Source organism: Actinomadura sp. ATCC 39365, assembly GCF_054392275.1.
Genome location: NZ_CP184335.1, coordinates 1,631,032 through 1,743,820, shown reverse-complemented (window position 1 = coordinate 1,743,820; position 112,789 = coordinate 1,631,032). Strand labels below are relative to the sequence as shown.

General features: G+C 70.3%; 106 protein-coding genes, 4 pseudogenes and 1 other annotated feature (1 of these 111 cut by a window edge). Of the genes and pseudogenes, 62 read left to right on the top strand and 48 right to left on the bottom strand.

Annotation, left to right across the window (positions count from 1 at the left end; genetic code table 11):
* Together ACNF49_RS08920 and ACNF49_RS08915 are read left to right on the top strand one after the other, a co-directional pair.
* A protein-coding gene (locus tag ACNF49_RS08920) for an esterase/lipase family protein (RefSeq protein ID WP_397192439.1) crosses the window boundary here: on the top strand, positions 1–1,315 show its 3' portion. Its footprint begins 14 nt before the window's first position; 1,315 of the gene's 1,329 nt are visible here — the last part of the coding sequence; the start codon falls outside the window, past its left edge; its stop codon occupies positions 1,313–1,315.
* 285 nt (positions 1,316–1,600) lie between these two features.
* Positions 1,601–2,428 (top strand): hypothetical protein, encoded by an 828-nt coding sequence (locus tag ACNF49_RS08915; RefSeq protein WP_397192440.1) that lies wholly within the window; start codon positions 1,601–1,603, stop codon positions 2,426–2,428.
* Here the strand turns inward: ACNF49_RS08915 and ACNF49_RS08910 are convergent.
* From ACNF49_RS08910 to ACNF49_RS08860, 11 genes and pseudogenes are all read right to left on the bottom strand, one after another.
* The gene (locus ACNF49_RS08910) at positions 2,403–2,828 is read right to left on the bottom strand and encodes an NUDIX domain-containing protein (RefSeq protein ID WP_498702269.1); all 426 of its coding nucleotides are present in this window, start codon (positions 2,826–2,828) and stop codon (positions 2,403–2,405) included. The genes ACNF49_RS08915 and ACNF49_RS08910 overlap by 26 nt on opposite strands.
* A gap of 37 nt (positions 2,829–2,865) precedes the next feature.
* Positions 2,866–3,285, bottom strand: a pseudogene (locus tag ACNF49_RS08905) (transposase family protein); the annotation flags it as partial.
* A 277-nt stretch (positions 3,286–3,562) separates the two neighbouring features.
* Positions 3,563–6,589, bottom strand: a complete 3,027-nt coding sequence (locus ACNF49_RS08900) for a tetratricopeptide repeat protein (RefSeq protein WP_498702268.1) — start codon at positions 6,587–6,589, stop codon at positions 3,563–3,565.
* Positions 6,576–7,115: a hypothetical protein gene (locus tag ACNF49_RS08895; protein WP_482943377.1), complete on the bottom strand. Its 540-nt coding sequence runs from the start codon at positions 7,113–7,115 to the stop codon at positions 6,576–6,578. Before ACNF49_RS08895 ends, ACNF49_RS08900 begins: the two co-directional genes overlap by 14 nt.
* 1,014 nt (positions 7,116–8,129) lie before the next feature.
* Entirely contained in the window at positions 8,130–8,405 is a 276-nt protein-coding gene (locus ACNF49_RS08890) for a NaeI family type II restriction endonuclease (RefSeq protein WP_482945497.1), read from the bottom strand.
* A 126-nt stretch (positions 8,406–8,531) separates the two neighbouring features.
* Positions 8,532–9,491: an alpha/beta hydrolase gene (locus ACNF49_RS08885; RefSeq protein WP_482943376.1), complete on the bottom strand. Its 960-nt coding sequence runs from the start codon at positions 9,489–9,491 to the stop codon at positions 8,532–8,534.
* Positions 9,488–10,534, bottom strand: coding sequence for a ferritin-like domain-containing protein (locus ACNF49_RS08880; RefSeq protein WP_498702267.1), 1,047 nt, complete (start codon positions 10,532–10,534; stop codon positions 9,488–9,490). Before ACNF49_RS08880 ends, ACNF49_RS08885 begins: the two co-directional genes overlap by 4 nt.
* Positions 10,518–10,748: a hypothetical protein gene (locus tag ACNF49_RS08875; RefSeq protein WP_482943374.1), complete on the bottom strand. Its 231-nt coding sequence runs from the start codon at positions 10,746–10,748 to the stop codon at positions 10,518–10,520. Before ACNF49_RS08875 ends, ACNF49_RS08880 begins: the two co-directional genes overlap by 17 nt.
* A gap of 168 nt (positions 10,749–10,916) precedes the next feature.
* The gene (locus tag ACNF49_RS08870; protein ID WP_482943373.1) at positions 10,917–12,647 is read right to left on the bottom strand and encodes an L-aspartate oxidase; all 1,731 of its coding nucleotides are present in this window, start codon (positions 12,645–12,647) and stop codon (positions 10,917–10,919) included.
* Between the two features lie 9 nt (positions 12,648–12,656).
* Positions 12,657–13,841, bottom strand: coding sequence for a low temperature requirement protein A (locus tag ACNF49_RS08865; RefSeq protein ID WP_482943372.1), 1,185 nt, complete (start codon positions 13,839–13,841; stop codon positions 12,657–12,659).
* A 93-nt stretch (positions 13,842–13,934) separates the two neighbouring features.
* Positions 13,935–14,594 (bottom strand): sigma-70 family RNA polymerase sigma factor, encoded by a 660-nt coding sequence (locus ACNF49_RS08860; protein WP_482943371.1) that lies wholly within the window; start codon positions 14,592–14,594, stop codon positions 13,935–13,937.
* A gap of 304 nt (positions 14,595–14,898) precedes the next feature.
* Here ACNF49_RS08860 and ACNF49_RS08855 point away from each other — a divergent pair, with 304 nt between their 5' ends.
* The 3 genes from ACNF49_RS08855 (at position 14,899) to ACNF49_RS08845 (ending at position 22,857) form a co-directional block, all read left to right on the top strand.
* Positions 14,899–17,691: an ATP-binding protein gene (locus ACNF49_RS08855; protein ID WP_498702266.1), complete on the top strand. Its 2,793-nt coding sequence runs from the start codon at positions 14,899–14,901 to the stop codon at positions 17,689–17,691.
* A 160-nt stretch (positions 17,692–17,851) separates the two neighbouring features.
* A complete protein-coding gene (locus ACNF49_RS08850; protein ID WP_482943369.1) occupies positions 17,852–18,949 on the top strand; it encodes a hypothetical protein in 1,098 nt (365 codons plus the stop codon).
* Positions 18,950–19,356: 407 nt separating this feature from the next.
* Positions 19,357–22,857 carry an RICIN domain-containing protein gene (locus tag ACNF49_RS08845; protein WP_482943368.1) on the top strand — a complete coding sequence of 1,167 codons (3,501 nt, stop codon included), beginning with the start codon at positions 19,357–19,359 and terminating at the stop codon, positions 22,855–22,857.
* A 172-nt stretch (positions 22,858–23,029) separates the two neighbouring features.
* On the opposite strand, the gene ACNF49_RS08840 is transcribed toward ACNF49_RS08845, so the two are convergent.
* The gene (locus ACNF49_RS08840; protein WP_482943367.1) at positions 23,030–23,503 is read right to left on the bottom strand and encodes a MarR family winged helix-turn-helix transcriptional regulator; all 474 of its coding nucleotides are present in this window, start codon (positions 23,501–23,503) and stop codon (positions 23,030–23,032) included.
* A gap of 94 nt (positions 23,504–23,597) precedes the next feature.
* Here ACNF49_RS08840 and ACNF49_RS08835 point away from each other — a divergent pair, with 94 nt between their 5' ends.
* The 4 genes from ACNF49_RS08835 to ACNF49_RS08820 all read left to right on the top strand — a co-directional run bounded on the left by ACNF49_RS08835 (position 23,598) and on the right by ACNF49_RS08820 (position 27,030).
* Positions 23,598–24,566, top strand: coding sequence for an NmrA/HSCARG family protein (locus tag ACNF49_RS08835; RefSeq protein WP_482943366.1), 969 nt, complete (start codon positions 23,598–23,600; stop codon positions 24,564–24,566).
* A 576-nt stretch (positions 24,567–25,142) separates the two neighbouring features.
* Positions 25,143–25,979, top strand: coding sequence for an NsdA family TPR-like regulatory protein (locus tag ACNF49_RS08830; protein ID WP_482943365.1), 837 nt, complete (start codon positions 25,143–25,145; stop codon positions 25,977–25,979).
* Positions 25,976–26,197, top strand: coding sequence for a hypothetical protein (locus ACNF49_RS08825; protein ID WP_482943364.1), 222 nt, complete (start codon positions 25,976–25,978; stop codon positions 26,195–26,197). The genes ACNF49_RS08830 and ACNF49_RS08825 overlap by 4 nt, the downstream gene beginning before the upstream one ends.
* 371 nt (positions 26,198–26,568) lie before the next feature.
* Positions 26,569–27,030, top strand: a complete 462-nt coding sequence (locus ACNF49_RS08820; protein ID WP_482943363.1) for a DinB family protein — start codon at positions 26,569–26,571, stop codon at positions 27,028–27,030.
* Between the two features lie 163 nt (positions 27,031–27,193).
* On the opposite strand, the pseudogene ACNF49_RS08815 reads toward ACNF49_RS08820, so the two are convergent.
* Positions 27,194–27,316: pseudogene (locus ACNF49_RS08815) on the bottom strand (transposase); the annotation flags it as partial.
* A gap of 429 nt (positions 27,317–27,745) precedes the next feature.
* On the opposite strand from ACNF49_RS08815, the pseudogene ACNF49_RS08810 reads away from it, so the two are divergent.
* The 3 genes and pseudogenes from ACNF49_RS08810 to ACNF49_RS08800 all read left to right on the top strand — a co-directional run.
* Positions 27,746–27,970: pseudogene (locus tag ACNF49_RS08810) on the top strand (sigma factor); the annotation flags it as partial.
* Between the two features lie 14 nt (positions 27,971–27,984).
* A complete protein-coding gene (locus tag ACNF49_RS08805; RefSeq protein WP_482943361.1) occupies positions 27,985–28,236 on the top strand; it encodes a sigma factor-like helix-turn-helix DNA-binding protein in 252 nt (83 codons plus the stop codon).
* Complete coding sequence (locus ACNF49_RS08800) at positions 28,233–28,514, top strand: hypothetical protein (protein ID WP_482943360.1); 282 nt, start codon at positions 28,233–28,235, stop codon at positions 28,512–28,514. Before ACNF49_RS08805 ends, ACNF49_RS08800 begins: the two co-directional genes overlap by 4 nt.
* On the opposite strand, the gene ACNF49_RS08795 is transcribed toward ACNF49_RS08800, so the two are convergent.
* From ACNF49_RS08795 to ACNF49_RS08785, 3 genes are all read right to left on the bottom strand, one after another.
* On the bottom strand, positions 28,502–28,756 hold the full coding sequence (locus ACNF49_RS08795) for a MerR family transcriptional regulator (RefSeq protein ID WP_358005295.1): 255 nt from the start codon (positions 28,754–28,756) through the stop codon (positions 28,502–28,504). The two genes, ACNF49_RS08800 and ACNF49_RS08795, sit on opposite strands and share 13 nt — an antisense overlap.
* Before the next feature lie 739 nt (positions 28,757–29,495).
* A complete protein-coding gene (locus tag ACNF49_RS08790) occupies positions 29,496–30,884 on the bottom strand; it encodes an OmpA family protein (RefSeq protein ID WP_482943359.1) in 1,389 nt (462 codons plus the stop codon).
* A 430-nt stretch (positions 30,885–31,314) separates the two neighbouring features.
* On the bottom strand, positions 31,315–32,610 hold the full coding sequence (locus ACNF49_RS08785; RefSeq protein ID WP_482943358.1) for an aminotransferase class V-fold PLP-dependent enzyme: 1,296 nt from the start codon (positions 32,608–32,610) through the stop codon (positions 31,315–31,317).
* A gap of 116 nt (positions 32,611–32,726) precedes the next feature.
* Here ACNF49_RS08785 and ACNF49_RS08780 point away from each other — a divergent pair.
* Positions 32,727–32,918 (top strand): annotated as a pseudogene (locus ACNF49_RS08780) (hypothetical protein); the annotation flags it as partial.
* Positions 32,919–33,010: 92 nt separating this feature from the next.
* Here ACNF49_RS08780 and ACNF49_RS08775 read toward each other — a convergent pair.
* A complete protein-coding gene (locus ACNF49_RS08775; RefSeq protein WP_482943357.1) occupies positions 33,011–33,340 on the bottom strand; it encodes an antibiotic biosynthesis monooxygenase family protein in 330 nt (109 codons plus the stop codon).
* Between the two features lie 55 nt (positions 33,341–33,395).
* On the opposite strand from ACNF49_RS08775, the gene ACNF49_RS08770 reads away from it, so the two are divergent.
* Positions 33,396–33,866 carry a MarR family winged helix-turn-helix transcriptional regulator gene (locus tag ACNF49_RS08770; protein ID WP_482943356.1) on the top strand — a complete coding sequence of 157 codons (471 nt, stop codon included), beginning with the start codon at positions 33,396–33,398 and terminating at the stop codon, positions 33,864–33,866.
* Here the strand turns inward: ACNF49_RS08770 and ACNF49_RS08765 are convergent.
* Complete coding sequence (locus ACNF49_RS08765) at positions 33,850–34,431, bottom strand: OmpA family protein (RefSeq protein WP_482943355.1); 582 nt, start codon at positions 34,429–34,431, stop codon at positions 33,850–33,852. The genes ACNF49_RS08770 and ACNF49_RS08765 overlap by 17 nt on opposite strands.
* A 168-nt stretch (positions 34,432–34,599) precedes the next feature.
* Here ACNF49_RS08765 and ACNF49_RS08760 point away from each other — a divergent pair, with 168 nt between their 5' ends.
* From ACNF49_RS08760 to ACNF49_RS08745, 4 genes are all read left to right on the top strand, one after another.
* Positions 34,600–35,163 (top strand): SigE family RNA polymerase sigma factor, encoded by a 564-nt coding sequence (locus ACNF49_RS08760; protein WP_498703803.1) that lies wholly within the window; start codon positions 34,600–34,602, stop codon positions 35,161–35,163.
* Positions 35,160–36,239: an ABC transporter substrate-binding protein gene (locus tag ACNF49_RS08755; RefSeq protein WP_482943353.1), complete on the top strand. Its 1,080-nt coding sequence runs from the start codon at positions 35,160–35,162 to the stop codon at positions 36,237–36,239. Before ACNF49_RS08760 ends, ACNF49_RS08755 begins: the two co-directional genes overlap by 4 nt.
* A gap of 930 nt (positions 36,240–37,169) precedes the next feature.
* Positions 37,170–38,753 carry an OmpA family protein gene (locus ACNF49_RS08750; protein WP_482943352.1) on the top strand — a complete coding sequence of 528 codons (1,584 nt, stop codon included), beginning with the start codon at positions 37,170–37,172 and terminating at the stop codon, positions 38,751–38,753.
* A 474-nt stretch (positions 38,754–39,227) separates the two neighbouring features.
* A complete protein-coding gene (locus tag ACNF49_RS08745) occupies positions 39,228–39,479 on the top strand; it encodes a hypothetical protein (RefSeq protein ID WP_482943351.1) in 252 nt (83 codons plus the stop codon).
* A 123-nt stretch (positions 39,480–39,602) separates the two neighbouring features.
* On the opposite strand, the gene ACNF49_RS08740 is transcribed toward ACNF49_RS08745, so the two are convergent.
* Complete coding sequence (locus ACNF49_RS08740) at positions 39,603–40,220, bottom strand: NADP-dependent oxidoreductase (protein ID WP_482943350.1); 618 nt, start codon at positions 40,218–40,220, stop codon at positions 39,603–39,605.
* Positions 40,221–40,398: 178 nt separating this feature from the next.
* Entirely contained in the window at positions 40,399–41,979 is a 1,581-nt protein-coding gene (locus tag ACNF49_RS08735; RefSeq protein ID WP_482943349.1) for a CLIPPER-2 domain-containing protein, read from the bottom strand.
* Positions 41,980–42,421: 442 nt separating this feature from the next.
* Here ACNF49_RS08735 and ACNF49_RS08730 point away from each other — a divergent pair, with 442 nt between their 5' ends.
* Together ACNF49_RS08730 and ACNF49_RS08725 are read left to right on the top strand one after the other, a co-directional pair.
* Positions 42,422–42,802, top strand: a complete 381-nt coding sequence (locus ACNF49_RS08730) for an ArsR/SmtB family transcription factor (protein WP_482943348.1) — start codon at positions 42,422–42,424, stop codon at positions 42,800–42,802.
* Complete coding sequence (locus ACNF49_RS08725; RefSeq protein WP_482943347.1) at positions 42,802–43,701, top strand: cation diffusion facilitator family transporter; 900 nt, start codon at positions 42,802–42,804, stop codon at positions 43,699–43,701. The genes ACNF49_RS08730 and ACNF49_RS08725 overlap by 1 nt, the downstream gene beginning before the upstream one ends.
* A 10-nt stretch (positions 43,702–43,711) precedes the next feature.
* Here the strand turns inward: ACNF49_RS08725 and ACNF49_RS08720 are convergent, their stop codons facing one another.
* On the bottom strand, positions 43,712–43,969 hold the full coding sequence (locus ACNF49_RS08720; RefSeq protein ID WP_482943346.1) for a hypothetical protein: 258 nt from the start codon (positions 43,967–43,969) through the stop codon (positions 43,712–43,714).
* Between the two features lie 230 nt (positions 43,970–44,199).
* On the opposite strand from ACNF49_RS08720, the gene ACNF49_RS08715 reads away from it, so the two are divergent.
* From ACNF49_RS08715 to ACNF49_RS08690, 6 genes are all read left to right on the top strand, one after another.
* Positions 44,200–44,349, top strand: coding sequence for a hypothetical protein (locus ACNF49_RS08715; protein WP_482943345.1), 150 nt, complete (start codon positions 44,200–44,202; stop codon positions 44,347–44,349).
* Positions 44,350–44,590: 241 nt separating this feature from the next.
* The gene (locus ACNF49_RS08710; RefSeq protein ID WP_482943344.1) at positions 44,591–45,844 is read left to right on the top strand and encodes a S1C family serine protease; all 1,254 of its coding nucleotides are present in this window, start codon (positions 44,591–44,593) and stop codon (positions 45,842–45,844) included.
* A 373-nt stretch (positions 45,845–46,217) separates the two neighbouring features.
* A complete protein-coding gene (locus ACNF49_RS08705; protein WP_482943343.1) occupies positions 46,218–46,436 on the top strand; it encodes a hypothetical protein in 219 nt (72 codons plus the stop codon).
* Between the two features lie 230 nt (positions 46,437–46,666).
* Positions 46,667–48,664 (top strand): hypothetical protein, encoded by a 1,998-nt coding sequence (locus ACNF49_RS08700; protein WP_482943342.1) that lies wholly within the window; start codon positions 46,667–46,669, stop codon positions 48,662–48,664.
* A 16-nt stretch (positions 48,665–48,680) separates the two neighbouring features.
* Positions 48,681–49,133, top strand: a complete 453-nt coding sequence (locus ACNF49_RS08695) for an RNA-binding S4 domain-containing protein (RefSeq protein ID WP_482945496.1) — start codon at positions 48,681–48,683, stop codon at positions 49,131–49,133.
* Positions 49,134–49,255: 122 nt separating this feature from the next.
* The gene (locus tag ACNF49_RS08690) at positions 49,256–49,447 is read left to right on the top strand and encodes a hypothetical protein (protein WP_482943341.1); all 192 of its coding nucleotides are present in this window, start codon (positions 49,256–49,258) and stop codon (positions 49,445–49,447) included.
* On the opposite strand, the gene ACNF49_RS08685 is transcribed toward ACNF49_RS08690, so the two are convergent.
* Positions 49,431–50,653, bottom strand: a protein-coding gene (locus tag ACNF49_RS08685) for an IS3 family transposase (protein WP_482939532.1) whose coding sequence is annotated in 2 segments (ribosomal slippage) — positions 49,431–50,374 and positions 50,374–50,653 — 1,224 coding nt in all. Because the reading frame shifts where the segments join, the coding sequence is not laid out codon by codon here. The two genes, ACNF49_RS08690 and ACNF49_RS08685, sit on opposite strands and share 17 nt — an antisense overlap.
* Positions 50,262–50,375, bottom strand: a sequence feature (AL1L pseudoknot). Its footprint overlaps the gene before it by 114 nt.
* A 62-nt stretch (positions 50,654–50,715) precedes the next feature.
* Between ACNF49_RS08685 and ACNF49_RS08680 the strand changes: the two genes are divergently transcribed.
* Positions 50,716–51,774 carry a serpin family protein gene (locus ACNF49_RS08680; protein WP_482943340.1) on the top strand — a complete coding sequence of 353 codons (1,059 nt, stop codon included), beginning with the start codon at positions 50,716–50,718 and terminating at the stop codon, positions 51,772–51,774.
* A 171-nt stretch (positions 51,775–51,945) separates the two neighbouring features.
* Entirely contained in the window at positions 51,946–53,115 is a 1,170-nt protein-coding gene (locus ACNF49_RS08675; protein ID WP_482943339.1) for an RNA ligase RtcB family protein, read from the top strand.
* A gap of 82 nt (positions 53,116–53,197) precedes the next feature.
* Here the strand turns inward: ACNF49_RS08675 and ACNF49_RS08670 are convergent, their stop codons facing one another.
* Positions 53,198–53,740 carry a hypothetical protein gene (locus ACNF49_RS08670; RefSeq protein WP_482943338.1) on the bottom strand — a complete coding sequence of 181 codons (543 nt, stop codon included), beginning with the start codon at positions 53,738–53,740 and terminating at the stop codon, positions 53,198–53,200.
* Between the two features lie 109 nt (positions 53,741–53,849).
* Between ACNF49_RS08670 and ACNF49_RS08665 the strand changes: the two genes are divergently transcribed.
* Positions 53,850–54,542, top strand: a complete 693-nt coding sequence (locus ACNF49_RS08665) for a DUF305 domain-containing protein (protein WP_482943337.1) — start codon at positions 53,850–53,852, stop codon at positions 54,540–54,542.
* Positions 54,543–54,617: 75 nt separating this feature from the next.
* The gene (locus ACNF49_RS08660) at positions 54,618–54,902 is read left to right on the top strand and encodes a response regulator transcription factor (RefSeq protein WP_498703801.1); all 285 of its coding nucleotides are present in this window, start codon (positions 54,618–54,620) and stop codon (positions 54,900–54,902) included.
* 80 nt (positions 54,903–54,982) lie between these two features.
* On the opposite strand, the gene ACNF49_RS08655 is transcribed toward ACNF49_RS08660, so the two are convergent.
* The 3 genes from ACNF49_RS08655 to ACNF49_RS08645 form a co-directional block, all read right to left on the bottom strand.
* A complete protein-coding gene (locus tag ACNF49_RS08655) occupies positions 54,983–55,495 on the bottom strand; it encodes an RICIN domain-containing protein (RefSeq protein WP_357976477.1) in 513 nt (170 codons plus the stop codon).
* A 179-nt stretch (positions 55,496–55,674) separates the two neighbouring features.
* Positions 55,675–56,151, bottom strand: coding sequence for a VOC family protein (locus tag ACNF49_RS08650; RefSeq protein WP_482943335.1), 477 nt, complete (start codon positions 56,149–56,151; stop codon positions 55,675–55,677).
* A gap of 69 nt (positions 56,152–56,220) precedes the next feature.
* Positions 56,221–57,105 (bottom strand): LysR family transcriptional regulator, encoded by an 885-nt coding sequence (locus tag ACNF49_RS08645; protein WP_482943334.1) that lies wholly within the window; start codon positions 57,103–57,105, stop codon positions 56,221–56,223.
* A 261-nt stretch (positions 57,106–57,366) separates the two neighbouring features.
* Here ACNF49_RS08645 and ACNF49_RS08640 point away from each other — a divergent pair, with 261 nt between their 5' ends.
* Complete coding sequence (locus ACNF49_RS08640; RefSeq protein ID WP_482943333.1) at positions 57,367–59,160, top strand: discoidin domain-containing protein; 1,794 nt, start codon at positions 57,367–57,369, stop codon at positions 59,158–59,160.
* 37 nt (positions 59,161–59,197) lie between these two features.
* On the opposite strand, the gene ACNF49_RS08635 is transcribed toward ACNF49_RS08640, so the two are convergent.
* Entirely contained in the window at positions 59,198–60,370 is a 1,173-nt protein-coding gene (locus ACNF49_RS08635) for an ROK family transcriptional regulator (RefSeq protein WP_482943332.1), read from the bottom strand.
* 141 nt (positions 60,371–60,511) lie between these two features.
* On the opposite strand from ACNF49_RS08635, the gene ACNF49_RS08630 reads away from it, so the two are divergent.
* The 5 genes from ACNF49_RS08630 to ACNF49_RS08610 are packed head-to-tail and all read left to right on the top strand — an operon-like array spanning position 60,512 to position 66,338.
* A complete protein-coding gene (locus ACNF49_RS08630; RefSeq protein WP_482943331.1) occupies positions 60,512–61,756 on the top strand; it encodes a Gfo/Idh/MocA family protein in 1,245 nt (414 codons plus the stop codon).
* Positions 61,753–63,360 (top strand): beta-N-acetylhexosaminidase, encoded by a 1,608-nt coding sequence (locus ACNF49_RS08625; RefSeq protein WP_482943330.1) that lies wholly within the window; start codon positions 61,753–61,755, stop codon positions 63,358–63,360. The genes ACNF49_RS08630 and ACNF49_RS08625 overlap by 4 nt, the downstream gene beginning before the upstream one ends.
* 43 nt (positions 63,361–63,403) lie before the next feature.
* Entirely contained in the window at positions 63,404–64,648 is a 1,245-nt protein-coding gene (locus tag ACNF49_RS08620) for an ABC transporter substrate-binding protein (protein ID WP_482943329.1), read from the top strand.
* A gap of 3 nt (positions 64,649–64,651) precedes the next feature.
* Entirely contained in the window at positions 64,652–65,530 is an 879-nt protein-coding gene (locus tag ACNF49_RS08615; RefSeq protein WP_482943328.1) for a carbohydrate ABC transporter permease, read from the top strand.
* A complete protein-coding gene (locus ACNF49_RS08610) occupies positions 65,523–66,338 on the top strand; it encodes a carbohydrate ABC transporter permease (protein ID WP_357976448.1) in 816 nt (271 codons plus the stop codon). The genes ACNF49_RS08615 and ACNF49_RS08610 overlap by 8 nt, the downstream gene beginning before the upstream one ends.
* 33 nt (positions 66,339–66,371) lie before the next feature.
* On the opposite strand, the gene ACNF49_RS08605 is transcribed toward ACNF49_RS08610, so the two are convergent.
* The gene (locus ACNF49_RS08605) at positions 66,372–66,854 is read right to left on the bottom strand and encodes a hypothetical protein (RefSeq protein WP_357976444.1); all 483 of its coding nucleotides are present in this window, start codon (positions 66,852–66,854) and stop codon (positions 66,372–66,374) included.
* Between the two features lie 42 nt (positions 66,855–66,896).
* The gene (locus tag ACNF49_RS08600) at positions 66,897–67,706 is read right to left on the bottom strand and encodes an ArsR/SmtB family transcription factor (RefSeq protein ID WP_482943327.1); all 810 of its coding nucleotides are present in this window, start codon (positions 67,704–67,706) and stop codon (positions 66,897–66,899) included.
* Between the two features lie 136 nt (positions 67,707–67,842).
* Between ACNF49_RS08600 and ACNF49_RS08595 the strand changes: the two genes are divergently transcribed.
* The 4 genes from ACNF49_RS08595 (at position 67,843) to ACNF49_RS08580 (ending at position 71,970) form a co-directional block, all read left to right on the top strand.
* Complete coding sequence (locus ACNF49_RS08595) at positions 67,843–68,058, top strand: FAD-dependent oxidoreductase (protein ID WP_482943326.1); 216 nt, start codon at positions 67,843–67,845, stop codon at positions 68,056–68,058.
* 156 nt (positions 68,059–68,214) lie between these two features.
* Entirely contained in the window at positions 68,215–69,153 is a 939-nt protein-coding gene (locus ACNF49_RS08590; RefSeq protein ID WP_482943325.1) for an NAD(P)-binding domain-containing protein, read from the top strand.
* A 32-nt stretch (positions 69,154–69,185) separates the two neighbouring features.
* Entirely contained in the window at positions 69,186–69,410 is a 225-nt protein-coding gene (locus tag ACNF49_RS08585) for a hypothetical protein (protein WP_482943324.1), read from the top strand.
* Between the two features lie 196 nt (positions 69,411–69,606).
* Entirely contained in the window at positions 69,607–71,970 is a 2,364-nt protein-coding gene (locus ACNF49_RS08580) for a CLIPPER-2 domain-containing protein (protein ID WP_482943323.1), read from the top strand.
* A gap of 80 nt (positions 71,971–72,050) precedes the next feature.
* Here the strand turns inward: ACNF49_RS08580 and ACNF49_RS08575 are convergent, their stop codons facing one another.
* Positions 72,051–73,217: an erythromycin esterase family protein gene (locus ACNF49_RS08575; RefSeq protein ID WP_482943322.1), complete on the bottom strand. Its 1,167-nt coding sequence runs from the start codon at positions 73,215–73,217 to the stop codon at positions 72,051–72,053.
* 153 nt (positions 73,218–73,370) lie between these two features.
* On the opposite strand from ACNF49_RS08575, the gene ACNF49_RS08570 reads away from it, so the two are divergent.
* Entirely contained in the window at positions 73,371–73,796 is a 426-nt protein-coding gene (locus tag ACNF49_RS08570; protein WP_357976427.1) for a DNA-binding protein, read from the top strand.
* Here ACNF49_RS08570 and ACNF49_RS08565 read toward each other — a convergent pair.
* The 5 genes from ACNF49_RS08565 to ACNF49_RS08545 are packed head-to-tail and all read right to left on the bottom strand — an operon-like array spanning position 73,793 to position 78,562.
* Positions 73,793–74,842, bottom strand: a complete 1,050-nt coding sequence (locus ACNF49_RS08565) for a vWA domain-containing protein (protein ID WP_482943321.1) — start codon at positions 74,840–74,842, stop codon at positions 73,793–73,795. The two genes, ACNF49_RS08570 and ACNF49_RS08565, sit on opposite strands and share 4 nt — an antisense overlap.
* Positions 74,843–75,853 (bottom strand): VWA domain-containing protein, encoded by a 1,011-nt coding sequence (locus ACNF49_RS08560; protein ID WP_357976421.1) that lies wholly within the window; start codon positions 75,851–75,853, stop codon positions 74,843–74,845. It abuts the gene before it with no gap.
* Positions 75,850–76,734: a DUF58 domain-containing protein gene (locus tag ACNF49_RS08555; protein WP_357999393.1), complete on the bottom strand. Its 885-nt coding sequence runs from the start codon at positions 76,732–76,734 to the stop codon at positions 75,850–75,852. Before ACNF49_RS08555 ends, ACNF49_RS08560 begins: the two co-directional genes overlap by 4 nt.
* Before the next feature lie 6 nt (positions 76,735–76,740).
* Positions 76,741–77,718, bottom strand: a complete 978-nt coding sequence (locus ACNF49_RS08550; protein ID WP_482943320.1) for an AAA family ATPase — start codon at positions 77,716–77,718, stop codon at positions 76,741–76,743.
* 34 nt (positions 77,719–77,752) lie between these two features.
* Positions 77,753–78,562 (bottom strand): S1C family serine protease, encoded by an 810-nt coding sequence (locus ACNF49_RS08545; RefSeq protein ID WP_357976412.1) that lies wholly within the window; start codon positions 78,560–78,562, stop codon positions 77,753–77,755.
* 249 nt (positions 78,563–78,811) lie between these two features.
* On the opposite strand from ACNF49_RS08545, the gene ACNF49_RS08540 reads away from it, so the two are divergent.
* Positions 78,812–79,093, top strand: coding sequence for a hypothetical protein (locus ACNF49_RS08540; protein ID WP_482943319.1), 282 nt, complete (start codon positions 78,812–78,814; stop codon positions 79,091–79,093).
* On the opposite strand, the gene ACNF49_RS08535 is transcribed toward ACNF49_RS08540, so the two are convergent.
* Both ACNF49_RS08535 and ACNF49_RS08530 read right to left on the bottom strand, forming a co-directional pair.
* Entirely contained in the window at positions 79,074–79,397 is a 324-nt protein-coding gene (locus ACNF49_RS08535; RefSeq protein WP_482943318.1) for a putative quinol monooxygenase, read from the bottom strand. The genes ACNF49_RS08540 and ACNF49_RS08535 overlap by 20 nt on opposite strands.
* 14 nt (positions 79,398–79,411) lie before the next feature.
* On the bottom strand, positions 79,412–80,473 hold the full coding sequence (locus tag ACNF49_RS08530; RefSeq protein WP_482943317.1) for an aldo/keto reductase: 1,062 nt from the start codon (positions 80,471–80,473) through the stop codon (positions 79,412–79,414).
* 152 nt (positions 80,474–80,625) lie between these two features.
* On the opposite strand from ACNF49_RS08530, the gene ACNF49_RS08525 reads away from it, so the two are divergent.
* On the top strand, positions 80,626–81,489 hold the full coding sequence (locus tag ACNF49_RS08525) for a helix-turn-helix transcriptional regulator (protein WP_482943316.1): 864 nt from the start codon (positions 80,626–80,628) through the stop codon (positions 81,487–81,489).
* Positions 81,490–81,511: 22 nt separating this feature from the next.
* Here ACNF49_RS08525 and ACNF49_RS08520 read toward each other — a convergent pair whose 3' ends face one another.
* Both ACNF49_RS08520 and ACNF49_RS08515 read right to left on the bottom strand, forming a co-directional pair.
* The gene (locus tag ACNF49_RS08520) at positions 81,512–81,826 is read right to left on the bottom strand and encodes a hypothetical protein (protein WP_357976399.1); all 315 of its coding nucleotides are present in this window, start codon (positions 81,824–81,826) and stop codon (positions 81,512–81,514) included.
* A gap of 195 nt (positions 81,827–82,021) precedes the next feature.
* Complete coding sequence (locus ACNF49_RS08515; protein ID WP_357976396.1) at positions 82,022–82,300, bottom strand: hypothetical protein; 279 nt, start codon at positions 82,298–82,300, stop codon at positions 82,022–82,024.
* A 472-nt stretch (positions 82,301–82,772) separates the two neighbouring features.
* Here ACNF49_RS08515 and ACNF49_RS08510 point away from each other — a divergent pair, with 472 nt between their 5' ends.
* From ACNF49_RS08510 to ACNF49_RS08495, 4 genes are all read left to right on the top strand, one after another.
* A complete protein-coding gene (locus ACNF49_RS08510) occupies positions 82,773–83,897 on the top strand; it encodes a hypothetical protein (protein WP_357976393.1) in 1,125 nt (374 codons plus the stop codon).
* Between the two features lie 53 nt (positions 83,898–83,950).
* A complete protein-coding gene (locus tag ACNF49_RS08505) occupies positions 83,951–84,559 on the top strand; it encodes a hypothetical protein (RefSeq protein WP_482943315.1) in 609 nt (202 codons plus the stop codon).
* Positions 84,556–84,765 (top strand): hypothetical protein, encoded by a 210-nt coding sequence (locus ACNF49_RS08500; RefSeq protein ID WP_482943314.1) that lies wholly within the window; start codon positions 84,556–84,558, stop codon positions 84,763–84,765. Before ACNF49_RS08505 ends, ACNF49_RS08500 begins: the two co-directional genes overlap by 4 nt.
* Before the next feature lie 102 nt (positions 84,766–84,867).
* Positions 84,868–86,079: a PP2C family protein-serine/threonine phosphatase gene (locus tag ACNF49_RS08495; RefSeq protein ID WP_482943313.1), complete on the top strand. Its 1,212-nt coding sequence runs from the start codon at positions 84,868–84,870 to the stop codon at positions 86,077–86,079.
* Between the two features lie 7 nt (positions 86,080–86,086).
* Here the strand turns inward: ACNF49_RS08495 and ACNF49_RS08490 are convergent, their stop codons facing one another.
* Together ACNF49_RS08490 and ACNF49_RS08485 are read right to left on the bottom strand one after the other, a co-directional pair.
* On the bottom strand, positions 86,087–87,910 hold the full coding sequence (locus ACNF49_RS08490; RefSeq protein WP_357976382.1) for an ABC transporter ATP-binding protein: 1,824 nt from the start codon (positions 87,908–87,910) through the stop codon (positions 86,087–86,089).
* Positions 87,910–89,724 (bottom strand): ABC transporter ATP-binding protein, encoded by a 1,815-nt coding sequence (locus tag ACNF49_RS08485; protein WP_482943312.1) that lies wholly within the window; start codon positions 89,722–89,724, stop codon positions 87,910–87,912. The genes ACNF49_RS08490 and ACNF49_RS08485 overlap by 1 nt, the downstream gene beginning before the upstream one ends.
* Before the next feature lie 142 nt (positions 89,725–89,866).
* On the opposite strand from ACNF49_RS08485, the gene ACNF49_RS08480 reads away from it, so the two are divergent.
* Positions 89,867–91,066 (top strand): hypothetical protein, encoded by a 1,200-nt coding sequence (locus ACNF49_RS08480; protein ID WP_482943311.1) that lies wholly within the window; start codon positions 89,867–89,869, stop codon positions 91,064–91,066.
* Between the two features lie 73 nt (positions 91,067–91,139).
* Here ACNF49_RS08480 and ACNF49_RS08475 read toward each other — a convergent pair whose 3' ends face one another.
* Together ACNF49_RS08475 and ACNF49_RS08470 are read right to left on the bottom strand one after the other, a co-directional pair.
* Entirely contained in the window at positions 91,140–91,946 is an 807-nt protein-coding gene (locus tag ACNF49_RS08475) for a glycoside hydrolase family 18 protein (protein ID WP_482943310.1), read from the bottom strand.
* Positions 91,947–92,048: 102 nt separating this feature from the next.
* Positions 92,049–94,151 (bottom strand): sensor histidine kinase, encoded by a 2,103-nt coding sequence (locus tag ACNF49_RS08470; RefSeq protein ID WP_482943309.1) that lies wholly within the window; start codon positions 94,149–94,151, stop codon positions 92,049–92,051.
* 163 nt (positions 94,152–94,314) lie between these two features.
* Here ACNF49_RS08470 and ACNF49_RS08465 point away from each other — a divergent pair, with 163 nt between their 5' ends.
* Positions 94,315–94,590, top strand: coding sequence for a sulfurtransferase TusA family protein (locus ACNF49_RS08465; protein WP_352323132.1), 276 nt, complete (start codon positions 94,315–94,317; stop codon positions 94,588–94,590).
* Positions 94,591–94,606: 16 nt separating this feature from the next.
* Here ACNF49_RS08465 and ACNF49_RS08460 read toward each other — a convergent pair whose 3' ends face one another.
* Positions 94,607–95,578 (bottom strand): GlxA family transcriptional regulator, encoded by a 972-nt coding sequence (locus ACNF49_RS08460; protein ID WP_482943308.1) that lies wholly within the window; start codon positions 95,576–95,578, stop codon positions 94,607–94,609.
* A gap of 72 nt (positions 95,579–95,650) precedes the next feature.
* On the opposite strand from ACNF49_RS08460, the gene ACNF49_RS08455 reads away from it, so the two are divergent.
* The gene (locus tag ACNF49_RS08455) at positions 95,651–96,847 is read left to right on the top strand and encodes an MFS transporter (protein ID WP_482943307.1); all 1,197 of its coding nucleotides are present in this window, start codon (positions 95,651–95,653) and stop codon (positions 96,845–96,847) included.
* A 303-nt stretch (positions 96,848–97,150) separates the two neighbouring features.
* Positions 97,151–97,939 carry an alpha/beta fold hydrolase gene (locus ACNF49_RS08450; protein ID WP_482943306.1) on the top strand — a complete coding sequence of 263 codons (789 nt, stop codon included), beginning with the start codon at positions 97,151–97,153 and terminating at the stop codon, positions 97,937–97,939.
* Positions 97,940–97,973: 34 nt separating this feature from the next.
* Here ACNF49_RS08450 and ACNF49_RS08445 read toward each other — a convergent pair whose 3' ends face one another.
* On the bottom strand, positions 97,974–98,720 hold the full coding sequence (locus ACNF49_RS08445) for an SRPBCC family protein (RefSeq protein ID WP_482943305.1): 747 nt from the start codon (positions 98,718–98,720) through the stop codon (positions 97,974–97,976).
* 218 nt (positions 98,721–98,938) lie between these two features.
* Here ACNF49_RS08445 and ACNF49_RS08440 point away from each other — a divergent pair, with 218 nt between their 5' ends.
* The 7 genes from ACNF49_RS08440 to ACNF49_RS08410 all read left to right on the top strand — a co-directional run bounded on the left by ACNF49_RS08440 (position 98,939) and on the right by ACNF49_RS08410 (position 106,039).
* Positions 98,939–99,388 carry a hypothetical protein gene (locus tag ACNF49_RS08440; RefSeq protein ID WP_482943304.1) on the top strand — a complete coding sequence of 150 codons (450 nt, stop codon included), beginning with the start codon at positions 98,939–98,941 and terminating at the stop codon, positions 99,386–99,388.
* A gap of 16 nt (positions 99,389–99,404) precedes the next feature.
* A complete protein-coding gene (locus ACNF49_RS08435; protein ID WP_482943303.1) occupies positions 99,405–100,574 on the top strand; it encodes a sensor histidine kinase in 1,170 nt (389 codons plus the stop codon).
* Positions 100,571–101,227: a response regulator gene (locus ACNF49_RS08430; RefSeq protein ID WP_482943302.1), complete on the top strand. Its 657-nt coding sequence runs from the start codon at positions 100,571–100,573 to the stop codon at positions 101,225–101,227. Before ACNF49_RS08435 ends, ACNF49_RS08430 begins: the two co-directional genes overlap by 4 nt.
* 29 nt (positions 101,228–101,256) lie before the next feature.
* A complete protein-coding gene (locus ACNF49_RS08425) occupies positions 101,257–101,574 on the top strand; it encodes a DUF3140 domain-containing protein (RefSeq protein ID WP_357976345.1) in 318 nt (105 codons plus the stop codon).
* Positions 101,575–101,656: 82 nt separating this feature from the next.
* A complete protein-coding gene (locus ACNF49_RS08420) occupies positions 101,657–101,869 on the top strand; it encodes a hypothetical protein (RefSeq protein WP_352323140.1) in 213 nt (70 codons plus the stop codon).
* An 86-nt stretch (positions 101,870–101,955) separates the two neighbouring features.
* The gene (locus ACNF49_RS08415) at positions 101,956–104,850 is read left to right on the top strand and encodes an AfsR/SARP family transcriptional regulator (protein ID WP_482943301.1); all 2,895 of its coding nucleotides are present in this window, start codon (positions 101,956–101,958) and stop codon (positions 104,848–104,850) included.
* A gap of 277 nt (positions 104,851–105,127) precedes the next feature.
* On the top strand, positions 105,128–106,039 hold the full coding sequence (locus ACNF49_RS08410; protein ID WP_482943300.1) for a fatty acid desaturase family protein: 912 nt from the start codon (positions 105,128–105,130) through the stop codon (positions 106,037–106,039).
* A gap of 3 nt (positions 106,040–106,042) precedes the next feature.
* Here ACNF49_RS08410 and ACNF49_RS08405 read toward each other — a convergent pair whose 3' ends face one another.
* The gene (locus tag ACNF49_RS08405) at positions 106,043–106,258 is read right to left on the bottom strand and encodes a hypothetical protein (protein ID WP_357976336.1); all 216 of its coding nucleotides are present in this window, start codon (positions 106,256–106,258) and stop codon (positions 106,043–106,045) included.
* A 47-nt stretch (positions 106,259–106,305) separates the two neighbouring features.
* Between ACNF49_RS08405 and ACNF49_RS08400 the strand changes: the two genes are divergently transcribed.
* The 4 genes from ACNF49_RS08400 (at position 106,306) to ACNF49_RS08385 (ending at position 110,192) form a co-directional block, all read left to right on the top strand.
* On the top strand, positions 106,306–107,427 hold the full coding sequence (locus ACNF49_RS08400) for a sensor histidine kinase (protein WP_482943299.1): 1,122 nt from the start codon (positions 106,306–106,308) through the stop codon (positions 107,425–107,427).
* On the top strand, positions 107,424–108,092 hold the full coding sequence (locus ACNF49_RS08395; RefSeq protein ID WP_357976331.1) for a response regulator: 669 nt from the start codon (positions 107,424–107,426) through the stop codon (positions 108,090–108,092). The genes ACNF49_RS08400 and ACNF49_RS08395 overlap by 4 nt, the downstream gene beginning before the upstream one ends.
* 97 nt (positions 108,093–108,189) lie before the next feature.
* On the top strand, positions 108,190–109,440 hold the full coding sequence (locus ACNF49_RS08390; RefSeq protein WP_482943298.1) for a cytochrome ubiquinol oxidase subunit I: 1,251 nt from the start codon (positions 108,190–108,192) through the stop codon (positions 109,438–109,440).
* An 11-nt stretch (positions 109,441–109,451) separates the two neighbouring features.
* On the top strand, positions 109,452–110,192 hold the full coding sequence (locus ACNF49_RS08385; protein WP_482943297.1) for a cytochrome d ubiquinol oxidase subunit II: 741 nt from the start codon (positions 109,452–109,454) through the stop codon (positions 110,190–110,192).
* 41 nt (positions 110,193–110,233) lie between these two features.
* Here the strand turns inward: ACNF49_RS08385 and ACNF49_RS08380 are convergent, their stop codons facing one another.
* Both ACNF49_RS08380 and ACNF49_RS08375 read right to left on the bottom strand, forming a co-directional pair.
* Positions 110,234–111,985 carry a bifunctional metallophosphatase/5'-nucleotidase gene (locus ACNF49_RS08380; RefSeq protein WP_482943296.1) on the bottom strand — a complete coding sequence of 584 codons (1,752 nt, stop codon included), beginning with the start codon at positions 111,983–111,985 and terminating at the stop codon, positions 110,234–110,236.
* A 60-nt stretch (positions 111,986–112,045) separates the two neighbouring features.
* Entirely contained in the window at positions 112,046–112,783 is a 738-nt protein-coding gene (locus ACNF49_RS08375) for an alpha/beta fold hydrolase (RefSeq protein WP_482943295.1), read from the bottom strand.
* Between the last annotated feature and the right edge of the window lie 6 nt (positions 112,784–112,789).

Genomic DNA, 112,789 nt, shown 5'->3' with positions numbered 1-112,789 from the left:
CCCAGGTATCCTCGGCAGCGTCTTGGAGCGCGGCGGGAAACGGATCTGGGACCACTCCCTTGCGGCGATGCGCCATGTGTTGCCGCCTCGTAGGTTGGTCTCTGCGCTTAGCCTCGATGATGGCGATGACGTGCGACCGGTCGGCTTGATCAACGGGCTGCACATCGTGCCCGGCCTCTGGGGTATCGATGGTTATGGCCCGCTCTTGGGCTACCTTCGCCGGCAGTTCGACGTCAGTCGTGGCAACCTGATCTCCTTCCCCTACGACTGGCGTCTGTCGTGTGCGGTTAATGCGCGCAGACTTGGCGTCACCGTGGAACGGGAACTGACCCGTCTTCGGGAACATGTGCCTACCGCCAAGGTGACGTACATATGTCACTCAATGGGAGGCCTGATAGCCCGCTACTACCTGGAGGTCCTAGGTGGCCGAGCCTCCGCACGCCGACTGATCACCATTGGAACGCCCCACCAGGGTGCCGCCAAGGCCGCCGCGGCCCTATGTCTGGGCCTCGCTCCCGGGGCGCGGGCCAGGGTCGGACGTTTCGGCCGGGTCCTAGACGACTTGGACGAGGTCGTTCGGACCTTTCCCTCGGTGTACGAGCTGTTGCCCACCTACCGTTGCGTCGACGACGGTACCGGTGAGCTCCGCCACCTCCTTGGATCCGGCGTCCCCATCGACACCTCGCGTATTCGTGAGGGAGCGACGTTCCACCGCGATATCGCCTTGGCGGCCCAGAAAAACGGCCCCAGCCTGCACGAGACTTATCTGTTTGGCGGTCACAGGCACAAAACCGTGCTTAGCCTTCAGCTCACCTCCGCACAAGTAGTTCCGCTACATACCTGGAACGGTGAAGCCGTCAGAGGCGACGGCACCGTGCCCCGATTCGCTACGGCGCTCCCTGAGGCGACCTCCGACACAGACGTCCGCTACTCCGGCGACCGTCATTCCGTCCTCGCCGGCGCCAAGCACCTGCTCGACGCTCTTCATGCGATTCTCACGTCGCAGCCGATCCGCAAGTACCAGGGCCGGGAACTGGGCCTCGGCCTCGATCTACCCGAACTTGTCCCCATGGGCGAGGCCGTGCCAATCGAGGTCGAGGCGGCGGACAACCGCCTTGCTCTCATCGCCAGCGCTGCCCACTATGAGACGGGAGAAATTGTGCGTGGATTGCTGCTGCGGAATCTGGGGGATGGCCGCTATGCCACGGACCTGATCTTGCCGAAGCCCGGCGCGTGGCGCGTCACTGTAAGCGCCCCTGGTCGGATACCGGTCGAGCCTGTGAGCGACATCGTCATGGCGGTGGACCCGATGTAGATCTGTCGTACGGCACCCGGCGCCGTCACCAGGCTGTAGGACGAATGACCCGGATGTGTGATTCGCGGAGGAGTGAAGACCTTCATCTCTGGCGGCCAGTTTCGTGGTGACCGGCCACACACTCTTGGTCCGCGCTGCGTGTCATTGGCCGCTTGACGCGACGCGAATTCTGCGATGCCAGAGTCCAGTCGCTCCTCGTCGAGGCCTGCGCCCGCCGACTACAGAGGTCCCATCTGCGCTTTCTGGTGCGGCTAGCCCTTCGATCCTGCCCGGATAGGAACCAGCATGACGACCAACGTCGTTCGTGGCGATGACCTGCTCGACCATGTCCTCCGGACCAACTTCCCCGGCCATGATCTACTCTCGGCGCCAGTGCAGCCATTGTTAGAGAAGGTTAGCCTCTGGCTACCCCTAGAGGTGTACCGGGAATGGCCCATCATGCTGCCATGGGCGCTCCGAGACCTGGGCTGTCGAGGGAATAAGCGGGACAGGCCGGACATCTGGTCGAGCCCGGCCCCGACGGGCCACTTCCTTGACGACAACACGATGGTTAAGGGTCTCGTGCGGACCGTAAGCGTGCGTAGCCCGGACAGGTGTATCAACGGGAAGCGTCTCCGGGGTGGCTTCGTCGCTGCCCACATTTGGCGCGTGGTTCGGCACCATCAGTTAGCCAGCCGTATCCCTGCGCTGTATACCTTCGTTCCCAACCTCGTCTGGCTGCCTGGTGATGTAGCGAAGCTCACAGACCGCGAAGGCAGCGTCTATCAGCGGACTCTGCAGGCGATGTCATCGCTGATATACCAGGACGCTCCCGTGCGGCCTTCCCTGAAGGGGATCGTCAAGGCGTCCTGGGACATGCTGCCGGTCTCGGACCTGCCGGTCACCGCACCTCTGCCCGAAGAGCTGAGCTGGTTCAACCCGGGTCCGGCTTTTTTCAAACTCCGCCGTACCCGGCTGGACGAGGTTCTGGCGGCCCTCCGCACGCTCGAGGGAGGCAAACCGCTGGTGAGGAAGGTTATCGCTACCCGTTTCACCAAGGGTCTGCCCCAGGTGCCGCCTGGCGTGCGGGCCGAGTTTCTCGCCGATCTCAGCAGGTTCGAGATCGTGCCCTGATGGGTGTCAGGTGAGATGGCACGGCGAGCTCATGCGTCGTGCAGCGACGAACGCTGTCCCTGCTCCCGGTACCCGTCGCTCGCCAGTGCCTCACGCACCCGTGCCCAGACATATGGCCTGAGTAGTTTCCCGGCTTCGTCCGCAGCGAAAAAGCGCACCTCATCCAGCTCATCGTCCAGGGGGTGACGGGGCCGCTCAGTGTCCCTCCGTCGAAGATGAACATCAACGAGTTGTCCCAGGGCCCGTGCGGTGAGACCCAGTCCACCGCAAGCAACCGGCCAACCCTGATATCGAGCCCCAGCTCCTCCTTGATCTCCCGTCGTGCTGCGGCAGCAGGAGACTCATTGGCCTCGGGCATGCCGCCGGGAGGGACCCAGTCCAGCTTGTAAGACAGGTTCACCAGCAAATTCTGAGGGCCACGGAGATTCCGGTCAGCCGCGCAGCTTGGTCAGTGCCTTCCAGCTCTTCAGGGTCGCAACGGCACGCTCGCCGATGGCTCGGATGCGAGCGTGGGCGCGGTTGACGTCTCGCTAGCCGCGTGACAGCCAGGGCCGATAGCGATGCCGCTTGAACGGTGTGCGAATCGTGCCGCCCGCTCCTTGATAGCACTTGTCCGCGAAGGTCTTCACGCCAGCACTCGTCAAGGTGTCGATCAGACCGACCGTCCGAGCTGGGGAGATGTCGTGAATGGCGCCCGGCAGCGCTGTTGAAGCCCACACCAGCCGGCCCACCGGGTCGGCCAGGCGGTCAATCGGGATGAGGGTGCCGTCCAAGATGGCATAGGCCAGCCGGGCCGCGCGCTGGACCGCAGCCCGCACGTCGCCGGCTAGGGCGGTCACAAGGTCGACGGCTTCGCGGAATAGCACTAGGCGGTGGTGCGGAATCGAGGCACGGTAAGACAGCAACCAGGCTCCCGGTTAGGGCATCGGATCTTGGTCGACTGCTGTCTTACCGGGAGCTTCCTCTCAACGCCACCGTTCTGTGCACGCCCATCGTGACCAGCGCCGTCAGGTTGGAAAGAGTTCAGCGCCCTCTCTTTCGAAGCGCACATTCAGCAGATCGGACCTCATAGAGGAGGCCCTTACTGGTGCTCGATAGAATTTCGACCTCATCTGTTCATTACCGCTGCAATGACTACTGCGATCCAGAACGGATACGCTCAAGTTTAGAGCGCACACTGCGAATAAGATTGTGGCTGGGCTCAAAAAGCCGTTCGCATTTAGCTAGCGTCGATTCATACAGCTGGATCGCCTCATCCAAGCGTCCCGCTGCTTCATAGGCGGCCGCGAGATTGTGACCGCTGGCCAAAGCATCGGGGTGTTCGGCACCCAGGGTCTGTTCCCGCCTCCTCAGCGTCGCCTCATGTAGTCGGATCGCCTCGCCCGTGCGTCCCGCCGCCTGGTAAGCGACCGCGAGGCTGTTGCGGGTGCTAAGGATATGGGGATGGTCGGGATCCAAGAGGCGCTCACGGCTGGTCAACGTCGCCTCATACAGCTCGATCGCCTCGTCCAAGCGCCCTGATGCCCGGTAGGCAGCCGCGAGATCATGACGACTGTCCACCGTCTGGAGATGCTCAGCGCCGAGGAGCCGTTCATGTTGGCTCAGGATTGCCTCATATAGTCGGATCGCTTCGTCCATGCGTCCCGCCGCCTGGTAAGCGACCACAAGGTTTTGGCGGTTGATGAGGATATGGGGGTGATCGGGATCCAAGAGGCGCTCACGGCTGGTCAACGTCGCCTCATACAGCTCGATCGCCTCATCCAAGCGCCCTGATGCCTGGTAGACGTATGCAAGGTTATGGCGGCCGTCCACAGTCTGGGGATGCTCAGCGCCGAGGAGCCGTTCCCGTGTCCTCAACGTAGCTTCGAGTAACTGGATCGCCTCGGCGAATCGTCCCGCTGCCTGGTAAGCGCCAGCCAAGTTGTTGCGGTTGGCAAGGATATGAGGATGGTCGGGATCCAAGAGGCGCTCACGGCTGGTCAACGTCGCCTCATACAGCTCGATCGCCTCGTCCAAGCGCCCTGATGCGTGGTAGGCGTGTGCGAGGTTGTGTCTGCCGTCCACAGTCTGGGGATGCTCAGGGCCGAGGAGCCTTTCACTCTCGATCAGCACTGCCTCAAGTAGTCGGATCGCCTCGTCCTTGCGTCCTACCGCCTGGTAGGCTCCCGCGAGATTCTGACGGCTGGCCAAAGTGTAAGGGTGATCGCCTCCTAGGACCTCATCAAAGCCGCCCAAGGCGGTCTCGTACAGCTGGATCGCTTCGCTGAGTTGGCCACCTGACTCGTAAGCACGTGCGAGGTTATAACGACTTGCCAGGGTATGGGGATGGTCGAGGCCCAGCAGCCGCTCCCGCGTCCTCAACGTGACCTCGTGTAGTTTAGTTGCCTCAGTCAATCGTCCCGCTGCCTGGTAGGCACGTGCAAGATTGCTACGACTGGTCAAGGTAGCAGGGTGATCAGGGCCCATTACTTGCCCATAATCCGCCAACGTCGCCTCATGTAGCCGAATCGCCTCATCTAAGCGCCCTGCCACCTCGTAACTGTATGCGAGGTTATTACGGCTAGCGAGAGTATCAGGATGCACGGGCCCTAAGACTTGCTCCATGTCGTTCAGTGTCGCCTTGTGCAGTTGGATTGCCTCGGCCAATCGCCCTGCCACCTGATAGGCATTTGCGAGGCGGCTGCGGCAAGTGAGGGTACAGGTGTGCGTGGGACCTAAAACGCGCTCGCAGTCGGCAAGCGTTTCCTGCAACAGGGGAATAGCCCGATCAAAATCGACTAGCTCCGCTAGATATCCGCCACACCAAGAGCGCAACGTAAGCAAGTTTAGTAAGATGATGTCGACGGCCACGGCAACAGCATGCACTGCGACAGTCTGCTCGAATACGATCTCAACAAACGGGCGTTCAACTTCTTCTGGCAGATCTTCAATGAACCGGCGAAGCACGATGGTGGCACTGTTCAGCACGCCTTGGAGTTGCCCTTGGCGATCGGCGCGTTCACGGAGGACTCGTTGAATCAGGCGATGCATCAGCACAGCCCTGCCGTCCTCACTGAAGCTCACTAGTGAGGTGTCCGCCAGATCCGCCAACAGGCTGTCCCAAAGCTCGCGCTCGGCTGGGTCAGGCGCAATGGAGCCATACAGGATCGAACGGGGAACTCCGGAGGGTGCTAATACTCCGAGCACCGACAGGAGCAAGGAACCGTCCTGGCGGGAAGCTTCGAATTGCATGACTGACAACAGGATGGTTTCTGCAGTGCCGGCTGGATACGGATCATAATCTGACCGAGTCAGGTACCGCTCCAGCGGAAAACTACGCAGCAACTCTAGGTAGATGGCATAGTCGAGACGACGGCGGGCAATCAGCGCAGCGGCTTGCGCCAAGGCCAATGGTAGGAAGCCCAGTTCGTCAGCCAGTTCTGCGGCGCCTTCGGCGTCATCCAAGCCTGTGCGTTCGTCCAGGAACATCACGGCTTGTGCAGGGGTGAAGACCTCGACCTCAACCGGAGGGTATACGTGGCTAAAAGCGCGGTTACGTGAGGTGATGACTACGCGAGTAGCACCCGTAGTCGGGATCCAGTCGCGGACATCAGTCACACTGGTTGCGTTGTCGAACACCAGTAGGCCCGGTTGTGTCGATGCGGCCAGATGCGTGCGTACTCGGCGTGCAGCGGTCGCGGCATCATCATCGGGGCGACGCAAGCCGAGCCGATCGGCAAGTCCTGCCAGTCCCATGATGATCTGGTCGGTTGTCTCAGCAACGATCCAGGCAATCAGCGGCCACTGAGCCTGCTGGCAGGTCCAAGCATACGCGGCTGCCAGCAGGGTCTTCCCAATACCCGGGGTGCCGGTAACTGCTGATATCACCGCAGCACCGGAGTCGGATATTTGATCATGCAAGCGGTTCAGGAATTCCTCACGCGCTTGGAACGCGCGCGGTTTTTCTGGAATGTCTCCCTCAATGATCTGCTGCGGGCGCGTTTCTGTCGTAGCGGCCCACTGTATGAAAATCTGATGTAGGTCGCCTTCGACCTTCCCAGCGACTGGGCCGTGGAATACGCCATGAGAATAATCGACATGATCGCCTTCATAGCGAGGATGCCCTGTCCCCGAGCCAATACCGGGACTATGGCCAGGTTCAGTTGGGTCATGCCTGGTCATCATGGGTATCCCGGCGGGGTGCTGGATTTACGACCTTGCCAGTGACGGGACCGTAGAAGGTGCTGCCGCCGAAGTCGATATGGTCACCATGGTAGGTAGGTTCGGAAGGGGGTGGGTCGTTGGCTGGCGTGTCGGAGGAGACTGGCGCACCGGTCAGCCGATATGTCGTCACAGTGAGGGCCACACTGAAAACGAGCGCGATGCCAACCCACCACCAGTTCCAGATCTCCTCATTGAGTATCTGGTTGCTGGCGACTGCGACCGCCACTGGCAAGATCGCCGACCCTGCTAGTAGAGTCACCCGCTTCGGCGAGGAGGGAAAGGCCATGGCACCATCATCAACGAAAGCCGAGCTGTTGTCCCGTCCATCGGACGACGACTGCGGCGTGCTCACGACGTAGTCGCTGCCCTGCTGCGCCCGGCCGACGACGAGGGCGAGGCAGACGGTGACCTGCCGCCTCTGGTGCTCGCCGTCGTGGAACTGGAGCGCGGAGTCCGGCTGACCGGCGACATGCCAACCGGGCACAGTCGATTTCGCCTCTCGGACGCTGGCCGAACGATTGGTACCTACGGACAGTGACCGCGATGGTGAGCCTGTGGGTCACTGGTTTCTCATGCGATCGGGCTGGGGGACATACGCGGGATGATCTTGCATGAGCCATGCGCCACGTCGGCCATCTGCCCAGTTCAACCCGCCTAAGCAATCGGAACGGCCTCCACTCTCCTAAAGCGGGTGCCGCAGGTTCGAATCCTGCCGGGGGCACTCACCTAGATCGGCATTTCGTGCCTCTGACCTGCGGTTCCACAACCACAGGTCTTTGGTTTTGCGTCCTTGGTAGGCAGCAGACGGTGCCCGCATGCAACCATAAGACCATGATCAGGGGACATGCGCGGGATGATCTTGATGACGTTTCCCCAGGTCGGGCCGCATTCTAGGCCGTCACGTTGCCCGGTACCCGCTTCCGGCCGCGCGGCATGGGGCGGAACACAGCCACCCTGATCGTGCCAAATACGTGCGTAACTCCGATTGAAGCCCACACTTACCGACCCAGTATGCGGGCCGCTCCGGCGACAACGGTGGTCTCCGGCACCCAGTCAACCGCGATCAGCCCGTAAGAGAGGCATAGGATGTCGGCGTCGCAGCATTCGAGCCAGGGGCGAGTTCGTCGAAGCTCGCGCCTCCCCAGGGCGTTGAGAGAGATGATCTGCACGGGGACGAACCCTAGATCACGCCGGTTCCGGCGAACCCTGGGGTGACACGCTCGAGGGCGACGTCGAGCACGCCGTACGACCTCTAGACGTACGTTGTTCTGCCCCTTCCCCGCCGCCAGCCCTCAGGCACCGCACAACCCGACACCTTCCACGCCATCACGGGTCGACCGCCACAACAGCGACACCCGGAGCACCGGCACCACCCGCAGGTGCCCGGGGTTCTGCTATGCAGCGAAGAGCTGGCGACCACGGACGCATGCACGGTCAGCGTCTTCACCTGACGCCCGGCGGGCCGATGTCAGGCAAGAGCAGGGCCGGCTCAACCGGGTCACTCGGCCAGGGCCACGACCCTCTGCTTGCCATCCAGCTCTATCGATGGCTCGTATTCGTGACGTGGCTTGCGATGTGCGAGCCGTACGGGGAGCACTTCACCGGGTCCAGGCACAGGAAGCCCAAGCTTCGTGGCGATGTCGGCATGATTTTGATACGGACCTAGGATGACGATGCCTTCGGAGCGAAGGGTGCTACGCGCGCCACCGTTGCCTCGCACGCGCTTCATGTAGTCCTCCTGCATGGCCACCGTGGCGACAGAATTCCTGCTTATTAGACGGCCTTGCGCCCTTCGGAACAGTTCATTGACCCGTTTCTGGCAGCGCGGCCACCCCGACCAGCAGGACCGCCGCGAGATCGACCACGTTCAGCACGTGGTCGACACCACCGGCGCCGATTCTCACCGAGACTCTCCGGCTTTCAAGGCGGTCTTGAGGACGTCGATGGCCTGGGCCGTGGCGGCGCTGGTGGCCTCGGTGGCGCGGACGGGGTTGAGCATCATGAAGTCGTGCAGCGTGCCGTTGTAGCGGACGCTGGAGGTGGGCACCCCGGCCGCGATCAGCTTGCGGGCGTAGGCTTCGCCCTCGTCACGCAACACGTCATTCTCGTCGACGATGACGAACGCGGGCGGCAGGCCCTCGAGGTCGTTCAGTGAGGCGCGCAGCGGCGACGCGGTGATCTCGGCGCGCTGAGCGGGATCTGTGGTGTAGGCGTCCCAGAACCAGGCCATCGCCTTGGCCGTCAGGTACGGCCCGTCGGCGAATTCTCGGTAGCTGTCGGTGTCCTGGCCGGCGTCGGTGACCGGGTAGTACAGGGACTGGTGCACGAAATGCAAGTCACCGCGCTGCTTGGCCAGGATGGTCAGAGCCGCTGTCATGTTGCCTCCGACCGAGTCGCCCGCGACGGCCATCCAGGAGGGGTCCAACCCCTCCTCGGCACCGAACTTCACGATCCATTGGGCGGTGGCATAAGCCTGCTCGATGGCTACCGGGTAGCGGGCCTCGGGCGAGCGGTCGTACTCGACGAAGACGACGGCCGCGCCCGCGCCGACTGCGAGCTCGCGCACGAGCCGGTCATGGGTGCCCGCGTTGCCGATGACCCAGCCGCCGCCGTGCACGTACAGGACGACGGGGAGCGTGCCCGTCGAGCCGACGGGCTTGACGATCCGCACCCGCACGTGGCCGACCTCGGCGGGGACGGCGATCCACTTCTCGTCCACGTCCGGCTTGGCGATCGGGGCGGCTTGGAGGTCGTCGAGGACCTTGCGGACGCCCTCGGGGCCGAGCTCGTGCAGGAACGGCGGGTTCGAGGTGGCCTGCGCCAGTTCCCAGGCGGCGGGCTCGAAGATGTGCCTGTTCATGCCGCGCCGTCTTTCGCTGTCGAGCAGCTACGTGCTTCGCGCGACACGTAGGCGAAGGTGGGACCGGCGCCGCCAGGCAGCGCCATCAGGGCCTGCGCCTGGGCCCTGAGCGTGAACATGGTGCGGGTGGCGTCCGTGAGCCGCTCCGGGTTGCCGTTGAATGCCTGCTCCAGCAGGTTCAGCAGGGTGCTGTAGGTGGTGTCGAACAGATCCTGCGCCGCCCGTACGGCACTGCCCGGCTCGGCGGGCCGCGGATTGGGTGTCATCGGTAGCACGCCGTCCGGGTCGACGCCGACCTTCTCCCCGGTCGGGCCGGTTCTCGGGGTGTCGCCCCGCTGGTAACGGCGGCCGAGCTTGAGCTCATGAAAGCGGTAGTAGTGGGCGACCTCTTTCCGCTCGGGGTGGAGGACGTCCTGGTCGCCGTCCCAGACCTCGCCGCGGGCGTTGCCCTCCCCCTGCTCGACGATCTCCTTCAGCGCGCCGAGCGCGGACTCCAGATCCTCGACGGCGAACAGCGATCCGGCAGTGTGACGGAAGTGGGCGCCGCTCACCTGCCGGGCCGGGTCGCCGCAGAACACCTCCTTCTCACCGAGCGTTTCGCACAGGTGGCGCAACCCCTGCTCGATCGCGGCGTAGAACTGCCCGATCGTCTCGTAGTCGTCGTCCTCCGGCGGTGCGCCGGGCGGTGCGGGCCGTTCCAGGCGCAGGAACATCTCCAGCGCCTCCGCACCGAACGGCACCAGCGACACCTCCAGACCGCCATGAGGCAGCTTGCGCGGATGCGGCGGCAGCATCCCCGGCATGTCCAGACGCGGCGTGCCACCGACGGCGTTGAGCAGGTTCGCCGCCAGCGCCAGATGCAGCATCTCCTCCACGAAGACGCCGCTCACCACCTCCACAGCCGCCGGGTTACGCTCCGGATCCAACGAGTACAGCGCCGTCAAGTACGGCGGCAGCGTCGCATGCTCCAGCTCGATCGCCCACTGCAGGTGCTCACGCAGGCTGCCGAGCGTGCCGATCCGCGGCTCAGGCAACGTCGTCACCCGGCCGCGAGCCGTCCTCCAGCACCTCGACCGCGTCGCGCAGCCCCCGCAGAGCGATCTTCTCGCGCTCGACGTCCGTCGGGTCGTACAGCCACTCGGTGACCGGCTGCCCCACCTCCTCCTCCGGGTGGCTGGCCTCGGCGATGATCAGCTCCTCCTCGATCTCGACGTGGAGCTCGTACAGGAGCTCGTTCTCACCGTTCGGGGTGCTCATGTCTCCTCCAAGGGATCTACACGGCGATCTGGCCGGCGGCCGGCGTCGACTCGATCAGGATCGGCCGGACCCCGAACCGCTCAGCCCGCCGGCCCGCCGACTCCCGCGCCCATGTGGTCCGATCGCCAGCTAAGACAGGGCAGCCTCGGCATTTGTGACAAGGTCCGGCTATTCGACGAGCTTTCCCACGGTGGAGACCTCGCGCATGAGGGCCGCGATCTCGGCGGCGATCGGCGGGATGCTCTCCCGCTCCACCGATCCGGGGCCGGACCACACGAGGTTGACCTGCAGTGCGGGGTCGAGTTCCGGGTAGTCGGAGCGGTTGTGGCAGCCGCGGGTCTCGCGGCGCTCGATCGCGGTTTCGATGGTCGCGCGCGCGGCGAGCGCCGAGGACTTCAGGTCGAAGGCGTGGGCCAGGTCCTGGAAGCCGGCGATGTCCGGGTGCACGCCCATCCCGCTGATGCGCGCCTCTACCGCGGCCAGCTCGGCGAGGCCTTTTCGCAAGCCGCCCTCGTCGCGTACCACTCCGGCGTGCTCCGTCATGATGTCGCGGAGCGCTCGCTGCAGCGACCGCACGTTCTCCGGGCCGTCGGCGGACAGGAGCTCGTCCACTTCCTCCCGCGCTGCGGCGAGCGCCTCGGCGGAGCGGCGCTGCGCGCCGAGACCCGCGGAATACTCCGCCGCCGCCCGCCCGACGATGCGGCCGAAGACGAGGAGCTCGATGAGGGAGTTGCCGCCCAGGCGGTTGGCGCCGTGCAGGCCGCTGGCCGCCTCCCCGATCGCGTACAGGCCGTCGACGTCCGTGCCGTGGTCCTCCGGGCGTACCCAGACACCACCCATCGAGTAGTGTGCGGTCGGCGCGACCTCGATCGGCTCCTTGGTGATGTCGAGCATCTGCAGTTCCAGGAGCGTCTGGTAGACGCGAGGCAGCCGCGTCATGATCGTCTCGCGCGGCAGATGCGACACGTCCAGCCACACGCCGCCGTCCGGGGTGCCGCGACCTTCCTTGATCTCTGTGTACGCGGCCAGCGCGACCCGATCGCGCGTGGACAACTCCATCCGCTCCGGGTCATACCGGGACATGAATCGCTCGCCGAGCCGGTTGCGCAGGACCCCGCCCTCCCCCCGTGCCGCCTCGGAGACGAGCGTGCCTGCCGCGTTCTCCGGTGCGATGAGACCAGAGGGGTGGAACTGCACCAGCTCGGGGTCGCGGATGCGGCAGCCGGCCAGGACGGCCAGGCGGAAGGAGTCGCCGGTGTTCTCGTCGCGCCGGGAGGAGGTGCGCCGCCAGATCCTGGTGTGGCCGCCCGCGGCCAGGATCACCGCATCGGCATGGATGACGTAGCGGCTGCCGTCGGTCAGGTCGAACCCGTACGCGCCGAACACCGCGTTGTCGCGCACGAGAATCCGCGTGATGTACACCGTGTCGAGGACGCGGACGTCGAGCTGGGCCGCCCGGTTGATCAGCGTGCGCTGGATCTCGAGTCCGGTGTAGTCCCCCGCGTACGAGGTGCGCCGGAAGGTGTGGGCGCCGAAGAAGCGCTGGGAGATCCGCCCGTCCCGCTCGCGTGCGAACGGCATGCCGTACCGCACGAGGTCCTCGATGCCACGCGCGGCCCCCTCGGTGACGATGCGCACCGTCTCGGGGTTGGCCAGCAGGTAGCTCTCCTTGAGAGTGTCGGCCGCGTGCTGCTGCCAGGTGTCCTCGGGGTCCATCGTGGCGAGGGCCGCGTTGATGCCGCCTGCCGCGAGCGAGGTGTGTGCGTCCGCCTTCGGCCGTTTGCCGACCGCGAGGACATCCACCCCGCGCTCGGCGAGTTCGACGGCCGCCCGCAGCCCGGCCCCTCCCGTCCCGATGACCAGGACGGACGTGGCGATTCTGTTCTCTGACGCGTACATGATGCTCCTTCAGCTACGTGCCGCCCAGATGGCGACGGCGACCAGCGCGACGCAGGCGGCCGCGATCAGCGCGACCACGGCGGCCACCCCGATCCACGGCGCCGCGAGCGGCGACAACACGACGGCGCCGACGCACCCTGCCACGGCAGTGCGGGGGATGACGGAGTCCGCGTCGACCAGCGCATGCACCGCCCGGAGCAGGATGAGATACACCCCGACCGGGACGGCGACCGCGTAGCCGATCGCCATCGGCGATGCCGCCACCTGGCGCCCGCTCTGCTCCACCGCGACCTCGAGCCCGGCGCCGAGGGCCGCCAGCGCGGCGAAGATGCCGAAGTGGCCGTACCCCCACCAGTACGACCGATGCCGCCGCTCACTGAGCCCCTCCCCTGCCTCGACCAGGAAGTACAGCCACCACAGGGCGAACAGCAGGACGAGACCGGATCCGGCGATGACGACGAGGGGAGCCGCTTCGAGCGCCCCTTCAACCCCTCTGCTCGCGGCCAGGACACTCTCGCCCAGCAAAATGATCGTGAACAGGCCGTAGCGCTCGGCGATGTGCTGCGGGTGCCAGGTGGTTGCCCTGACCCGCTCCGCCCACCACGGCACCGCCAGCTCCAGGACGACCAGGCAGGCGAAGAACGGCAGCTGGAGCGACGCCGGCAGGAGGCCGGCGGTCAGGAGAGCGAGCCGGAGCAACCAGCCCAGCTCGACCAGACCTATGCCCGCGGCGTAGCGGAGCCCCGTACGGCGGCTCGCCGGGTCTTCGAACGCGGCCCTCAGCCATTGGGCGACGAGCCCGATCCTCATGACGAGGTAGCCCAGGGTGATGATCCCGTAGTCGGAGTGGCCGGCCGCGGCGGGCACGCCGACGGCGAGGACCAGCACCCCCGCCATCTGCACCATGGTCAGCAGCCGGTAGGGAACGTCGTCGGTGTCGTACGACGAGGCGAACCAGGTGAAGTTCATCCACGCCCACCAGATGGCGAAGAACACCTGGAGGAACGGGACCAGCCCGGTCAGGCCATGACCTTCGGCGATGACGTGCGCGAACTGCGCCGTGACGGCCGCGACCGCGACCACGAAGGTGAGATCGAAGAGGAGCTCGAGCTGGCTCGACGCGCGATGCGGCTCGTCGACGGGCCGTGAGCTCATCCTGACCCGGATCCGGATGGTGGTCATGGTCGAGGGCACGCTCCCGCTCCTGTCGCTCTTTCGGCGTCCGATTCACCCGAAAGACCGGACGGCGTCGTGATCTGTGACAGATCGCCGCAACAGCGATCGAACTCAGCGGACGATGTCGGCGGTGAGCACTTCTTCCAGTGCGGCGAGGTCGCCGGACTGGGCGGCGGCGACGAACGTCCGTACGAGGCGCCGGTGCGCGGTGGTGCTCACCTGGTGGCGTCGCTCGGTGGCGAGGTGGTTGCGCGCGCGTCGCAGGAGTTGCCGCGCATGGTCTTCGCCGAGGTGGAGGAGCTCGGAGATCTGGCGGTAGGGGTAGTCGAAGGCCGTGCGCAGGAGATAGACGGCTCGTTCGGCGGGTGTCAGCCTCTCCAGCAGCAGCCGGATCGCAGTGTCGACCGCCTCTCGTCGTTCGGCTGCCGTCTCGGGCCCGGCGGCGAGGTCCACTGTCTCGGGGAGCCAGGAGCCGGCGGAGGTCTCTCGGCGCCTGCGGGCGGACTGGGCGACATTGAGGGCGAGCCTCGTGGTGGTCAGCGCGAGGAACGCCGGCGGGCTGATGACGACCGACCGATCGGCACGGGCCCAACGCAGCCACGTCTCCTGCACCACGTCCTCGGCTTCGCCCACGTCCTGCAGGACGCGCAGACCGATCATGAGAAGCCGGGGCGCGGCGCTGACGAACGCCGAATCGTCTCCGTCCCCATGTGTGATCGACCGGTCATGGGTCCGCTCTGCGTGATCTTCGTACGACTCCAACAGGCTCATGGTCACGATGGCGGCTCCGTTCGACAGCTGGCATCCGGTGATGCCACTGCGATCACGGTCGCTGCCCGTGCTGCTCCATCGCGCCCTGGGAACACCGTGGTCGGTACCCTGGCCCGCACCGTGGCGGGCGTCGGGGCAGCGGAGACGCTTCGGACAGTGGGATGCTCCGCGACCACCCGGCTCATCCTGCGGCCGGTGTCACCAGCAGATTGCTGGGCTTGATGACAGAACGGTAGGTTACGTCTCCATCTAGGATGTAGCGCCGGTTTCTCCCCATGTTCAGCGGTCATGGGGCAACGAACAGATGATCGTCGGGGGCAGTGCCATGGCAAGCAGAGGTCCCGGGTCGCAACTTCGCGGGCGGCAGCTCGAGTGCGAGACGCTGGATCAGCTCGTGGCGACGGTGCAGGACGGCCACAGCTCGGTCCTGGTTCTGCGCGGCGAGGCCGGCATCGGCAAGACGGCGCTGCTGGAGTACGCGCGGGACAGCGCGTCCGGCTGCCGGATCATCAGAGCGACCGGCGTGGAATCCGAGATGGAGCTGGCCTTCGGCGGGCTGCATCAGCTGTGCTCCCCGTTCCTGGAGCATCTGGGTCGCCTGCCGGGCCCCCAACGCGACGCGCTCGGGACGGCGTTCGGCCTGAGCGCGGGAACTCCTCCGGACCGCTTCCTGGTCGGGCTCGCGGTGCTCAGCCTGCTCGCCGACGTGGCCGAGAAAGGGCCGCTGGTCTGCCTCGTCGATGACGCGCAATGGCTCGACCAGGTCTCCGCGCAGACCCTCGCCTTCGTCGCGCGGCGCCTGCTCGCGGAGCCGATCGGGCTGGTGTTCGCGGTGCGCGAGCACCACCTCGGACAGGAGCTGAAAGGGCTGCCCCAGCTCGACGTGGGACGGTTGAGCGACAGCGACGCCCGCGCCCTGCTGGACTCCGTGACTCCTGGACGGCTCGACGAGCAGGTCCGGGACCGGATCGTCGTCGAGACGCAGGGAAACCCGCTGGCCCTGCTCGAACTGCCCCGGGGGCTGACGCCGGCGGAGTTGGCGGGTGGATTCGGGCGGCCCGACGCGCGACCGCTGGCCAGTCAGATCGAGCAGGGCTTCCTGCGGCGGGTCCGGGCGTTGCCGGCCGAGACACAGCGGCTGCTGCTCATCGCGGCGGCCGAGCCGGTCGGGGATGTGACCCTGCTGACTCGCGCGGCCGAGTTGCTGGGCATCGAAGTGTCCGCCGCGTCGCCGGCCGAGGCGGCGGGGCTGATCGCCATCGGTACGCGGGTGCGTTTCCGCCATCCCCTCATGCGCTCGGCGGCCTACCGCGTCGCGTCCCCGCAGGATCGGCAGGACGTCCACCGGGCGCTGGCCGACGCGACCGATCCCCGAGCGGACCCCGATCGCCGGGCGTGGCACCTCGCCAACGCGACGGCCGGCCCCGACGAGACGGTGGCCGCCGAGTTGGAGCGCTCGGCCGATCGGGCGCAGGCGCGCGGCGGAGTCGCCGCGGCGGCGGCGTTCCACGAACGGGCAGCCGAGCTGACCCCCGATCCCGCGCGCCGCGGCGCCAGGGCCTTGGCGGCGGCACGGGCCAAATACCAGGCCGGCGGGTACGACGCCGCGCTCGAACTGCTGGACGCAGCCGAACTCAGCACTCTGGACGAACGCGAACTCGCCCAGGCCGACCTGCTGCGCGGTCAGATCGCGTTCGCCTCCAGGAGCGCCGGTTCCGCTTTCCCGCTGCTGCTCAGAGCCGGTGAGCGCCTGGCGCCGCTGGACGCCGGGCTGGCTCGCGAGACCTACCGCGACACGTTGAACGCGGCCATGAACGCGGGCCGGCTGCCGAGCGGCGCCCAGGTGGTGGACATCGCCGAGGCGCTGCTGGCCGCACCGCCGGGGCCGCCGCCGGAGCGCAACGACCTGCTCCTGAACGGCGTGGGCATGGCGCTCACAGAGGGTTCCGCGGCGGGCGTGCCGATGGTGCTGCGGGCCCTGGAGTCCTTCCGCGCCGAAGGGGTCTCCAGGGAACAGGGCCTTGGCTGGCTGCCGTTCGCGTCCCGGATGGCCCATAACGTCTGGGACTTCGACAGTTGGTCGGTGCTCTCCGCGAGACTGGTCGATCTGGCACGCGAGGCGGGCGCACTGTCGGTGCTGCCCTCAGCCCTCCATATGCTCGTGTCGAACAGGGTCCTCGCCGGTGAGTTCGCCCTGGCCGACGCGCTGGTCGCCGAGGCGGTGACGATCGGCGAGGTGACGGGCAGCCGCTACCTGGCCCAGTACGCGGCCCTGATACTCGAGCCGTGGAGAGGACGAGAGGCCGCGACCCGTCAGGTGAGCGCAGCGATCACGCGGGACCCGGCCATTCAGGGGGAAGGCAAGGTGGTGACCGCCACCCAATGGGCGAGCGCGGTGCTCTGCAACGGCCTCGGCCGGTACGAGGAGGCGTACGTCGCCGCCGAGCGAGCCTTCGAGCACCCGCAGGAGCTCGGCGGGACGGCCATCAGGTCCACGGTCGAACTCGTCGAGGCCGCCGTCCGGAGCGGGAGGCCCGCCCGGGCGGCCGAGGTCGCCTGGCGACTCGACGAGATGGCCCGAGTCAGCGGCACCGACTGGGCCCTCGGGACCTCGGCGTGCGTACGGGCCCAGGTGAGCGACGGAGCGGACGCCGACGTTCTCTACCGCGAGGCGATCGAGCGGCTCGGCCGCACCGAGGTCCGGACCACGCTCGCCCGCACCCGGCTGCTCTACGGCGAGTGGCTGCGCCGGGAGAACCGCCGCCTCGACGCACGCGAGCAGCTGGGCATCGCATACGAGCTGCTCGGCGACATGGGGGCCGAGGCGTTCGCGGAACGCGCCCGGCGCGAGCTCCAGGCCACCGGTGAGACGGTACGCAAGCGCACCGTCGAGGCACGCGCCACTCTCACCGCCCAGGAGGCGCAGATAGCGCGCCTGGCCGGCGACGGGCTGACGAACCCCGAGATCGGCGCTCAGCTCTTCATCAGCCCGCACACCGTCGAATGGCACCTGCGCAAGGTCTTCACGAAGCTCGGCATCTCGTCACGCAAGCAGATCCGCACCACGCTGCTCGAAGGCGCGGCGCTCACGGCCTGAGGATCCGCGGCCCGCCGTCGTCCGCGAGCGGGATGGTGATGTGACGAGCGTCATGTCACGAGCGGCCTCCCCCACTTTGTCTCTGTAGCGACGGTCCATGAGTCACCGCCGGGCCAACGGCGCGATGGTCGTCGATTCGAGAGACGATGCGGGAGAAGAGATGTTCATCAAGAAGAGGTTGTTCATCGCGGCCGTGTCGCTGATCGCCTCTGCCGGTGGAATGACGGCGCCGGCCTCGGCCGACGACGGCGGCGCCTCGATCAGCTCCTGGGGCTTCCCCGGTGAGGGGTCCGACTGGCAGCCGGTGACCTACGCCGGCGGGCAGATCACCAGCAGGTCCACTCCGGGAGAGGCGCGCGACGACCGCGGCAACATCCTGCACGCCTGGCGCGGCGCGGACAACGACTCCATCTGGATCTCGTTGAACAACGGGCCCGCGTACTCGCTGCCCAACGCGCAGACATGGACGCCTCCGCGGGTGATCTGGACGGACGACGGGGGCCGCGGCAACTTCCGGATCTTCCACACCGGCACCGAGGGCCACGTCTACCAGCATCGCGTCCAGCTCAGCCCGAGCTACCAGCTACCCGCCACCCTGCCCAGCTGGACCAGGATCCCCAACGACACGCGCACCACCGACACCGAGCCCGTGGCGGCCGCCGCGCTCCCCGGCAACTCCTTCATGCTCGCCTGGAACAGCCAGTCCACCGACGACATCTGGACGATGTACTACAACGGCGACACCGGCACCTACAGCTCACCCAGCGTCGTGCCGGGCGCGCGGAGCAAGGACGCGCCGGGACTGGCCGCGCAGGTGGGCACCAACGCCGACCCCGCTCCCTGGAACCAGATCGTGCTCGCCTTCACGGGCACCGACAACTACGTGTACATGTCGCGGCAGCGGTACGGGACCGGCAACTGGACGAACCCGTTCCGGGTCTATGCGACAGGCACCCCGGGCTACACGAGGAACGGCCCGTCCGTCGCGCTCTCCCGAAGCGGCTACGGCGTCATCACCATCACCGAGGACCGTGACAACACCATCGGCAGTTACATGATCTCGCGCGACGGCGGGTGGAGCGGCTACTACGAGGAGAACAGCTTCGCGCTCTCACCCGGCAGAACCCCGCTGGCCGTGGTGGCCGGTACCGATCTCTACTACGTCATCAACGGTTCGGCCGGCGGCAAGAGCGGCGTGCTGTGGAAGAAGGTCTACGACTTCGCGGCGATGCCCACGCCGTCGGCCCCGCAGTGGTGAAGCCGGCGAACACGCAGCCGGACGACGCCATCGTCACCGACGCCGGCTTTCGGCGTCCGCGTCCTTCTCGGAGAGATCACGTGAGAATGGTCCGACCAGCGGCGGCCTTGGTGTCCGTCCTGCTGCTCTCGTTGTCGTCGCCGGGCATCACCCCTGCGGCGTGGGGGGCGTCCGCCTCCCCGACGTCCGTGACCGCACCTGCCACGGCGGAGGACCCGCCGTGGGCCGGGCCTGGAGCGTCCGGCCCTGACCTGAGTCACAGCAACCGCACGGCCCCGCCGGCCGGACTGCCGGACTGGTCCCGCGCCGGGTACCGAGGCGGCCAGGAGCTGCCTGAGGGCGATACGGATCTGACCGGCGACGCCTCCTGCCGCATCTCGCCGGAAGAGCTCGCCTCCTCCTACAGGGTGACGGCGGACGACGGGACCGACGACACCGCCGGACTGCAGAAGGCGATCGACCGCATCAAGAGCGACTGCTCGCCGAACGCCAACTTCAACCGGCTCTCGCTCATCGAGCTCCCGGCAGGCCGGATCGACATCACCCGGCAGATCTACGTAGATGCCGGATTTCTGATCGTACGGGGCAAGGGCTCCGGCGACGGCGGTACCCGGCTGGTGTTCAGGCCCGGCCTCCAGACCCGCTACGACCAGGTGATCAACGGCCGGTGGGATCAGGAGAGCATGATTGCCGGCACCGCTCCCGACATCGGCAACGGTGGCTGGATCTGGCCTGGGCGTGGCATGTTCCGCGTCCAGACCCGGGAGGTGGCGACCCGGTACAAGGACGACTGGGAGCTGGCCTCCAGCCTGCCCATGCGCAAGGACCTCTACGAGGGCAGCGTCAACCAGCACTGGGCCTCCGGCTTCAAGGTGGCCGGCGCGGCCGATGACCCGGGCTTCTCGGCACGAGCGGGAGGCACGGTCGTGCGGCTGGACGCGAAGGCCGACATGACCAAGTTCAGGCCCGGCGGCTATGTCTGGGTGGGCGCGGCCAACAGCAGGAAGTTCTACGCGCAGCAGGGCATCACCGATCAGAGCATGATCGAGGCGCTCCACATGCGGCAGGAGATGTTCCGGCTCCGCCGCATGGACGCCACGGCCAAGACGATCACGCTGGACCGGCCGCTGAGGTGGGACCTGCCGGTGAATTCCGAATCGGACGGCTCCGAACCGCTGAACGGCGGCGGCCCGTACGCCAGCAAGGTCACGCCGCTGAAGGTGGTCGAGGGTGTCGGGTTCGAGGACTTCTCCTTCACTCAGGACATGAACGGCCTGCCGAAGATCGGCGGCCAGGAGACGTACTCGCTCACTCCCGAGCAGGCCGTGCACAACTACGGCAACCTGGCGCCCGAGTACGCCATGCACGGCATCGTGTTCAAGTGGGCGGCGAACAGCTGGGCGCGCGGGCTCAAGGCCACGATGACCGGTTCACACCCGATCGTCACCGAGGTGGCGCGCAACCTGCAGATCGAGCGCAACAGCTTCGACGGCGCCTGGAACAAGGGCAAGGGCGGCAACGGTTACGTGCGTGGCAGCCGCGTGTGGGACTCGTTGTGGGCGCACAACCTCAGCCGCAACCTGCGCCACTTCACCTTCCAGTGGTCGGCGGGCGGCAACGTCGCCTTCCGCAACGACCTCGACTCCGACCTGAACCTGCACGGCGGCTGGGAGCACGACAACCTGTTCGAGCAGAACACGGTGCGAGTCCCCTACGAGCATCGCTCGGCCAGTTGCTCCGCCAACTGCGGTGGCGAGGGCGGCGAGATCGACGCGGGCACCTGGTATCCGATCTGGTGGGCGGCCGGGCCCAAGGCGGGCAAGTGGGCCGGCTCCTCCGGGCCGCAGAACGTCTTCTATGACAACACGCTGAGCAAGCAGACCACCGCCGGCGGCCCTTTCGAGCCGTACAGGCCGTACGGCGCCCAGGCCGGCACCGCCTTCCAGTTCGCTTCGGACGACTCCGACCCACGCGCGTTCCTGCCCCTGAGCCAGAACGGGCAGGCGATCACGGACTGGACCGGACGGGAGACCCTGAACTACCAGGGCAACGGAGTGGCCGCCCTCGACGTGGGACACCGGCAGTCGCTGTTCCTCCGCGACATCGGCGGCGAGCTTCCCCCACGTGACCCGAAGCTCGTCGAGATCAAGGCGGCCACCTGGAACATGGCCGGCGCGTCCTCGCAACAACAGGGCGACAGGTACGCGACCGCGCTGCCCGCCTTGCACACCCGGGAGAGTCCTCCCAGGGAGAACGACATCCTGGCCCTGCAGGAGACCGGCTATCCCACCGACCGGCACTATTGGGGCAAAGACACGATCGCGCAGACCGACTACGTCAAGAGGATGCGCGACGGCAGCACGAACGCGCCTCCCGTCGAGGAGATCTGGCTCAGCCGAACCAGTGGAGGCCGCGGCGGAGGTTACCTCTACTGGCTGAACACGAACGTCGACACCGGTTCCGGCAGCCCGGAGAAGATCAATCTGGCCGTCTGGACGCGGAGAAGTGTCCAGAGGGACGAGATATTCGTCGTCCCCGGAGCGACCCGGAACGGCGTTCACGAGGGCAAGTCCCGTCCCGCGCTCGGCGTCAACTATTGCGGGGTCGTCTACTTCACCTGGCACGGGGCCGCAGCAGGCGGCACGGACAACGTCACGATGCTGCGGAACATCAGGAGTCATATGCAGACCGCCGGCCCGAACGGGCAACCGCTGCCCTGGGTGGTCCTCGGTGACTTCAATATGGAGGCTTATGGGCAGACAGGATTGTTGACCGCCCTCGGCGACGACTCCCGTCAGTTCGACGTACTACCCTCCAGCGGACCCACCCGGCCCGTCACGGGACGCACCATCGACTACGCCGTCACCCAGAACGGCGTCACCCCGGCGCTCTACAGGGGGTACGGGTTCGGGACGCCGATGACCGACTTCGAAATGTCGGACCACCTTCCCGTCGAATACGACTTCTCCTATCTCACCGAGGACCAGCGGTGCACGACGTCCCAACCGGCGCGGCAGGCGAAGGCCGTTCCGCGAACGACGCAGAATCTCAGGAGCGCCTCCAGCACCCGCTCTCCCTACCCTTCGGGTGCGGGAACGCGGCCCGGCAGCAGCCGCCTCAAGACCAAGACGTTCGCCCGGTCCGAGCAGAGCGCGCACAATTTCCGGTTCCTGGCCGCCGGTGACGACCCGGGACACTATCGCGTCCTGCACAGCTTCACGCGTACCTATCTGGGCCAGGAATCCGGACTCGCCGACGCGCCGGTGGTTCTCCAGGGCTCCGACGACGGCGACTCCCAGCTCTGGCGATTGCTCGACATGGGAGACGGCACCTGGATATTGCTGAACAAGGCCACCGGCCAGGCGTTGACCGCCCTGGATCGCGCTGACGGCGAAGAACTGGTGGGTCGTGACCTCGCCGACGAATTCGATCCCGACCAGCGCTGGTTCCTCCAGGACGCCGAGAACGAGGCGCTGGACGTCGATGAGATCGTCACCGGCGCGGGATCGGCCATGACCGTACAGGACTCCGATCCGGAACCCGGCACGCCGGTGGCGCTCGAACCCGACAGCGACGATTCCGAAGAAGAATTCATGCCCATATACGCCGACAAGACCGAGGATTATTACTGTTACTACCTGGTCCACAAGGGACTGTATGTCAATTCAACGGCCACCAACCCCGCGGTCGGCGACGGCAACCTGCTCACGCTGAACGAATTCCGTCCCAATGACGGCGGCTACATGTTCTGCACCCCGCCGGCCGACAGGCATGCCTCACAACTGACGGCGGTGGGCCAGTACGACGCGCAGGGCCGCTTCCTCAACCTCGGCGCTGTCGGCCCGGGTCTGCTGGCGCTGAGCACGTCCTACGGGCTCACCTGGAACTGGAAGGCCATCGCAAGCTGACCGCCGGCGGCGTTCTACCGGCGGCAGCGCGCCCGCCGTTCACCACACCAGATCACGACCCATGACGGACGCCCTCGCCGGGCCGCGGAAACGGCCACGCCAGTGCCGTACGCGCGCCCCGGCGAAGGCCCGGCATCTTCGTTTCTCGCCAGGCCCTGGCGCGGGGGCCTGATCACAACGAGCAGTCCCGCTCCCGGTGCTCGTCGAGCGTGCGGAGCACGTCGGCGCATGCCTGCGCGAAACCGGCCAGCCGCTCGGGGCCCAGCACGTCGATGAACAGAGCGTGCACCAGCTCGGTGTGCTCGGGGACGGCCTTGTCGATCGCCGCGTAGCCCTTGTCGGTGAGCCGCACGTCGGGATAGCGGCGGTCGTCGGTGTCCACCCGCTCGACCAGCCCGCGCTGCGCCATCCGGGTGAGCTGGTGGGACAGGCGGCTCTTCTCCCACTGGGTCGCGACGGCCACCTCCGCGACGGGCATCTCCCGCCGCTCGGACTCCGTGAGCCGGACCAGGACCTCGAAGTCGGCCGCGGACAGGTCGCACTCACGCTGCAGGTGCTGCTGCAGGTGTGAGCCGAGGTGCTTGGCCATTTCGATGTACGTGCGCCACATCCGGTCGGCCTCGCCGATGTCCTGCTCCCATCCCATGGCGCCCACTCTACCGGTTGCTTGACGTATCAACCTGGCGCTGTATGGTGGCCTGGTTGACACATCAACCTATTCATATGAGGGGACCGTTTCTGTGAGCGAGCAGCAGATCATCGCCGTGGTGGGCGCGACCGGAGCGCAAGGAGGCGGGCTGGTCCGCGCGATCCTCGACGACCGCGGCGGGCGGTTCGCCGCGCGAGCCCTGACCCGGGACCCGGGCTCGGCGCGGGCCAGGGAGCTGGCCGCTCTGGGGGCCGAGGTCGTGGGGGCCGATCTCGACGACGCGGGCAGCCTGCGCAGGGCCTTCGACGGCGCCCACGGCGCCTTCGTGGTGACCAACTTCTGGGAGCCGCGCACGCCCGAGGAGGAGCGGGCACGGCCCGCGACCACCAAGGAGCGGGAGCAGGCCGGCAACGCCGCGCGGGCTGGCCGGGAGGCCGGCGTCCGGCATTTCGTCTGGTCCACGTTGTCGGACACCCGCGGCTACTTCCGTCCGGACGACGGGACGCCGAGCTTCGAGGGCACGTACAAGGTGCCGCACGCCGACGGCAAGGCCGAGGCCGACCGGTTCTTCCTGGAGTCGGGCGTGCCCACCACCTTCCTGCAGGCGAACGTCTACTACGAGGCGTTCCGGGACATGTTCGCACCCCGGCGTGACGAGACGGGCGCGCTGGTGCTGCCGCTCGGCTTCGGCGAGGCGCGGGTGGCCGCGCAGGCCGCGGAGGACGTCGGCAGGACCGCGCTGGGGATCTTCCGCCAGGGGAACGGGATGGCCGGCAGGCGGGTGAGCGTCGCCGGGGCCGTGCTCACCGGCGCGCAGTACGCCGCCGCGCTGAGCCAGGCGCTCGGCGAGCCCGTGACATACCAGGCGGTCAGCCCCGACATGATCCGGGCCGCTGGGTTCCCGGGCGCGGGCGAGGTCGGCAACATGCTCCAGTACCTGATCGCAGCCGCCTCGGACATCGCCGAGCTCATCGACATCGAACTACTGCGCGAACTCAACCCGCGACTGCAGCCGTTCGACGCGTGGCTGGCCACTCACCGGGACACCATCCCGCACTGACCGGCACCCGTCCCTTCCCCGCACGTGGTCACGCCAGAAGCCATCCACCCCTAATCAACTCGGCCCCCTACAGGGGCGGATGCCTGGGAACAAGTGGGCACGCACAGAGGGGGCAAGGAGAGATCATTCCCCATGCCTTCCCAACAGGGACCGTCTACGCCAGACACCGCTAGATAGCCGCAGGTGGAATCCATAGTTCCGCTGCTTCGCTCTCCCGACTCCTAAAGCGGGTGCCGCAGGTTCGAACCCTGCCAGAGGCGCCAGGCTCTACCAGCAGCAAAGCGCCTTTGACCAGCGAAAACGCCAGTCAAGGGCCTTGTCTTACGTCCGGCGCTGTACGACTGTGATCGAGCGGCTGCGGCCAGCTCTTCCCAATCCCTTCCCACGCCGCCCGATGTGGGATCACAAGTGGATCAGCAGAAGTTACTACTGCGAGCGTGACCGCGATTCTGCGCGGGTTGGCAGAACCTGCATGATTTGCTGATGTTCTGCCCGTAGGGCTACGGCCGCCGATGGAGCGCCGAGGCGCCCCCCTTCGTCGTCCCCTCCCAGGAGGCCGGCGGCTTCGCTGACGATGTGACAGTCCTGATCTCAGGAGATCTGTCCTCGAATCCCCGTGTGGTGGAGAGCGAGGTGTGCCCCAACACCTGGAACGACTCCATGGTCACGTGGCTGGTGACGCCTGAAGGCTCGGTACGGTCGTGCGCCGAAGGCCGCCTGATCACCGCGGGCTGCGTCGAAGCCGTCCGAGAGACGACCGCCCTGTTCGCCAAGCTCGACTATCGGTTCGGCGGCGGACACGCCCGCTCCACGGTCGTCCAGTACATCGCCATGGAGATCGAGCCACTGCTCAAGCACGTACGCCCGGACACGACGCTCGGCCGGCAGTTCCTCTCGGAGACGGCGGCCATGCTGCGACTGGCCGCCTGGATGGCCTACGACACAGGGCTGCACGGCCTGGCCCAGCAGTACATGACCAAGGCGCTCATGCTGGCCCGCGAGGCGGGCGATCGGATGCTCGGCGGCCGCATCCTGGCCGGCATGAGCCACCAGGCCAACTACCTGGGCCACTACGGCATGGCCGCGAACCTCGCCAGGTCCGCCCGCATGGGCGCCGAAGGCGCGTCCACTTCGACGGCCATGGCCCTGTTCAACGCGATGGAGGCCCGCGCGCTCGCCTCCCAGGGCGACCAGGTCGGCGGCAGCCGCGCACTGGGCGAGGCTGAGCGATGGTTCGAACGCCGGAATCCCGAGGACGACCCGGTCTGGCTCAAGTACCTCGACGAGGCCGAGCTGACGGCCGAATTCACTCACTGCTTTCGCGATCTGGGACGGCATCATCGAGCAAGAGACCAAGTACTGGAAAGCGTGAAGCTTCAGAGAGCCTCTACGTGCGAAGCCTGTCGTTCGTGAGGACCATCCTCGCCACGAGTCATGTAGCAGGGGGCGATCTGGAGCAGGGCATCGCCGTGGCTCGCGAGGTCGTGGCCACGGTGGCCGATCTTCGGTCGGCACGCACTCGTCGTTATGTCCGGGAGTTCATGAGTCAGCTCGCGCCCTACGGGAACGACCCGCTCGTGCAGGACTTCACGATCTATGCCGAAGCCAGGCTGGCACGACGGGCGGCGTAGACGGTACGGCGGATCATGCCTTTTTGCTTCAGTCGCAGCCGCCAGTCGCGTTCTGCTGCGAGAAGACCGACCGATGTTCACCGAGGCCGCACATGTCTGATGAGACCGCCAGGGGCCTGACGCTGAACGATCAGAGGCGACCAGCACCCAGTCTTGACTTAGAAGCCTGCTGACAAAGGATTTGGGCGCTGAGGCCGGGACAGGGATGCCCTGGTCGAGCCCCATCTTCGAGCGATGCGCCCAGCGGCGGGCAGAATACGTGCGTACCCGGCGAAAGCGGTTGCGCAGGTCGTCATGATGGTGACATGACGTGGACAGCACCCGACGTAGAGCGGGGACCTCGGACGGACATGGCCTGTGGCGAACGCGAGATGCTGGATGACTGGTTGAAGCTCCGCCGGCTGTTCCTGCTGCGCAAATGCGCCGGCCTCACCTCCGAGCAGCTGAAGACCGCCGCCGCGGAGCCGTCCAACCTGACGCTGCTCGGTCTCCTGCGGCACATGACGGAAGTCGAGCGCTGGTGGTTCCGGGAGAAGTTCCTGCACGAGAACCTGCCCGAGCTGTACATCACGGAGGAGTACGAAGACGGCGACTTCGACCTGGTGGCCGACGCCGACGCCGAGGCCGACTACGCCGCCTTCCTCGCGGAGACGGCTGCCTGCGATGCCGCGGTTGCGGACATCGACCTGGAGGAGCTGGCCGACGCCCCCCGGGCGCCGACCGGCAAGGTCAGCCTCCGCTGGATCTACATCCACCTCCTGGAGGAGTACGCGCAGCACACCGGGCACGCCGACCTGATCCGAGAGCGCATCGATGGGGCCACGGGAGCGTAGCGGCTCTCCCGGCATCACCCGTATCCAGGTCCTGCCACCTCACCGACGTACCCGCTGATCAGCTGAGCGGTGGTCAGCCGTAGCTCCAGGACGCCGAGCCGGCTGACGAAGGCTAAGCGCTCGTGGGCATGGGGCCGTAGAGGGCGTGGTGCTCGGGCCTGTGCTCGTAGATCCGCACCAGTTGGCGGTAGCGGGTCAGCCAGGCGAAGGTTCGTTCTGCCACCCACCTGCGCGGCAGCACGACGAAGCCGCGGACGTCGTCGGAGCGCTTGACGATCGTGACGGTCAGGTGGAGCACGTCGCGCGCCCAGGTGAGCAGGCGCCCGGCGTGGAGGCGGGGTGAGGAACGAGGGCGGGCCCTCCGTGGGCGGTCGACGGGGATGGGTGCCGGCCCTTCTTGCCCTTGGTGAGGACGAGGCGGGGCCGCGGCATCGCGGGACGAGCCGCCGATGGCCCCGCTCGGCCAGCCGGGCGCCGGCCCCACCTGGCGCCGGGCGGCCCGCTGCTCCTGAACGGCTGCCAGGTCCCGCCGTTGCCCGCCCCCGAGATTGGCGAGCACACCGACGACGTGCTGGTCGACCTGCTGTCCCTGTCGCCGCCGGAGCCGGCGTCCCTGCGCGCGGACGGCGTCGTCGCCTGACCTCGACTCTTCGGGAAGGCACTCGACCTCCGGGCGGGCTCGCGCGTCGGGGAGGGCGAAAGGGGACCTTCACTGATGACAGATGCCGACGAGGCTGCCTTCGACGACTTCCTCGCCACGAGAAGCACCTCGTTGCTGCGTACCGCGATCCTGGCGTGCGGGGCGACGCGGCACGACGCCGAGGACCTGGTCCAGCACGCGCTGGAGAAGGTCTACCGGAACTGGCCGCGGATCAGGCACGACAACCCCGAGGCGTACGCGAGGAAGGTCGTCGTGAACGCGGCGATCAGCAGGGCGAGGCCGTCCAGGAGAGCATGTTCGCCCGGCCGCCCGAGACCGCCGCCGACTCTCCCGACCTCGACCTGCGCGACACGCTCATCGGTGAGCTGCGCAGGCTGCCGCCCAGGATGCGCGCCGTGCTCGTCCTGCGCTACTGGGAGGACCAGTCCGAGCAGGCCACCGCGGCCCTGCTCGGCTGCTCGGCCGGGACGGTCAAGAGCCAGGCCGCGCGCGGGCTCGCCAGGATCCGCCAGAACATGGATGTCGCAAGGGAAGTGACGAGATGACGATCGAGGACGACCTCGCCGAGGCCATGGCGGCGCACGTCGCCGAGGTTCAGGCCGGGCCCGGACTGGGCAGTGCCGTACGCCGGGGGCATCGCGCCCGCGTGAGCAGGCTCCGCGTGGCGGGGGCGGTGATCGTCACGGCGGCCGTGGCCGTGACCGTGCCGGTGATGCTGAATCCCGGATACGGATCCTCGCTCGGCCGCCACAGACCACCCCGCGTACGCCGCGCGGTGCTCCGGCACGACCGGGAGCCGCGATGCGGCGGTCAGTCGCGCTGACGGAGTTCTTCGTTGATCCGCAGGGCCTCGGCGAGCTGGTCTTCCAGGATGATGATGCGACACGCCGCCTCCAGCTGGGTGCCCGCGTCGACGAGTTCGCGGGCGCGAGCGGCCAGGCGTAGCTGGTAGCGGGAGAAGCGGCGGTGGCCGCCTTCGGAACGCAGCGGCTCGATCAGTTTCGCGGTGCCGAGGCTGCGCAGGAACGCCGGGGTGACTCCGAGGATCTCCGCGGCCCGCCCCATGCTGTAGGCGGGGTAGTCGTCGTCGTCGAGCCGTTGCTCAGGGCTCTGGCCGGATGCGGCGGGTGCGGCGGTGGGGGGTGGTGTGACGTGATGCGGCTGTTGTCGGCTGACGGTACCGGCGGCCTGAGCCTGGTCTGTTTGATCCATGCAACCTTCCTGAATGCGGACAGGGGCCCCGGCGCCATGATGCGCCGGGGCCCGAATGAGGTTTAACACCATCGATCGGCCTGCTGGCCGATTCACTTGTTCCGCAAATGTCTGCCCATTGGGGCGAGATGCGGGGATCGCATAAGCGTGACCGTAGACCACCGTCCTGTTCGTGGAACTGCGGTACCCGTGCGGCGATACGCCGGCGACGGGCGATCCTGATGGCGTTCAACACTCCTTTCCGGTTTATCCGTACGTCGGCACCTCGATCTCTGTGCCGACTTCGTGCAATGACAGCGCGTCCACCGCCCCGGCCCCGTGTTCGATCATTCTGGCCGCGGCAGTCCGACCTTCTGCCTCTTCCTTCTTCTGTACTGCTGTACTGCTGTGTTCTGTACTGCTGTCCACGTCGTCCGGGCGGCCCCGTCGTGTTGCTCGTCCTGCGCCGCCCTCGTGGATCCGGTCCTTGCGATGTCAGAAACTCTAGCTGCCCTCAACCGGAATGTCTACTGTGATGACTACAGATTTTCTCCTGCGTCCGCAGGAGTGCGGAATCGACCCGAGGGATCGAGGGCGAGGCGCGGCGAGACTGTCACCGGATGGCGAGACCGTCGATGGGTTCGAAGCCGGGGATCTGAACGGTGACGGTGGACACGTCCGCAGGAGGCTTGAACATCGCCCACAGCGTGTACTCCTCACCCTTGGTCACCAGGTACTCCGGGCGCGGCACGGACAGCAGGTAAGGGCCCACGGTGATGTGGTGTTCGGCGTCACGCAGCGGACGGTAACGGCGGGATCCGTCCACGAGCGCCGCGGCGCCGGTGCTGGCCTCTGCGTACACACCGCCCCAGTCGTGGGAGGAGGACCAGGCGTTGAGCGGTGTGTCACCGTCGTTGCGCAGGGTCCACACCAGGTTCACGTAGCCGCCTGCGTCTCTGGTCAGCTCGTTGACACGTACCTCGGCCTGGTCCGGCCAGGCGGCGCCCTCGACGCCGGGCGCCTTCCCGGCCCGGGCGCTTCCCAGCACGGGCAGCGTCGTGCCCGTCGCCGCCGTGGACGGCACGGCGGCCGGTGAGCGACTGAAGGTCGCCCGTGCCTGATCGGCGGGCGCCGCGGATGGCCGGTCGAAGGTGATGCCGACCCGCCGGTTGGTCCTGCGGCCCTCGGCGCGATCGTTGTCGGCGATCGGATCACGGGAGCCGTGGCCGCGCGCGTAGAAGCGGACGCCCGAGCGGGTGACCAGCTTCTTCAGGGCTGCTCGCACGCTGTCGGCGCGTCGTCGCGACAGCGGGTCGTTGACGGCGTCGGTGCCGGTGTCGTCGGTGTGGCCGTCGATGCCGACCTCGTCACCGGGGGACCGGTCGATCTGCGCGGCCACCTCCCGTAGGACGGCGTGGGCCGCGCGCGAGAGATCGGCCTTGTTCACCGCGAACAGCACGTCGGTCGACAGCCTGACCGACACCACCCGGCCGTCGTCGTCCTGGGCCGCGCCCGCCTGCTCGACCTGGTTCACGACCGACAGCGTCACCGGGTCACCGACGCGGGCGGAGTCGGGATCCACCGGGTCCTCACCCTCCTGCACGCGTAAGGGGGTCGGCGGCGCCTGCCCCAGAGGAACGTCCAGAAACGGCGGCGCCTGCGGGAACAGGACGTCGAGACGGGTGACGCCGGGCGGAGGCGCGGGGAAGACGGCAACCATCTCCTGCTCCTGGCCCGCCTTGACGGTCGGCCAGCCCCGGGTGCACTGGCAGTCGCCGTTGCGGTAGCCGCGCGGGAAGTACCAGCGGTCGTTGCCGCTGTCGAGCAGGGACACTCCGCCGATGGCGTTCTGGCCGAGGTTCGCGCTGTTCCACGGCACGGCCAGACTGGCGCTGAAGTAGTAGTCCTCCTCCAGGCCGTTGCGGACCCGCCAGCGGGCCACCACGGCCTGGGCCGAGACCCGGTCCAGGGCCAGCAGCTGAACGGTGATCTTGCTGCTCACCCCCAGGGACCGGCTGCCCAACGGCCGGCCCTCGACCCTCGGCGAGGGCTGCGACGACGTCGCGACCACACCGGGGACGGAGGTGCGACCGGCCTGTTCAGGAGAGCGCGACGAGGATGGGATTCCGGTGCCGCACGCACTCGCCGCCATGATCACCATTGCCAGACCGGCCGCCGGCATCGCGCGCCTCATCCTGCATCGCCCCCGTCACAGAAACCACTCAACCGCCCACAAGGGCGTTCAACGAGACGCGACCATATCTGCCGGTTCACCAGCGGCACATCAAACCATTGGTGTAAACCTGCGGTGTAGGCAGCCGAGTCGCCCACGCCGGCTTCCCCGGCGGTTCGCCGCGGTGAAGGGGCCACCTGCCCGTCCGGGGCGCCATTTCGGCGCCCCTCCTCATCTCCCACCGGTGGAGACGACGCCCTCAGACCAGCATGGCCACGGCCTTGACGGCCTCGTCCACCTGCTCGGGGGTGTTGACGATGGTGGTGCCGAAACGCAGCAACGTCCCGTTGTAGGGGGTGGTGCCGGCCACCACCTTGCTCCGGCGGAGCGCGTCGACCGCCTGCAGGGGTTCCATGCCGTCGATCGAGCAGCACACCAGCCCGGCCGACAGCGCCGGGTCGATCGGGGTGGCCAGCGTGACGTGCTTGATCCCGGCGAGCCCCGCCTTCAGCCTGCCGGCCAGTTCCTGGACACGCTGCTGCACCCGGTCGGGCCCGATCGCCTGCTGGAACGCGAACGCTGAGGGCATCGCCCATCGGTGCTCGAAGGCCTTGAACCCGCCGGGGGTGACGAGCTCGGCCGTGGTGGGGCCGGGCGGCGTGCCGAGCTGCCAGATCTCGAACGACTTCGGCCCGAAGCCGGCGATGACCGGCGACAGGGCGTCCCAGGCGCGGCCCCACAACACGCCGGTGCCGCGCGGGCCGAACAACCACTTGTGCGTCCCGCTGGCCAGGAAGTCACATCCCAGGTCCGCCACCTTGTCGGCCACGGCGGCGAAGCCGTGCACGCCGTCGACGCACAGCAGGACGCGGTCGTGCTCGTCGCGCCGGGCGTTGACGTCGGCCAGCATGGCGGCGATCTGCTTGACCGGCAGGCGCACGCCGGTGCCGGAGTGCACCCAGGTGATCGCCACCACCCGGGTACGCGGGCCGAGCGCCGCCTTGATCGCGCTGACCATGCGGTCGGCGGTGGCCTTGGCCGGGTCGTCGTAGAGGCGGACCTTGCGCACCCGCGCGCCGGTACGGGCCGCGAGCAGCCGCAGGCCCTCGTGGGTGGCCAGGAAGTCGTGCTCGGTGGTCAGGACGTCCTGGCCGGGGCGCAATCGCAGGCCGGAGTAGATCAGCCCGAGGCCCATGGTGGTGCTGTCGGTGAGGGCGACGTCCTCGGGCCGGCCGCCGAGGAAGCTGGCCGCGGCTTCGCGTACGGGCTGGTCCGGATCCTGGTCGCGGACCGGCGCGTAGTCGGGGTCGGCGTCGAGGCCGTCGCGGTGCTTGGCTATCTCGGCGCGTACCGGGGCGGGCGCGGGCGCCAGGGTGAAGGCGGCGAAGTGCGCGACGTCCCGGCGGAGGGCGAACTGGGCCCGGACGGAGGCCCAGTCGCGCGGGTCGAAGGAGGGCGCGTGCGGCGGCGGGGGCGTGGAGGAGGAGCAGGCTGCCGCCGCTCCGGCCAGGACGCCCACACCGAACAGGGCCCGTCTGTTCAGTTGCTGACTCACGTCTTCCGTCCTATCCCGCGCGAGGTGGCGTTGCACAGAGGATCGGCCGATCCGCGACGACCGCGCTCGTCGTCACCGAGCGCGGTTCGAACGGTCGCCCAGCAGGGGCGACGGCCATGGTCAGGACGAACAGGGCGACGCCGAGACAGGCCGCGGTGCTGGCCAGCCGGACGGCCAGCGGGGAAACGGCGACGGAGACGGGGGTGGCGCGCTGGGAGGAGATCTCCATCGCGTTCATGTCTTCGACGCCCTCCGACCTGGCCCAGGAGCTGGGCGTGCACCAGTCGTCGGTGACCCGGCAGATCCAGGCGCTGATCAGGCAGGGGCTGGTGCGGGCGACCACCGACCAGAACGACCGGCGGGCCAGCCCGCCTCCGCGCCCGGACGTGGCGGCCGGGGGTCACCGGTGGTGGATCGACTCCACGGTGTGCAGGTGGGGGTCGAAGTGGTCGGCGAGGGCGGCGGCCTGCCGCATGTGCACCTGCGCCTGCGGGATGTCGAGCATGGCGTGGAAATCGTCCGCCGACCGCCACTGGGCGTAGTTGACCACCCGGATGCCGTCGGTGCTCGCGTGGATGTTGGCGGAGACGAACCCCGGCAGGTGCCGCATGACGTCTTCGGTGGCCCGCGTGAGCAGGTCGACGAGTTCGCGCTGACGGTCTGCCTGAACGGTGAAGACGTTGATCAGGGTGGCGACGGGAGCGTCGGTGGTGATCGTGGTGGACGGCATGACCCCTCCTTATGTCAGGTTCCTTACATGAAGCAGTATGTGTAAGGTTCCTGTCATGAGTCAAGAGGATGTCCGGGAGCGTATCGGCTACTTGGTCAAGCAGGTCGATCAGGCGTTCCGTCGCTCCTGCGAGGAGCGGCTACGACCTCTGGGGCTGTCCATCTCCCAGTACGCGCTGATGCGGGCCCTGGCCGACGCCCCCGGAGCGCCGGCCGCCGAGCTCGCTCGCCGTACCTTCGTGACCCGCCAGTCCCTGCGCGACGTGCTCGGCGGCCTCACCGCGGTCGGTCTGGTCTCCGTCGCCGAACGGCCGGATGTCGGTCGCGCGTTGCCGATCACGCTCACCGGCCCCGGCCGAGCTCTGCTGGACCAGGCCGACGCGATCGTGCTCGACGTGGAGCGCCGCATGACCACCGGCTTCCCGCCCGAGGAGGTGCGGCACCTGGCCGCGCTGCTCTCGGCCTGCGCCCGGAACCTGACCGGGCAGCCCCCAACCGCCGAGCGCGAGGTCAGCGAGGGAAGCTGATCTCCACGCGGCGGTTCTTGGCCCGGCCGGCGGGGCTGTCGGCGCCTTCGGGAGTGGTGTTGGGCGCCACCGGATCAGCCGCGCCATGGCCCTGCACGGTCAAAGTGGTCCCGGAGCCGGCCAGGAGCTTGGTCAAGGCCCGCTGTACGGCCTGGGCGCGGGCCCGGGAGAGCGTCTGGTTGTAGGCGTCGGAGCCCTTGGCGTCGGTGTAGCCGTCCACGCGCACCTGCTTGCCGTGCGCCTTGGTCGTGAGCAGCCTGGCCGTCTCCGCCAGCCGGCTCCTGGCCTTGCTGGTGAGGGCGGCCTTGTCGAAGGCGAACAGCACGACGGCCGCCACAGTGATCTTGTCGCGGGTGCCGCGGGTCTCCTGGATCAGCGGCTCGTCCAGGTTGGATATGCGCTCCCCGATGTCCAGGACGTCGGCGGTGATGCCCCGCACCTCGCCGTTCAGGTCCAGGACCGGCGCGGTGGCGGGAGGGGCGGTGTTGACGGGCACCTGGACGGGCGGGCGGGGCGTCGGCGCGAGCAGCGCCGCCGCCGGCAGGAGGTCAGGAAACGGGGACATCGGCCAGCGTCCCGGCATGGGGGATGTGGACGTCCAGGGACGAAGCGGCTCGATTTGATCCCTCTCAGCGCGAATGGACCCGGATGGCAGAACTCGATCACAAGCATGGGGCCTCCTTCGTGCCCTTTGTCTTCTCAGCAGTGCCAACCTTTTGCGGCCTCCGCAGCGTTGGGAGGGTACCCGGATAAGGGAGAGACGTTGGATCGTGATACCGGTTTCCTGGCGTTCGTGAATGCGCATCAACGCCCGTTGATGCGCCTGGCCTACCTGCTGACCGGAGAGGTCCACCTCGCCGAGGACCTTCTGCAAGGCGTGCTGCTCCGCATGATCGGACGGTGGCCGAAGTTACGCCACATCGACAACCTCGACGCATACGCGCGAAAGATCATGGTCAACCAGCACATCTCGTGGCGGCGCCGCCGTGGCGCCGGCGAGGTGCTGAGCGCCGTCCCGCCCGATCGCGCGTACGCCTCCGAGGACGGCGCCGTGCTGCGGATCGTGCTGCACCAAGCGCTCATGCGGCTGACGCCCAAGCAGCGCGCGGTGATCGTCCTGCGCTTCTACGAGGACCGTACCGAACGCGAGGTCGCCGACCTGCTGGGCTGCTCGCTCGGCACGGTCAAGAGCCAGACGCACCACGCGCTGGCCCGCCTGCGGACGCTGGCGCCGGAACTCGCGCCTCGACTGCCCGAACTGGACCGCCCGACGCGTCATGAGGGGACACGCCGATGACCTGGCTCAGACAACAGCTCGGCCGCATCGCCGACGACGTGCCGGAACGTGACCTGGGCGCCAAGACGATCGCGATCCACCAGCGCAGACGGCGCAACTTCATCACGCTTGCCGCCGCCGCGGTGGTCGTCTTCACAGTACTCGCCGCCACCGTCGGCGTACGGGCGCTGTCCTCCGACCCACGAGCTGCCACTCGGCCGACCGGCTTGCCCGAACGGTCCACCATCAAGGTCGGGGTGGTGCCGACCGTGGAGTCAGCACCCGTGTTCGTGGCCCTGGCCAAGGGCTATTTCAAGGAAGAGGGGCTGACGGCCGAGCCGGTGATCGTCACCGGGGCCGCCGACGCGGTGCACCGGGTCGACAGCGGCGCGCTGGACCTGGCGCAGACCGATTACGCCATGGCCTTCGCCGCCAATGAGGTGGGCAAGCAAGTCAAGATCGTCGCCAGCATGTACCGGTCCGCGCAGGGGAGCTTCGCGATCGTCGTGAACGCCAAATCGAAGATCAGGACCGCGGCCGGGCTCAAGCGCAAGACGATAGCGGTGCCGAACATCGCAGGGCTCGGATCGTTGGCGCTGACAGCGGTGCTGGAGAGGGCCGGGCTGAGGTTGCGCGACGTCGTCCTGGTCGAGTGGCCCTACCCCCAAATGCTCAACCTGATGGACAAGGGGCAGGTGGACGCGGCCTTACTGGCCGAGCCGTACATCACCATGAGTCGCGCGAACAGCGGCACGCGGATCTTGGAGGACGCGATGAGCCGGGATTTCGCTGACCTGCACACCGCGGGCATGACAGCCACAGGCCAATGGGCCCGGCAAAATCCCCGCACGCTGGCGGCCTTCCAGCGCGCACTGGCAAAAGCGCAACGCCTGCTCGCCAGCGATCCCCAGCAGGCGCGCGACGTGCTGCCCAGCTACACGAGGATCGCCCGCACGCAACTCGCGGGCGTCGCGGTCGGCTCCTACCCGGCCAAGCTGGACCTGTCCGAACTCCAGCGGGTCGCCGACCTGGCCCGCACCTACAAACTCCTCAAACGTCCAGCGGACGTCCGGAGCACCGTCATGACGGGCGGATGAGCCACGCGCCTCCAAGAGTCACCGATGAGTCGCGCGAGGCTCCCCGCTTCCGGTCGCTTCCCACACGGCTGACCTGGGCGTGGCGACCTTTCTATGACCGCCCAGAAGGGACAATCAGCTCCCTCGACATCCCAGAGACCCCCCTGCCTGGCGGGAGTCTGACCGCCGGGCCGCCGCTGGTGAGCAGAGTTCCAGGTGTTCCAGCCCGCTGGTCATGGCCAGAGACCTGAACCAAGGGTAGGTGCGGCCCATGGGGCGCAACCGTGCTCCCAGCGCCGCCCGGTACCTGGGCCGACTCAATGAGGACTGTCCGGCGGCGGTATGAGTGCCGCGCGGCGCGCACGTCGCTGTGCCCGCGTTCAAGGCCAGGAGCACCTCAGGGGGAACCCTCGACGCTGCCCAACACCTCTTGGTGGTGGCGTCGCGCAGCTTTCCGAACGCCGCGGCGGCGAACACCACTCCGATGGCCACTCTGGCGAAGAGACAGATCTCTGGCAGTCCCACGGATGCGGAACGTACGCCACATGCTGCTTCGTGGTCGTCCCACGTGGGGCGGAACCTCGCCGTAGGCGCCTGCACCCGCGCAGCTGATTTGTACAACGGCTGCAGTAGATCGGGTGGAGATGGGCAGCACTCACCAATCACGACGGCTGGCTCTGCACATGGATGCACTGGGTCCTGATGACCGCGATGGCGATTCCCGTCTCCTGGGCGCCAGAAATACCGGGAGTATTCCGCTGGACAGAGTCGCCGTACAAACCGAAATCGCGCTGGTCGACTGAAGATTTCGACAACCCGGTCCTGACCCAGACCGCCAAGCCGCGACGGAAGCAGCGGCCGTTCACTCGCGAGTTTCGGCGGTCATGACCAGGGTCATGCTGGGCCGCCGAAGACGAACGTCGGAAATGGTTGCTGCTTTAATGGCGGATCATGAACTTTGGCAGGCTTTCAGCGAGCGGCCGGATTCTGATCGCGGCGCTGCTCTTACTCGGTGGTTGCTCCGTCCCGTCAGCCCCGGCGGTCACCACGCGGCAGCCGTCCGTCGTGCCGTCCACCACCTCCGCAGCCACCGCCGACGGGGGCACACCGGCCGCCGACGCTCCGCCCCTGGCCACGCTGTACGGCGACGGCCACACCGACGGCCTGGCCTCGGCACGCATCGACGTGATCGGGCTGGAACGCAGCGCCCCCAACGCCGTCACCGCGCGTTTCAGGATCAGCGCCGACCAGGGCGAGGTCCGGCTTGAGGGCTTCCACGCCGGACAGCTGGCCGGCGACACCCCCTATGACTACATTCAGGCCGCCTCCGGTTTCTACCTCCTGGACGACCCGCGCTTCTCCGTCTACTACCCGATGAAGAAGGACAACGCCGAGGTCCGGGCCCGCTGCCTGTGCAGCTACTCCGGGCCGCTCGCCAAGGCCACCCCCGGCAGCCCCGCGCTGATGTGGGCCACCTACCAGGTGCCACCTGAGACCACCAGCCTGGCCGTCGGCTTCGACAGCGCCGGATTGACCGCACCCCTGCCGATCAGCCCCACCGGCACCGGGCGGCCGCTGGACGGCGAACCGGACGCCGCCGCCATCGCCGCCGCCTTCCCGCTCACCGTCCCACTCGCCACCCGCTCCAACGCCACCACGACCTCGGTGACCGAGTCGGACCAGCAGGTGGAGCTCGCGCTCAACACCGACGTCCTGTTCGCCTTCGACAAGGCCACCCTCACCGCCCGCGCCAAGCAGACGCTCCAGCGGGTCGCGGAGCGCGTCCGAACCGAGGCCCAGGGGCCCGTGCGGGTCGTCGGGCACACCGACGACGTCGGCGACGACACCTACAACATGGACCTGTCCCTGAGGCGGGCCAAGGCCGTGCAGAAGGCACTGACCGGCCTCGTCGCCCCGGTCCCCTTGCAGGTGGAGGGCAAGGGCGAGACGGAGCCCGCCGTGAGAGCCACCTCCGACGCCGCCCGCGCCCGCAACCGGCGGGTCGAGGTGACCTTCCAGCGGCTGCCCAAGCCGGCCGGCGCGCCGCGCACACCCGTACCGACGCCGTCCGTCACGGCGACCACCACGGCGACCACGACGGGTCCGACGGCCACCGGCCTGCGGGAGCTGACCGGCCTCAAGGCCGACCTGCAGGAACTGAGGCGCATCAGCGACAGGACCCTCATCGCCACCGTCACCTTCCGGCACGCCGGCGGCGGCGACAAGGTCTCCTTGGAGAGGGGAGCCTGGGACCCCGACGTCGACCAGCAGGCCGGCATCTACGGGTACAAGCTCGACTTCTTCTGGCTGGCGCTGACCGACGCGGCTCATACCCGCTACTTCCCGCTGACCACGCCCGGCCGCCTCGACGTGCCCCGGCACTGCGTCTGCTCCACCACGGTGCTGAAGTCGCTGGGAGCGGGCGAGCAGATCCGGATGTTCGTGCTCATGACCGCCCCACCCGCCGACGTGACCAGCGTGGACGTGAACCTGTTCGGGTTCACCCCGATGCACGACGTGCCCGTCACCGAATGACCTCTCCCGCCCCGGCCACCGGGCGGGTCAACGCCTGCTCACCTCCACTGGCGTACGTCCCGCCCGGCCCGGATGCACCGAGGCCTCCCCGCGGCATCAGCGCAGCGTGGCCGGTGTGGCAGCTGTTCGATGAGCAGGAGTCGAGAGGTCAACGGATGCTCGTCCCTCGTGGCTACAGGCGCGCCGACCAGCCCCGCATCTGGAAACGCCCATCCCGAATGCCGGTTCTTGTGCTCACGGCATCGCTCGTCTATGCCTGCGGGCCCCAGGATCAGCCGGTGCGTGTCCGGCCGTCGAGCGACACGCCAAGCTGACCGTGTCACGCATGGAGATCATCACCACTGCCTCGGCCGAGCTCGACCCGCATCGGCAGGGCTGGACGCTTCCCCCGCCTCCGCCAGACCGGCGGGGCCGGCGGCTGCGCTCGAACTTCATCAACGGAAAAGGCGTTGCCCGTCCGCCGAGGGTGACCTTGTGCACGTCATCGACATCTCGCCCGACCAGCGCCTGCTCGACCTGCAGCGCGCCGCCTACGCCGTCGAGGCCGCGCTCATCGGCGACGACCGTGTCCCGCCGCTGCACGAGCCACTCTCCGACCTGCTCGCCGCGCCCCTCACCTGGGTCGGCGCCTTCGAGGGGGACGCCCTGCTGGGGGCCATCGCCGACAACCATCCCCGACTACCTGGGCGACGAACTCGGCGTCTGACGCTCAGCCGTGACCCCTGATGAGGGGGGCGGAGGCGATGAGCAGGCGGCGGGCCGCCCGCCAGGCGAGCCCAGCCCCGGCATCCCCGAGGAGGCGAAGGGCGGGAACCAGGCCGCGCCGGCCCTGGCCATGCGCACCGGCGATCATGCCTTGAGCGACAGCACGATCTTTCCCGTGGTACGGCCGGCATCGCTGAGCTCGTGAGCCTCGACCGCCCCCTCCAGCGGGAACACCCGGTCGATCTCGGGACGCAGTAGCCCCGCCTCCACCAGCTCGGCGACCTGCCGCAACCCCGCCTGGTCGGCCTCCACGATCATGAAGACGGCACGCCGGCCCACGGCGGCGGCCTCCTCGGCCAGGTACGCCTCGGCCGGTGAGGCGAGCGAGACCAGGATGCCGCCCGGACGCAGGATCTTCAGCGACCGCGGCCCGTAGGCGCCGCCGATCGTGTCGATCACGACGTCCACCGGCTCCACGACCGCCTCGAAGTCGGTCTCGGTGTAGTCGATCAGCTCGTCCGCGCCGAGCCCACGCAGGAACTCGTGCTTGGCCGTACGGGCGGTTCCGATCACATGGGCGCCGCGCGCCTTGGCGATCTGGACGGCCAGGTGCCCGACCCCACCGGCCGCCGCGTGCACCCGCACCAGCACCTCGGCCGGGCCGGGCTCCGGCCGCTCCGCCTCGATCACCTTCAACACCTCAGGGCCGCCGAAGTCGTCCTGGCCGATCGCGCGCATCGTCATCTCCTGCTGTCCGTCCACAGCCTGTGCGTACTCCTCTCGCGTCAGCCACTGGAACCCTGTCGCCTTGAGCGGTGTCCGAGCGGCTCTCTTCGCGGCCCAAGGGGTCGAACAGCGGCAGGACCAGGTCCACAGGCTTGGGTAGCGCGTGCAGTTCCCGCAGCATCACCGTGTCCGTCAGGACGAGGCACATTGACGGTCAGCAGCCGCCACAGCCTCCCCCGCAACCGCACCCGCCGCCTTGGGGCGGGCAGGGGGCCGGTGGGCGGGCGCAGACGACGACTTCGTCGGTGACGGGGCCGTCGGTCTCGTTGGCGGTGGCGGTGGCGGTATTGGTCAGCGGGCCGGGCTTGGTGACCTTGGCCAGCAGGGTGAGGGTCTGGGTGGTGCCGAGCTCCATCGCGCCGACGTCCCACAGGCCGGTGGCGGGGTCGTAGCCGCCGGCGGTGGCAGTGGCGGAGATGAAGGTCAAGCCCTCGGGAAGCTGGTCGACGACCGTGACGCCGGTGGCGTCGTTGGGCCCGTTGTTGGTGACGGCCACGTGGTAGGTGACCGCCTCGCCGACGGCGGCATCGGTACGGTCGGCGGCCTTGACGACGGCGAGCTCGACGACCCGCTTCACCGGCGTGGTGGTGGCGTTGGAGGTCGAGGTGAGGTGGTCGGGCGCGTCGCCGAGGGTGTTGTCGTAGGTGGCACGGGCCTGGTTCTCGATCTCGCGGCCGGCGCCGGCGCGCTCGACGCGGACACGGAACTCCACCGTGGTTCCGTTGGGCGCGTCCGCGGTCGAGGCCAGGCTGCCGCCCTGCTGGGCGGTGGCGCCCTGGCCCAGGTGGAAGACGACGCGGCCGGCTCCTGCGTCGACGTACGCCTGGTCGTCGCCGGCCGTGTCGCTCTTGCCGCCCCTGTTGGGGCCGTCGATGACGCGCAGGGAGCCGGGGACGTAGCTGGTGCCGGGCGGGATGTCGTCGGTCAGGACGAGGTTGTCGGCCGGGGCGCCGCCTTCGTTCCTGGCGTTCACCCGGTAGGTGATGACGTCGCCGACCTCGACCTCGCCCTCGGGGATGGCGGCCTTGGTGAGGACGACGCAGGGGGCGGTGCCGAAGACGATGCCGTCCAGGAAGTTGCCGATCGCCGGGTTGCCGCCGGCGGCTGAGATGGACTTGAAGGCGAACCGGGTGGTGGTCTGGCCGGGTGGGACGACGTATTCGCCGGTGTAGTGGCCCCAGGCGGTGTTGCCGTCGGTCATCCGCGCCTGTTCCACCGGGGCGTTCGGGGGGCCGATCTGCAGTGCCATGGTGTCGGCGCCCTGGCGGCCGCGGTGTGAGAGTTTCCAGTACAGCTTGGTGCCGGGTGTGGTGGGCAGGTCCTGGTACAGGGTGGAGACCATGTTGGCGTTGAGCTCGGCGAACTGCCGGCCGTCGTCGGAGGGCACGTTCTGGAAGCCGGTGTGCCAGAGTTCGATCTGGCCGTCGGAGGCGGTGGTGCGCCAGCCGGGCACCGCGCGGGGGTCGTTGTGGGAGGCGTCGGGCCTTATCTCGTAGTTGCTGACGACGGGTGCTTCGAAGCTGCCGTTGATCAGGGAGATGCGTGGTCCGCATCCGCCGGGGGCGGGGTTCTGGGGGACGGCCATGAGGTTTCCTTCCGTCGAGGTGGCGGCGAACTGGTCGGCGTCGATGGCCTTCGTGTGCGCCGTCTGGGGCCTGCGCAGCGGGCTGCTGCGGGCGCGAGAGCGCAGGGCGGACCACAGACGGGCGGCTTGGGACGGCTTGTCGGCGTGCACGAGCGAATGGCCTCGCGTGGTGGGCGGGCGGGGTCGAGATCGGGAGAAGCGCGGCAAGGGGCGCGGCTTTCCTGCTCGGCGACGGTCGGGGACGAGCAGGGGCCGGCTGTCATGTCCGGTCGGCGGGCTGCTTGATGGGCGGCTGCCCTACGAGCCTGCGGCCTTGGCGGCTGTGCTGATCACGACGGTGAGGGAGGTGGGGGCGTGTGTTCAGCGCCTTTCAGCCATGAACGCTTTCCGTGGTCGATTGCACACCTAATGTAATTGAGGCTGGTGACGGCGATGAACTAGCCGCAGAGTTAGAGCCGCATGGCCGCAAGGGGGGCGGCGCGCCCACAAGTGCTGTTCGGCGCTGTTGCGAGCGAGCTGCCGTTGTTGACATTCGTCGCACGGGCGACAAAATACACATATGAACAGTTCTTCAGCTGAGAATGTGTTGGTGGTGGACGGCTGCACCGTCAAGGTCGTCGACGCCGACCGGGTGTCCGCGGTGTGCGAGCGGATGCCCGCCGCCGAGGACCTCACCGACACGGCGGACATCTTCGGCCTGCTGTCCGACCCCAACCGGCTGAAGCTGCTGGTCGCCCTGCTGGACGGCGAGCTGTGCGTGTGCGACCTGGCCGCGGTGACCGGGCAGAGCGAGTCCGCGGTCTCCCATGCGCTGCGCCTGCTGCGCGCCCACCGCATCGTGGCCGCCCGCCGGTCGGGCCGGATGGCTTATTACCGGCTGGCGGATCCGCACGTACGGATGCTGCTGGACCTGGCGCTGGCCCACACCGAGCACACCGAGGCCATCCACCCGGAGCGGGAGGGCGAGCGCTGATGGGCGTGGGTCACGGGCACGGGCACGCCGGTGCCCGGCACCGCTGGCGGCTGGCGGTCTCGTTCGTCCTGATCGGCGGATTCTTCCTGGTCGAGCTGGTCTACGGACTGATCTCCGGGTCGCTGGCCCTGATGTCGGACGCCGGGCACATGGCCGCCGACGTGGTCACGCTCGGCGCGGCGCTGGTCGCGACCAGGATCGCCGCTCGCCCCGACACCACCGGCCGGCGCAGTTACGGGTCCTACCGGGCCGAGGTGTTCGCCTCGCTGCTGGCCGTGATCCTCATGCTGGGCGTCGCCGTCTACGTGGTCGCCGAGGCGATCGGCAGGATCGGCGGCCCGGCCGAGGTCTCCTCCGGGCCGATGCTCGTGGTGGGCGCGCTCGGTCTGGTGGTCAACCTGATCGCCCTGTTCCTGCTGCGGTCCGGCGCCAGCGAGAGCCTCAACGTCAAGGGCGCGTACCTGGAGGTGGTCGCCGACACCGCGGGCTCGGTCGGCGTCATCGCGGCGGGGTGGCTGATCACGGCGACCGGCCAGGTGTTCTGGGACACGGTCATCGCGCTGGCCATCGGCGTGTTCGTCGCCGTACGTGCGATCTCGCTCGGCCGGCAGGTGTTCGCGGTCCTCGGTCAGCACGTGCCCGAGGGCATGGACGCCGCCGTCGTGGCGGCCGACCTGGCGGCCATCGAGGGCGTGCGCGACGTGCACGACCTGCACCTGTGGACGCTGACCTCCGGCATGAACGTCGCCACCGCGCACCTCGTCACGGGCGACCAGAGCGACAACCACTCCGTCCTCGACCAGGCCCGCGACCTGCTCCGCACCCGTCATGGCGTCGCACACGCGACCCTGCAGGTGGAGCCGGACGGCCACATCGGCTGCGACGAGGTCGGCTGGTAGCCGCGGGCTACTACGAGGGCCGCCGGCAGAGCCAGGTCAGGCGGGGTTCGAGCATCCACTTGAACAGGCCGCGGGTCTGCGGCAGGCACAGCACGATGGTCAGGGCGAAGCAGCTCGACAGGATGGCGAGGGCACCGAGCGGCCCGAACAACCAGGGGAAGGACAACCATCCCTGGTCCTTGGCGACGAGCACGACCACGCCGTGCGGCAGGTAGCAGTAGAGCGTGCGGGTGCCGAGCTCGGTGAACCACGTTTCGCGCCTGGGCACCAGTGCCAGCCCGGTAACTGGCCTTGTAGTGGAACGGGCTCAGCTTGGCCCGCGGGGCGACGTAGAGCGCCACGGGCACCGGGTACTTCATCCGCTTCCACACCGGTGTGGACAGCCGCCAGAACAGCAGCGCCAGCAGGTACCAGTTGAGCCAGGCCGGATCGATGATCGTCAGACTCCACGATGTACATGGCCCGCGACGAGTCGGCCGCCAGCGTCGGCACGAGCGCGTGGCCCGTCGGCACACCCCCGGCCAGATCACGCAGACGCTGCGCCAGGCCAAGATCGACCCCGGCACCAGTGTCGGGGAGCTCACCCTGCTGCAGCGCCACCTCCTGCTCACCTCCCTCAGCGACGCACTCCCCACCCCGCCTCCCTGAGACGGCACCTCGGCCGACCCGCTCGCCTCCACGAAAGGGGTTGCGCTCGCCACAGCCGGATACGCAGGTTCGGCCGATGAAGTTCGACAACTTGTAGAAATGAATGTCGGCGACTCACACCCGTCCCACCTGGACCGATAAGGCCGTCATGAGGAGCGGCCCCGTCCCGGGATCAAGGGCTTAGCCGGGTCTTACGCCGGAGTTGGCACCGTGAGGCAGCGGAACTTGAGGGAGATGACAGATGAACGCGCACGAGCCTCACGAGCAGGACCCTGGAGCGCAGGGAAACGGCGGGTGGAGCCAGTTCGGCACCACGCCACCGACGGCGGGAGGCTTTCCCCGGCGCGATCCGATCGTCACGGAGCAGCCGCCGCTCCCGCCTCCGCCGGCGCCGGCCTGGAGGGCGCGTTTCACCGCCGGCCAGAAGGCGGTGGCCGGGCTCGCACTGGCGGCGATGGCGATCGCGGGTGGGGTGGTCGGCGCCGTCGCGGCGACCTCCTTCCGGCCCGCGCCTGTCGCCACCACCGTCCACGCACCCAGTCCCGTCCTGAAGCCGGCCTCCGGACCGCTCACCGTGGCGGACGTCGCAGCGAAGGTTCAGCCGACCGTCGTGATGATCCAGGGGCAGAGCGGCGAGGGCTCGGGCGTCGTGCTGTCGCCGGACGGCCTCATCCTCACCAACAACCACGTGGTCGAGGGCGCGAGCCAGGGCGGCGGGCAGATGAGCGTGAAGTTCAGCGACGGCAAGACGGCCAAGGCGAGCATCGTCGGCACCGATCCAGCCACCGACCTGGCCGTCATCAGGGCCGCGGGCGTGTCCGGGCTGACCAAGGCGACGCTCGGCGACAGCGACGCGCTCAAGGTCGGCGAGGCCGTACTGGCCATCGGCAGCCCCCTCGGCCTGGACGGATCCGTGACGGCGGGCATCGTCAGCGCGCTTGACCGTACCCTCACCACTGGCCCTGACCAGCGGCAACAACTCCCTCCCGGCTTGGGACAGGAGCAGAACCAGCAGAGCGCCGGCACGACGATCGGCGGCGCCATCCAGACCGACGCCTCGATCAACCCGGGCAACTCCGGCGGCGCGCTGGTCAACGCCGCGGGCGAGCTGGTCGGCATCAACACCGCCATCGCCTCGAACGCCGCCGGCGGCGGCGTGGGCTTCGCCATCCCGGTCAACACCGCCAAGCAGGTCTCCGACCAGCTCATCGCCACCGGCAAGGTCCGGCACGCGGTGCTCGGGGTGAGCGTCACCGACGCGACCGGCGATGTGCCCGGCGCCCTGATCAGCCAGGTCATTGCGGGAAGCCCGGCGGAGAAGGCCGGACTGAAGCAAGGCGACCTGATCACGAAGATCGGCGACACACCGGTCGACGCGGGCGAGACCGTCGTCGGACAGGTCAGAGGCTTCAAGCCGGGCCAGCAGGTCAAGATCACCTATCTGAGGGACGGCCGGGCGAGCGAGGCCAACGTCACCCTCCAGGAGAAGACCTGACCCGACAGCCGCGCCGGCGAGCATGGTGACCGGTCGACCAAGCCTGTCTCGCCGGCGCCAGGCGCGGCGATGGTGCACGCGCCGGGGCCTCCCCCAAGGCAGGAAGGCGATTCCTCATGCAGTCCTCGCCCCCGGCTCGGCATCGGCCTGGTGACCGTCCCGGCGTACAAGGTGCAGGACAGCCAGGTGCCGGTGCCTCAGTTGATCGAGCCGGAGCGGGCGACCATGCGCTCGCATGTGCGGCCGCCCAGCCCCTGGCGAAGACCTCCGCCGCCTCTGTGAGTGGGCGCATCAATTGGAAAGCGCCCGATTGGCCACGCTGGGCAAGGGACGTTGGGTGCTGAATCTCCGCCTGCCGGGTCAGGAACGCGGCATGCTCACCATCTGGAATGACCGAGGAGCCTTCCTCAGCCCGCAGCGTTCGGTCCGGGCAGCCGAAGCACCTCTGACATTGGCCCGTCTGGACGAACGTTCCCCGAACGAGATCCGCCAGAACAACTACCTGACCAACCCGGTGGACCAGGAGATCCTCGAACTGTTCAAGGATGCGTACGCCGAGGCTGCCCACCGCAGGAACCGCCCTAGCCCGTGATGCAGACATTCCTGGGTTCGTCGGCCGTGCCGGGTCGGATCGGCGGCCGTCGAAACGCAGTCGCTCCGACGTGTGGTGGGCCGGGGATCTGCCTCTTCGCAGCTCATCGGGGCGGCACGCGTTAGTGTGCAAGGTGCGCAAAGCGTGGCTTGTGGGTCAGGGCAGGTCATAACCTTGGCGGCTTCGTTCACTGACGGTGTTGCGGTTGCGGTGTTCAGAGAGGTAGCACGGTGTTCGAGGCTGTGGACGAGGTGCCGTGGGCGCGGCTTGGGTCCTGGCCCAACGGCCCGGACGCGGTACCCGACCTGCTGAGGGAGATCGCGGCGGCACCGTCGGGTACGCGGGTGGAGTCGCCAGTAGAACGGCTGCGATATGGCCTGTTCGATGACATCGCGTGTCACGAGGTGTACGCCGCGGCTCCCTACCTGGTGCCGTACCTGATGGAGTTGGTCAGGGTTGCGCGACAGCCTCACCGTGGGTTGATCGTGGACCTGATGACCGCCATGGCGAAAGCTCAGCCCCATCGCAATGTGTTCCGGGATCCCGCAGCCGGCCCCGAGCCTGACCACGTGGCTCTGGCTCGGGCGGCCATGGTCGACCACGTCGACACGCTTGTGCGGTTGCTGGACGACGTCTCTCCGAAAGTCGTGGCGAAGGTGGCACGTCTGCTGGCCTGCCTGCCGGAGGCCGCGCCGCAGAGCGTTCCTGCGTTGCGCGTACGGGCCGAGAAGGGGATGAGGCGGCCGGGTGAAGCCGGGGCGGTGGCCTGCGTACTGGCTGTGGCGTGGCTGGCGGCGGCCGATCACGCGACGTGGTTCAACAGCCTGCTCAGCGACCCCTCTGCGCATCGCGACCTGCGAGCCACCGCTGCGGCGGGGCTCGCGCTGTCGGATCCCACGGCGGAGCCGGACGACGACGCGTTGATCAAATTGATGGCCGACGTACACGCTGACGCTGGTTCGGTGCTGGAGCGCTTCGTATGGCACGGCCTAGGAATCACGCCCCTCAACGCGGCGCTGATGGGGGCGGAACATTGGCAGCGGGAAGTGACCCGCGATCTGCTGCTCCGTCCCGGACACCAAGCGATCGACCGAGGTCTGCACAGTGCCCGGGAGGCGATCTGGCACTGGCGCGCCGCGCCGGCCGAGTTGCTTACGCTGCTCGCCGACCTGGCGCGCGATCTGGCGTCCGTTTCACGGCCCACGAACAGGCGGCAGGACGCCCTGGTACGCGTCGTTCGGCTGATCGCCAGTTCAGGTCAAGCCGCCGCGGCGTACGCGGACGTGCTGGCCGCGATGCTCACGGGAGATCCCACCGAACCGTGGCCGGAGACAGTTGCGCCCGCCGTGGAAGGGCTGGCCATGCTCGGCGACGGCCGCTGCATCCCCTGGCTTGCCGCCGCCTTCCAGGACAGGCACGGCCACGTCAAACACCTCAACGTCCGGGACATGGTTCCAGCTCTGGTGGTGCACGCGGAGGCGCTGATGCCGACGCTGAAAGGCTATCTCGGCCCTTCGGACCAGCAGGCCGGCCTGAAATACGGCGACTGCCTCGACGCGCTGATCTCCTGGGGATCGGCGGCAGCGCCCTTGGCACCGGCGATCGCCGCCCGTCTGGCACCGATGTACCTTTCCGTCGCGCTGCCGCTGCTCGGCGCCGTCCGCCCGGCCGCCGCCGACGTCGAACCGCAGGTACGTGCCCTGCTCGACGACGAGCACTACCAGTACGAGGCGGCCTGGGTGCTGTGGAGGATGACCGGTGACCCTGGGCAGGCTCCAGCGCTGCTGACCGAGCGCCTCGAACGCTGCGGCGGCCGTGCCGCGGGCGACGTCGCCCCCATGCTCGAACAGCTCGGTCCCGCCGCCGCCATCGCCGCGCCAGTGCTGCGCCGGCACTTCTACGATGTCGAGCACGGCCACCTGTACGACCGGGTGGCGATCGCCCGAGCCCTCCTCGTGATCACCGGTGACAGCGAAGGGCTCGTCACGCCGCTGCTGGAGGCCATCACCGCCAGGCCACTGTCGGATCTGGGACATCGATGGGCTCCTCCCTCCGAGCTCCTCGCCGTCGAGGCGCTGGGCAGGATCGGCTCGGCGGCGGACGCGGCCGTACCGGCACTGGAAGCCATCGCATCCGGCCGGGCCCGCGTGACGGACTGCGACGTATGGGCCGACGACCGCTACCAGCAGGCAGCCCGGCGTGCGCTGGCTGCCATCCACCAGCCCTGAGCCGGGCAGAACGTGGATGCCGGCGGTGTGGCGTTCTCAGTACAGTGGCGGGGTGGCAGGTGAGCAGCTGAGTGTGCGGGTGGACAGCTGGATCTGGGCGGTTCGGCTCACCAAGACCCGTTCGATCGCGTCCGACGCCTGCCGGGGCGGTCACGTCCGGGTCAACGGGGTGCGGGTCAAGCCTGCGCACGCCGTACGGGTCGGCGACGAGATCCGGCTGCGGCACGATGGGCGCGAACGCATCGTGGTGGTCTCACGCGCCATCACCAAGCGGGTCGGCGCCGCCGTGGCCGCCGAGTGCTACGTCGACAAGAGCCCTCCGCCGCCTCCGCGCGAGGAGACCGTGGCGGTGGCCGTCCGGGCTCGTGGCGCGGGGCGTCCCACCAAACGCGAACGCCGCAGCATCGACAGGCTGCTCGCGCGCCCGATGGTGGAGGAACGGCGGGACGGCCGGGCACGCCCGGACTGATCGAGCAGATCCCGCCGTCCTCGATGGCATCACCGTACGACGGGCTGACCGCATCCCCTCCCGGGGCTCTCTGGCGCTCGCACGGTACTCGTCCAGGACTTCGCTCTTGTACGGTCGCCCGCATGAACCGGCAGCAGCAGCACGAAGCGGTGTCCGCGGCCAATGCACTGACCGCCCGGTGGGTGAAGACCTGTTCGGGGGGATCTGTCGTGATGGCCGGCGCGGGCGCCTGGCCGTTGCTGGCTCATCTCGCGTCAGCCGCCGGTGTGAACCGCGCCGGGTTTGTTGGAGACCGGGTTATGTGGCTGGGGTGAGAGTAGCTGAGTTGATCTCTGCGCGGTAGAGGGCTTCGTATTCGGCGGGTGGAAGGTCCTGGCAGGCGCTGTGGAGTCGGCGGTTGTTGTACCAGTCGACCCATTCCATGGTGGCGAGTTCGACGTCGTCCAGGCCCTTCCACGGGCCGCGGCGGTGGATCAGTTCGGTCTTGTACAGTCCGATGGTGCTCTCGGCCAGGGCGTTGTCGTAGCTGTCCCCGCGCGAGCCGACCGAGCTGACCGCGCCGGCGTCGGCGAGCCGGTCGGTGTAGCGGATGGATAGATATTGGCAGCCGCGGTCGGAGTGGTGCACCAGCCCGTTCAGCGTGTCGGTCTGGCCGCCGCGGCGCCACAGGGCCATCTCCAGCGCGTCCAGTGGCAGGTCGGTACGCAGGTGGTCGGTCAGCCGCCAGCCGACGATCATCCGCGAGTAGACGTCGATGACGAACGCGGCGTAGACGAACCCGGCCCAGGTGTGGATGTAGGTCAGGTCGGCCACCCACAGCCGGTTCGGCGCCGGCGCGGCGAAGTCCCGCTCGACCAGGTCGGCCGGCCGCGGACACAGCGGCTCAGCGATGGTGGTGCGGCGCTTGTGATCGCCCCGGACCGCGCCGGACAGCCCTAACCTGCGCATCAACCGGGCGACCGTGCAGCGGGCCACGGCCACGCCCTGGCGGTTGAGCGCCTTCCACATCTTGCGCACCCCGTACACCTCGAAGTTGTCGTTCCACAGCCGGATGATCTCGGCCGACAGCTGCTCGTCGCGTCGCTGCCGGGCCGAGGGCGGCCGGTTGCGGGCCGCGTAGTACGTCGCCGGCGCGAGATCGAGCACCTGGCAGATCGGTTCGACACCGAATTCGTCGCGGTGGGCGTCGATGAAGGCGACTATCTGGGCGGTCGGGGGTCGAGTTCCCGGGCGAAAAAAGCGGCCGCCGACTTCAGGATCTCATTGGCCCGGCGCAGTTCACGGATCTCCCGTTCGAGCTCGGCGATCCTCTGCGCATCGGCTGTCGAGGTGCCCGGCCGCTGTCCTCCGTCGACCTCGGCCTGCCGGACCCAGCTGCGCAACGCTTCGCGGTGGACGCCGAGCTGCTGGGCGACCCGGGCGATGGCGCCTGGCGCGTTGCCGGTCTGCTCGCGGACCTCGAACACCATCCGCACCGCGCGCTCACGTACTTCCTGCGGGTACTTCCTGGGGGCTGGCATCGCGTGTGATTCTCCCTTCCGCCAGCACGATCATGCTGGCTTCAGGGCCTCCAAGAAAGTCGGTGCGGTTCAGTGGACGGGGGCGCGCGGAACTGCAGGAGGCCGTGGGGGTGGACGCCGCCACCGCCTCCCAGGCGGCCAGGGCCGTACTGTCGATCATGGACGGGTCCACGGCGGTCCGGTCGGCGCTGGGCCTGTGGTCCCGGCCGAACCTGCCGCTGCGCCCGGACTGGCTCGGCACGCTTCCCGCAGGCATGTACGGCGAACTGACCGCGGACCCGGCGGCGGACCGCCTCCGGCTCGACACCTGGGCCAAGGAGCAGACCGGCGGGCTGATCGACGCCATGCCCCTCCAGCTGAGCGACCGCGTGCTGCTCGTCCTGGCCATGGCGCTGACCGTGCGCACCGCGTGGCTGCGGCCGTTCACCGACGGCGTCGACCTGTTCGAGGGCGGCCCATGGGCCGGGCGGAAGATCCATGTCCTACGCCGCAGCACCCGCGTACTCAACCGGGCCCGGGTCGCCGACACCCCGGCCGGCCGGCTGACCTTGCTTCGCGTGATGGGTACCGGTGGGATCGACGTCCATCTCATGCTGGGTGACGACTCGATGGGCCCCGGGCACGTTCTCGGTGCTGGGGTCGATGTGCTGGCCGGGCGTCACCGCGCCACGCCGGCCGGCGTTCTGGCCGCGGGCTGTCCGGGTCCCGGGATGACTGTCCGCCACGTTCGCGACCACGTCCCTGAGGACGTGCTGAACGTCAGAGTCCCGCGTTTCACCGTCACCGCCACGCATGACCTCCTGGAGTTGCCCGAGGTCTTCGGCCTGGCAACGGTGACCGACCCGAACCGCGGGCACTTCCCCGGCATCAGCACCCAGCCGCTCGCCGTCACGCAGGCCCGGCAGAACGTCGTCGCCGCCTTCCAGGCCGCCGGCTTCGAAGCGGCCGCGATCACCGCCTTCGGCGCCGTCGGAGGCGGAATGCCACCGCCGTCCCGGTACCGCGTCAGGCACGTCGACCTCGACTTCAGCCGTCCCTTCGGGTTCCTCGCGGTTGACCGCCGGAGCCGGCTCATCATGGCCGCGGGCTGGGTCGCCGAACCCGAACCATGGTCTGACTGAGCTCCGCGGCGCCCTCGCCGGGCCGAAAAATCGGTTGCCTGGGACGGCGTGGCTTCGAGAACGTGGTGCCCATGAGGCTCTGACGATCACCCCCGCCCTTCGAGATGCCACGACGCCGGCTCGCGTCGTGATGCCGACTGTCCATACCCTTCTGCAGGGAAGAGAGCGTCTTTGTCTCAGCAACACCCGGCCCCGTCCGCTCCGGTCACGGGTGCCACCGTCACCGTGTTCGCCTCCCCCACCAGCTGGATCGAGTCCGACGCCGTCGCGCAGTGCCGTCAGGTGGCCGCCCTCGACGGCATGACGCACGTCGCCGCCATGCCGGACCTGCACCCCGGCAAGGGCGCGCCCGTCGGGGCCGCCATGACGTCGGCCGTCCTGTACCCGTTCCTGGTGGGCTCCGACATCGGGTGCGGCATCGCCGTGTTCCCCGTCAGGCTCAAGCGCGCCGTACCCGAGAAGCTCGCCGCCCGCTTCCCCGACCTCGATCGTGCGCTGGACCCCGAACGTGATGCCGACGATCCCGCCTGGGCCGTCATGAAGGACGACGTCCCCGCCGGTCACGTCGAGGGCCTCGGGACGGTCGGCCGCGGGAACCACTTCGTCGAGCTGGCCCGGATCGGGACCGTCTTCGAGCCGGGCCACGCCGGTCGGCTCGGCCTCGACGCCGGTGACCTGGTCCTCGTCGTCCACAGCGGTTCACGGGGGCTGGGCGAACGCATCCTGCGCGAGCACACCGAGGTCCACGGCGCGGGCCCCGCCCCTGATCCCGGCGCCTACCTGGCCAGGCACGACCAGGCCGTACGGTGGGGGTCGCTCAACCGGCGGCTGCTGGCCGCCCGGGTCGCCCACGCGCTGGGGTTCGAGCCGGCCGAGCCGATCCTCGACCAGTGCCACAACCTGGTCGAACTGCGCGACGGCCGCTACCTGCACCGCAAGGGGGCGGCGCCGGGCGACGGCCGCGACGTGCTCATCGCCGGCACCCGCGGCACCCCGTCCTACCTCGTGGCCGCCCACGCCGGGCCGGACGCCGGCCACTCCGTGGCGCACGGCGCGGGCCGCAAGATGTCGCGCGCGGACGCCCTGCGCCGCGGCCGGGCCAAGCACACCGTCGAAGAGCTGCGCCGCACGCCGGTCGGGTCGGTGGTGGTGTGCGGCGACCGCCAGCTCCTCTTCGAGGAGGCGCCCACGGCCTACAAACGCATCGAGCAGGTGATCAACGACCTCGTCGACCACGGCCTGGCCACGCCCGTGGCCACCACGATCCCCCTGGTCACCTACAAGACCCCCGACCTCGGACCGGCCGCCCGAAGGGACCGCCGCAAGCGGGGCCGGGCGTGAACGCCGTTCCCCAGTCCGGGCCGGCCAGTTGCCGCACCGCCTGGAAGGCGGCGTCCCTGTGCCGGCGGGGCTCCCCGCAGGGTCAGCGGCCGATCAGGGTCGCGTCGGGGAGTGACTGCTTGACCGCCTCCGGCGTGCCCACCACGACCGTCAGTTTTTCCTGGGTCTTCTTTGCCGCCGCGTTTCCGTCAAGCTGCACTTTTCCGAGGTTCTTCGCCTCGACGGTGACGAACATCCGGGTGGGGGTGCACCACAGTGTCACGGTGCTCTCCGAACTGGTTCCGGTCATGGGTTCCTTGGGCCCGGCGAAGCCCTCTTCCGCGGTGACGACGTTGCCCTCGGTCTTCGTCAGGTCCTGGCTCATGTTGAAGTTGACCTCGGAGGGCCCCTGGTCGGCGAGCCCGCACACGCCCTTGCTGTTGATCCAGGGGACCATGTCGTACTGCGCGACCTGGATCCGCGCCAGCACCTTGTCCGCCCCTTCCGGCATGCCCGACTTGGCGGCCGAAGCCGGCAACGACGCCAGCGGCCAGCGGCTCGGATCCTTGAGCAGCCAGTCCTTCGGCTCGTCCGTCGAACAGCCCGTCAGCAACAAGACCGCGAGTAACACGATTTTTCCCCGCATAGGGGGATCATCATAAGGTCGACACTTCCGGACGTACGGGCGTACGCGGTGACATTCCAGGGGCGGGTTACCGTTGGGAGTAGGTGTCGAATCGGCGTTGGGGGGACGCATGAAGCGACGCTCCGCGAAGACCGCGATGGCCGCCGGGGCATTCCTGGCCGCCGTCACCACCGGGTCGGGGGCCGGTGCGGCGGCCATGGCATCTCCGCCGGTGCCGTCCCCGAGCCCTTCAGGCACACAGCCCACGTGCCCCGGCATGGGGCAGATGCATCCCGTGACCAGCGAGTACGACTACCTGTCGCAGATGGTCCCGCACCACGAGGACGCCATCGCCGCGGCCCGGCAGCTGCAGCGGTCCGGCAGGCCCGAGATGCGGCGGCTCGGGCAGTCGATCGTCACGACGCAGACCGCCGAGGTCGTCAGGATGAAGGGCTGGCTGCAGCAGTGGTACCGGCAGAGTCCGGCGCCGAGCCCGAGCGGGAGCACGATGCCCGACCTGTCGGGGCTTTCGGGGGATCAGCTCGACAAGGCGTTCCTGCAGCACATGATCCCGCACCACATGATGGCGATCATGATGTCGCAGCAGCTCCTCGTGCACGGTGAGGCGCTTCATCCCGAGGTCGCCGCCTTCGCCCGCAAGGTGCGCGACGACCAGCGGGCGGAGGTCCGCACGATGCGGCGGTACCTGGTCCAGTGGTTCGGGGAGCAGAGCATGCCCTGCATCCCACAAATGCCCGACATGCCCGGCATGACGCCGGAGCCGCACATGTCCGGCATGACACCCACCACCGGCACATCCTGACGCCATCCCGGCCCCTCGGTCCGTCAGGGGAAGGGACGGCGCGGGCCGGCGGGCCGCCTCAGGGAGGCCGCGCGGCTGGCCGAAGAGCTGGGTGCGGCGCCGCTCGCCCGGGAGATCGCCCTGCTCGGACGGCCCCGGCCGGCCCAGGACGGGCTCACGGAGCGCGAACGCGACGTGCTCGTCCTGATCGCCGAGGGGTTGAGCAACCGGCAGATCGCCGCCTGGCTGCACATCTCGCCCAGCACGGCGGGCGTGCACGTCTCCCACATCCTGGCGAAACTGGGCGCGGCCACCCGTACCGAGGCGGCGGCCATCGCCTTCCGCGAGGGACTGACGGGGTCCGCCACGGCCCGGCCGTGACGGCGACGGCGGACCGGCCGCCGGGCCCACGAACGGCGTGGGTGACGCCGTCGCGGAACGGGGGCCGGTCAGCCTGGGGGTCAGGTGAGGGTGTCCTCGACCTTGATCTGGCCGCCTTGGACGACCCACTTCTGGTTGGGGTGGTTCAGGCACGTCCACAGGCGCACCACGGTGTTGTTGGCCCGGCTGTTGGTGGCGTCCAGGCAGACCTCGCGCCCGGTGCCGATGGTGTCCTCGACCTTGATGTGACCGTTCTGGATGACCCACTTCTGGTTGGGATGGTTCAGGCACGTCCACAGGCGCACGTTGGTGTTGTTGGCCCGGCTGTTGGTGGCGTCCAGGCAGACCTCGCGCCCGGTGCCGATGGTGTCCTCGACCTTGATGTGACCGTTCTGGATGACCCACTTCTGGTTGGGATGGTTCAGGCACGTCCACAGGCGCACCTCGGTGTTGTTGGCGCGGCTGTTGGTGGCGTCCAGGCACACCGGCGGGCCGGCCTGGGCGGCGTGGGCCGTCGAGGCGGGGACGACGGCCGCGGCCACCAGGGCGACGGCGGATGCGGCCATCAGGCGGGTGAGGGGGCTGACGGGCATGGGATACCTCCACTGATGCGGCGGGCGGGCCGGCACCGGCCTTGTTCAGCGGGCGATCCCGCAGGAGACGATCGGCCGGCCCGGAGACAATGCATACAGAAAGTAATCGTCAGCTTGCAGAAAGTGACCTTCCGTAAAGGTGACGCATCCCTAGCCCGTCCGCAAAGCCCCCCGGGAGGTCAGAGGCGCACCGCCGAGGCGGTCGCCTTCAGCTCCTCCGCGTCCATGTCGGCGACCCGGCTGGTGAAGAACCAGGAGTGGCCGAAGGGGTCCTCCAGTTCGACCTGCAGGTCGCCGTGGAACTGCAGCTCCACCGGGCGGATGACGCGCGCTCCCGCCGCGATGGCCCGCTCGGCGAACGTCTCGACGTCCGGTACGAAGACCATGAGGTTGACCGGCGTGCCGCCGATCGTCCTCGGGCTGCGGAAGTGGTATTCGGGGTGCTCGTCGCGCAACATGAAGACGGCGGCGCCGATCCGGAACTCGGCGTGCGCGATCTTGCCGCCCTGGCGCGGGATCTCGATGCGCACGTCGGCGCCGAAGGCCGTCCGGTAGAAGTCGAGGGCCGCCTTGGCGTCGTGCACGTTGAGGTAGGGGACGCCGCCTTTGTACTCGTCGGGGATGGGGTTCGTCCTGGTGTTCCGCGTCGTTTCCATGTGTTCCATCCTTCGCGGCCCGCCTGCCTGCGACAACGACGAGTTCCGAAACGATCGCTAACACCTGGGTTAGCGATCGAGCTCCGCGCGCAGGAGCGTGACGAACGACCGCACCCTGCCGGCCTGGCCACCGGCCGGCCAGACCGGACCGTACTCGATCGGCGGCAGGCCGGTGATCGGCACGTAGGCGATGTCCGGCCGGGCGTGGAACCGCGTGGCCTGGCTACCCACTACGGCCATCCCCGCGCCGCCGCTGACCAGGGTCAGAAGTTCCTGCCGCGAGGTCAGCACCCGCTCGCGCCGGACGGCACGTCCGCTCGGCGTCCGCGCCGGGATGATCGCGTCGAGCAGGTATTCGGGCGCGTCGGCCGGTACGAGCACGGTGTCCCTGGCCAGATCCTCCACGGTGACGCCGTCACGCCGGGCGAAGGGATGCCGGGAGGAGACGGCCAGCACGCGGGGGTCCCGCAGCAGGGCAGGCCCGCTCGACAGGTCGGCCTCCCGTACGGGCAGCTCGGTGATCTGCAGGTCGAGTTCGCCGGCGCGCAGCGCGCCGAACGCGTCCGACAGGTGCACCTCGCGGATGCGCACCTCGCAGTCGGGATGGCGGGCGCGGAACACCTCGGCGGCGGCCATGATGGCCTCTCCGGCCGGCGGGCTGGAGAAGCCCACCCGCAGGGTCCCGGTATGGCCGCGTCCGGCGGCGACGGCCTTGGCGATGCCCTCCTGAATGCGCTGGTATCCGGCCTGCACGTCCTCGCGCAGCGCGCTGCCGACCGGGGTGAGCGCCACCTGCCGGCTGGTCCGCCGGAACAGCGCGACGCCGAACCGGCGCTCCAACTGCTTGATCGTCTGACTGACCCGGGCGCCGCTGACGCCCAGCCGCTCGGCGGTACGGCCGAAGTGCAGCTCCTCGGCCAGGGTCAGGAAGATCTCGATGTCACGCCGTTCCATGACCTGCAGGTTAGCGATGCCTCCGACGACCTCTGCGGCTGCTGTCGACTCCTTATCGTGGACTCCATAAAAATTGCTGTCAAGATCTTGCGGCTTCGCATTCGTGCGGAGATGATCCCGAAAGGAGCGGTTCTGCGACGCAGAACTTCCCCCGGAGCCTGCGATTAGTGTCAACGACCATGTGGCGGCCACCGCCTCGGCCGCCGGGCCCTCCTCCCGCGCCTCTGAGAACCCCGCCCCCTACCGCAAAGGGATTGCTTCATGCGCTTCTCAACCTCGTCCCTGGCCGTCGCCGTGGCCCTGACCGGGCTGCTCGCCGCCACGAACACGACCGCGGCGGCAGCCGACCGCGGGAACAAGCCGGGCTACCGTCTCGACTGCGACGGCAAGGGGCCCGGCAGCACCTGCACCGTGGTGGCCACCGGCAAGGCGCGGCCCAACCGGGTCGAGGAGTTCGTCACCACCGTCAGAAGCGGTGACCAGGTGTGGGCGCGGGACACCATGTACAGCCGCGACGGGTCGGCGCGCAGCCGTCCCTTCACGCTGCCCGGCAAGGAGGTCACGGTCGACGTCTCCGTCACCTCCATGCCGGCCGGGCACGTGGGCGTGCCGCTGCGGCTGATGGCGTGGAACCTGTTCGTGGGCGGCACGTTCAACCGCCAGGAGAACACCGGCGAGAACCTCGCCCAGATGATCGACTACATGAACGAGGTCGATCCCGACATCCTCTTCGTGGTCGAGGGCTACGGGTCCGGGCAGAAGATCCTCGACGGGCTGAACGCCGGACGGTCCGAGGGCGACCGGTTCACCGGCACGCAGCTCACCACGCCGGAGGACTACAGCGTCAACGGCGACAACCTGTGGCTCTACACCAAGCTCGAGGTCGAGAAGGTGTACCCGCGCTACGCCGACGCCGACATCGACTCCTTCAACCTCGGCGGCGCCCGCCTCGGCCTGCCCAACGGCAAGCACGTCAACGCCTTCAGCCTGTGGACCTGGCACGACGGCTGGGCGTACGGCGACACCCACGACGCGGCCGTGCAGAACACCCACGGCCTGCCCCGCACGAAGACCGACGAGCAGATCCTGGAGGGCGACAACCTGCGCAGGGTCGCCATGGGCAGGGCCATCCTGGACAAGGCGATCCCGTCCTTCATCGGCGACGACGACGCCCCCGTGCTCATGGGCGGCGACCTCAACGCGCAGTCGCACCTGGACTGGAGCGAGCAGTTCGCCGACGCCCCCGGCCACGGCGGCGTGGTCCTCCCCTGGCCCTACACCAAGCTGTACACCGACGCCGGCTTCATGGACACCTTCCGGTACGCCAACCCCGACGCCGGGCGTTACCCGGGCCGGACGTGGAGCCCGTATCACGGCATGGGCGCCATTCCCGGCCGTATCGACTACGTCTTCGCGCGCGGCAAGGACGTGCGCGTCCTGGGGTCACGCGCCGACACCCGGCGCCTTCCCCGGCACCGGCAGACGCCGCTCGACCGGCCGTACCCCTTCTACTCCGACCACGGGTCCGTCATCACCGACGTCCTGATCCGCGGCAAGGGCGCCGGGCCTGTCCGGGAGCCCGTCAGCGAGGAGCCGGGCAAGGGACGCGACATCTGGCCCACGGAGCCCGCCGGCCGCCGCATCCCGCCCGCCGAGCTCAAGGCCGCCGCCAGCACCTTCAAGCCCGGCGTCGGCGACCCGCGCAACGCCGTCGACGGCAAGCTGACCACCGACTTCCACTCCAACTACCCCGAGGTGCCCGCGCAGCCGCACACCATCACCGTCGACCTGGGCCGGGTCAGGCAGTTGTCGGCCGTGCGGTTCCAGCCCAAGCTGCGCACCAACATGAACGGCACCATCCTCGAAGGCATGGTGCAGGTCAGTGACGACGGCGTCGCCTTCCGGGACGTCACGGCCGTGAACTGGCCCCGCATGACCGCGCCCAACGACGTCAGCCTCCAGGGGGTCTCGGCACGCTACATCAGGCTCCGCTCCGACTACGGCATCGGCGGCGCCTCCGCCCTCGCCGAGATCATCCCCTACGAGAAGTCCTGACGCCGTACGCCGGAGACGGGAGAGGTGAGGCCGGGTGTCAGGAGAGTCGCTGCGGAGCGGCGGGGCTGGAGATGGAACCCTCCGGGGAGAAGAAACGATCGTCCACGTGGTCCAGCGCCAGACAGGCCCCGCCCAGGGCGACGCATTCCTCGCCCAGCGTCGAGGGCCGGATGTCGGGAACGCGTACACAGTGAGGTTCGAGCGCCCGGCGCAGCGCGGGCAGCAGGACGTCGGCCGAGCGGGAGAACCCGCCGCCGAGCACGACCAGCTCGGGGTCCAGCGTCAGCACCATCGCGGCGGTGCCGAGCGCGAGATGGCGGGCGTACGCGTCGACCGCGGCCCGGGCCTCCTGGTCGCCGGCCCGAGCCGCGCCGAAGACCAGCCGGGCGGCCTCCTCGGCCGAGGCCCCCTTGGCCGCCGGGCCGCTCTCCAGCCGCCCGGCCATGGTGCCCCAGCCGGTGATCTCCATGAGCCCGACCTCGCCGGTGGCCCCGCTGAACCCGTGGTACAGGCGCCCGTCGATGATCAGCGCGGCGCCGGGCCGGCGGCCGACGTGCAGGTAGACGAGGTGCTGGACGCCCGCGGCCACCCCGAGCCGCTGCTCGGCGAGGGCGGCGAGCTTGCTGTCGTTCTCGATGGAGATCGGGCAGGCGAGCCGCTGCCCGAGGTGACCGACGAGGTCGACGCCGGGCCAGTCGGGCAGGTCGTTGACCAGGGTGACGAGCCCTTCGCGGTTGACGACGCCGGTGCTGCCCGCCGTGACGCCCCACATGTCGGACGCGGTCAGCCCGGCGGCGACGAGCGCCGCGTCGACGGCCCGCCAGACGGCCTCCAGCCGCTCCCGCTGGGCGGTGTGCCGGTCGACGGCGACCCGCCCGCTGGCCACGATCCGCCCGGCGAGGTCGGTGATCACGGCCAGCACCTTGTGCACGCCCACGTCGATGCCGAGCACGTGACCGGCGTCGGTACGGAACCGGTAGCGCTTGGCGGGCCGCCCCATGGCGCCCGGCGCGGGCGGCACCTCGGCGATCCAGCCGCGCTGTTCCAGATCCGTGACGACGTCTCCGACGGAGGCCCGCGACAACCCGGTGCGGGCGGACAGCTCGGTGAGCGTCAGTGGCTCGCGTGCCTCACGCAGGGCTCGGATGCTGCTCAGAGAGTTCAGCTGGCGTAGCCGCTGAAGGTCGCCACCACTGACCTGCACGGTCACACTCCTCACTATCACTGGTCTCTGAACTATATCCCTTTGGGCCATCCCCGCTTCCAGCTGCGCATGCCCGATGAGAAGAGGCTTGACGGCAAGGTCATTCTCGTGACTATCTATGGAGACCTTCATAAAGGAGCTTGCGAAATGACAGTGACCATCGCCATCGTCGGCGCCGGATCGCGCGGCCAGATCTACGCCAGGGCCGCCGCCGCGGACGGCCGGGCACGAATCGTGGCAGTGGCCGACCCGGACCCGGCCCGCCGGGCCAAGGTGGCCGCCGACCACGGTCTGCCGGACAGCGCCTGCTTCACCGGATGGGACGAGCTGGCCGCCGTGCCGAAGCTCGCGGACGCCGTGGTCATCGCGACCCAGGACCAGTTGCACGTCGAGCCGGCCGTGGCCTTCGCCGACCTCGGTTACGCCATCCTGCTGGAGAAGCCGATGGCGCCGACGGAGCCGGAGGCCCGCCGCATCGTCGAGGCGGTCGAGCGCAACGGCGTGGTGTTCGCGGTCTGTCACGTGCTCCGCTACACGGCCTACACCAGGGCGTTCAAGCAGCTTCTGGACAGCGGCCGGCTGGGCACGATCTCCAGCGTGCAGCACCTGGAGCCGGTGGGCTGGTGGCACATGGCCCACTCCTTCGTGCGGGGCGCGTGGCGGAACGCGGCCGAGTCGGGGCCGATGCTGCTGACCAAGTCCTGTCATGACATCGACTGGTTGCTCCACATCCTCGGCGAGCAGCCGGTCGCGGTGTCGTCCTTCGGCTCGCTGACCCACTTCCGGCCGGAGAACCGGCCCGAGGGCGCGAGCACGCGTTGCGTGAGCTGCGCCGTCGAGCCGGACTGCGCCTACTCCGCCAAGCGTCTCTACCTGAGCTGCCTCGGCGATCCGCGCCGCGAGTTCTGGCCGCTCGGCGCCGTCACGTCCGACGCCACCGTGGCGGGTGTCACGCACGCACTGGAGACCGGCCCGTACGGCCGCTGCGTCTACGACTGCGACAACGACGTGGTCGACCAGCAGGTCGTCACGCTGGAGTTCGCGAAGGGCGCGACCGTGTCGTTCACCATGACGGCGTTCACGCCGCTGGAGCACCGCAAGACCCGGATCTTCGGCACCCGCGGGTACGCCGAGGGCGACGGGCGCGGCATCAGGGTCGTCGACTTCGTGACCGGCGCCGAGGAGCGGATCGACACCGAGACGTCGGCGGGCGCGTCACTCGCCGACGGCCACGGCGGTGGCGACGGGGGCCTCACCAAGGCGTTCATCGACGCCGTCGCCGCCGGGGACCAGGCGCCGCTGGGCGCCGACCCGGCCGAGGCCCTGGCCGGGCACCTGGTCGTCTGGGCCGCCGAGCGCGCCCGCGAGACCCGCACCGTGCAGGCCCTGTGAACGCGACGATCCCGGCGCCCGCCCGCCGCACGCCCGGCGAAGGCCGGTTCACCTTCACCGCCTCGACCCCGCTGTCCGCCGACCCGGCGCTGGCCAGGGCCGCGGAATGGCTCCGCGGGGCCCTCACCCCGGCCACCGGCCTGCCGCTCCCGGAGGGGCCCGGCGGGGTGGAGATCCGGCTCGTCGCGGGCCTCGGGCCCGAGGAGTACCGCCTCACCGCCACGACCGAGTCGGTGCTGATCGAGGCGACGGGCCCGGCCGGCGCCTTCTACGGGGCGCAGACGCTGCGCCAGCTGCTCGACCCCGCCGCCTTCCGGGCCGGACGCGCCGGGGACAGGGCGTGGAGCATCCCCGCGACGGAGATCGCCGACGCTCCTGAGTACGGCTGGCGCGGCTGCCTCATCGACGTGGCCAGGCACTTCCTGCCGAAGAACGACCTGCTGCGGTACATCGACCTGCTGGCCGCGCACAAGCTCAACGTCCTCCACCTGCACCTGACCGACGACCAGGGCTGGCGGCTGGAGATCAGGAAGTACCCCAGGCTCACGGAGGTCGGCGCCTGGCGGCGCGAGTCTCCGGTGGGCGCCGCGCGGCACCAGCGCTTCGACGGGCGCCCGCACGGCGGCTTCTACAGCCAGGACGACATCCGCGAGATCGTCTCCTACGCCGCCGACCGGTTCATCACGGTCGTGCCGGAGATCGACCTGCCCGGCCACACGCAGGCCGCCATCGCCGCCTACCCCGAGCTCGGCAACCTCGACGACCGCCTGCCGGTCCGCACCGAGTGGGGGGTCGGCGAGAACGTGCTCAACGTCGCCGACGGCACGATCGCCTTCTTCACCGACGTCCTGGACGAGGTCCTGGAGCTCTTCCCGGGCCCGTACGTCTGCGTCGGCGGCGACGAGGTGCCGAAGACCCAGTGGAACGAGAGCGTCCCGGCCAAGGAGCGCATCCGGGAGCTCGGCCTGCACGACGCCGACGAGCTGCAGACCTGGCTCATGCGCCACTTCACCGACTACCTGCTGGCCCGCGGGCGCAAACCGCTCGGCTGGGACGAGCTGCTGGAAGGCGGGCTGCCGCCCGGCGTCACCGTCGCGGCCTGGCGCGGCGACAAGTGCGCGGTGCTGGCCGTGCGGGCCGGTCACGACGTGGTCGTCTCGCCGTTCAGCGAGACGTACCTGGACTTCCGCCAGGCCGACGGCGACCAGGAGCCGGTGCCGATCGGCAGCGTGACCTCCCTGCGCGCCGTCCATGCCTTCGACCCCGTCCCGGGCGGCCTCGGCGAGGATGAGCGCGCCAGGATCCTCGGCGCGCAGGCCGCGCTGTGGACCGAGCACATCGACTCCCCCCGGCTGCTCGACTACATGGCCTTCCCGCGCCTGGCCGCCTTCGCCGAGGCGATGTGGAGCGGCCGGCGCGACTTCGAGGACTTCCTGGCGCGGCTCGCCGTGCACGAGAGACGCCTCGACGCGCTGGGCGTGGAGTACCGGCCGGCGGGCGGGCCGCATCCCTGGCAGCAACGTCCCGACGCCCCCGGCAACCCCCGGAGCAGGGCGGAGATCGACGCCGAACTCGCCCGCTGGACCTCGACCCTGCGTCTCTGAACCCCGCCTCCCCGCACCCCCCACACCCCCCAGGGAGACAACCGTGCGATCTCGAATGCCTCTCGCCTGCCTGGCCGGCCTCGCCGTGCTGACCGCCGGCTGCGGCTCGTCCGGCGAACCGGCCGCCGACGGCAAGGCCACCATCAGCTACGCCATCTGGGACAAGAACGACCAGCCCGCCGCAATGGAGATCATCGACGCGTTCCAGCGGGCCAACCCGAAGGTCACGGTCAAGCTGGAGATCACCCCCTGGGACCAGTACTGGACCAAGCTCCAGACGGCCGCCTCCGGCGGCACCGCCCCCGACGTGTTCTGGATGAACAGTCTCAACGTCCGCATGTACGCCAAGGGCGGTGTCATCGCCCCGCTGGACGACACCAAGGCCGACGGCCTGCCCGCGGCGGTCGTGGACGGCTACCGCTACGACGGCAAGCTGTACGCCCTGCCGCACAACGTGAGCATCCCGGCCCTCTGGTACGACAAGAAGATCTTCGACGCGGCCGGGCTGGCCCACCCCACCGCCGACTGGACCTGGGACGACGTCAAGGCCGCCGCCAGGAAGCTGACCGACCCGGCCAAGAAGCAGTTCGGCATCCTCGCCCCGATGTGGGACCAGGGCGGTTTCTACAACACCATGATCCAGGCCGGCGGGCACGTCCTGTCGCCCGACGGCAGGAAGAGCGGCTTCGACGACCCCGCTTCCGTGCAGGGCCTGGAGTTCTGGACCGGGCTGATCAAGGACCAGGTCGCGCCGCCCGCGGAGACCTACACCGACACCGACCCCCTCCAGCTGTTCCAGACCGGCAAGTACGGCATGTACTACGGCGGCGTCTGGTTCGCCTCCACCTTCTGGGCGAACTCCGAGATGCGCGACCGGATCGACGTGGCGCCGCTGCCCAAGGGCCCGGCCAAGGAGGCCGTCATCCTGCTCGGCCTGGCCAACGCCGTCTCGGCCAAGAGCGAGCATCCGAAGGAGTCGGCGGCGTTCGCCGAGTTCGTCTCCTCCGAACAGGCTCAGAAGATCCTCAGTGACAGCGGCGGCGGCGCGCTGTCGCTGCGTCCCGGCACCCAGGACGGCTGGTTCAAGGCCTTCCCCTCCTTCCATCTGAAGGAGACCTATGACGCCTCGATGCCGCACGGCGTGCCGTACCCGGCGACGCTGAACACGGCGCAGTGGCAGGACGTGCAGAACACGCTGCTCGCCGACGCCTGGGCGGGCGAACGCCCGGTGGCCGAGGCCGCGCGGGAGGTCGCCGCGAAGATGAACGAGATCCTGGCCAAGGAGTAGCGGATGCTCTCCAGGCGCGAGTGGGCATGGGGTTACCTCCTCGTCGCCCCCATGGCGCTGGGCCTGGCCGTCTTCCACCTGTGGCCCATCGCCCAGACCGGATACCTCAGCTTCACCGAGTCGGGCGCCTTCGGCGGCTACACCTGGGTGGGGACGGCCAACTTCACCGACCTGCTCGGCGACGAGGAGATGCTCGGCGCGCTCGGCAACACGCTGCTCTACGCCGTGCTGGTGCTGGCGGGCGTGCCGCTGTCCATCGCCATCGCCACCCTGCTGAACGTGCCGGGCCTGCGCGGGCTGGGCGTCTACCGCACGCTGTACTTCCTCCCGGTCGTCACCATGCCCGCCGCGGTGGGCCTGACCTGGCGCTACCTGTTCAACGGCGACTTCGGCGCGATCAACCACCTGCTGGGCGCGGCGGGGATCGACGGGCCGCACTGGGTGAGCGATCCGGACTTCGCCATCTACGCGATCGCGGTCGTCGGGATCTGGAGTACGATCGGCTACAACGCCGTGTTGTTCCTGGCCGGGCTGCAGGGCATTCCCCGCCACTTCTACGAGGCGGCCTCGATCGACGGCGCCGGGCGGTTGCGGCAGTTCTTCCGCATCACGCTGCCGCTGCTCGCGCCGACCACGTTCTTCGTCATGGTGATCACGATGATCAGCGCGTTGCAGGTCTTCGACCTGGTCTACCTCATGGTCGACCCGAAGAGCCCGGCGCTGGACGGCAGCCGGACGATCGTCCACCTCTTCTTCGAGACGGGCTTCGTGCAGAACCGGCGCGGGATGGCCGCGGCGATCGCGGTGCTGCTGCTCGGGCTCATCCTCATGCTGACCGCGATCCAGTTCCGCCTGCAGAAGAGGTGGGTGCACTATGAGTAGGCCCAGAACCTGGCCGGCCCACGTGGTGCTGGCCGCGGGCGCGCTGGTGATGCTCGCGCCGTTCGCCTGGCAGGTCGTCGTCTCGCTGCAGACCCTGCCGGACTCGCTGCGGGTGCCGCCGAAGTTCACGCCCTCCTGGCAGTGGTCGAACTTCGCCGACGCCTTCCGTTCGGTGCCCCTGGCCAGGCAGTTCCTCAACACGGTCGTGGTCACCGCGGCCGTCACGGCCGGCCAGCTGCTGCTGTGCTCGCTGGCCGCCTTCGCCTTCGCCCGGCTGCGCTTCCCCGGCAGGGGCGCCCTGTTCATGCTCTTCCTGGCCGTGCTCATGGTCCCCGGCGAGCTGTTCATCATCCCGCGCTACGAGATCATGCAAGGGCTCGGCTGGCTCGACACGTTGCAGGCGCTGATCGCGCCCGGCGTCTTCGGAGCCTTCGGCACGTTCCTGCTCCGGCAGTTCTTCCTCTCCCTCCCCAGGGAACTGGACGAGGCCGCGCGCCTCGACGGCGCCAATCCGCTGCAGGTCTACTGGCACATCATGTTGCCGCTGGTCAAGCCAGGTCTGCTGGCGCTGGGCCTGCTGACCGCCATGTCGTCGTGGAGCAGCCTGCTGTGGCCCCTGGTGGTCAACACCGACCCGGAGATGATGACCCTCTCGGCGGGCCTGGCCTCGTTGCGCGGCCAGTTCCTGACGAACTTCCCGATCCTGTTCGCCGGATCGATCGTGGCCTCGCTGCCGATGATCGTGCTGTTCGTGGTCATGCAACGCCAGCTCGTCGCCGGCATCGCCTTCACCGGCTCCAAGGGCTGACCCCGCGGAGCCGGACGGGGCGCGTGGGACGTCTCAGAGCAGGGCCAGGAGTTGCGCGGTGTGGGCGGGCAGCTCCACGTCCGCGAGGCCGGTGATGAGGTCCCTCAGGGGCACGAGCTGATCGACCAGGACCGTGCCGTTGGACAGGAGCAGGGTGGGCACCGGCGTGTCGAGTTCGGCCTCGCTCAGCGCCGGCCCGCCCAGCGCGCAGAGCGCGTCCCCCTGGCGGCGGACGCGTTCCCGGAGGCCCGCGTTGCCGCCGGCGCGGGCGATGACGCGCTCGATGGTCCAGGTGTCCTGGGCCGTGCGGTTGTCGTAGGTGGTGTTCGCCGCCGAGGCGACCGAGGAGGCGGCGGCGATGGTGGTCGCGGTGACGATGGCGACGTGCGCCAGGATCTGGTCGGCGGTCCACTCGCCGGCCGGCGGGACGGTGCCGCCGTCGCCGGAGTCGGCCACCGTGGCGGCGGCGTCCAGCAGGGCGCGGTAGGCGTCCCGCAGCGGGATGGTGTCCAGCACGTCTTTCCTCTTTCTGTGGTCGTGTCGCCCAGGGCCGGGTGGTCAGGCGTGCGCCCGGTACATCTCCCACGGCGCCTGCGGGAGGACCTCGCCGGTCTCCAGCAGCGACTTGAGGTTCGCCAGCACGGCCGGCCATCCTTGCGCGATCCCGTCGAGCATCGCCTGGTTGGGCAGGTCCTCGTGGGACACGGTGAGACGGACGATGTCCTGGTGCGGCTCGATGAGGAAGGTGACCACCGACGACTTCCTCGATGACGCGGCGCCGGGGGCGTCGTCGAAGGTGACGACGAGGCGGGCCGGGGGCTCGGCCTCGATCACCTCGCCGGTGACGTCGACGGCATCTGATCCGTCGGCGCGCCGGTGCTCCCAGGGCGATCCCGGCCGCCAGTCCGAGATGTTGCGGTGTCCCCAGTAGCGCGCGGTCAGGTCCGCGTCGGTCAGGGCCCGCCAGACCTGCTCGGCGCTCGCGCGGATGTAGGTGACGTAGACGTAGGTCGGCACGGACGTGGGTTCGTCGCTCATGGCGTACTCCTCTGCCTGGTGCTTGATGGCGTTGATCGCTCGCAGCCGGGGCCGGTCGAACTCCGAGATCCAGCGCTCCTGGATCTCGTGGATGGGCGCCGGGTTGAGGTAGTGGAGCCGTTCCCGTCCGCGCCGGACGACGGTGACGAGGGCGGCCTGCTCGAGGACGTTCAGATGCTGGGTCGCCGACTGGCGGGCCATGTCAAGACGTTCGCACAGCTCGCGCAGCGTCTGACCGTTGTGCTCGCGCAGTCGGTCGAGCAGGAGGCGCCGGGTGGGGTCGGCCAGCGCCTTGAAGACGAGATCCACGGCTGTCGCTTCGAGGCTCACGCCGTCCATTATGCAGGTATTTACCTGCCTATTGTCAAAGGTCTGATTTGACAATCGTCTAATCAGGCGCGCATGATGTCGCTGGTTAGATGAACTTCTATTCAAGGGCAATCGCCCGAAGTCTGGAGAAACGGTCATGAGCGACGGTTGTCGCGGTCCTGCCGCGATCGAGCAGTTCACCTCAGAGCGGCGGGACGACCTGCCCGTGGTCGTGATCGGCGCCGGGCCTGTCGGGTTGGCCGCCGCCGCCCACCTGGCCGAACGTGGCCTCGACTTCCTGGTCCTGGAGGCCGGTGAGCGGATCGCCGCGTCGATCGCACAGTGGGGGCACGTGCGGGTGTTCAGCCCCTGAACGTACGACATCGACGCCGCCGCCCGCCGCCTGCTGGAGGCCGGCGGCTGGACCGCGCCCGACCCCGAATGGCTGCCGACCGGCGCCGAGATCGTCGCCGACTACCTCGCCCCGCTGGCCGAGCTGTTCGGCGACCGGGTACGCACCGACGCACGGGTGACCGCGATCAGCCGCCTGGGCCATGACCGCGTGCGCACGGCAGGCCGCGAGCAGGCGCCCTTCCTGATCCGCCTGGCCGACGGCGGCGAGCTGCAGGCGAGCGCGATCATCGACGCCTCCGGCACCTGGACCAGCCCGAACGTGCTGGGCGCGAGCGGCCTGCCCGCACACGGCGAGGACGAGGTGTCCATCGACCACGCCCTGCCCGACGTCCTCGGCGCCGACCGCCACCGCTACGAAGGCCGGCACGTCCTGGTCGTCGGCGCCGGCCACTCGGCCGCCACCACGCTGCTCGCCCTGGCCCAGCTGGACGACACCCCCGTCACCTGGGCCATCCGCGCGGGCAACGCCGGCCGCGCCTACGGCGGCGGCGACGCCGACGCCCTCCCCGCCCGCGGCGCGCTCGGCACCCGCCTGCACGCCCTCGTCACCTCCGGCCGCGTCCAGCTCCTGACCGGCTTCTTCACCCATCGGGTACGCGCCACCGGCGACGGCGTCGAAGTGACCAGCCGCACCCCCTCCGGCGCCGAGCAGTCGATCACCGTGGACCGGATCGTCAGCGCGACCGGCTACCGCCCCGACCACTCCATCGCCGCCGAACTCCGCCTGGACCTGGACCCCGTCCTCGGCTCCACCCGCCGCCTCGCCCCGCTGATCGACCCTAACCAGCACTCCTGCGGCACCGTCCCGTCACACGGCGTGGACGAGCTGGCCCATCCCGAGCCCGGCTACTACGCCATCGGCGTCAAGAGCTACGGCCGCGCCCCGACCTTCCTGCTCGCCACCGGGTACGAGCAGGCCCGCTCGGTCGTCGCCGCGCTGGCCGGGGACTGGCAGGCGGCCCGCGACGTGCGGCTCGACCTGCCGGCGACCGGGGTGTGTTCCTCCGGCCTGGCCGAGGCCCAGGAGCGGCGGGCCGGCGGCGGGCGCCTATGATTTTGATCGGGATCGAAGTAAGGAGTCTCGTCATGGCCGCCCCCGCCGGCACCTCATGCTGCGCGCCGATCGCCCGCGAGCCGCTCGGCGAGGCCGACGCCGTCGAGCTGGCCACGTTGCTCAAGGCCGTCGCCGATCCGGTGCGGCTGCGGCTGCTGTCGATGATCGGCTCGAAAAGGCTGGGCGCGCTGTTCGCCTCCGCGGAGCCTGCCGACCGCCCCTGCGCCGAAGGGGCGGGGCCGGACCGGGCGTGCTGACACCGAAACCCGGAATGCCCGTAAAGAGGGACGGTGTCATTCGTGGTTGATCATTTGCTATGTCGATCGAGCTGTTCACAAGTGCGCATGGTTACCTTCAGTATTCGTGAAGATACGATCTGGCCCTGCGGGGCCGGGAAACAGTTCATCTGGCCCTAAACGTGCGGCCATTTCCACCATGCTCCTTCTGAGCGCGGTGTCTGTCGCGCTCCAACCCGCCCGTCCGGCAGCCGCGCAACCGGTTCCGCTGGTCGAGGAGGACTTCACCGGGGCCACCGCGATCCCGCAGTTCATCGGCGTGGGATCGGCCTGCCTGACCGGTGCGCCGGCGGCTCCGCCCGCCGGGCCTGGCGACCATCCGCTCGGGGGCTGCCCCGCCAACGCGGCGGGTCCCGTCCCGCCGACCGGAGCAGCGCCTTACGGCTATCTCCAGCTCACCAGCGCCGATCTGGACCAGACGGCGGCCGCCCTCTACAACGAGCCGATCCCGGCCGAAGAGGGCCTGGACGTGACGTTCGAGCAGTGGCAGTACGGCAACACCACGGCGGTGCCCGCGGACGGCATCTCCTTCTTCCTGATCGACGGTGAGGCCTCGCTGGACCGTCCGGGCGCGTTCGGCGGCAGCCTCGGCTACGCCCAGAAGCTGCCCGACGACGACCCGGCGAACCCGTTCGAGCCCGGGGTCAACCAGGGTTACGTCGGCATCGGCCTGGACGTCCTCGGCAACTACTTCGGGGACTGGGAGCAGCGGGGCCGCACCTGCGCCGAGCGCTCGCCGGCCGGCACGGGCTTCCGCGTCCCGGCTCCCGGGCCGAACATGGTGACGGTGCGCGGGCCCGGCAACGGCACCGCGGGCTACTGCTTCCTGACCGCCACCACCAGCAACTTCACCACGACCGGGCCGTGGCCCTCGACTCTGCCGGGCGACCTGCAGGGGCCCACGCGGACCGTGCCCAGCGACCCGCGGGCGGCGCAGGCCGTGCTTGAGGAGTCGAAGCGCACGGTCAACGTCCGGATCACGCCGGCGCCGAACCCCGAGATCACGATCTCGATCGACTTCAACGACGGCAACGGGATGCAGGAGGTGCTGTCCCTGCCCGCGCCGCAGCCGGTGCCGGAGAGCTACAAGTTCGGTTTCGGTGCTTCCACGGGTCTGTTCAGCGATGTGCACCTGATCCGGAACGTGGTCGTCCGTCCGGTGGCCGAGCGGCCTGAGCTGTCGCTCAGGAAGCGCGTCGCCCGGGACGCCGACCTGCCCGACCCGGTGCCGGTGGGCACGGAGGTGCCCTACGAGTACGTGGTCACCAACACCGGCAACATGAACATCACCGACCTGATGGTGGACGACGACGTCGTCGAAGAGGTCACCTGCCCGCAGACCACCTTGAACGTGGGCGAGCGGGTCATCTGCCGCGGCTCGTACACGGTCACGGAGGAGGACGCCGAGCGCGGCTCGGTCACCAACACCGCCACCGCGATGGGCAGGGCGGACGGGACCGAGGTCAGCTCGCCGCCGTCCGAGGTCACCGTCGGCGTCACGGACGAGCGCGGCATGCTGGAGCTCGACAAGCGCGTCGACGACTCCCGCGCATACCGCCCCGGCGACCGGGTCACCTACCGCTACGTCGTGCGGAACACGTTCGACGAGACCGTGACCGACCTGCGGATCGACGACAACCGGGTGTCGGACATCGTCTGCGAGGCCACCACCCTGGAGCCCGGCGAGTACACGGTCTGCACGGGCACCTACACGGTCACCGAAGAGGACGCCGCCCACGGCTCGGTCACCAACACCGCCACCGCGGTGGGCATGATCGACGACACGGAGGTGAGCTCGCCGCCGTCGGAGGCCACCATCGACGTCATGGGCGAGCGCGGGACGCTGCTGCTGGAAAAGAGCGTGGACGACACCCGCACGTACCGGCCCGGTGAGAGGGTCACCTACCGCTACGAGGTCAGGAACAACTCCGGCGAGACGCTGGAGAACCTCCGGATCGAGGACAACCGGGTGACGAACATCGCCTGCCGGACCACCACCCTGGAGCCGGGCGAGTCCACCACGTGCACGGGCGTCTTCGTCGTGCCGAGCCGTCCCGGCGGCAAGAAGGACTGCCGCAAGGGCTGCAGCTTCACCGTCACCAACACCGCCGTGGCCAGGGCGGACGGTCTGACCTCCGCGCCGGCGACGGCGACGATCCGGGTCGCGCAGAAGTCGCAGCACCCGCGCCCGCCGTGCCGGCCGGGCAAGAAGAAGGACCACTGCCGGCCCGGCAAGAAGCCGCACCACCACGGCCGTCACCACGGTCACGACCACGGGTACGACCACAGGTACGACCACGGCTACGACCACCAGTGCCCGCCGGGCAGGAGGCCGTACGACGGCAGGACCGCCGCATCGGGATGTGTCTCCGAGGTGGCGAACAGGAACGAGCGGGAGATGGGCCGCCCCATGGACGAGTCCTACGAGCCTCAGCCTGAGGACATGATGGACGACCCGTACATGGAACGTTCCTACCAGGAAATGGGCGACATGCCGATGCCCTGGGAGACCTCCGAGTAGGTCGCCCCTCTTCCCATCCGCGTCAACCTGATGGTCCCTCCCCGCGGGGAGGGACCATCGTGCCGTCCGCCCCCGGACGGTCACCCCCAGGCGCCGACCTCCTTGAGGAAGACGACGCCGTCGATCGCGCCGAGGTGGGACGGGTCCAGCGGGAAGTAGGCGAAATCCTGGGAGACGCGCCGCGCCGGATCGGCGACCGCCTCGGCCAGGCGGCGGGCGTCGACCACCGAGTGGTCCCACGGGAGCGTGGACAACACGCCCTCGACGGTGTCCGGCGACGGGGTGTCGTCGCCGGTCGTGCCGAAGGCGGAGGCCAGGTAGGCGTACCGGTCGCCCAGGTGGGCGGCGGCGATCGCCCCCGCGCTCCACCACTCCAGCCGCTGGTCGCCGAACGACATGAACGTCTTGTCGCGCTGGAGGTGCAGGTTGGCGGAGAAGACCAGGGCCGGGCCGTGCTCGGCGACGGCACGCAGGTTGGCCGCCATCATCGCGTCCCGCAGGGCCGACAGCCGGGTCCAGCGCGCCGGGGAGGCGTCGGCCATCCAGTGGTGGTAGCGCAGCAGGGCGGTGGCGGTACGCGCGTACAGTTCCGCCCGTTCCCTGTCCCGCGCGCCGAGTTGCGGCGACTGCGTGTCGAGCAGCGCCGCCAGGTCGTCGGCGATCACCCGGAGCCGCTGGGCGTCGGCGGACTGGCCGATCGACTTCGACGGGTCCATGGCCGTGGCCTCGTCGGACCATCGGTCGTCCTGGCCCAGCAGCGCGTCGAGGGTCTCCCTGGTCACCACCGCGGCGGGGAGCGGGCCGTCGAGCAGGTCGTACAGGCCGGTGAGCGCCTCGCGCGGGCTCGCCGCCCAGTACTCCAGAGGGCCGTCGACCCCGAAGAACCGCAGCTTCTCGTCGTGCTCCTCGTTGTGGGCGCGCATCCAGCGGACGAGCTCGCGGTTGGCCGACAGGGCGCCGAAACCGTGGCTGAAGCCGCGTTCCATGACGTCGTCGAGGGTGCCGGCACCGGTCGTGACGTAGTCGTCCACCAGGAGGCCCTTGAGACAGTCGCTCTCGATGGCGAACGACCGGTAGCCCTCGTTCTCGACGAGGTGCCGGAAGATCTCGTTGCGCAGCTCGCCCAGTTCCCCCACGAAGTGCCGGGCCTCACCGAGGCCGAGCAGCAGCGGCCTGGCGGGCAGCGTCCCCAGGAACGCCGAGACACCCGCGCCATCGACCGGCCAGGCGATGTCCTTGATATCCATGCCTTCAACGCTATCGTTGAACTTTCGGTGTAACCCTTCCAGCTGAAACACCCATATACAGCCCTGAAACCTTCAACCCGCACTCCACGTGTTGAACAGTTCGTTCAAAACAGGCTGTTGACATCAGTGAGTTTCAGCGCCATCGTTGCCTCCATGTCGATCGAGCACCCCTTCTCCCCGCCGGACCCCGAGCAGGCGCGCGCCCAGCGGGTGCACGCGTCCCTGTTCCGGATCGCCGAGCGGCACGCGGCCACCGACGAGCAGCGGCTCAGGCAGGCGCACCCGTCGGTCATCGGGCCGCACGAGGCCGTCAGGCTGGTGACGTTCCTGCTCAGCGGGGCCGCGAAGCCGGACGACGGCGAGCCGGAGGTGGACCAGGCCGACATCACCGCGGCGTTGAGCCTCGTCCCGCTGGTTCGCGGAGAGCTGGACGCGCTGGAGGCCGGGCTGCTGGCGATGGCCCGTGGGCGCGGCATGACCTGGCAGGAGATCGCCTTCGGGCTCGGTCTCGGCACCGCGCAGGCCGCCCGGCAGCGCCACGAACGCCTCGCCGAGCGGTCGGGGACGGCCCTCGACTAGGCCGCCCGCCGCGGGCGGTTCCACCAGAGGGAGAGCGACAGCGCCGCGACCACGAGCAGGGCGCCGGCCCCGGCGAAGGCGGCGGCCGTGTCCACCCGTTCGCGCACGACCGTGAAGGTGCCGGGAAGGGCGTCCAGGGCGGTGGCGAGCTGGGCGGCGTTCTCGGCGCGGTGGTAGGAGCCGCCGGTCGTCCTGGCGATCTGCCGGAGTGCCGGCTCGTCGATGATCCGGGGGTTGCGGCCCCGGTCGAAGCCCCCGCCGAACCCGCCGCCCCAGCTGCCGAACCCGCGGCCGTCGAACTGCGAGTTGTCGCACACCATCGGAACCGGGTTCGTGGTGCCGAAGCCGATGGTGAACACGCGTACACGGCGCAGCGCCGCCTCCTGGGCGGCCCGCTGCGGGTCGACGCCCTGGGTGTTGGCGCCGTCGGTGAGCACGACGATCGCCGCGCCGGCGTACCCGGAGGCCGCGGCGGGCGGCGTCGCGGCGGTGGCGGCGACCGACGGGTCCACCTCGGCGATCGCGTCGATCGAGGTGAGCATGGCCTGGCCGATCGCGGTGCCGCGGGCGACGGTGAGCCCGTCCAGGGCCTCGATCAGGGCGTCGGTGTCGTCGGTGGGCGGGACGAGCAGGCCCGCCGTGCCGGCGAAGGTGACCAGGCCGATGCGCGGCCCGCCGCGCTGCGACTCGATGAAATCGGCGGCGGCCTTCCTCGCGGCGGTGAGGCGGTTGGGGTCGACGTCGGTGGAGCACATGGAGCCGGAGGTGTCGAGCGCCAGCAGGATCGTCGCCGACCGCATCGGCACCGGCACCGACGCCTGCGGTCGCGCCGCCCCGGCCGCGAGCAGCGCCAGCCCGGCGACGAAGAGCGCCACGGGGATGCGCCGCGTCCAGCGCGTACGCCCGGGAAGGGCAGCCCGTACGAGCGCGATCGAGGTGACGCGCACGGCGGCCCGCCGCCGCCGGCGACCCGCCCACCAGCGGATCACGAAGATCAACGGGATGACCAGCGCGGACAGCAGCGCCCACGGCCAGGACAACGACATTCAGATCACCCGCCCGGACCGGAACACGGTGACCGCCGCGCCCGCGGCGAGCAGCACGAGCGCGAGCCCGATCAGCCCGCCGGCGAGCGGCAGCGGCTTGTCTGAGACGGTGAGCCGCAGGTCGATCGTGTCGGCGATGCCGTCGAGCCGCGCGGCGTCGGCGGCCGGGTGGTAGGCGCCGCCGGTGGTCCGCGCGATCGTGGTGAGGGTGTCCGCGTCGAGCGAGGTCTGCAGGTGGTAGCCGTCGACCCGCACCGCCGCCCCGGCCGCGGTGCCGACCCCCACGGTGTGGACGCGCACGCCCGCCTTCTGGGCCACGGCGGCGGCCCGCTCGACGTCGCCGCCCTGGTTCTGGCCGTCGGAGAACATCACGATCGTGGCCGACGGCCAGTAGCCGAGGTCGGGCGGCGTCCCGTCGCGGCCGATCACCACCTGCCGGCCGGTGATGGCCGTGAGCGAGGCCGTGATGGCTGCCCCGAGCGAGGTGCCGCCGGTGATCCTCAGACGGTCGATGGCCCTGAGCGCGACGGAATGGTCCGCGTCGGGCCGCGCGGTGGTGAGCGCGCCGCGTTCGAACGCGACGACCCCGATGTCCACGCTGTCCGGCTGCGCCGCCACGAACGCGCGGGCCGCCCGCTGCGCGGCGGCCAGCCTGGTCGGCGCGACGTCACCGGCGCCCATGCTGTTGGAGACGTCGACGGCGAGGATGACGGTGCCCGCGGTCCGCGGCACCGGCACCATCGCCGCCGGTCCCGCGGTGGCGACCGCGAGCACGCCGACCGCCGCGATCGTCAGGCCGGTCCCGAGGTACGCGCCGCGCCCGCCCGGCCCGGCGACCCCGGCCGCGGCCAGCGCCGACCTCCGGCGGCGGGCCGAGACGACGGCCGCCCAGGCCAGCGCCGCCGTGACGAGCAGCCCGGCGGCCAGCAACAGCGGGGACGACAGCGTCAGCCGGTCCCCGGCGAATCCGCTCATGGCGACCACTTCCCGCCCCGGGCCGATCCCGCTCATGGCCGCCGCTCCCCCGTGCGGGCGGCGATCTCGACGAGCGTGTCGGTCAGGTCGCGGTCGGTGCCGACGCGGTGGACCGGCACCCCCGCCCGGCGCATGCCCGCCGCGAGCCGGGCGTCGCGGGCGTCCACGGCCTCGCGGAAGCGGACCCGCAGCAGCGGGTCGGCGGAGTCGACGACGAGCTGCTCGCCCGTCTCGGCGTCCTCGACCACGATCAGCCCGGCCTCGGGCAGCACGTCGTCGGCCGCGTCCACGATGCGCAGGGCGACGACCTCGTGCCGCCGGGCCAGGCGCTGGAGCGAGCGTTCCCAGTCGCCGTCGCCGATGAAGTCCGACAGGACGACGATGAGGGCGCGGCGGCGCGCCAGCCGTCCGGCCGCGTCGAGCATCAGCGCCAGGTCGGTGGTGGCGCCGGCGCGCGCACCGGCGGTGCGTTCCAGCTCGGCGCCGATCCGCAGCGCGTGCCGCCGGGACGTGCCCGGCGGCACGACCCGCGTTGTCCCGGTGTCGAACAGCAGCGCGCCGACCCGGTCGCCGCCGCGCCCGAACAGCCGGGCGAGGACGAGCGCCAGCTCGGCCAGGACGTCGTGCTTGCCGCGCCCCGGCCGTCCGGCCGTCATCGAGGCCGACCGGTCGAGCACCAGCCACACCGTCAGCTCGCGGTCCTCGGTGAACACGCGCAGATGGGGTTCGTCCAGGCGGGCGGTGACGTTCCAGTCGATGTGCCGGGCGTCGTCGCCGTCGGCGTAGCGGCGCAGGCCGGTGAAGTCGATGCCGGAGCCGCGGTGCGCGGTGCGGTGGGCGCCCTGGAGGCGGCCGTCCAGCCTGCGGACGACCTTCCACTCCAGGCGGAGCAGGAGTTTCTCGGGGGCGGTGGCCATGACGGCTCAGCGGTTCCGCAGGACGACGTCGGGCGTCCGGACGGCCCCGAGCACCCTGCTGATGATCGTGTCGGCGTCGACGTCGTCCGCCAGGGCCTCGTAGGACAGCACGAGGCGGTGGCGCAGCACGTCGAGCGCGAGTTCGGACAGGTCGTCCGGCAGGACGTAGTCGCGGCCGCGCAGGAACGCCAGCGCGCGGGCGCCCGTAACGAGCGCGATGGACGCGCGCGGGCTGGCCCCGTACGTGACGTACCGCTCCAGCTCCCCCAGCCCGGCGGTGCCCGGCGAACGCGTCACGGCGACCACGCGTACGGCGTAGTCGACGATCGACGGATCGACGTACACCTGCCGGGCGCGGGCCCGCATCTCCATCAGCTCGGCGGTCGTGACCGTCGGCTGCAGCGGGTCCGGTGGGCGCAGCGCCCGTTCGACGATCGCCTGCTCCTCGTTCTGGGCGGGATAGCCGACGACCACCTTCATCATGAACCGGTCCACCTGCGCCTCGGGCAGCGGGTACGTGCCCTCCGACTCGATCGGGTTCTCCGTCGCCATCACCAGGAACGGCTCCGGCACCTGGAACGTCTCGCGGCCGATCGTCACCTGGTGCTCCTGCATCACCTCCAGCAGGGCGCTCTGCACCTTGGCGGGGGCGCGGTTGATCTCGTCGGCGAGCAGCAGGTTCGTGAACACCGGGCCGAGCTCCGTCCTGAACTCGCCGGAGTGCTGGTGGTAGACCCGCGTGCCGACGAGGTCGGCGGGGACCAGGTCGGGGGTGAACTGCACGCGCTGGAAGCCGCCGGTGATCGCCGCGGCCAGCGACCGGACGGCCAGGGTCTTGGCCAGGCCCGGCACGCCTTCCACCAGCAGGTGACCGTCGGCGATCAGCGCGACGGCCATGCGTTCGAGCAGGACGTCCTGACCGACGATGGTGCGTTTGACCTCGAAGAGGACCTGTTCGAGCGGATGAGCCTGGGCCGGGGGCATGATGTCCCTTCTGTAGGCGCTATGGGCAGTACCGTCAGATCTGGGGTCCGTCACCTGGTGGGCCGTCGCCTTCGTCGCCGCCCAGGGCCGCGCCGATCGGCACCGCGAACGCGATGCCGGCGAACGCGTCGTCGCCCCCGGGGTCGGCGATCGAGACGACGATCCCGACGACCAGCCCGCGAGCGTCCAGCAGGGGGCCGCCGGAGCTGCCCGGGTTGACGGAGGCGTCGAACTGGATCAGCCCTTTCAGGCCGCCGTCCTTGCCGGTCCGGCCGGTGGTCCGGTCGAGCCCCGACACCACCCCGGTGGAGACGCTGTAGGTCAGGCCCAGCGGGTTGCCGATCGCCACGACCGGCGCCCCCACGGCCACGGCGCCGCCGAGCGTCGCGGGCACGACGATCTCCGGCAGCTTCACCGGCTTGAGCACGGCGACGTCCCGCTTGGGATTCGCGGCGGCGACGACGGCCTTCGCCCTGGTCCCGTCCGCGAACGTGAGGTTGATGTCCTTCGCGGCCTTGACCACGTGATGCGCCGTCAGGACCGTCCCGTCCTCGGCAGCGATCACCCCCGTGCCGAGCGACTCGCCCGCCTGGATGACCACGACCGACGGCCCGACCCGCCGGAAGACGTCCGGCACCGTGAGCGTCGCGGTGGGCGTCGGCGTGGCGCCCGGCCCTCCCGCGGCCCTCCCGCCGTCGCCACCGCCGCCGCCCAGCCAGTACGCCAGCACCGCCACGACGACCAGCACCCCACCCCCGGCGGCGACCCGCCGAGCCCTCCCGGCCCTGGCTCGCCCGGCTTCCCGAGCCCCGGCCGCACCGTCCTCCTGCGGCACGCGCTCCATGCCCCTCATACTCAGCAATCGCACCGAAAACTGCCATAAAGAAGGACGCGCAACTCGCCGACAGATCCGGAGGCGACAGGGCCGGGCCGCAACCTATTCAGCAGGACCGATTCCGCACCGCCGTCCACTGACGGATCCCCGGCCGCCGCCCCCGCATTGGCCTCTTGCGGACACCCCCGGTCAGATCGGGCCCGGCTGAGCTCGGGTACAGGTGCAGGCGTCCGCACCTCCCCACGGAAGAGGCACGTCGTGAGATCCCTGCTCAAGCGCGTGGTCACCGTCGTCGCGTCCGCCGCCCTGGTGACGTCGGCGACCGTCGCGCCGGCCGCGGCCATGGACGCCTACTACGTCTGCGCCTCCGGCTCGCGCATCCTCATCTCCGACCTGGTCGGGTACGTCATCTTCGCCAGCGGCTGCACCGGATCGGGCAGCGGCACCTACGGCACGATCACCATCCCGTCCGGCAGCTACTTCTGCCAGACGGTGACGCACAGCCCGGCGATCGACTACGTCAACGGGCAGCGTTGCTGACCTCTCCGCCCTCGCCGGAGGCGGTCACGAGCGTGCGCACGACCATCGGCTCGGCCAGGACGAGGGCCAGCACCTGTGCCGCATGGCGGTGATGCGGCGTGGTCAGGTGTCGCGCCCGCGCCCCGGCGCCGGCCCACTCCTCGATCACGACCATGCTCGCCGGGTGGTTCGGGTCGCCGTAGGGGTGGTAGGCCAGGCAGCCGGGCTCGTCCAGGGACGGTTCGATCATCGCTTCGAGCGCCGTCCGCAGCCGGTCCTCCTGCCCGGCCGCGGCCACGTACTGGGCCAGCACGATGAGGGACATCTCCGGCGTCGTCCTCACGCGAGGGGCCGGGCGGGGCCGGTCCCGGCGCCGGAGGCGGTGATCGCGTCGGCGATCTCCGCCAGGTCGGCCGGCGTCAGGTCCACCGCGCCGGCGCCGATCCAGCCGTCCACCTGCTCCGGCCTGCGGGCGCCGACGATGGCCCCGGTGACGCCCGGCCAGGCCAGGACCCACGCGATGGCCACTTCGGCGACGCCGACGCCGTGCCGGGCGGCGACCGGGCGCAGCGCCTCCGCCAGCCGCAGGTTGGCCGGCAGTCCCGTGGTGAAGTCGTGGTGGGCGGTGCGCCAGTCGCCGTCGGGCAGGCTCGCGACGCGTTCGGCGGAGAACGTCCCGGTGAGCAGGCCCGACTGCAGCGGCGAGTACGCGATCACGCCGGTGCCGTGGGCGTGCGCCCATGCGATCTCGGCCGCCGACGACCGGTTGATCGCCGAGAACGGCGGCTGGATGACGTCCACGTGGGCGATGCGCTCCGCGGCCGCCAGCTCCTGCGGCGAGTGGTTGGACAGGCCGATCGCGCGGACCTTGCCCTCGGCCTTCAGGTCGGCCATGACCTGCCAGTACTCCTCCAGCGGCGTGGCGTTGGGCGACACGGCGCCGAAGCCGCCGCCGGCGTACTCCAGCGACTCGCCGGTGTCGGGGTAGTGCACCTGGTACAGGTCGATGTGCTCGACGTTCAAACGGCGCAGCGAGTCCTCCAGCTCGCGCCGGACGCTGGCCGGCTTCATGATCCGGCGCGGGGCCGCCTGCGGGTCCTCGGGGTCCCAGACCAGGCCCACTTTGGTGAAGACGTACGGGCGGTCGCCGTCGCGCAGGTCGGCGATGGCCTTGCCGACCAGCTCCTCGGAGTGGCCGAGCCCGTACACGGCCGCGGTGTCGATCCAGTTGACGCCGCCGGCGACGGCGTGGCGGATCGCGGCGATCGACTCGGCGTCGTCGGTCGCGCCCCAGCCGAACTTCCAGCCGGCCCCCGACACCGCCCAGGAGCCGAAGCCGAGGCGGGTGATGTCCATGCCGGTGGTGCCGAGAGGCCGGGTGGGCAGGTGGGTGGTGCTCATGTCGCGTTGCTCCCTGTGGGTGACCGGGCATCCCTTGTGGACATCCGGTGCAGCTCACTCTGGCGCGCCGCCCGCGGCCCACCCAGTGCCCGCCGCTGCCTAGGCACGGCATGACCAGGCTCGCGACGACGCCGGACGGCGATACTGGTCCCATGGCACTGGACAGACGCGCAGAACTGGGCGAATTCCTCCGATCACGCCGCGCCCGGCTGCGCCCCGAGGAGCTCGGCCTGCCCGAGTACGGCAGCCGCAGACGCGTCCCCGGCCTGCGCAGGGAGGAGCTGGCCCAGCTCGCCGGGGTGAGCGTGGACCATTACGTCCGGCTGGAGCAGGGCCGTACCCTGCACTTCTCCGAAGCGGTCCTGGACGCCGTCGCCCGCGCCCTGCGCCTGGACGACGTCGAGCGCGCACACCTCCACCGCCTGGCCCGCCCCTGGAACGAGAGCGACCGCGCGCCAGCCGCGCCGCCGCTGCAACGCGTCCGGCCCGGCCTCCAGCGCCTGCTGGACGCGTCGGCCGACGTGCCGGCCTACGTCGTCGGCCGCAACACCGACGTACTGGCCTGGAACCACCTCGCGGCGGCGCTGATCACCGACTTCGGCGCGCTGCCGCCCCGGCAGCGCAACCTGGCCCGCCTGGTGTTCCTGGACGAGGGCATGCGCGACCTGTACGCCGACTGGCCGGGCAAGGCCGCCGACGTGGCCGCCTACCTGCGCCTCGACGCCAGCCGCCACCCGGAGGACACCCGGACGTCGGAACTGGTCGAGGAGCTGTCGGCCGCCAGCCCGGAGTTCCGCGAGCTCTGGGCCGAACACCGGCTCAAGGACAAGACCCACGGACGCTACGTCTACCTGCACCCGGTGGTCGGCAGGCTCGACCTCGGCTTCGAGACCCTTCGCCTGCCCGACGACCCCGACCAGGCGTTGATCGCCCACACCACCGAGGAGGGCTCCCCCTCCCAGACCGCCCTCCGCCTCCTGTCCACCTGGACCCGCCAGGCCCACGCCGCCCCGTGACCGCCTCGGCGCGGCGGGGCCGCTAGGAGTCGTCCTTCTCCAGCAGGCGGTCGAGTCTGATAGCCAGGTCGAGGGTCTCGCAGCGCAGCAGGTCGAGCCGGCGGCGGATCTTCGACCGGATCGCCTGGAAGTGTTCGTCGGCCTGCCCGCGCAGGCCGAGCAGCTCGTCGGTCAGGGCCGTGACGTCCTGGCCCGCCTCGCTCCGGGTGTCGGCGAGGTCGGCCCGCATCTCGGCGATGCCGAGCACCGCCTCGGAGCAGTCGGCCTCGGCGCACAACGTCGCCTCCAGCGCCTGGACCCGAAGCTTGATGTCCAGGATCTCCGCCTCTACATCCACTTACTCCTACCTTTGCCGGTAGTCGGTAGGGAACCGGCCCAGTGGTGGAGGGCGGCCGGGTCCCACTTGCTGTAAGCACATGGTGGCAACCCGTGTATACCCGACACGACCGCCGGCAAGCAACGGGTGCGGGTCCGCGGAGTGGCTCAGCCCGGCACCGGGGTGGCGGCCTCAGGCTGAGCCTGGCGTGGAAGGTCAGTTGTTGATCGGGTCCGGGTCGTACGCCGGCGTCCCCTGCGGGCAGCCGGGCGCCGGGTCCTTGCAGCAGCGCGGGCGGCTGGAGGTGAAGTGGTCGTTCATGTGGCGGCGCAGGGCCGCCAGCTCGTCGCCGAGCGCGGCGAAGTCCTGCCGCATCTCCGCCCGGATGTCGGCGATGTCGGCCTGCATCCGGGTGATGCCGGTCGTGGCCGCCGTGATGTCGCCGGTGGGCCTGCCTGCCTTGAGCTTCCGCAGGCGCAACAGCAACTTGAGCATCTGTGTCTCTAGGTCCACACATTCCTGCCTTTGCGCAGCTGGACAGGGGCCCGCGCCGGACGAGCGGGCGGGCGCCCCGGGGATTGAGAAAACGGTGACACATCGGCCGCCCGCGTGGGGATGATCATGATTTCGCCGGGTGGGGTTCCATTACACCGGCGCCCACGTTTCTTTTCTGCCGGCGGATATTGGCCGCCGAAAGTGACGGACCGAAACAGGGCCGGACCGGAGGAACGAGGGCGGAGACGGCGGCCCGCCGCGACGGGCGCGTACCAGCCTCTGCCGGGGCGCGTACGTGCCCGCGTCAGGGGCGCGGACACCGGCCCGTCCGCCGGAAAAATCTTCTGGCGCATATCAGGCAAATCCGCAGATCAGGGACCGACAACAATGCGAATTTCCCTCCACGACCACGCCGGATCAAGCATCCTGAGCTTGTCATCACGCTCCCCCACCCCCGTTTTAAGGAGCCTCCGTGACCCGGTTCGCCGTCGACCACTCCCGCCACGCGCTCATCGCCACCTGGGGTACGGGGATCGGCGACATCGCCACCACCGTGGCGGAACAAGTGCCTTCGAGCCCCGACGTGCTCCGCCTGGCCACCAGCCTCACGGAGCTGTCCTACGCCTGCTGGCGCTGCTACACCCACCCCTCCAGCGCCGCCGACCAGCACGGCCCCAACAGCGTCGGCTGGCAGCGGCAGGCCGAGCGCGACGCGTTCGCCTCGGTCATCCCGGCCCTGCTGGCGCCCGTCCGGCCGGCCAACGGCGCGCTCACCCTCTACTCCACGCGGGTGGAGGAGGTCGCCCACCGCGTCGGCCGTACGCTGCACACGATCAACCACGCCCCGCTGGCCGGCAGCGTGGCCACCGACGTCACCGCCGAGCTGGCCGCCATCGAGAACGCCGAGCTCGGCGACCTGTCCGCGCGCGCCCAGCAGGCCGTCATGCTCAGCCGCGAGGACGCCTCGCCCCTCCAGGTCGCCCAGGCCGACAGCCTGCTGCACCAGCACCCGTTCGGCACGGAGGCGCTGTTCACCAAGATCGACCCCACCGCGGCCGCGATCGCGGCGGCCCACTGGCTCTACGCCGCCGCCACCATCAGCGCCCGGCACACCGGCCTGCATCCGATGCAGACCATCTCCGAGGTCGACAACATCAAGGCCCCCGCCCAGGAGAGCCTCACCGAGGTGATCTCCGCGATGAGCGGCGGCGGCTCGCCCAGGGCTGCGGTCATGCCGATGATCCGCAACGCGCTGCACGTCGCCGAGGGCCACCTCTACGGCGTCACCGAGGCCAAGCATCGCATCGGCGTGGCCGAGGAGCTGATCGCCCAGGCCCGCACCGACCATCCCGAGCTCGGCCTCGGCCCCAGCACGGTCTACCTGCCCATCACCCCGCTCAACCCGGCCCGCCCGGCCCTCGACCTGCTGGAGAACCTCCTCTACGGCATCCGCAGCTGCTGGCTGACGTTCTCCCAGCACGCCGACACCCCGGCCGGCCGCGAGCCCAGCCGGCCGCGCCGCCACCACCGCCACACGGAGGTCTTCCTGTCCGAGGTGCGAAAGAGGGCGGCGATGGACCGTTCCCGGCTGCTGTAGCCGCTCCCTCCCGCGGGCTGGGGCGACGTCACATGATCGCGGTACTCTCGGGCATGTCTGAAAACGTCGCCGAGCAGCCTCCCTTACCGGCGCTCACCCGGGCCCTGGTCGGCCCGCCCGGCAGGATGCTGCTTCCGCTGGTCGCCGTGGTGGGGCTGCTCATGCTCGACCACACGAGCATGCCGGGCGGAGGTTCGTTCACCCTGCTGCTGGCGGGTCTCGCGCTCGCCGTCGGCACCGTGGTCGTCTGGGTCGCCCGGTTCGCGGTGGGCCTCCTGCGCTCCGACGGACGTCCCGGCCTGCGCCGCCACTGGGCCCGCTGGGCGGCCGCGCCGCTGATGGGCGTGACCGTGACCGCGCTGGTGTTCACCGGGGCGCCGTTCGAGGCCCGGTTCGCGCTGTCGGAGTCGGGGCTGGAGCAGTTCGCCCGGACGGTCGCCGCGGACACCAAGACCGTCAGGCGCGAAGACCAATGGGTGGGCCTCTTTCCGCTGACGTCGATCGAACGGGTGCCGGACGGAGCCCGGTTCCTGGTGAGCGACACCGGCCTGTTCGACCGGTACGGCTTCGCCTGGAGCCCCGGAGGCGAGCCGCCGGAGGAGTCCCACACGGGATACACGCACCTCGAAGGCCCCTGGTACGTATGGGAGAGCCGGTTTTGAGAGTTCCTGGATCGGTGGGCGGATGGGTGTTCGCGGTCGCCGCGCTGCTGGTGCTCGCCCCCTTCGTAGGCGGGGGCATGCTCTTGTCGGCGCTGGTCGGCGCGCAGGCGGCCATGATCGTCGCGGTGACGAAGGCGTACCAGGACGCGGCCCGGTGGCGGGCGCTGGAGGCGGAACGCGCGGAAGGACCGCCTGCCGCTGAGTGAGGGCGGCCCGGTCCGTACGGAGGTGTCGGCAGCGGTCGACGGGGCAGGAACCGGCCACTCGAATGGGTAGGTCTCCGGGCAGACCTCGGGAAGGGTGTGCCGATGCGGCGGAGTGGCGGCGAGCTGATGCTGGGCGGCATGCTGTCCGCCAACCATCTGACCGCGATGGAGGACCTGCCGCACGTGGTCTCCGGGCACGCCGCGCTGGTGGGCTTCTCCGAGACCGCGATCTACGTCACCGACCTGCAGCAACAGGAGCTCATCCCGATCCCGGAGCAGCGGGACGCGTCTGGCGAGCCGCTGGCGGTCCTGCGGATCGACGGCACGCTCGCCGGAATCGCCTTCCGCAACGTGGAGGTCGTCCACGTGCCGGGCGGACCCGACGGCACTGCCCAGCGGTTGTGGCTGCCGCTCCTGGACGGCACCGAGCGGGTCGGCGTGCTCGGGGTGACGGTGCCTCAGGACGACGAGGTCGCCGAGTGGCGGGCCAGGCAGCTCGCGTCGCTGGTCGCGCTGCTGGTGATCAGCAAGCGGCCGCACAGCGACTCCTACTCGCGGCTGATCCGCGCCCGGCCGATGACGCTGTCGGCCGAGGTGCTGGTGCCGCTGCTGCCGCCGGGTACGTTCGCCAACGACGACGTGGTGGTCAGCGCCGTGCTCGAACCGGCGTACGAGGTGGGCGGGGACGCCTTCGACTACGCCATCGACGGCGACGCGCTGCACGTGTCGATCTTCGACTCGATGGGCCACGACACCTCCGCCGGGCTGACGGCGACCATCGCCGTCGGGGCGAGCCGGAACAACCGGCGGCAGGGCGCCGATCTCGTCAGGACGGGCGAGGCGATCGACGGGGCCATCGCCGAGCAGTTCACCGGCCGCTTCACCACCGGCATCCTGGCCTGCCTCGACCTGCACACCGGCTGGCTGACCTGGGTGAACCGGGGACACCATCCGCCGCTGGTGATCCGCGAGGGCCAGCAGGTGGCCACGCTGTCCAGCGAGCCCGACCCGCCGATGGGCTTCCTGCTGCGGCCGTACACCGGGGAGCTGCGCTACCAGCTCCAGCCCGGCGACCGGCTGCTGTTCTACACCGACGGGATCATCGAGGCGCAGAGCCCGGACGGCGAGCTGTTCGGGCTGGAGCGCTTCATCGACTTCATCCTCCGGCAGGAGGCCGACGGCCTGTCGGCGCCCGAGACGCTGCGCCGGCTGGTGCAGGCCATCCTGGAGCACCAGCACGGACGGCTCCAGGACGACGCGACCGTGCTGATGGTGGAGTGGCGCAGCAGCAGGCAGCAGCGGCTCGTCATGTGAGCCCCCGTCAGGTCTCGCCGACGGCGACGAACCCGCTGTCGGGCCGGTAGTCGGGCGACTGGTGGCGGAAGTAGGTGTTGTAGACCTGGCAGTAGCGGCCGCCGCGGGCCAGCAGCGAGGCGTGGTCGCCCTCCTCCACGATCCGGCCGTGGTCGAGCACGATGATGCGGTCGACGTGCTCGATCGTGGACAGCCGGTGGGCGATGACGATCGAGGTGCGGCCGGCCAGCACCACGTCGAGCCCCTCCTGGATCTGGGCCTCGGTCAGCGGGTCGACGCTGGCGGTGGCCTCGTCGAGGACGACGATCGCCGGGTCCTGGATGAGCAGGCGGGCCAGCGCGACGAGCTGCCGCTGGCCCATGGACAGGGCCCGTCCGTGCTCGCCCACGTCGGTGGCCAGGCCGTGGGGCAGGGCCTCGATCCAGTCGCCGCCGCCGACCGCGGCCGCCGCGGCCAGCACCTCGTCGTCGCCCGCGTCGGGACGCGGATAGCGGATGTTGTCGGCGACCGTGCCACTGAACAGGAACGGCGCCTGCGGCACCGCGCCGATCTGCCGCCGGTACGCGCCGAGGTCGAGCGAGCGGATGTCGTGGCCGTCGATCAGCAGGCGGCCTTCCTGGAACTCGTAGAAACGGGTGATCAGCTTGCCCAGCGTCGACTTGCCGGCGCCGGTGTGGCCGACCAGCGCGACGGTCTCGCCCGCCTCGACGACCAGGTCGAAACGCCGGAGCACGGGGTGGGCCGCGTCATAGCCGAAGGTGACGTCGTCGAACTCGATGCGCCCGGCCAGCCTGCCCGGGTCGGCCGAGCCGGTCTGCACGACCCGGGGCGGGGCGTCGATCAGGGCGAAGACCCGCTCGGAGGCCGACAGGCCCTGCTGGAACTGCGACCAGAAGGCGGCGATGGAGGTCAGCGGCATCCAGAACAGCGACACGCCCTGCAGGAACAGGTACCAGTCGCCCGCCGACAGGCCGTGGCCGAGCACCGACGTGCCGCCGAGCTGGACCAGCGCGACCGTCGCGAGCCCCGCCACGAGGAACAGCAGGGGGAAGATGGCCGAGAAGACGAAGCCCTGCCGCAGCGTCACCCGGTAGCTCTGCTCGTTGACCGGCCGGAACTCGTCGTAGACCTGCTGCTCCTGGCGGAAGTTCTTGGCCACGGCGATGCCGCCCATGGTCTCCTGGAGGTTGGCGTTGACCCGGCTCAGCGACCGCTGGGCCCGCCGGGTGCTGGACCTGGCCAGCCGCCGGAACAGCAGCGCCATGCCCATCACGACCGGCGCCACCAGCAGGGTCAGCAACGCCAGCTCGACGCTGCGCAGGAACAGCAGGACGGTGACGAACCCCACCATCAGCACCTGGCTGATCAGGTCCATCGTCAGGGTGGAGACCGTGGCGAAGTCGTCGGTGTCGGAGGTGACGCGGCTGACGATGCGGCCCGACGGGGTCTCGTCGTAGAAGGACAGGTCGCGTTGGAGCACGGCGTCGAAGGCGTCTTCGCGCAGGCGCAGCACGACGTCGCCGGTCACCCGCGCGCTGTACCACTGGCGGACGAAGTTGAAGGCCCAGCTCAGCGCTCCGGCGAGCAGGATGCCGACGGTGAGCAGCGGGCCGACGTCGGCGATCGTGCCGTCCTGGATGGCGTCGACGCCCTCGCTGGCCAGCAGCGGCAGGACCGCCTGCGCCGCCGAGACCAGCACGATCATGGCCGCCACCAGGAACATCGCGCCCAGCTTGGGGCGGAAGTAGGCGAGGATCCGGCGCGTCAGGTCACGGTCGGCGTAGGTGCGGTCGTAGTCTTCGGCGTCGAGGCCGTCCATGATGAAGCCCATCAGTGGACCCTTTCCTGCTCGTCGAGCGCGCCCTCGCCGGTCGGGACCTCGTCGTAGTGGGAGAAGATGCGGCGGTAGAGGGGGCTGCCGGCGATCAGCTCGTCGTGGGTGCCGAAGCCGGCCACCTCGCCGCGCCGCAGCAGCAGCACCTTGTCGGCCCAGCGGATCTGGGAGAGCCGGTGGGTGATCAGCAGGGTCGTGCGCCCTTCCTGGATGCGCTCGATGGCCTGCTGGATGCGGTCTTCGGTGGCGGAGTCGATGGCGCTGGTGGAGTCGTCGAGGATCAGGATCGCCGGGTCGGTCAGCAGCGCCCGCGCGATGGCCAGCCGCTGCCGCTGGCCGCCGGACAGCGTGAGGCCGCGCTCGCCGATGACGGTGTCGTAGCCGTCGTCGAGCTCGGCCACGAACTCGGCCGCCTGCGCGTCTTCGGCCGCCCTGACCACGGCCGCGCGGTCGGCCCGCTGGCCGAGGCCGAAGGCGATGTTCTCGGCCACGGACCGCGAGAACAGCACGACGTCCTGCTCGATGGTGGAGATCTGGGAGCGCAGCGAGTCGAGGTCCCAGTCGCGGACGTCGACGCCGTCGACCAGGATCCGGCCCGAGGTGACGTCGTAGATGCGGGGCACCAGCTTCGTCAGCGAGCTCTTGCCCGCCCCGGTCTCGCCGACGATCGCCACCGTCTCCCCCGGCCGCACGGTGAACGTCACCCCCCGCAGGACGGGCTCGCCCTCGCCGTAGCCGAAGGTGACGTCGTCGAAGACGATCTCGCCCCCGATGGGCGCGACGTGGCCGGCGGCCGGCTGCTCCAGCTCGGTCTCGGCGCCCACGATGTCGAGGATCCGGCGGGAGGACACGATGCCGATCTGCACCAGCGAGAACGTGAAGATCGAGATCTGGGTCGGGAAGCCGAGCATGCCCATCAGCCCCATGAAGGCCACCAGGTCGCCGATCGTGATCGCACCGGCGGCGTGGAGGTGGAGGGCGTGCCACAGCGCCCCCGCCATGGCGCACGCGAACAGCAACGTGGGCAGGTAGCGCGCCTGGACGAGGCCGTTGCGCACGAACGAGTCACGGTAGCGCCGGGCGTTGGCCCGGAAGCGCAGCCGCTCCTGCTCCTCCTGCGCGGTCACCTTGATGACCTCGATGCCGCGCACCGCCTGGCTCAGCCCGGCGTTGAGGTCGCCGAACTCGTCGCGCATGCGGGTGGCCACCGGGTCGAGCTGCCCCATGTAGTGGCGCAGCGCGAACGCGAACACCACCCCGAACACCACGGGCACCAGCAGCAGCCGCGGGTCGATCGCGGCGATGAACACCAGGGGCACCAGGCCGGTGAGCCCGGAGTCGACGATCAGGTCGACGCCCGGGCTGATCATGATGGAGAGCTGGCGGATGTCGTTGGCCGCCCGCGCCATCAGGTCGCCCACCCGCTGCCGGTTGTGGAAGGTCTGGCTCTTGCCGAGCAGGCCCGCGTAGAGCTCGTCGCGGGCGTCGCGTTCGAGCCGCTTGGCCAGCACCTCGCTGCTCATCCGGGCGACGAGGTCGAACAGGCCGCGGGCCGACACCACCGCCAGCAGCGCCAGGGCGACCAGGCCGAGCGCGGCGGCGGGCGCGCCCCGGCCGCCCAGCACCGCGTCGAAGGCCGAGCCGGTGAGCTGGGGGACCAGGGCGTTGAGCACCACCATCACCAGCGAGCCGCCGAGGAAGCCCGTCAGGGGCAGCGGATGGCGGCGCAGGTGGGACCACAGCCAGCGGACCGGCCCCCGGCGGTCGTAGCGCGGGCCTTCGACGGAGAACTCCGAACTGCCGGTGGTCACGGTGAAACCCCTTGGCCGAGGGCGGGCGAGCATCGGACCCGTTTGTATCACCGGTCACCGACAGAATCCGAGGCGTTTTCCGGCCGCCCGTGCAGGCAAAGAGCAGGCATCGTCACGCAATGAGACAGTAACCTTACCCACCGTGGACCCTTTCCTCCATCAAGCGGACCTGCTGCCGCTCGTGACCCTCCAGCCGCCGGTGCGCCTCCTCCCGGCCGACGACCTCGCGGCCGTGGTCCGGGCGACGCCGGTCGTCCACGACCTGCTCCGCCTCGCCTCCACCGCCGGTGAGCCGGAGGCGGCGCGGCCGGAGCAGGGGCGGTTGTGGGGCGTGGCCGAGGACAGCCGGCTCATCGACGTACGCGACGGGGCCGCCACGACCGGCCCGGCGGTCGAGACCCTGGCGTCGGGGCCGGCCGAGGACGTGCTGGACACGTGGGGCGACATCCTCTACTCGCTGTTCTCCCCCGAGGCCGACGCCGCGGCGCTCGACGCGGGCACGAGCACCCTGCTGATGCTGCTCAGCCACCGCGACGCCCTGCCGGTGTCGGAGATCCCCGAGCTGACCGACGAGGCGGCCGACGAGCTGGCCTGGTTGCGGCTGATCCGGCGCGAGGGCTCGTCGGTGTCGCTGACCCCGCTCGGCACGTGGAGCGCGCTCGACCTCTTCAAGACCCTCATCGGCCAGGACATCCCGGTCCACGGCGGCACGGCCGGCGCCGACGCCCCCACGCTGCTGCGGGCCCTGCGCACCTACGACGACGACGAACGCGCCGAGGAGGTGCGCGTCTGGCTGGGCGGGCGCGATCCGGCGCGGGCCGCCGAGGAGATCGCCGACGTCCTGCTCGACGTCAGCCCGCTGAGCCGGGCCGTCGGCCTGACCGTGTTGCTGGAGGACCTCGGCCGGCCGGGGCAGGAGATCGCCGCCGCGTTGCGCGAGGTGCCCCGGCTCGGAGCGCTCATCCGGGCCCGGGAGAAGGAGGACCACGACGTCCCGCCCGCCCCCGTCGACGTGGCCTGGGTGTACGCCGACATGACCGTGGCCGCGATGGAGATCGGCGGGCCGGCCGAGTCGATACTTCAGCTCTCCGGCAACCTCGACGTCGACGACGTGCTCAGCATGCTCGGCATGATGACGTGCAGCGACCATCCCTACACGACGCCGATGCTGCGCTTCCTCATCGAGCACCATCCGGCGCCCCGGGTGGCCTCGGCCGCGCGCGTGGCGTTGCAGCGGTGGCGCGGGGTGCACGTACGGCCGCCGGGCGAGCGCGGGCGTCTGCCCAGGAAGCCCCGCAAACCGGGCAAGACGGCGGGCGCCCAGAAGCGCCGGCGACGCTGACCGCGCCTGCCCAGGGCGGGGCCTGAAGGGCCGGAGCTTGGAAGGGCACAACTCGCGGGTCAGGGCTTGCGGGTCAGGGCTTGCGGGTCAGTTTGAGGGCGGCGCCGATGCGTTCGGCCCACTGCCAGGGGGCGTCCGTGCCGCCGGGCAGGGCGTTGTAGTACTCCCAGCCGCTCACCCCGCCCATCCCGGGATGCCGGTGCAGCAGCTCGGCGACGGTGGCGGCCAGGCGGTCGACCTCGACGTAGCCGCCGCCCCCGTTGTCGGGGCTGGTGACCGCCCCGGCCACCAGCTTGCCCGCCGGCACCACTCCCCCGGCGAGCACGGCGTCGTAGTCGCACGGGTCGGCCAGGCTCCACGGGCCGCCGTACATCGGCAGGTTGAGCCAGGCGAGGTCGGCGCCCCGGTCGCGGAAGACCTGGTCGTGGTCCACGGCGGCGGACGGGGTGAGCGCGAGCAGGAAGGCGGGGCCGAAGTCGGCGCGCAGCCGGTCGATCAGGCGTCCGAGGCCGGGCGGCGACATGGGCTCGGTCAGGTGCAGGTCCACGCCGTCGAGGCGGCGGCGGGCGAGCAGGCGGCGCAGCGGCGGGTAGCAGGTGCCGAAGTCGTGGTCGAGGCGGTCGAGACCGTCGATCATGGCCAGGGCACGGGCTCCGTACACCTGGGTGACCTGCACGTCGTCCCACATCTGGGCCAGGTCGGGGCAGTCGGGCGGGGCGCCGTTGAGCCGGACGTCGCCGCCCTCGTCCACCTCCACGGTGGCGACGACCAGGTGGGTGAGGCCGGTACGCCGTTCGATCAGGGGCAGCGGGGAGACGTAGAGGCCGCCGTCGCAGTGGGTCCGGTAGTACATCACCAGGCGGGGTGTGTGCTGGGGCAAGGCACGTCCTCCGTGAGGAATGAGGTGATACTTCACCATGTTCCACACCAAGGGTGAGATCAAAACTACCCTCGGTTAATTTTGCCCGGCGCGGCGAGGTGCTCAGCGGCCCGCGCGCGGCGGTCTGACCGGCTCCTTCGCGGCCGAGCCCAGGGGCAGCATGACCTCGACCCGCGTCCCGGCCCCCGGCCCGCTGTTGACGACGCAGATGCCGCCGAGCTCGGCCGCCCGTTCCCGCATCGAGCCGAGTCCCACCCCCGCGCTGTACGCGGCGGGCAGCCCGCGGCCGTCGTCGGCGACCAGCACGCGCAGCACCGAGTCCCGCTGGAGCACGATGCGGGCGCGGGAGGCCCTGGCGTGCCGCCGGATGTTGGTCAGCGCCTCTTGGACGATCCGGTAGACGGCCACCTCGACGGCGGCGGGCAGGTCGGTCAGGCTGCCCTCGACCTCCACCTCGATCTCGGTGTCCGGGGAGGACTGACCGGCCAGCTCGCGGACGGCCCTGGCCAGGCCGAGATCGTCGAGCGCGGGCGGGCGCAGGCCGTACACCAGCTCGCGGATGTCGTCGGTGACCGCGCCCATGCCGGTGTGCAGCTCGCGCAGCAGCTCGTCGGCGGCGTCGGGGGACTTCTTCAGGCTCATCCTGGCCATGTTGATGGTCATGGCCATGGCCGAGAGGGTCTGGCCGAGCCCGTCGTGCAGGTCGCGGCGCAGGCGGCGGCGCTCCTCCTCCCTGGCCGTCAGGATGCGTTCCCTGGACCGCTGCAGGTCGGCGGCCATGCGCACGGCGTGCGCCACGTCGGCGGCGTACGGCGTGAGCGTGGTGAGCACGCGCTCGTTGTGGGCGGCGGGGAAGCGGCGCGGGCCGGGCGGCCCGACGAACAGGCGGCCGACGCGCTCGCCGTGCCACACCAGCGGCACCTGGCGGGGCTCCGCGCCCACCCGGCCGCTCTCGACGTAACGCGGCTCGCCGTCGGCGACCTCCACGGCCACGCCCTCGACCGCGAGCCCGTCGCGCAGCACGCTGACCACGGAGGTCAGCGCCTTGGCCGGGTCGCCGCGCCGGACGGCCTGGGTCAGGCGTTCGGCCAGCACGGCGGGGTCGCCGACGCTGCCGTACAGGAAGCGGTCGACGGCGCGTTGCAGCACGTGCCGCAGCGGCTGGAAGAACGCGCCCGCGAACAGCGCGGCGGCGATGCCCGCGATCTCGTCGTAGCCGGAGACCACGAGGCTGGACAGCGCGCCCGCGCCGAAGTAGACCGCGCTCACCACGGCCACCAGCCCGGCCGCGACGAAGGCCCGGCTGATCACCGTGTCGATGCCGTAGAGCCGGTAGCGGGTCACCGAGAACGCGACGGCGACCGGGATGAGCGCCGCCCACACGACGCTCGGCCACAGGAGCGCCGGCACGAACGCTGCCGTGATCAGGAACACGACATAGCCCGCGAACGCGAACAGCGGCCATCCGATCTGCCGCCTGCCCACCGGGTCGGCCCGCCGCAGCCGCAGCGCCAGGGAGAGCGCCGTCAGCGCCATGGCGACGTAGATGCCGGTCCAGGCGACCATGGAGACGGCCTCCACGTACGGCCCGAGCGCGCGGATCTGCAGCGGGTTGGGGATGACGGCCGGGTAGGGGTAGCTGCCGGGGGGCGGGTCGGGCCGGAACACCGAGCGGGCCAGGTCGAGCCCGAGCGAGAACGCGCCCAGCAGCAGCACCCACCGCCAGCGCGGGGAGGGCAGCCGCCCGTCGGGCGAGTAGAGCGGCAGCAGCATGGTGAGCGCCAGGCCGCACACCGCCCACCCGACCTGCGCGGGGAAGCGTACGAGCCCGGCCGCGACCAGGTCGCCGTCGGCGGCCAGCCGGAACATCAGCGCGCTGGACAGGTCGCTGACGGCGGCGGCGATGCCGCCCGCGACCATCAGCCACGCCATGTTCAGCCGCGGCCGGTGGAAGATCAGGAACGCGCCGACCGCGGGGAAGGTCAGGGCGGCGGCCGTCTGGGGCGAGGCGGTTCGCAGCGGGGTCCACGCCTCCGGCAGGCGGGCGTAGACGAGCAGCGCGGCGACCGTGAGGACCGGCGAGGCCACCGCCATGACGACGGCCGTGACGCGCGCGAGCCGCACGCCCCGGCCCGCGGAGCCGCGCCCGGTCCCGCGACGCTCCGCCGGCCCGGCCTCTTCGGCGATCTCGGTGAACCCGGTCATCTCATCACCGCCTTCCCCAACACTTGAACAGGATTATGACCCTTTTACTGGGATAATCCGCCCGTTGTGTCCGGGCCGTTACCGTCCGACGCCTGCTCCGGCCTCTCACGGGGCCAGGACAGGCCTCAACCTACTCGACGGCGACGCGTGGTTTCCTATACGCATGCCCGAACCTGATCTCGTGATCGACGGCGGCGACAAGATGTGCGTGCAACTGCTCATCGAGCTGCGCGGGCACGTGCTGCGCGCCGGTCCCGGCGCCGTGATCCACCTGATCGCCACCGACCCCGCCGCGCCCGTCGACCTGCCCGCCTGGTGCCACCTGACCGGCCACTCCTACCTCGGGCCGGTGCCCGGTGCCGGGCGCCCGACGTACGCGGTGCGCGTCGCGGACGCCGCCAAGGAGACCGAGCCCACCCGTCCCTGGCACGCGGCCTGACGGCGGTCGTCACCCGTCAGCGGAAGGAGCGGCGGTAGGCCGCCGGGGTGGTGCGCAGCGCGGTGTGGAAGCGGCGGCGGAGGTTGACGGCCGAGGAGAGGCCGACGCGGGTGGCGATGGTCTCGACCGGCAGGTCGGTCTCCTCCAGCAGGGCGCGCGTGGCGGCCAGCCGTCGCTCCAGCAGCCAGCGGGCGGGCGGCACGCCGAGCTGGTCGGCGAACTGCCGGGTCAGGGTACGCGTGGAGACGCCCGAGTAGGCGGCCATGTCCTCGACGGTGACGGGGTCGGGCAGGCGGCCGAGCAGCCATTCGAGCAGCGGGGCCAGGGAGTCCGGCATGGGCCCCGCGGTGGGCAGCGGCGGGTACTGGCGCTGGCAGCCCTCACGGTGCGGCCCGGCGGCGAGCTGGCGGCCGATGCGCATGGCGTGGGCCGCGCCGTGGTCCTGGAGCACCTGGTGCAGGCACAGGTCGAGGGTGGCGGCCGAGGCTCCGGCGGTGGCGACGTCGCCGTGGTCCACGTAGATGACGGTGTCGTCGGGGACGACGAGCGGGTGGCGGGCGGCCAGCTCCCCGGACAGCTCCCAGTGGACGGACGCGCGGCGGCCGTCCAGCAGGCCCAGGGCGGCGGGGATGAAGATGCCCGCGCAGACGGCGACGATGCGCGCCCCGCGGGAATGGGCCCGGGACACCGCGTCGAGCACGGCCGGCGAGGGGACCAGGGTCCAGCCCGCGACGATCACGGTGTCGGCCTCGTCCATGGCTTCGAGACCGCTGTCCACCTGCATGGGGACGCCGAGGGTGGTGGGGAGCGAGCCCGGCCGCTCGGCGCACAGGGTGAAGCTGTAGTGCTGGGGGATGTCGGGGCCCTGGTAGCCGAAGACGGCCGAGGCCGAGGTGACGGGGTAGAGCTCCTGGTTGGGCGCGACCAGGGCGACCACGCGGTGCGGGCTCACGGGGGCCGGAGGCGTCTCGGGGCAGTCCAGGGGCATGGCGCAAATGTACCCAATGATGTCATTTGGGACACCAGCGCTTTGATCTGGAGAAATCCAGAATTGGGGCTCATGTGGACGAGGAGTTTCGCCCTCTACTTCGGGGCCCGCACGATCTCGCTGCTCGGCGACGCGATGATGCCCGTCGCCTCGGCGCTGGCGATCGGCAAAGTCTACGGGATCGCCGGCGTCGGCTTCGTGCTCGCGCTCTGGACCGCGTCGGCCGTGCTGGTCATGCTGTTCGGTGGGGTCGTCGCCGACCGGATCGGGCCCCGGCGCCTGATGATCGGCGCGGACGTGGTCAGGGTCGCCACCCAGGCGGTCGTCGCGGTCGCCTTCCTCGACGGGGTACCGCCGTTCGCCCTGCTGCTGGCGATGGCGTTCCTGTCGGGCATGGCCGCCGGGGTGTTCGAACCGTGCGTCAACGGGATGGTGCCGCTGGTCAGCGAGGATCCGCAGCGGGCCAACGCGACCCTGAAGATCGCCGAGGCGGTCACCCAGCTCGCCGGGCCCGCGCTGGCCGGGATCCTCATCGTGGCCACCGGGCCGGTCTTCGTCTACACCGTGGACGCCGCGACGTTCCTGGTCAGCGCGGTGTGCCTGCTGCTGGTGCGGGTCGCCGTGCCGAGGCCGGAGCCGTCCGACGTGCTGAGCGACCTGCGCAGGGGCTGGGAGGAGTTCAAGGCCAGGAGCTGGATGTGGTCGGTCATCCTGGTCTGGGTGTTCTGGGGCGTTCTGGTGGTGGGGCCGTACGTGCCGCTGTCGTCCCAGGTCATCGGGGCCGACTACGGCTGGGTGATCGCGGCGCTCGGCCTCGGGACCGTGCTGGGCGGGCTGGTGGCGATCAGGCTGAAGCCGCGCAGGCCGCTGGCGGCGGGGGCGGTGGCGCTGATCGGGTACGTCGCCGTGCCCCTGTCGGTCGCGCTCGGGCCGCCGCTGCCGCTGCTGATGGCCGGGCACCTGGCCGGTGGGTGCGCGATGGCGTTCTGGTCGGTGATGTGGTCGACGACCGTGCAGACGCAGGTCGCGCCGGACGTGCTGAACCGGGTCAACGCCTACCAGGTGGCCGGGTCGGTCGCGGGCATGGCGGTCGGGCAGGCGCTGGCCGGCCCCGTGACCGCGCTGGTCGAGCCGCGCGTCTTCATGCTGGGATCGGCCCTGGTGACGGTCGGCGTGGTGACGGCGCTGCTGGTGATCGGGCCGGTACGACGGCTCGGCCGCAGGTCGCAGGCGTCCGCGAGCGGACCGGTCACGGTCCCGGCGACGTAACCGGGGCCGGCGGCCGGGTGCCGGGCGGGCGGTGGAGGGGCCGTGTGCCCACGGCACGTGCCGCGGCCGGGGCGCGCGGCTGGCAGACCGCCCGCCCCCGTCTGCGGCACGTGCCGTCCCCTCCTCTTCGCGGCACGCGACGTGGGAGCCGCCCCAGCGTCCCCCGCGCTCGGGACGACTCCACCAGGTAAGAGCGCAGAGGTACCCGTATGAGTACGTCCCCACCCAAAAGATTTCTTGACAATTTTATTTGTCGGTAGCTACCGTGAGGTACCACGAAACGGAGGGAACACCATGAGCAGCATGATCAACTCCGCGGACGGCACCCCCATCGCGTACGAACGCGCAGGCCAGGGCCCGGCGGTCATCCTCGTGGACGGCGCACTCAGCTTCCGCGGCTCCAGCATCAACGGCGGCCTCGCCGAAGCGCTCGCCCCCGACTTCACGGTCTACACCTACGACCGGCGCGGGCGCGGCGAGAGCGGCGACACCAGGCCGTACGCCCTCGAACGGGAGGTCGAGGACCTGGAAGCGCTCGTCAAGGAGGCCGGCGGCTCGGTCCGCCTGTACGGCACCTCATCCGGCGCCGCCCTCGCCCTGGCCGCGGTCCGGAACGGCCTGCCGGTCGAGCGCCTGGCCCTGTACGAGCCGCCGTTCATCGTGGACGGCGCCCGTCCCCCGATCAAGGACGACTACCCGCGACGGCTGGAGGCGCTGGTGGCCGCGGGCCGCCGGGCCGAGGCTGTCAGGCTGTTCATGCGCGAGGGGGTCGGCCTGCCGGGGATCGTGGTGGCGATGATGCGGTTCATGCCCGCGTGGTCCAGGCTCAAGGCCGTGGCGCACACCCTGCCCTACGACACCGCGATCGTCTCCCCACACCAGCGGGGCGAGCCGTACCCGGAGGGCGCGTGGGCGTCGGTGACCGTTCCGACGCTCGTCGCCGACGGCGGGAAGAGCCCGCAGTGGATGCGCAACTCCGTCGGCGCGCTGGCGAAGGCGCTGCCCGCGGCCGACCACCGCACGCTCGACGGGCAGACCCACATCGTCAAGCCGGAGGCCCTGGCGCCGGTGCTGCGGGAGTTCTTCGCCTGAGAGCCTGAGAGCCCGAGAGCCCGAGGGCCGGCGGTCAGGCGGAGGCGGTGCCGAGCCAGCGGGTCCAGGCCGCCTCCAGGGCCTCGCCGTCCACCGGCACGTAGGCGTGGTGCTCCACCACCGCCATGCCGCGTCCCTGGACGAACATGTACAGGCCGTCGTCCGTACGGACCGCCACGAACGTGCCCGGGGCGGTCACCCACTCCACGACGCCCCGCTCCGGCGCCTGCCCCTCGATCGCGACCGTCACCTTCTCCCCCGCCACCGGGCGGCCGGCGACGCCGAGCGCGGCACCGAGCGCGGTCCAGAACCGCTCCTCCGACGCGCACGGGCCGGCCAGGAACAGGTTGTGGGTGGAGATCCTGCCGGGGAAGTGCCTGAGGTAGACGGCCAGCTTGTACAGGTACTGGAGGTCGCCGCGCTCGAGGTCCTCGTACTCCGACTCCCAGTCCTCGCCGAGAAAGCCGCTGTGGACGAAGCGGAGCACCGTGCTGCCCGAGTCGCGGGCTTCGAGCAGGTACTCGAAGGCCATGAACGTGCCGTCGGCGTTCTCCACGCCCCGGTGGGCCAGGCGCCTGCCCGGCTCCCAGGCGGTCACCACCGACTCGGTGGCGACGTCGGCGCCGAAGGTCTGCGTGCCCCGGCCGCCTTCGCGCGGTTCCAGTTCGGTACGGCCCATGAACCACGAGTCGATGCCGGGCCCCTCCGCGATGGCCCGCCAGACGACGTCGGGGGCGGCGTCCAGCGGGATCTCGTGGCGGATCTCGAACTCGTGCGGCATGGCGGTCTCCCTGTCACGGCCCGGCGCGGTGTGCGGCCGACGATCGCACCGACAATATCGCTTGTCAAGCCGACTCCTGTTGTCGGCATGCCTGTGGGGGACGGGAGCGAGGGGCATCCCTCTTGAGAGCGAGGCCGAGGATCGCCCGTCCCGGCGATCACATTCGGAGCGGAGAACCGCAGGATAAGTGCATCGCCCCGCCCTCGAGGAGACCCCTGATGAACACCCGCGCCGCCTTCGTGGCCGCCCCGCTGCTCGTCCTGTCGTACGGCGTGATCCGGATCATCGACGGCTTCGACGGCAGCCGGGGCCCTGGACTGGCCTGGACGACCGGCCATCTCGCCTTTCTTGCCGCCCTCGCCCTGTTCATCGTGATATTTCGGGATATGTGGCGGATGCTGGGCGGTGGCCGCATCGCCACCACCAGCCTCGTGGTCGGCCTGGTGGGCATCGCGTGCGCGGCCGCGCAGTTCGCGATCGACATCGTCGTCGGGTTCATGGCCGCCGACCACGCCGCGATGACAGTGCTGTGGGAGCAGATCCAGGCGGTCCCCCTCGTCAGCCTGGACCTCATGCCGGTCGGCGCCGTCCTCATGCTGGTGGCGTTCTGGCCGCCGGCCCGCCGCCAGGCCCTGGCCGGCGCCCGGCGCACGCTCGTCCATGCGTGAGGAACAATGGGACCCTGTGTCCGATCTGACGCTTGTCGACGTCTTTCGTCGCCGGCTTCGAGCGCTCCCCCACCTCTGGGTGGACGGGGCGCTCGCCCTGTTGATCGCGCTCGTCCAGGTCTGGCCGCTGGTCTCCAGCCATGACCCGTACGGCGGCAGGTGGGACTGGTGGGGCTACGTGGTCGCGATCGGCGCCTCGCTTCCCGTCGTCTGGCGGCGCCGGTGGCCGGTGACCATGCTGATCGCCAGCCTGGTCGTGGGCGCGCTCTACGACTTCGCCGACAACGTCGCCCGCCAGCCCATCTGGTACGGCGCCCTGGTCGCCTTCTACACGGTCGCCGCGTACTCACCCCGCCTGCCCAGGGTCGTCATGCTCGTCGTGACCCTCGTCGGCGGCCTGGCCGCCGTCGGCTCGTGGGAGACCGCGATGCGCGGGGTCGCCCTGTTCACCGCCGCCTACGCCATCGGCCGCGCGGCGGCCACGTCCCGCGCCCACGCCGCCGAGCTGGCCGAGCGCGCGGCCCGGCTCGAAAGGGAGCGTCAATTGGAAGCCGAGCGCGCGGCCGAACGCGAGCGGGCCAGGATCGCCCGCGACATGCACGACATCCTGGCCCACGCGGTCAGCCTCATGGTGGTCCAGGCCGAGGCGGGGCCCGTCGTGGTGCGCAGCAACCCGGCCAGGGCCGAGGCCGCCTTCGACGCCATCGCCGCCGCGGGCCGGGACGCGATGGTGCAGCTGCGCCGCATGCTCGGCGTACTGAAGGAGGACGAGCCGCAGGCGCCGCGGGCGCCGCAGCCGACCCTCGCGGACCTGCCCGCGCTGGCCGGTCAGGTGGCGGGCACCGGCCTGGACGTGAGCTTCGCCGAGTCCGGCGAGCCCCGCCCGATCGGCCCCGACAGCGCGCTGGCCGCCTACCGGATCACGCAGGAAGCGCTCACCAACATCGTCAAGCACTCCGGCGCCGACCGCGCCGAGATCCGGCTCACCTGGGAGGACGACCACCTGATGATCGACGTCACGGACAACGGGCGCGGCGGCGGCCGCGCGCTGCCCGCGGGCGGCAACGGCCTGATCGGCATGCGCGAACGGGCCGCGGCCTGCGGCGGCAGCGCGACCGCCGGCCCGCGCGCGGACGGGCCCGGCTTCGCCGTGTCGGCGCGGCTGCCGCTGGGGGCCGGCCGATGAGCGTGCGCGTCGTGGTGGCCGACGACCAGGAGCTGGTCAGGGGCGGGTTCGCGATGATCCTCGACGCCCAGCCCGACATCTCGGTGGTGGCCGAGGCGGGCGACGGGGTCGAGGCCGTGGCCGCCGTACGGGCGCACGAGCCGGACGTGCTGCTGCTCGACATCCGCATGCCCAGGATGGACGGCATCGAGGCGGCCCGGATCGTGTGCGCCGAGACCGCCTGCCGGGTGCTGATGCTGACCACGTTCGACCTGGACGACTACGTGTTCGACGCGCTGCGCGCGGGCGCGAGCGGGTTCCTGCTGAAGGACGTGCGGCGGGACGACCTGGTGACCGCGGTGCGCGTGGTGGCCGCGGGCGAGTCGCTGCTCGCGCCCACGGTGACCAGGAGGCTGATCGCCGAGTTCACCTCCCGTCCCGCGACGACGCCCGCCCCCGCGCACACGCTGGAGTCGCTGACCGCCAGGGAGCGCGAGACGCTGCAGCTGATCGCGCGCGGGCTGTCCAACGCGGAGATCGCCGAGGCCATGGTGGTCAGCGAGCACACCGTGAAGACGCACGTCAGCAACGTGTTGAGCAAACTGGGGCTGCGGGACCGCGTGCAGGCCGTGATCGCGGCCTACGAGTCGGGGCTGACCGTTCCCGGGGCGTAACGCGAGGGTCGGGCGGGTAGGCGGCCCATATGACTGAGGGTTTCGACACGGACACGCTCTGGGACGAGTTCCACCGGGCGGTCAACATGAACTCAGAGGAGCTGCGCGGCTACCTGCTCGCCGACGCCTCGGACGAGGAGGGCTTCCCTCCCGACCCCGACATGGGCATCGACAAGCTGGGCAGGGGCGTGCTGCACGTCCTGAGCAAGCGGAAGGGCGACCTGACCAAGGCCGACCTGGACGTGATGCGTCAGGTCATCGAGCTGGTCGAGACCATGGGCGACCGGACGGACGACGACTCGCGGCGCGAGCTCATGTCCGTCGGGCACGACCCGCTCAGGGCATAACGTCCCGAATTCAACAAATGGTGGATGTGGGGCGACGCAAAGTGATGAAATGTGCGAAGCCGACTTCGTCCGAGGAGATCCGTTGAGAGACAACCTCGACCTCGCCGCGAGCGCCCAGCAGCTGGCCGACGCCGCCCCGACGGGATCGATCGACCGCGCCGCCGCCTCGTCCGTGGCCATCACGCTGGCCACGACGCGTGACATCGCCGACGCGCGGCAGGCCCTCGACGGGTTGACCCCGGAAGAGGTGCGCCAGGCGGCGCTCACCCTCTTCGACCGCCTCTCGGAGAGCTGAGCTCACCGTTCCGGGCTGCTCGAACCGGGTGAAGGCGGGCGATCCGCCGGGAACCCGGCACGCTTGTATGCCCGTACGGTGGTTGCATGCGGATCGGGGTTCTGGGGCCGCTCCAGGTGGCTGGGGCCGAGATCGGCGGCGCCCGCGTGCGCGCCCTGCTCGTCCGTCTGGCGCTCGACCCGGGCCGGGTGGTGACCGCCGACCGGCTGATCGACGACCTGTGGCCCGGCGAGCCGCCCGACCATCCGGCCGCGGCGCTCCAGTCGCTGGTGTCGCGGGCCCGCCGGCAGGCACCCGGGCTGATCTCCTCGCACCCGGCCGGCTACCTGCTGGACGTGCCGCCCGGCGAGGTGGACGCGTCGGCGTTCGAGCGGCTGGTGCGGGCCGGTGACCCGCGCGGCGCGCTCGCGTTGTGGCGCGGGCCCGCACTGGCGGACGCGGCCGGGCTGGCGTTCGCCGCCGCGCCCGCGGCCCGGCTGGAGGAACTGCGCCTCACGGCCCTGGCCGCCGCGATCACCGCCGACCTGGCGGCCGAGCCCGAGCCCGCGCCCGAGCCCCCATCCGGGCAGCCGCGAGGCGAACGTGACAGCGGGCCGGGGGTCGTGGCCGAGTTGGAGGAGCTGGTCGCGGCGCACCGGCTGCGCGAGCCGTTCCACGCCCTGCTCATGCGGGCGCTGGTGGCGCGCGGGCGGCGCGGCGAGGCGCTGGAGGTCTTCGCGCGGATCAGGGCCGACCTGGCCGACGAGCTGGGCGTCGATCCCGGCCCCGAGCTGCGCGCGGCGCATATGGCGGCGTTGCGCGACCCGGCTCCCGTGCCGAGGGGCAACCTGCCCGCCCGGCTCACCGGCTTCGTCGGCCGGGCCGGTGACGTCGCCCGGCTCCACGCCCTGCTGGGCGGCCGGGACGAGCGGCTGGTCACGCTGGTCGGCCCCGGCGGCGTGGGCAAGACCCGCCTGGCGCTGGAGGCGGCCTGCGGCCTCGACGTGCCGGACGGCGTGTGGCTGGTGGAGCTGGCCTCCGCCACCGGCGTGCGGGCCGCGGTCGAGAGCGTGCTGAGGACGACCGACGTGGTCCGGGCGCTGCGCGGCACGTCGCCGCTCATCGTGCTGGACAACTGCGAGCACGTCGTGGAGGAGGCCGCCACGGTCGCGCGGTGGTTGCTGTCGGAGGTCGCCGGGCTGCGCGTCCTGGCCACCAGCAGGGAGCCGCTCGACATCCCCGGCGAGGTGCTGCATCCCGTCCGCCCGCTGCCCGAGGCCGCCGAGCTGTTCCTGGCGCGGGCCGCGGCGGCCGGGCCCGGCCTGGAGGTGAGCGCGGCCGACGCCGAGCGCATCTGCCGGGAGCTCGACGGCATCCCGCTGGCGATCGAGCTGGCCGCCGCCCGGCTGCGCACGATGCCGGTGTCCGTGCTGGTCCGGCAGCTCGGCGACCGGCTGGCCTTTCGCGGGGGGCGTACGTCCGAGCCGCGTCATCGTACGTTGCGCGACGTCATCGACTGGAGCTGGAACCTGCTGTCGGCACGCGAGCGCGAGCTGCTGCGCGGGCTGACCGTCTTCTCCGGCGGCGCGACGTACGAGGCCGTCGCGGAGGTGTGCGGCGGCGACCCGGACGATCTCGCCTCGCTCGTGGACAAGTCGCTCGTCTCGGTCTCCGGCGACCGCTACTCGATGCTGGCCACCATCAGGCAGTACGCCGCCGCCGACCTGCCCGCCCTCCAGCAGTCCCACGCCCGCTACTACACCCGGCTGGCCGAGACCGCCGATCCCCTCCTGCGTACCGGCGAGCAGCTCGCCTGGCTGGCGGTGCTGGACGCCGAGCAGGACAACCTCGACGCCGCGCTGCGCCACTCCGACGACCCGCTCCGGCTGATCCTGCCCCGGTTCTGGCCGTGGATCATGCGCGGACGGCGGCGCGAGATGAGCGAGCGGGCGGCGGCCGTGCTGCGCCGGGTCGGGGACGTGCCACCGCCGGGGCGCGAGCTGGCGCACGGGCTGTGCCGGGTGCTCACGGGCGGCGAGCCGACCCCGGCGGTGCTCGACTCCGACCATCCCGCCGCGCTGAACTTCTGGGCCATGAGCGGCGCGCAACGCCCGCCCGCCGACGTCGTCGAGCTCACCGAGGACACCGTCGAACGCCTGCGCGACTCACCCGACCTGTGGACGCGCTCGGCCGCGCTGCTGGTAGGCGGCATCGTCCGGTTCGAGTACGGCACGGTCGCCGGCGCGCAGGACCTGCTCGGCCCGGCGCTCGACGGCTTCCGCCGCACCGGCGACCGCTGGGGCCAGTGGGCCTGCCTCTACTGGTTGTCGCTGGTCGCCGAGAACCGGGGCGACTTCGCCGCCGCGCTCGCCCGTGCCGAGGAGCCCGGACGCCTGGCCGCGGAGCTGTCGGGGATGGACGCGCCGTTCGGCCCGATGACGTTCCTGCTCCGGCTCGGGCAGCTCAAGGCGCGGGCGGGCGACCACGAGGGGGCCGCCGCCACGCTGGCGGAGGCGTGGCGGTCGGCGCTGCGGGCCGAGGACGCGGTGACCCAGGCCAGGGTCCTGCACGCCCGCGCCGAGCTGGCCCGGCGCACCGGCGACCGGTCGGGGGCGGCCCGGCTGCTCGACCGCGCGCTGGCCCTCGGCAGCGGGGACGGGCCCGCGCAGTTCAGGGCGTTCATGCAGGTCGAGCTGGCCCGCGTGGCGGAGCCGGGGCCGCCGCTGCGCACGGCGCTGGAGCTGATGGAGACCTGCGGCGACCGGACGGCCCGCGCGACCGTGCTGGAAGGCGTGGCCGAGCACCTGCCGCCCCGGCCGGCGGCCGAGCTGCTGGGCGCGGCCCGCGCACTGCGCGGCCTCGGCGACTCCGCCGACCCCGCCCTGGTCGCCCTGGACGGACGGTGTCGCTCCGCCCTCGGCCCCGACGCCTTCCACGAGGCCCTGACCAGGGGAACCGCGCTGCCGAACCCGGAGCGGCACGCACTCTCCCTGCTCGACTGAGCCCGTCGCGTACGCGGCATGCGCCGCCGGGCCATATGGTCGGGGAAGAGGCCACGGAAACCGACGACGAACCCCTTCTCCGCCGCTCCCCGGACGACCATGGAACACCTTCCGGTTTCGCGGCGGATACGCCAGGGTTGTGGCAACTTTCCACCGCAATGTGAGGAGATCTGTGGCCAGTCCAAGTGTGGTCGACACCCGGGGCAGTGACTTCGCCCGACTAGCCCGCCGAATCTCTGACGCCGGTCTCCTCGACCGGCGTCCCGTCTATTACGCGGTGCGGCTCACCATCGTGGTCGCCGCGTACCTCGGCTGCTGGGCGTTGTTCGCCTGGGTGGGCGACTCGTGGTGGCAACTGCTCGTCGCGGTCGCGCTGGCCGTGGTCTTCGCACAGATCGGCTTCGTCTCCCACGACCTGGGCCACCGCCAGGTGTTCAGGAAGCGGCGGCCGAGCGACGTGACCGGTCTCCTGCTGGGGAACCTGGGCATCGGCCTGGGCTGGGGATGGTGGACCAGCAAGCACAACCGCCACCACGCCAACCCCAACCACGAGGACCACGACCCCGACGTCTCACCCGCGGTCATCGTCTGGTCGGACGACCAGGTGGCGCGGAGCACGGGCCTGCCGCGTGCCGTCGCGAAGTACCAGGCGCTCTTGTTCTTCCCGCTGCTCACCCTCGAGGCCTGGCACCTGCACATCGCCAGCTTCAAGGCGCTGCTGGCGCCGGCGGCCAAGCGGCCGTGGGCCGAGCTGGCGCTGCTGACCACCCACTCCGTGCTCTACTTCGGCGCGGTCTTCGCCGTGCTGCCGTTCGGCAAGGCGCTGGTGTTCCTGATCGTGCATCAGGGGCTGTTCGGCCTTTACCTGGGCTCCACGTTCGCGCCCAACCACAAGGGCATGCCCGTCCTGACCAAGGACGACAAGCTGGACTTCCTTCGCAAGCAGGTGCTGACCTCCCGCAACGTCAGGGGCGGCCTGTTCACCGACGTGGCGCTCGGCCAGCTCAACTACCAGATCGAGCACCACCTGTTCCCGAACATGCCCGCGCCCAACCTGCGCAAGGCGCAGCCCATCGTCGAGAGCTACTGCGCCGAGGTCGGCGTCAGCTACCTGCAGACCGGGCTCTTCGCCTCCTACGGCCAGGCCCTGCGCCACCTGCACGAGGTGGGCGCTCCGCTGCGCCGCTGAGCCTCAGCCCTCCTCCTCGACCCGCCTCTCCAGGTCGGCACGGCGTCGTTCGAGGTCGGCGATCAGCTCGGCCTGCTCGTCGGCCTGGGCGATCATGGCCGCGGTCTCGATCTGGTCGGTCGCGCCCATGGTGCCCACCTGGTCGCGCACGTCCTGGTTCTCCGCCTTCAGCCGGGCCAGGTCCTCTTCGACCTGCCGGAGCTCATCCTTGGTACTCATCTCGGTCAACTACCCCATCACTCGCACGACCATACAAAATGGAGCACATGCCTAGATTGTCGGCGAGCAGCACGGTGTCCCTCGCGGTGATCACCGTCGCGCTCGCCGGCACCCTGGTCGCCGGGCTCAGGAGCGAGCAGTCCGCGAGCGTGCTCGACGTGGTGCTGCCGATCGTGTCGTGCGGCGCGCTGCTGTTGCGGCGGCGCCTTCCCGTCACCTCGCTGGTCGTGGTCGTCGTGGCGGTGTCCGCCTACTATCCGCTCGCCCGGTTCGACGGGCCGCTGGTCGTGCTGGTGTTCGTGGCCCTCTACACCGCCGCCGACCAGGGACGGCTGGTCGCCGCGATCGCCACCGGGGCCGCCGTGCTGCTGGCGATGGGGTTCGGCGAGGCCCACGGGTCCAGGCATGTGGACGACAGCATGTTCGGCGCGATCACCGGTTGGGTGGTGGCCGCGATCGCGTTCGGCGGGGTCACCAGGAACCGCCGGGCGTACCTGCTGGAGGCGCAGCGGCGCGCGCTGGACGCCGAGCACTCCAAGGAGGAGGAGGCCAGGCGGCGCGAGAGCGAGGAACGGCTGCGCATCGCCAGGGAGCTGCACGACGTGCTCGGGCACAACATCTCCATGATCAACGTGCAGGCGTCGGCGGCGCTGCACGGGCTGGCCAGGCGTCCCGAGAAGGCCGAGGCCGCGCTGCGGACCATCAAGGAGACCAGCAAGGAGACGCTGCGCGAGCTGCGCACCACGCTGGGGGTGCTGCGCCAGGTGGACGAGGACGCGCCGACCGCGCCCGCGGACAGCCTCGCCCGGCTGCCGGACCTGGTCGCGGCGTCGGGGCTGGAGGTGGCCGTCGAGCCGTCCGGGCCGCTGGACGCCGTGCCGACCGAGGTCGACCTGGCCGCCGCCCGCATCATCAGGGAGTCGCTGACCAACGTCGCCCGCCATTCCGGCACGACGAAGGCCACCCTCTCGGTCACCAACTCCTCAGGAACCATCCTGATCCGGGTCGAGGACGACGGCCCGGGCGCCACGTACACCGAAGGCAGCGGCTTCGGCCTGCAGGGCATGCGCGAGCGCGCTGCCGCGCTCGGCGGCGACCTGGAGGCCGGCCCGCGCCCCGAGGGCGGCTTCCGCGTCGTCGCCCGCCTGCCACTGAACGGAGCCCGATGATCCGCGTACTGCTCGCCGACGACCAGAACCTGGTCCGCGCCGGATTCCGGTCGATACTCTCCGACGAGGACGACATCGAGGTCGTCGGCGAGGCCGGCACCGGCGCGGCGGCCGTGGCGGGCGCCCACGAGCACCGGCCCGACGTGGTGCTCATGGACATCCGCATGCCCGAGCTCGACGGCCTGGAGGCCACCCGGCGCATCGCCGGCGACCCGCGGCTCGACGGCGTCAAGGTCATCATCCTGACCACCTTCGACCTGGACGACTACGTCTACGGCGCGCTGCGGGCGGGCGCGGGCGGGTTCCTGGTCAAGGACACCGAGCCGGCCGAGCTGATCCACGCGGTCCGGGTCGTGGCCAGGGGCGACGCGCTGATCTCGCCGTCGGTGACGCGGCGGCTGATCGCGGAGTTCGCCGGCCGGGTCAAGCGGCCCGAGCCGGGCCCCGAGCTCAACGCGCTCACCGAGCGCGAGCGGGAGGTCATGGGCCTGGTGGCGGCCGGGCTGTCCAACGACGAGATCGCCGCCCGGCTCGTGCTCAGCCCCGCCACGGCGAAGACGCACGTCAGCCGCATCATGACCAAGCTCGGCGTGCGCGACAGGGCCCAGCTCGTGGTGGTCGCCTACGAGGCCGGGATGATCACGCCGGGCTGGCTTACAACCTGAGTCGTACGACTTTAGTGATCTTCGCCCCGGGGTTGTACGCCGGATTGCAGACCGGAGCATGACGCGGCGGAGCAGGCCGTGACGTCAAGCTCTCGGCATGGACACCGTCGACCTCGCCCGGCTGCAGTTCGCGTTCACCGCGGGCGCGCACTTCCTCTTCGTCGCGCTGACGCTCGGCCTGGCGACGCTGGTGGCCGTCGTCCAGACCCGGGCCACCTTCAGCGGCGACCCCGTCCACCTGCGGATGACGAGGTTCTGGGGGCAGCTCTACATCATCAACTACGCCATGGGCATCGTCACCGGCCTGGTCATGGAGTTCCAGCTCGGCCTGTCGTGGAGCGGGCTGACCGACTACGCGGGCAACGTCTTCGGCGCCTCGCTGGCGATCGAGACGCTGGTGGCCTTCTTCGTCGAGGCCACGTTCCTGGGCCTGTGGATCTTCGGCTGGAACCGGCTGAACCGCTGGGCGCACCTGGCGCTGATCTGGGTCGTCACGCTCACCGCGTACGCGTCAGCGTTCTGGATCATGATCTCCAACGGCTTCCTGCAGAACCCGGTGGGCCACGCCGTCGAGGGCGGCAGGCTGCGGCTCACCGACTTCGGGGCGATGATCGCCAACCCGGCCGCGCAGATCGCGTTCGGGCACGTCATGGGCGGCGCGATGATCGTCGGCGGGTTCTTCATGGCCGGGGTGAGCGCCTACCACCTGCGCAGGCGCACGGCCGAGCACGACCTGTTCAGGAAGTCGCTGCGGATCGGCGTCGGCGTCGCGCTGCCGGCCTCGTTCTTCACGGTGACGTTCGGCGGGCTCGGGTTCCAGACCCTCCAGCCGGCCAAGGCGGCGGCCTGGACGGGCCGGGCCGAGCAGCTGGCCGCGGTGCAGGCGGACATGACGGCCAGGTTCGGGCCGGGCGACTACCTCCCTGCGACCGGCTGGGTGCAGGGGGCCGGCATCACGATGATGATCCTCTGGGTGGTGATGACCGCCGTGGCGGGGCTGAGCCTGCTGCTGATGTTCTTCCGGCCGGTCGTGCGCGGCTTCCGGGCCTGGCACTGGCTGCTGACGCTGATGATCCCCGTGCCGTTCGTCACCATGCTCGCCGGGTGGACCTTCCGCGAGATGGGGCGCCAGCCGTGGGTGGTCTACGGGCTGCTGCGCACGTCCGAGGCCATGTCGCCGGTTACGGAGGGCCAGATGCGGCTGTCGCTGACGGCGTTCGTGTCGGTGTTCACGGTGCTGATCGCGGTCAACTACTGGCTGCTGGCCCGGGCGGCCGGACGCGGGCCCGGCGCGGTCGCGCTCGGCGCCCTTCCGGCCGAGACGCCCGTCCCCGTCCCCGCCTTCTGAAGGAGCCGATCATGGAGATCTTCGTCCTGGCCTTCTTCGCCCTCGGCTATCTCGTGCTGGGCGGGGCCGACATCGGGGTCGGCATGGCGCTGCCGTACCTCGGGCGGTCGGCGGGCGAGCGGCGCGAGGTGATCGCCGCGATCGCGCCCTTCTTCCTCGGCAACGAGGTGTGGCTGGTGGCCACGGCCGGCGTGCTCGCGGGGCTCTTCCCCGACCTGGAGGGCCACCTCCTGAGCGGCAACTACGCGGTGGTCGTCGCGCTGCTCGTCTCGTGGGTGGTCAGGGACATGGGCCTGTGGCTGCGGGGTCGCGTGCCCGGCGCGCGCTGGCAGGCGTTCTGGGACGGCGGGATCGTGGCCGGGAGCTGGGGGCTGGCGCTGAGCTGGGGGCTGCTGCTGGCCGAGGTGCTGCTCGGCATCCAGGGGCCGCTCGTGCTGCTGGCCGCGCTGGTGGTGGCGGCGCTGTTCGCGGTGCACGGGCTGGCGTTCGCGGCGCTGCGGCTGCGCGGATCGTTGCGGGAGCGGGCCGGGGTGTTGTCCGGCGAGGCGGGCGAGGGCCGCACATACGCGCTGACGGCCGGTGCGCTGCTGGTGGTCGGGGTGCTGGCCGGGCTGCGGCTGCCGCTGGTGGCGGGGTCGTCGGGGGCGCTGCTGGTGCCGGTGGTCCTCGTCCTGATCCCGCTGCTGGTGGCCTCGCAGGGGTGGGTGTGGTGGACGTTCAGGCACCGGGTGAGCGGGCCCTCGTACCTGTGACCAGGCGGGTGACCGGTCTGGAGCGCCCGCCTGGCGTCAGGTCAGAACAGCGGAGCCCCGTCGCGGGTCAGCCGCCAGTTGGCGGAGGCGAAGTCGGCGGGGTTGATCGTGCCCTTGGCGGTGGCGTACTCGATCAGCGCCTGGCGGATCTCCACCTGCGCGTTGTACAGCACGGGAGCGGTGGTGACGTGCGGGAAGCCGCCGCCGCCCGACTGGCGGTAGTTGTTGATCGCGACCACGAACTCCTTGCCGGCCGGGATCGGCGCGCCCTCGAAGCTGAGGTTGGCGATGCGCTGCCCGGCGGGCTTGGCCACGTCGATGTCGTAGGAGACGCCCGAGAGCTGGTCGTAGTTGTAGTCGGGGGTGTTGCCGGCGTTGGTCAGCTTGGTGACGTCCACCGGGTCGCCCGGGTTGAGCTGGTTGAAGTACCGGGCCGAGTACTCCAGGTAGTCCTTGATCTGGGCGCCGGTCAGCTTGATCGCCAGCAGCGTGTTGTCGTAGACGTAGAGCCCGGCCACGTCCCTGACCCGCACGTCACCGGCGGGGAAGACGGCGGTGCGGCTGAACGGCGCGGCGATCGAGAGCACCGGCAGCGTGTTGCCCGGCAGGGCGGCCTTCACGGTCTCGGTCTGCACCTGCTGGATGTAGTCGAGGATCGGCGTGTCCTTGTACGGCGACTCGGCCGCCGACAGCTCCTCGGCCGACTTGGCGACGACCTTGTTGACGTAGCCGACCGTGGTGTCGTGCTGCGGCTTGAGCAGCGAGACGATCTTCGGGTCCGCCGTCACCGTGTTGGTGTTGAGCGTGTTTGAGCTCTTGCCGGTGACGACCCACTTGCCGCGCTGCTTGGTGAGGGTGAAGTCGAGCCGCGACAGGCGCTGGCCCCACTTGCCCGGCTCGGTGAGCAGCACCTGCTGCCCGGTGGCCTTGTTCGTCACGAAGCGCTGGGCGACCTCGTTGTGCGCGTGCCCGAACAGCACCGCGTCGATGCCCGGCACCTGCTCGGCGACCAGCGCCGAGGCGTTCTCCACGGGCAGGTCGGTGCCGTAGGAGGACATGCCGCTGTCGCCCGCGTGCGCGGTCACCACGACCACGTCCGCGCCGAGGCCGCGGATGACCGGCACCCACTTCCTGGCCGACTCGACCAGGTCGGTGAAGCGCAGCTTGCCCTCGACGTTCGCCTTGTCCCAGATGGCCACACCCGGGTTGGTCAGCCCGAGCACGCCGACCTTGATCGGCTTTTCGCCCTTGACCTTCATGGTCTTGATCACGAACGGCCGGTACGCCGGCAGCCCGCTCCCGGCGTGCACGGCGTTGGCGCCCAGCACCGGCGCCCGCATCTGCCTGATCCAGGTGGCCAGCAGCGGCAGACCGTAGTTGAACTCGTGGTTCCCGAGGGTGACGGCGTCATAGCCGATGGCGTTCATGGCCTTGGCCATCGGGTGGGTCTGCCCGGTCTCGGTGATCGGCTCGACCTTGGCGTAGTAGTAGGCCAGGGGCGTGCCCTGGATCGTGTCACCCGAGTCGAACAGCAGCGTGTGGTCCGCCCCGCGCTCGGCCCTGACCTTGTTGACCAGCGACGACACCTGGGCCAGGCCGATGGTGTTGCCCTGCTTGTCGGCGTAGGCGGCGTCCTTGAAGTAGTCCCAGTTGAGGGCGTTGCTGTGGATGTCCGACGTCCCCATCACGGTGACGGTGACGCTCTTGTCCCCGCTCGCGTGGGCGGGAAGCGCCACCAGGGCCAGCGCGGTCAGCGCGGCGGCCCCTGTGGCGGCGAGCTTCTTGGTCTGCATGTGCCTGGAGGGTAACCAGGACAAATTACTCGTTGGTTACGAAATCGCGGATCAAGGCTGTCACCTCTTCGGGACGTTCGTGTAGCACCACATGCCCGCTGTCCAGCTCGGCGTAACGGCTGCCGGGCAGCGCGGCGTGCAGGGCGCGGGCGTGCCCGACCGGGACGAGGTGGTCCTGCGTGCAGCCGACGACCAGCGTGGGCGCGGTGATGCTCGGGAGCAGGTCCCTGATGTCGGTCCTGAGGTCCAGCTCGATCTGGCGTACCGTCCCGGGGGCGGGTCGCCGGCCATCATGGCCTTCAGGCCGTCCTCGCCCAGGCCGCTCACGAAGGCCGGGCTGAAGCCGACCAGCGGGCCGTACGCCGCGAAGCTCTCGGGGTCGGTGGCCGCCAGCCGGGCCCAGGTCCGCAGGCCGAGCCGGAGCCGGGGGTCGTCGGCGTGCGTCCAGCCCGCGATCAGCACCAGCCGCCTGACCCGCTCGGGATACCGGGCGGCGATCCCCGCCGCCACCACCGCGCCCAGCGAGAAGCCGACCAGGTCGGACGGGCCGCCCTCGGGGAAGGTCGCCGCGACCTGCTCGATCAGCAGGTCGAGCGTGAGGTCGCCGCCGGGGTCGGCGGTCTCGCCGCTGCCCGCGTAGTCGGGGGTGATCACCGTGCGGATGTCGGTGAAGTTCTGGACGAGGTGGCCGTAGTTGGTGGCGGCGTCGCCGCCGGTGCCGTGCACCATGACCAGGCCGGGGCCGCTGCCCGCCCGGTTGAAGTGCACGTGTCCGCCGTCGTGGATGACCGTGGGCATGAGGTG

Bases quoted from the DNA above. Each gene is read 5' to 3' on its own strand.
- ACNF49_RS08915 (WP_397192440.1), top strand. From the start codon at position 1,601: ATGACGACCAACGTCGTTCGTGGCGATGACCTGCTCGACCATGTCCTC.
- ACNF49_RS08900 (WP_498702268.1), bottom strand. From the start codon at position 6,589: ATGACCAGGCATGACCCAACTGAACCTGGCCATAGTCCCGGTATTGGC.
- ACNF49_RS08885 (WP_482943376.1), bottom strand. From the start codon at position 9,491: ATGAACAGGCACATCTTCGAGCCCGCCGCCTGGGAACTGGCGCAGGCC.
- ACNF49_RS08875 (WP_482943374.1), bottom strand. From the start codon at position 10,748: ATGAGCACCCCGAACGGTGAGAACGAGCTCCTGTACGAGCTCCACGTC.
- ACNF49_RS08870 (WP_482943373.1), bottom strand. From the start codon at position 12,647: ATGTACGCGTCAGAGAACAGAATCGCCACGTCCGTCCTGGTCATCGGG.
- ACNF49_RS08860 (WP_482943371.1), bottom strand. From the start codon at position 14,594: ATGAGCCTGTTGGAGTCGTACGAAGATCACGCAGAGCGGACCCATGAC.
- ACNF49_RS08855 (WP_498702266.1), top strand. From the start codon at position 14,899: ATGATCGTCGGGGGCAGTGCCATGGCAAGCAGAGGTCCCGGGTCGCAA.
- ACNF49_RS08850 (WP_482943369.1), top strand. From the start codon at position 17,852: ATGTTCATCAAGAAGAGGTTGTTCATCGCGGCCGTGTCGCTGATCGCC.
- ACNF49_RS08840 (WP_482943367.1), bottom strand. From the start codon at position 23,503: ATGGGATGGGAGCAGGACATCGGCGAGGCCGACCGGATGTGGCGCACG.
- ACNF49_RS08820 (WP_482943363.1), top strand. From the start codon at position 26,569: ATGCTGGATGACTGGTTGAAGCTCCGCCGGCTGTTCCTGCTGCGCAAA.
- ACNF49_RS08805 (WP_482943361.1), top strand. From the start codon at position 27,985: ATGTTCGCCCGGCCGCCCGAGACCGCCGCCGACTCTCCCGACCTCGAC.
- ACNF49_RS08800 (WP_482943360.1), top strand. From the start codon at position 28,233: ATGACGATCGAGGACGACCTCGCCGAGGCCATGGCGGCGCACGTCGCC.
- ACNF49_RS08795 (WP_358005295.1), bottom strand. From the start codon at position 28,756: ATGGGGCGGGCCGCGGAGATCCTCGGAGTCACCCCGGCGTTCCTGCGC.
- ACNF49_RS08775 (WP_482943357.1), bottom strand. From the start codon at position 33,340: ATGCCGTCCACCACGATCACCACCGACGCTCCCGTCGCCACCCTGATC.
- ACNF49_RS08770 (WP_482943356.1), top strand. From the start codon at position 33,396: ATGAGTCAAGAGGATGTCCGGGAGCGTATCGGCTACTTGGTCAAGCAG.
- ACNF49_RS08765 (WP_482943355.1), bottom strand. From the start codon at position 34,431: ATGTCCCCGTTTCCTGACCTCCTGCCGGCGGCGGCGCTGCTCGCGCCG.
- ACNF49_RS08755 (WP_482943353.1), top strand. From the start codon at position 35,160: ATGACCTGGCTCAGACAACAGCTCGGCCGCATCGCCGACGACGTGCCG.
- ACNF49_RS08750 (WP_482943352.1), top strand. From the start codon at position 37,170: ATGAACTTTGGCAGGCTTTCAGCGAGCGGCCGGATTCTGATCGCGGCG.
- ACNF49_RS08725 (WP_482943347.1), top strand. From the start codon at position 42,802: ATGGGCGTGGGTCACGGGCACGGGCACGCCGGTGCCCGGCACCGCTGG.
- ACNF49_RS08710 (WP_482943344.1), top strand. From the start codon at position 44,591: ATGAACGCGCACGAGCCTCACGAGCAGGACCCTGGAGCGCAGGGAAAC.
- ACNF49_RS08705 (WP_482943343.1), top strand. From the start codon at position 46,218: ATGCTCACCATCTGGAATGACCGAGGAGCCTTCCTCAGCCCGCAGCGT.
- ACNF49_RS08695 (WP_482945496.1), top strand. From the start codon at position 48,681: ATGCCGGCGGTGTGGCGTTCTCAGTACAGTGGCGGGGTGGCAGGTGAG.
- ACNF49_RS08690 (WP_482943341.1), top strand. From the start codon at position 49,256: ATGAACCGGCAGCAGCAGCACGAAGCGGTGTCCGCGGCCAATGCACTG.
- ACNF49_RS08670 (WP_482943338.1), bottom strand. From the start codon at position 53,740: ATGCGGGGAAAAATCGTGTTACTCGCGGTCTTGTTGCTGACGGGCTGT.
- ACNF49_RS08665 (WP_482943337.1), top strand. From the start codon at position 53,850: ATGAAGCGACGCTCCGCGAAGACCGCGATGGCCGCCGGGGCATTCCTG.
- ACNF49_RS08655 (WP_357976477.1), bottom strand. From the start codon at position 55,495: ATGCCCGTCAGCCCCCTCACCCGCCTGATGGCCGCATCCGCCGTCGCC.
- ACNF49_RS08650 (WP_482943335.1), bottom strand. From the start codon at position 56,151: ATGGAAACGACGCGGAACACCAGGACGAACCCCATCCCCGACGAGTAC.
- ACNF49_RS08645 (WP_482943334.1), bottom strand. From the start codon at position 57,105: ATGGAACGGCGTGACATCGAGATCTTCCTGACCCTGGCCGAGGAGCTG.
- ACNF49_RS08640 (WP_482943333.1), top strand. From the start codon at position 57,367: ATGCGCTTCTCAACCTCGTCCCTGGCCGTCGCCGTGGCCCTGACCGGG.
- ACNF49_RS08630 (WP_482943331.1), top strand. From the start codon at position 60,512: ATGACAGTGACCATCGCCATCGTCGGCGCCGGATCGCGCGGCCAGATC.
- ACNF49_RS08615 (WP_482943328.1), top strand. From the start codon at position 64,652: ATGCTCTCCAGGCGCGAGTGGGCATGGGGTTACCTCCTCGTCGCCCCC.
- ACNF49_RS08610 (WP_357976448.1), top strand. From the start codon at position 65,523: ATGAGTAGGCCCAGAACCTGGCCGGCCCACGTGGTGCTGGCCGCGGGC.
- ACNF49_RS08595 (WP_482943326.1), top strand. From the start codon at position 67,843: ATGAGCGACGGTTGTCGCGGTCCTGCCGCGATCGAGCAGTTCACCTCA.
- ACNF49_RS08585 (WP_482943324.1), top strand. From the start codon at position 69,186: ATGGCCGCCCCCGCCGGCACCTCATGCTGCGCGCCGATCGCCCGCGAG.
- ACNF49_RS08575 (WP_482943322.1), bottom strand. From the start codon at position 73,217: ATGGATATCAAGGACATCGCCTGGCCGGTCGATGGCGCGGGTGTCTCG.
- ACNF49_RS08570 (WP_357976427.1), top strand. From the start codon at position 73,371: ATGTCGATCGAGCACCCCTTCTCCCCGCCGGACCCCGAGCAGGCGCGC.
- ACNF49_RS08565 (WP_482943321.1), bottom strand. From the start codon at position 74,842: ATGTCGTTGTCCTGGCCGTGGGCGCTGCTGTCCGCGCTGGTCATCCCG.
- ACNF49_RS08560 (WP_357976421.1), bottom strand. From the start codon at position 75,853: ATGAGCGGGATCGGCCCGGGGCGGGAAGTGGTCGCCATGAGCGGATTC.
- ACNF49_RS08555 (WP_357999393.1), bottom strand. From the start codon at position 76,734: ATGGCCACCGCCCCCGAGAAACTCCTGCTCCGCCTGGAGTGGAAGGTC.
- ACNF49_RS08550 (WP_482943320.1), bottom strand. From the start codon at position 77,718: ATGCCCCCGGCCCAGGCTCATCCGCTCGAACAGGTCCTCTTCGAGGTC.
- ACNF49_RS08545 (WP_357976412.1), bottom strand. From the start codon at position 78,562: ATGGAGCGCGTGCCGCAGGAGGACGGTGCGGCCGGGGCTCGGGAAGCC.
- ACNF49_RS08535 (WP_482943318.1), bottom strand. From the start codon at position 79,397: ATGTCCCTCATCGTGCTGGCCCAGTACGTGGCCGCGGCCGGGCAGGAG.
- ACNF49_RS08530 (WP_482943317.1), bottom strand. From the start codon at position 80,473: ATGAGCACCACCCACCTGCCCACCCGGCCTCTCGGCACCACCGGCATG.
- ACNF49_RS08525 (WP_482943316.1), top strand. From the start codon at position 80,626: ATGGCACTGGACAGACGCGCAGAACTGGGCGAATTCCTCCGATCACGC.
- ACNF49_RS08515 (WP_357976396.1), bottom strand. From the start codon at position 82,300: ATGCTCAAGTTGCTGTTGCGCCTGCGGAAGCTCAAGGCAGGCAGGCCC.
- ACNF49_RS08505 (WP_482943315.1), top strand. From the start codon at position 83,951: ATGTCTGAAAACGTCGCCGAGCAGCCTCCCTTACCGGCGCTCACCCGG.
- ACNF49_RS08495 (WP_482943313.1), top strand. From the start codon at position 84,868: ATGCGGCGGAGTGGCGGCGAGCTGATGCTGGGCGGCATGCTGTCCGCC.
- ACNF49_RS08490 (WP_357976382.1), bottom strand. From the start codon at position 87,910: ATGGGCTTCATCATGGACGGCCTCGACGCCGAAGACTACGACCGCACC.
- ACNF49_RS08470 (WP_482943309.1), bottom strand. From the start codon at position 94,151: ATGACCGGGTTCACCGAGATCGCCGAAGAGGCCGGGCCGGCGGAGCGT.
- ACNF49_RS08465 (WP_352323132.1), top strand. From the start codon at position 94,315: ATGCCCGAACCTGATCTCGTGATCGACGGCGGCGACAAGATGTGCGTG.
- ACNF49_RS08460 (WP_482943308.1), bottom strand. From the start codon at position 95,578: ATGCCCCTGGACTGCCCCGAGACGCCTCCGGCCCCCGTGAGCCCGCAC.
- ACNF49_RS08455 (WP_482943307.1), top strand. From the start codon at position 95,651: ATGTGGACGAGGAGTTTCGCCCTCTACTTCGGGGCCCGCACGATCTCG.
- ACNF49_RS08450 (WP_482943306.1), top strand. From the start codon at position 97,151: ATGATCAACTCCGCGGACGGCACCCCCATCGCGTACGAACGCGCAGGC.
- ACNF49_RS08445 (WP_482943305.1), bottom strand. From the start codon at position 98,720: ATGCCGCACGAGTTCGAGATCCGCCACGAGATCCCGCTGGACGCCGCC.
- ACNF49_RS08440 (WP_482943304.1), top strand. From the start codon at position 98,939: ATGAACACCCGCGCCGCCTTCGTGGCCGCCCCGCTGCTCGTCCTGTCG.
- ACNF49_RS08430 (WP_482943302.1), top strand. From the start codon at position 100,571: ATGAGCGTGCGCGTCGTGGTGGCCGACGACCAGGAGCTGGTCAGGGGC.
- ACNF49_RS08425 (WP_357976345.1), top strand. From the start codon at position 101,257: ATGACTGAGGGTTTCGACACGGACACGCTCTGGGACGAGTTCCACCGG.
- ACNF49_RS08415 (WP_482943301.1), top strand. From the start codon at position 101,956: ATGCGGATCGGGGTTCTGGGGCCGCTCCAGGTGGCTGGGGCCGAGATC.
- ACNF49_RS08405 (WP_357976336.1), bottom strand. From the start codon at position 106,258: ATGAGTACCAAGGATGAGCTCCGGCAGGTCGAAGAGGACCTGGCCCGG.
- ACNF49_RS08400 (WP_482943299.1), top strand. From the start codon at position 106,306: ATGCCTAGATTGTCGGCGAGCAGCACGGTGTCCCTCGCGGTGATCACC.
- ACNF49_RS08395 (WP_357976331.1), top strand. From the start codon at position 107,424: ATGATCCGCGTACTGCTCGCCGACGACCAGAACCTGGTCCGCGCCGGA.
- ACNF49_RS08390 (WP_482943298.1), top strand. From the start codon at position 108,190: ATGGACACCGTCGACCTCGCCCGGCTGCAGTTCGCGTTCACCGCGGGC.
- ACNF49_RS08385 (WP_482943297.1), top strand. From the start codon at position 109,452: ATGGAGATCTTCGTCCTGGCCTTCTTCGCCCTCGGCTATCTCGTGCTG.
- ACNF49_RS08380 (WP_482943296.1), bottom strand. From the start codon at position 111,985: ATGCAGACCAAGAAGCTCGCCGCCACAGGGGCCGCCGCGCTGACCGCG.
- ACNF49_RS08375 (WP_482943295.1), bottom strand. From the start codon at position 112,783: ATGCCCACGGTCATCCACGACGGCGGACACGTGCACTTCAACCGGGCG.